The following is a 115,343-nucleotide window of genomic DNA, read 5'->3' as shown; positions in this document are numbered from 1 at the left end:
TTATATCGTTGATAATGAAGTAGACAGGCTTTGCTGCTTCCTCCAGATTACGGCCCGCCCCTACATAGGGCATCCCTGCCTCTTTTAAAATATCCAGGGAATCCAGAAGCGCTGTTTCTCCGTAATCGTACGCATGATTATTAGCAAGCGATACGATATCCACCCCCATATCGTCCAAAAGACTTACGGATTCAGGCTTTGCACGGAAGGTGAACTGTTTCTCCGGCGTCGGCGTTCCTCTGTCGGAATAAGGGAATTCATTGTTCAGCATTAAAATATCTGCGCTCTTCATTTCATCCAGCAGCTCCGCAGATATGCTGTCATAGATGCCGTTTGTCCTCTGCAGCAGTTTTACCATAACGCTGTAACTCGGATCGAACAGTATATCCCCGCCAAAGGACAGCGTTACCTCTTCAGCCGATGCTGCCTCCTTCGTATAAATATTGTTCCGAGCCATATACTCTTCATCCGCCAGGATCTCTCCATAGCGTCCGCTTGGAGTAAGCGCCTCTTCCCCTGCCTTCGCCTCCGGTATTTTCTCCGAAAACATATGCGAAACGGCCTCCGACAATCCGGAGGGTGAAAGTGTCACCGCGTCTGCTTTCCCCACAATGGCATTATATATCAATATTCCTGCAACTCCTGCAATCACCACTCCGGCAAAGGTTATCCAGAAGGTTAGCACGATATTCAGAAAGTGAATTTTTCTTCTCCGGGTTCTCTTCATCTGTTATGAGCTCCTGCTGATTTTTATAGCAACAATGTAATTATAACACAATTCATTCACACGTCAAAATAACAAGGTCTTTCCTATGATATAAAAGGGCTGTCACACTAATCTCTTAGTGCGGCAGCCCTTGCAAACTCTACAAACAACGCATATTAGAACTTCGCTACGCTAACCTTTACGCCCGGTCCCATAGTGGAAGAAAGCGTAATGCTTCTTAAATACTGCCCCTTCAATGCTGACGGTTTTGCTTTTACAATAGCTTCCATCAATGCTCCGAAGTTCTGTGACAGCTGCTCCTCCGTAAAGGAAGCCTTGCCAACCGGTACGTGTACGATGTTGGATTTGTCTAATCTGTACTCGATCTTACCAGCCTTGATATCGTTAACTGCCTTGGTTACATCCATCGTTACCGTTCCAGCCTTCGGGTTAGGCATCAAGCCTTTCGGTCCGAGAACCTTACCGAGACGTCCTACAACACCCATCATATCAGGGGTAGCAACAACAACGTCGAAATCTAACCAGCCTTCGTTCTGGATTCTGGGAATAAGCTCATCGCCGCCTACGAAATCAGCTCCTGCTGCTTCTGCCTCGGAAGCCTTATCTCCTTTTGCGAATACCAATACTTTTACTTCTTTACCTGTACCGTTAGGTAATACAACGGCACCACGAATCTGCTGTTCTGCATGACGTCCGTCACAGCCTGTTCTGATATGAACTTCAATCGTCTCATCAAATTTTGCGGTAGCAGTCTTTTTTACAAGAGCGATCGCATCTGCTGCTTCATACTGAACGGAACGGTCTACCTGCTTTGCAGCTTCATTATATTTTTTTCCATGTTTCATTGTCAATTCCTCCTATGGTTCAACCGGCAATCATCATTGCCTCCCACTTTTACTTGTTATTAATCTTCTACTGTAATGCCCATACTTCTTGCTGTACCTGCGATCATGCTCATAGCCGCTTCGAGAGAAGCCGCATTCAAATCAGGCAATTTCAGCTCAGCGATTTCTTTTACTTTGTCTTTGGAAATCGTTGCTACCTTCGTCTTGTTAGGCACTGCCGAACCGGACTTAAGGTTGCATGCTTTCTTAAGAAGTACTGCTGCAGGCGGAGTCTTTGTAACAAAACTGAAGCTTCTATCTGCATATACCGTAATAACAACGGGGATGATAGTGTCTCCCTTATCCGCTGTTCTGGCGTTGAACTGTTTCGTAAATTCAACGATGTTGACACCATGCTGTCCAAGTGCGGGACCAACCGGTGGAGCCGGTGTTGCTTTTCCGGCAGGAATCTGTAACTTAATATATCCTTCTACTTTCTTTGCCATTTTGGCACCTCCTAAAATATTGTGGTCTGGCGCTTCATCCTCCATACGGTAAAAACCGATGGGATGATGCTCCCACTGCCCTGAAAAAATCCCCAAGGCTTTTCATGTTACTGATTTATATTTCAATCGGAAAAAGAATTCCGACAAAATATCGCTTACATCCTTCTTACTTCTGCAAAGCCAATCTCGACCGGCGTCTCCCTGCCGAAAAGCTCTACATTAATCGTAGCCGTCTGTTTGCCGTAATCGATTCTCTGTACGACGCCCACAGTGTCCTTCCAAACTCCGGCGACGACCGCAATCGTATCTCCCTCCGCAAAGTCCACGGAAATATTTTCCATTCGAATGCCAAGAGGTTTCATTTCTGCTTCCGTAAGCGGTACCGGCTTGCTTCCCGGACCCACAAAGCCCGTAACACCTCTCGTATTCCTGACGACATACCAAGTGTCGTCATTCATTACCATATTAATAAGAACATAACCCGGGAACATCTTTTTCTGAACATTCTTCTTAGCGCCGTTCTTCATCTCCACGACGTCCTGCATAGGTACACGGACCTCCAGAATCTCTTCCTCCAGATGTCTGTTCTCGATTGTCTTCTCAATATTGGCTTTGACTTTATTCTCATACCCGGAATAGGTATGCACTACATACCAATTTGCTTCTGACATTTATCCACCCTCACTCTATAACGTCGTCATGAAATCTACACCATACTGAATAATAAAATCGAGTACGGCAATGATTACTCCTACTACAACCGAGGCACAGACAACTGCTGTAGACTGTTTGAGAAGTGCATCCTTATCCGGCCATGTAATTTTCTTAAATTCAGTTTTTACACCTTTGAAAAAATCCGTCTTCGGTGCTTTATCTGTATTTGCGGAATCTCCCATATTGTACTCCTTTCAAAAATTACGGGCCAATTATTTAGTTTCTTTGTGCATAGTATGAGTCTTGCAGAATCTACAATATTTCTTTGTCTCCATTCTATCCGGATGTGCTTTCTTATCTTTTGTTGTATTGTAGTTACGCTGCTTGCATTCCGTACATGCCAATGTAATTCTCGTACGCATATATTTTTCCTCCAATTTTTGAGCATAAAAAAAAGACCTAAAACTAATCTCGTTTGATAACTATAACACAAGAAATCCGCATCGTCAACTGGTTAGAGCGGTTTTTGTCCTGATATTTTTAATTTATTTTTATATAAATCTATTCTTAATTTACTTTTCCCATCCGATATATATTATGGTTACTGTTCATGCATTACTGAAAACGGAGTGAACAGTAACGTTATATTTGTATATTATGTATATTGCCATATTTTAGGCTTTCATAATATAATAAGTAGATATTACATCAAGAGAAAGGAGGGGGACATTATGGCATATAACGGCGCTGTTTTAAGCAATATTCATAATAATTATCTGACTTCTTATGCGTCTAACAGGAATTCACGTTTTGACACACACAAGAAAAGCGAACTTCGCAGCATATACAATTCCATCGTCAAATTGAATAAGGATGCCCCTCTGTACAAACTCGACACCAGCAAAGAAGCCAAGACCTTCGCGGTGGGAATCAAGGAGGATGCCAGATCGCTTCGAAGCGCTATCGCTTCCTTAGGCGGCTTGGATGAGGAGAAAATCCTGAATAAAAAGGCCGCTTATTCCAGCAACGAGGATATGGTCTCCGTTTCCTTCATCGGAGAGCAAATCGAAGCATCCGGGAATCAGGAAGTTCCTTCCTATAATATTGAAGTCAATTCTTTGGCCTCCGGTCAGTTCAATATCGGAGTATTCCTTCCGGACACGAAGACAAAGCTTTCTCCGGATACCTATTCTTTCGATATCAGTATAAACGATTTGAACTACGAGTTCCAGTATAATATAAAAGAAAATGAAACTAACCGAGAGGTTCAAAGACGCCTTTCAAGGCTGATAACCAATGCGGATATCGGATTGAGGGCGGATGTCATCGACGATGGCAAAGGCAACAGCTCGCTTCGTTTAAGTTCTATTTCAGAGGGATTGAGGGACGGCAGTTCTTCCATCTTCACTGTTTCGGACGACCATACGAGCAAGAGCTCCGGTTCCGTTTCTTATTTCGGTCTGGATTATCTCGCACGCCCGGCTTCCAATGCAGGATTTTTGTTGAACGGAATGCCTCGCACTTCGACCGCTAATACCTTCACTGTCGATGGGCTTTATGAAGTTACCTTAAGAGGTATCAGCGGTATGGCCGGGCAGACAGCTACCATCGGTTTAAAGACGGACGTAGAATCCCTGACAGAAAATATCAATGCGCTCTTAAAGAGTTATAATTCTTTTATAGAGGATATGACCCGCTATACCGACAATTTTTCCGGCAGCCGCCGTTTGTTAAGCGAGATGAAGGGAATTACCGACCGTTACCAGAGCAGCTTCGACGTTATCGGTCTTAAGATTCAGGATAACGGAACGATTAATATCGATAAGGATGAATTGGCTTCGGCAGTTTTATCCAGTTACGCCAAAGAGGATTTTTCCTCAATTAAGAATTTTGCCAATTCCTTAATCCGCAAGACTGACCAAATATCGCTCAATCCTATGAATTATGCGAATAAGACTATCGTGGCATATAAGAGTCCAGGGAAGAATTATCCTACTCCTTATATTACGAGCGCTTATACCGGGATGTTGTTCAATTACTTTTGCTAATCATATAAGTGAATTTACATCACAAGGTCTTTCCTATAAAATAAAATAGAAGATGCGGTAAGGAATACGAATTTCGAATTCCTTACCGCATCTTTTCAGTGACTTTAACAGTTCATGTTCTCCGGCAATTTATAGAGGTATATTCCCATGCTTTTTGTAAGGGCTTTCCACCGATTTGCTTTTCAGCGCCTTTAATGCCTTTAATATTTTCTCTCTCGTTTCCTCCGGCTTAATCACTTCGTTCACATATCCCCTCGCGGCTGCCACATAAGGGTTTAAGAATCTATCCTCGTATTCCTGCTTGCATTGCTCGCGCATTGCCTGCGGGTCCTGAGCTTCCTTGATTTTACGTTTGAACGCAATATTTACAGCGCCGTCTCCACCCATAACCGCGATTTCCGCGATGGGCCATGCGAATACCATGTCCGCGCCCATTTCCTTGGAGTTCATAGCTATATATGCCCCTCCGTAGGCCTTGCGCATGATAAGGGAAATCTTCGGAACTGTGGCCTCCGCATAAGCGTACAGCACCTTCGCTCCGTGCCTTATGATTCCGTTGTGCTCCTGCTCCGTCCCCGGAAGGAATGCCGGAACGTCAACTAAGGTTACTAACGGGATATTGAAGCAGTCGCAGAAGCGAATAAAACGTGCAATCTTATCGGAAGCATGATAGTCCAGGGAACCGCCCATCATATTGGGCTGATTTGCCACGAAGCCTACGACCTCCCCGTCCATTCGCGCCCATCCGACTACAGCATTGGCGGCAAAATCCTTTTGCACCTCGAAAAAGCTTCCTTCATCCACGATGCATTCCAGCACTTCCTTCACATCATAAGCGCGTCTGGAATTATCCGGCACGATCTCTCTGATACGGTTCACTTTGTCTTTTTCCCCCTGCGATAAAGTCTTTCCAAGACTCCCGAACTTCTCGATTACCTTATTCACGCTAAATAGAACCGAAGGGCGCTCCTTTATATTCTTCACGACGGGCACCATTTCCTTGTTGTTCGACGGCAGATAAAAGAGAAGCTTTCTCACTCCCATAAGACAGTCGCCCTCAGATTGATAAACAAAATGTGCGACACCGCTCTTTTTGGCGTGTACCTGTGCTCCACCCAATTCATCTACGGATACCTCCTCGTTGATAACCGTCTTTACCACATTAGGTCCGGTAATGAACATCTTGGAGATATCACTTACCATAAAAATAAAATCACAGATTGCAGGCGCATAGCATGCACCACCGGAGCAGGGACCAAGAATGACTGAAATCTGAGGAATCACTCCGGAAGCCTTCGTATGGCGCAAAAATATGCCGCTGTATCCGCTGAGTGATGAAATCCCCTCCTCGATCCTCGCTCCGCCGCTGTCATTGATACAGATAATCGGGGCCTTCATCTGCATTGCCATATCCTGTATGTGGCAGATCTTATAGGAATGGTACTCTCCTAATGTTCCTCCGATCACCGTGAAGTCCTCGCTCGCCACAAATACCAGCCGCCCGCCGATTTCTCCATAGCCCGTCACTACACCATCCCCCGGCACCCGCCGTTTATCCAGATCGAAATCATCGATTCTGGATTCTACAAAACCATCCACTTCCACAAAGGTGCCTCTATCCAAAAGTATTTCTATTCTTTCTCTCGCCGTGAGCTTGCCGCTTTGGTGCTGTTTTTCGATTTTAGCAGTACCGCCGCCAAGCGCAGCCTTCTCGCGGCGTACCTCCAAATCCTTTATCGCTTCGTCCCAACTTCTGTTGCCCATCGTATAATACTCCTTTTTCATCTAATTTCATTGGATCTCTTTTAATTTGATTTTATAATATTTTGATATTCAAAGTATTTAGGAATATTATAGCACCATTTTTCATTTTTTCAAGAGCTTTTTTATTCAATAAATTGAAAACTTAATAAACAGAGACAAAAAAGCATACACTCGGTCTCACATCGCCCAGTATATGCTTTTTCCGTTTTTACTTATTTTTTATTCTTTTATTTATAACTCCATTCACATGTCTCTTTCTCCATATCAAAGATGGCTTCTATTTTTTCGCCCCTATTCAGTATCAGCTTTTCCCCGGTTGTATGAATCTGAAATCCATCCCCCGGTTTTATGTATTTCTTCCTGAAATCTGCCAATTCTTTGATAATATTCTCAGGAGAGTCCTCTCCCGTCCGGTCCTCCTCATATTCCCAGGGCATAGCCTTCCTGTATTCATTCTCGGCTACTCCCTCTATGCCTCTTTCATCTCCGTAAAAAATGCATGGTACTCCGGGCATCATCATCAGGAAGCAGACCGCCATTTTCCATCGCTTCATATTTCCTCCGCACAAGGACAGGAAACGGGGAACATCATGACTGTCTAAAATATTGAGCTGTCCTTCGGCAACCTCCTTCGAATAACGGAGATACATAGATGTTATTTGTCCGGCAAATGTGTCTTTATCTATGTTGCCCAATGCAAAAAAGTCTCTGCAATGCCTCCTGAAATCATAGTTCATAGTAGAATCGAACATATCTCCCCTGAGCCAGACTTCGGAATTCTCCCATACCTCCCCAATGAAAACCGCATCTTTATTTATCTCCTTTGCCGTTTTGCGGAATCTGCGCCAAAAATTCTTGTCCACTTCATTGGCCACATCCAACCGCCATCCGTCTACCCGGTATTCCTTCAGCCAATAACTGCAAACATTGCAGAAGTACTCCTGCACTTCAGTATTTGCAGTATTTAATTTGGGCATCTTCCTTTCATAGGTAAAACTGGCATAACCCGGAATCGTCGTCTCATCCTTCGGTCGGACAACCGGTTCTTCCAGACGGTAAAACCAGTCCCAATAGCGGGATTTCTTTCCTTTTTCAACAACATCCTCAAACGCAAAGAAATCCCAGCTGCAATGATTAAATACTCCGTCGATAACAATATACATGTTACGTTCATGTATTTTCTCTACCAGCTCTCGAAACTCCTCATTCGTTCCAAAACAGGGATCGATCTGACAGTAGTCTCTGATATCATATTTGTGACATTCTCCCGCCACAAAAATCGGATTCAAATACAAACAGTCAAAACCCAGTTCCTTAATATAATCCAGATTTTCCATGATTCCTCTAAGAGTTCCACCTAGTCTGGACTTGCATTTCTTCTTGTCAGACGCCTCTATTTCTTTTGGCATCTTTTCTATATAGCCCTTTCCCGTCGCGAAGCTGTCCGGAAAAATATTATAGACTAAGGCATTTTTAAACCATTCGGGCTCTTTATAGATTTCCGATTTAAGCAAAAAAGGATACTGGTAATATTCGCTTCTCCCATCTATCATAAATCCGTCGAGCTTTATGTCCGCCATTTCTTCCCTGAATTCATCGCCATAATAATATATCCATTCCTCGTCCTTTTCCAATTTGAAAAAATAGCATACTCTGCTATACGGGCTTTTAACCACGCATTCATAATAATCAAACAGTTCATCCGAATACACCGTTTCCATCAGTACACTTTGGAATTCTATCGGTACACTTCCGCACGCCCTGTCTGCATAATAGAGTGTACATTTCGTCAGATCCTGCTTTCCTGTGCGTATCCTGATCGTCAGCTCGAATTCTCCGGAAGCAAATGCATATTGGGAAAGCGGTATATGTAAAATTGCGCTTTTGTTCATGTTTGTATAGTTCTCCTCTCATAGGTTGAAAGAGGAAATTCTTTCAACCCTTTACTCCACCGGCCGTCAGCCCCGATACCATGTATTTCTGAATGCAGAAAAATACGATCAGAATCGGCATCGATACCATAATAGCGGCTGCCGAAAATAACGGCCAGCTCCTGCCGTAATCATTCGACTGCAATTGATACAGTCCTCCTGCCAGTGTATAGCTTTTTTCATTCATCATAAAAGTTGTTGCAAATAAATATTCATTCCATACAGATATAAGCACCATAACTGCAGTCACAACCACTGCAGGCATGGCAAGAGGTAAGACTATTTTCCATAGCAGCTGAAAATCTCCCGCCCCATCAATTCTCGATGCTTCCTCTATTTCTATCGGAATCGTATCAAAGTACCCTTTCATGTTCCAAATGCTGAATATACACATACTTCCCGCATAGATAACAACAAGCCCTATTTTCGAATCCAGCATTTCCATTGTTTTAAACAGCCTGAATATGGCAAACATGGAAAGTATCTGCGGAAAAGCATTCAGCACAAGTAAAAGCTTAAGAATACCGTTTCTCCCCTTAAATTTAAACCTTGAAAAGGCATAGGAAGCAACTACAGCAAAGCCTATGGCTATTCTCATGGTAGCCACGCTTAATATTACCGAATTGGAAAGCCATGTAAAAAAGGGTTCTTCCACAATAATCTTTCTGTAATTTTCCAGAGTCAGCTTCTCCGGCAGCAGAGAAAGTTCAGCCGATAAGGCACCGCCGCCGCCGCTTAAGGATAAGGAAAGTGCATATAAAATGGGTATCAGCCCTAAAAAGCATAGTAAAATCAATATGATATTCAACGCTATTAACTTTAATTTCATTCTCATTTTTTTTGAGCTTATTTTTTTCATAACTATACTCCTTTAATCTTCCTCTTTCAGTCCTTTATTCGTTCCCAGTGAAAATCCTATAATAAGCACAAAAATAATAATTGAAACCGCAGAAGACAAGCCGTAGTTATTCGATACAAACGCATTTTGATGAGCATATGTAATAACCGTCTGCAGCGAAGCCCCCGACAATGCTCCCTTTTGCATCGTTAAAAGGTAAATAATATCAAACTGCTTAAAGGTCGTAAATGTTGTCATAATAACTGCCGGAGCAATAATACCCTTAAGCGCCGGAACCGTGATGTAAATGTTCTTTGCTATAAATCCCGCACCGTCAAGCTGAGCACTTTCGTAATAGCTCTTGTCTATACTTTGCAGGGCGCCGTCTATAATCATAATCATGAAGGGCAGGGCCATCCATAGATTCAGGGCAAGACAGGACAAAAATGCCGGCATATTAGTTGATAAAAAGTTTACTTTTTCCAATCCTACGGCTGTAAGAACCTTATTAAGCAAGCCAAACTCCGTATTATATATTCCTACTCGCCATAAAAGGATCGAAACATATGCCGGCATCGCCCACGGAAACATGAGAAACGTTTTATACAGACGTCCGAGCTTAAGTCCCTCCGCGTTAAGCGCCAATGCAATAAGATAAGCGAGCACCACTTGAAGAACTATATTTACCACAGTCCATATAATCGTTGTAAGCAAAGCATTTAAAAAACCGGAATCCAGCTTTAGCAAGGCCCTTCCATAATTAGAAAAACCTATGACCTCAAAATCAAGCCAATGGTACAGATTCATATTGGTAAGTGAAATGTAGCCAGTATAAATAATAGGAAATACAACTATTATTCCTACCAATATAAGTGCCGGCAAAGTGTAAATCCAGGGTAACATTTTATTACTTCTTCTCATATTTTCGCCTCTGTTGTTACTATTCAGCTTGCGGCTTCATAGCAATCCTCTGTCTCTTTTTCTGTCGCATTGCTATTGCATATCTGCAATTGCCGTTTCTGCCTGCTTCTGGTATTCTTCCGCTGCCTCATTTACATCCTCTCCGGATTTGTTAACAGCCGTAAGCAAGCCTTCTGTCGGTGCCCACATTGCGTTCATTTGCGGGATATTCGGCATCGGCTGTGCCATTTCCGCAGTTGCCTTCATGGCCATAATCATTTCATTGCCTGCAACATCTTCATTCTCGTATGCCGTAATGTTTACGGGCGCACAATTAGAAATATTCGCAAGATCAATTCCTACCTCCGGCGCGGATATCGCTTTCAAGACCTCTGCTACTGCTTCTTTTTTACCCTCTGCCGCATATTTCAGCACACTGATTCCCTGTACACCGGAATAGGGTGCCAAAGTCTTTCCGTTAGGCAGGGTGAAATCGGAAAGCGCTTTGATTCCCAAATCTATCCCCGCATCCTTGATTCCCGAGATAAGCCAAGGGCCTCCGATAATTGCCGCCGCCTTCTTCTCATTAAATAATGTCGTTACCGTATTATAATCTCCGTCAGCCTGCAAAGCGGCAAACTTTTTGTTATATTCGATCGCATCCTTTGTTTCCTGCTTATTTAATCCCGGATTCCCGTCTTTATCTATAATGCAGCCTCCAAATCCGTTAATAAAAGGCGCTACATTGTACGCACCGGAATGTTGATTGACCAACGCATAAGTTCCAGCTGCTGCATCTGTATTCGCACTCATATACTCATAGAGCTCCTCTGTAGAATCCGGCACTTCGCCATTCCAAAGTTCCTTATTGTATAAAAACAGCAAGGTCTCAAAGTAAACAGGCATAAAATACTGTTCCCCTTTATAGGTACCCGCTTCTACCGACATAGGCAGCAGATCCTTCGTTAAATCTTCATCCGTTATATCCTTGATCGGTGCAAGAACACCCATCTCCACAAAAGTTCCCAGAGGATCATGGGCAAAGAAATACATATCAGGGCCGTTTACCGCATCGTTCCCATACAACTTAAGCTGATCTGTGATTCCGCTCTTTTTCTCGAAGCTAACGGTAATCAGCTTATCTGCCAGCATGTCATTCACTCTGGTTTCGATTGTCTTCATAATTGCTTCGTCGTTGTCATGCCATATCCTGATTTCCACCGGCTCTCCCGAATTGCTCGTCTCTACCCCCTGTGTACTTTCCTCTTCCTTAGTTGCCTCATTATCAACCGCTGCGCTGCTTGTTTGCGCTGAGTTCCCACAACCGAATAACGCTCCCGCAGCAAGCAGTCCGCATAACATCAAACTAATTTTCTTCTTCATTCTTGTTTCTCCCTTCTTATATCTCTTTATTTCTTGGAAAATTTTCCTAAAGATTTTTTGTTTACTATGTATTCCAACAATTGTTTAAGTTATTTCTACCATTTTCTTCTCTTATTCACAATAGTCTTTTGTATGATTTGTTTGACTTTGTTAGGAAAACGCTATACTATAACATTAAATTTGTAAATAATTTTAAGGAGCACCTTTCATATGCCTGTCACTATCCATGATGTTGCGAAAGAAGCGGGAGTTTCTACCTCCACCGTCTCCAAGGTATTAAACCATTGGACCACGATTTCATCCGATACAACCGCCCGTGTTAATGCTGCCATTATAAAATTAAACTATACTCCCAATGCACGTGCTGTCAGCTTTGCCAGAAAATCCACCAGAAATATTGTATATCTTACATCCCTCGGCAAGGATGAAGCGTACCGCAATCCCCATATGTTCGATATTATGTGCGGCGTGCATAAGGAACTGACAAAGCATGGCTATACCTTAACGCTTGTAGATACCTCCGACGAGGCTTTCCCCGGCGAAAGCGTGCACAATGTCATTGACGGGAAATATTCCGACGGTTTGATTATTCACGGTTCCGCCGTAACGAAAGACCTTTCCAAGCTAATTACAGAACAGGATTACCCACATATTATTATTGGTCATCCCGGATTCGAAAGCAACCTTTGCTGGATAGATCCCAACCATGCTCTGGCTGGTCAGTTTGCGGCAAGGCATATGCTTTTATGCGAATACAGCAGCGTGGCTTTTATCGGCGGGAAAAAGACCGACTACATATCCACGCAGCGGCTAAAGGGATTCGTGGGAGGCATGTATGATTACGGATATTATATCCCCGCTTCTCATATAGGATATACCGACTCCTCCATAACCGAAAGCTATGAAGCCGCCTATTCCATGCTGACAGACCGCCGCCCTCCCCGTGCGATAGTCTGTGAAAATAATACGATTGCTCTCGGCGTTGTAAAAGCCATAGAAAACCTATCGTTAAAAATACCCGATGAAATTGCGCTGCTTCTTTTTGACGTTTATCCTTATTCCAACATTATCTTTCCCAAGCCTACCGTCATTGATATTAACGTTTACGACATGGGAATACAAGCGGGAGACATTATGCTGAGAAAATTAAAAAACCCTTCTTTATTTGTACAAAGCTATACGACACTCCCTATTCTGATACAAGGGCAGTCCACGCAGCCCCTGCGAAAGCAATAACAGTACATTGTTCTTATGTTCAAAAAAAATAATTACCGGAGCGTTTCTTCCGATAATTATCCTTTTTAACTTTATTTCTAATTCCACATTCAGACCCTTCTGCTTCACAGTTGTTCCTCCGCCATAGCGAGAGCCTGAGCAATTACCTTATCCATATCATAATACTTATACTGTCCCAGGCGGCCGCCGAACAATACGTTTTCCTCCTGATGCGCCAGCTCTTCATATTGTTTGAACAACTCGTCGTTTCTCGCATCGTTCACCGGATAATAGGGTTCGTCCTGGGGTTTCCACTCAGCCGGATACTCTCTCGTAATGACCGTTCCTTGCTGAGTACCGAACTCGAAATGCTTGTGCTCGATGATCCTCGTATACGGAATTTCCCGCTCTGTATAGTTAACTACCGCATTTCCCTGATAATTATCGCATTCGGAAAGCAGCTCCTCTTCAAAACACAGGGAACGGTATTCCAAAGTGCCCAGACGATAATCATAATACTCATCGATCATGCCGGTATAAAGCACCTTTCCGAAGGAAACTGCCTTTGACAGCTCATTTTCTTTCAAAAATGCCCTATACTGCGTACCGGTACGCACGTCGATTCCCTCAAGAAGCTTTTCCACAATCGACGTATATCCGCCCACAGGAATTCCCTGATATAAATCATTAAAATAGTTGTTGTCGAAGGTAAATCTGAGAGGAAGTCTTTTGATAATAAATGCCGGCAGATCCTTGCAGTCCTTACCCCATTGCTTCTCGGTATAACCTTTGATCAGCTTTTCATACACATCTCGTCCTACCAGGGATAAGGCTTGCTCCTCCAGATTCGAAGGCTGCCCGATATTCAGGCCGGCAATCTGGGATTCTATTTTCTCCTTAGCCTGCGCCGGGGTCCGCACCCCCCACATCTTGCTGAACGTATTCATGTTAAACGGCAGGTTATATAATTCATTCTTGTATATCGCCACCGGAGAATTCACAAATCTGTTAAATTGGGCATACTGGTTTACATAATCCCATATTCTTTTATCGGAAGTATGGAAAATATGTGCTCCATATTTGTGAACGTTAATTCCAAGCACCTTTTCTGTATAAATATTTCCCGCAATATGCTCCCTCTTATCGATGACCAAACACGTTTTTCCATGCTTTTTCATCTCGCAGGCAAATACGGCCCCGAATAGACCGGCACCCACTACCAAGTAATCGTAATACATGAAATTTCCTCATAGGCAAACTGCAGCCTTTTTACTCTTTCATCTGATATTTTTCTAATTGTACGTAGTCCTCCATTAGTTCAAGAACCTTCTTACGTCCCGTCTTATTCAGCTTCACATAATACTGCATGACACGGTTCTCCAGAATCTTCTCGCCGAGCACCGCCCCTTTTTCAAGGGAGGAAAAATCTACCGGATTAAGATTCAGCTTATCGCACATCTTAATTACTGTTCCATATGCCATTCCTTCGATTCCTCTATCAAGAGCCGTAACTAAAGTACTATAAGGAATCTGCATCTCGATTGCAAATTGCCGCACACTTTTGTACTGTGACAAAATTTCTTTTTTTAATATTTCTGCTTTTATCATACCTAAACATCCTCCTATATTTCTGTTCGTGTTTTTATGTTCGTTCCTTCATCTATTCTGCCCCATTGGCATACATGTATACATCCTCCAGAGCTTTTACATTATAACATATATACGTTTTTTGGTCATCGGTTTGCAAAATATGTTATAAAAATTTAATAATTACATATTCATGTTTATTCTCTAATATGTGACAGCCAGCAGACAGACCTGTATGCCGCTTCCGAGAGAACCAGCGGCATATGGCGGTAAAACCAAGAAAACGCTTTTACCGAGGGCTTTCTGCCATCCGGCAGAAGCGGATCCTCCTTCCACGGAGAGATTGCTGCCGCTTTAAAATATTCCTCCTTCATCGGATGGGTGCAGTTCTCTTCCCACGGCCTGCCTACAAGGCCTGTAGTAAAATGAAGGATCGCCGGATTGCTCTTCGCCTCGTCAAGTTCTTCCTGAGAATAAAAACTCTCCATGAAATAAATGCGGCGTATCGTCTTCGCAGAAAAGGAATAAATGTTGGAGGTCGCGTTAAATCCAGGCTTCACTGCCAGCTTTCGCTTTCTGCATACACCGTTAATGGTACCCTGATCATGATGGGGCACATTGCCGTCAAACTGCCGGATGAACTCTGTGAACCGCTGTTCCAGTCCTTCGCTTCTCCAACCCTCCAGATCGATCAGCAGGATTCCGGCATTCACATAGTATTCCTCCTTATCCAGCCCGATTTTTTTCAGGAAAAAGCTGTCTACCGTATCCCTCACACCTGCCACCAGATATCCCTCTAAGTCAGCATTCCAAAGTTCATCTATCTTACCCCGCACGATAGTGTCGCAATCTAAATACAGCACCCTCGTACAACTCTTTGGCAGAATCGACGCAAGAAACAGCCTTGCATAGGAGGCGATGGATATTTTCCTGGCTCCCATGTGCAGATCCAGACTGGACACCGCCCTTTCCATGGAAATGAATCCAATCGTTCTGCAATACTGCCTTGCGATGGATTCGAGCTTATTCTTATTCTCCTCTAATATTCCGCAATCCAGTACAAAAACTTCTATCTCCTCGAAGCCCTCGTTCGAGCGAAATAAGGACAGCATGGAAATGCCCAGATATTTTGCATAGTTATCATCAGCCGCATATGCGACGCTTAGTTTTTTTTCATCTGTCATATTTACCACCCATTCTCTTCTATCACATTCTCATAATCCGCCAAATAATCTACTTGCAGGTCATAAGGACTGTAAGGATTCTGTTTCATGATATAAGCGATATAAATATCATCTTCGTAATAGACCTTGAAGTTTCGGGGATACATCTGTTTAAATTTCAGCGCCCAATAATATGCCTGGGACTCTATCGTCGCCCTTTCGAAATAATAATCCTGCGTATTGGCGAAATAAACGAAGTCCATCGCCGCATATTTCAAATCTACATTTACCGGTCCATAGAAATAGTCCTGTAAAACCTTTTTTTCTATGAAGAAGAAAACATATTCCGTAGGAAAGGTAAAGGCTTCCTGATTCTTATTTACCATATTGATAAATTCCGAAAGCTGGGTATGCCTGCCGTAATCTAGCACATCATAATATTCGTCCGTGGGCGATACGATGGTAAAGGTATTCTTTTCATAGGACTTCTTTATGTTCCTAAGCAGGTATTCCGACTCGTTATAATACGCCTGATTGACATCGAAGAAGGAATGGTACCAGCCTAAGGTAACGATCATATAAGCAGCCCCTATGCAGACTGCTGCCGAAAGCGCATTTAAAACGGCCCGGTAATACTTATTCTTCCACCCCCCCAAAACACGGAATGCAAAATCCACAGGCAGCATGTAGATGAAGCCGATGAAGGGCTCGGCAAAGGTAGAGGCTCTCGCCGCCGCGATCAGTTCCATCAGCCCTAACTGCTGTGCCGCTCCCAATGTACAGAGGATAATCATGTTAATGATCATCGCCATATAATCGTGCCCATAACATCTCGTCCTGCCATACAGCATTAAGAGTACCGCACAGACAGCACCAAAGAGCATACAAATAAACATAAGCCGAATCGCATCATACCCGAACATTGCAAGAATACCGAAGTTGATCAGCGCATTGAAATAAAACCGGAGAATTTCTACCGGTGTCATGACAGAATAATCTACCCTGACCTTTTCTATTTCCTCCTCCGCCTCCTCATCAGTATCCAGGGAACCGCCTATGTCATCCCTATCCAATGCTTCCGCCAGCTCCGACTGGTAATCAGGGTCGCTTCCCACCCATTCCTCTCCGGTCATAACACTGGTAGCCCAGGCCATGGATTCCTGAAACGGGATTCCCTTCGCCAGACAAGCTCCCATGGGAAGAACCGCGATGAACGCCCCCATAATGCCGCAAAATAATAAGGGAATAAAATATTGCTTTTTAAATATCCTGGGAATATAGCCGATGCCTATCGCCGCCACGAGGAAAATCGCCGCAATCGCCGTGTAAAAATGGTATGCGATGACCAAACCTACGCAGAGCATTAGGAGAATCTCCTCCGACCGGATATACCTTCGATTAATATAGGAACCTGCACGGAATATTCTGCGAAGGCGGGAATCCCCTTCAATTACGAACTTCTTCCTATCCTCGTGCAAATACCTGATCATGAAATAAGCGATCCCTACTACCGCATACATCCCCGCCTCCTGCGGAAGAGAAGCAGCATAACGGCCTTGATTCAGCATAAAGCTGATAATCACAACTACCGTAACCGGCGTGTATTTCCCATGGAAGATTTCTTTCGCCAGAAGAAACAGCCCGACGAAGAGCAGAACCGTCTGGTAGGCTCCTGCGTAGAGCAGTATTTCGCGCAGATTCAGTCCAAACAGCACGCGTATGATGTATGTCATGGCATGCATTCCGAAAGGATATATTCCATCAGAAAACAAGTTCCCCTGCTCCAGCTCGTAAATCCAAGACTGATGTACCGGTATATCGGAGAATTGATAGCAATGATAAAGCATAACATTGTGCGTCAGGAACCATATATTATATACGATCAATCCTGCCATAAGAAGAGTTTCCAGCCAGTGCCTCAGCATATAGCGCCAAACCATCCAGCCGCCTATCATTCTTATAAGTTTCTTCCACCATCCCGCGATCTCATGCAGAAGGTAGATGAGCAGTCTGTTATTTCTATATGCCTCCCAGAAAGAGTCAGACCATTCCTTAATGCGTCGAAAAAACTTTTTGTCGGAAAAGTTCCAGAGAATCAGAAGATAAATGACAATATTGCAGCCGATTACCGTTCCCCTGTTGCATATATCCAAAAAGCCAAGAAGAAGTACGAGATTGATCTGAAGGCTGGCTTGCGTAATCACACAGAACCAGAAACGGTATGCATAGCTTTTGTTCTTAAGATGATTTCTCCATACGAAAAGCGGAATCAGAAAATCTCTGACCGCACAGCTTAGCAAAACGAGTATCATAGACAATATATAGGCATTAGTATCGACTATCACCTTCCGCATCCCCTCCTTTAATAATATCCCTCACATTCCGGTACTCCCTGCTTATAAATATCACGTAGATTCCGCAGCCGAGCAGATATACCGCACCTCCCGCAAGAATCTGCATGGGAAGCAGCAAAAACGGATTTATATTCAATCCGCACATGGAATAAGTCACCGCAAACTCGGCTCCTCCGCAGACCATAAATGGCAAAAGCATCTTAATGAGCTGGCTGAGTCGATAGACATCCTTAATATAGTGCATCTGGTAAACACAGACCAATATCTCTGCACATAAGGTTCCAATCACCGCGCCGGAAGCACCGTAAGGCGGAATCAGCAGCAGGTTGAGAACGATATCTGTAACCGCTCCCAGCGTTACCGAACGGATATAAATATTTTCCCGCTTGAACGGAATCAAATATTGGGTCTGCACCATCTCGGCCAGACTCATCGGTATCATGACCATCGCAAGCTCCATCGTCAGCACGATTGCCGGCACATACTCTTCTCCGAAAAACCACGGAATGAATACCGGGGAGACTCCGGCGATTCCGAAGCACAGCGCACAGCTCACGAAGCTGTTAAACCGGATGGCATTCCTCATCTTCCGTAGACCCTCCTCGATCCGCTCGTTCGCCACCAGATTGGAAATTCTCGGAAGCATTACAGTATCCAGCGCGGACATTATCCCCTTCGGCAGATTGATGATATTCTCTGCATAAGTATAAAACGCTACGATGGCCGTACTTTTCGTCATAACACCCAGCATGATTTTGTCCATCCAATGGTAGCTGCTAAGGGCTAATAAGGGGACGAACAGCTTTAAGTTCGGTACGATATGGCAGACGATATCCTCCTTCTTCAGGCGCACCCATTTTATCTGCCGGAATAAAAACGGAACGAGCTGGATCTGCTCCAGCAAAAAGCAGGCACTCATCACGCAGGTATAGACCCACAAATCCTTTTCCGAATGCACGAATATAAAAACACCTGCAATAATGAGCGTTCTGGAAATCAAACTCCGAATCATCGTAATACGAAACCGCTCCATGCCGTAAAAGAACCAGCTGACGTCAAAGAGTATGGATCCCACATACATAAGCTGCATCCAATACACAACACTATCCGCTTTAAAAACAGTCACGATGAGAAGGATAAAAATGAGAATGGAAATAATGGAGGTAAACACCTGCATGGTATAGATTCCCCAAAACACTCTGCTTCTCTTCTCTATATCATCCCTGCAGGATGCAATACTCCGGTTTCCATAATTATCCAGCCCCATCTTGCCGAACATAATAAAATAGCAGGCCACCGTACTGGAAAAGGCATAAAGCCCCACCTGCTCCGCTCCCAGCACACGTGCCACATAAGGAGTGACAACCAACGGCAGAATGCAGATGGAAAGCCTGTATATTACATTATATATATAATTTTTCTTCACTTGTGAACCCATTGATAACATCCTTTAGCCGGCAGAAGCAGCCTCGTTCCCTTCGATTTCGGGAATCCGCACCTGCGTATGCCTGTCGAAGGCCGTAGGCGAGATAGAGGTATCTCCTGACATTATAATTGCATTGGTAAGCGAGCTACATTTCGCAAAAGCCTGATGGTTAATGGAAAGCACTTTCTTAGGAATCTTGACGAGCTTTAAATTCCGGCAGCCGTAAAAAGTCCGCATAGGAATCCTCTCGATTTGGTTAGGAAACAGAAAATAATCCAAGGTCTCGCAGTGCATAAAAGCACACTTTCCTATGCCTTTCAGCGCATCGATCTGCGGAATCGCCACTGTCTCCAGCTCCTTGCAGTATGCGAAGGCATAGCTTCCTATATATTTCACCCCTCCGGTCAGAACCACATTCTGCAGTCTCCGGCAGCCCAGGAAGACTCCGTTTTCTATTGTCTCCAATATGCTGTTCACACCGAATTCCACCGACAGCAGACCGGTACAACCCAAAAACATATAGCGGGGAAGCGTGCCTAGCGCGGTAGGATATAAATTATTCGTCCTTTCCTCTCCGCGATGCAGGTAGGTAAAGGATAGCTGCCTTAAGGAACAGCATTCGGCAAAAGCGTATTTGCCGATTTGCACGATATTGGAGGGCAGACTCATCGTTTTTAACAGGCGGCAGCCCGCAAAAGCATAATCTCCGATTTTGCCGAGGCGGCTTCCTTCTTTGAAGGTGACATAGCGCAGGTTCCTGCATTTATGAAAGGCGTAGGCTTGAATTTCCAGTACTGTATTAGGTATTTCCACGCTGATCAGATTATCACAGCCATAGAACATGCCTTTCTTAATTACCGTCACATATTCCGGGATGACAATACTATTAAGCTTTTTGTCAAAACAAAAATGAAGAGACTTCTTCTCATTATATTCACGGGCAGAAGAAAACTCAAGTGGTATTTGTTCATCCTTCTCCGGCTCGCAGGGAGCCTTCAGCGCTTTTACCTTTTCCAGCTTCCCGTTTTGAATCATATGTATATCCCGATTCAAACGAAGCTTTCCGGCCAGCATCCGGAAGGCACGCTTATTCCATTTCATCATATAATAAACGCTTTTTGCAGCCTTCTTGAAAAGCATCCAGACAGAACGCAGCGGCGACTTGATGAAGTACATATAAATATAGATGAAATAGTTCAGCCACATATAGTTGACTCTTGCAAGAAAGAGCATACGCCCATAAAAATTCTGTGTCATGCGCTTATTCACCAGGAAAATCTCCGTATATTTATACAGAATCTTCTGTCCATCCTTAAAATCATTCCAGTCATAGGCTTCGTCGTCAGACGTAATCCTGCATTCGCACAAGGAATCGGCAGGAAACAGAATCCTTTTTCTGCGGCTTAGCCGAAACAGCATATCGCCGTCGCAAAAGTTGACAAACTGTTCGTCAAATCCGCCCTCTTCCAGCACTGCCGCCCTTCTGTAGATAACCTGACCCGGACTCCTCGCCGGATTGTCTAGCAGCCATAGAGAGGAATCCTCCTCCGGGTGTTCCATCAAAGGCTCTACTTCCAACTCCGATCCCCGCTCGTCCATGAGTATTCCACCGCTGCAAGACGCCGCTGCCTCCGGCGAATCTTCCAGCCCGCCGATCTGTAATGCAGCTTTATCCAACCGCCATATATCATTGCTGCTCAAGTATGCGATATACTCTCCCTCCGCATTCCCAAGCATCTGATTACGGATAGCTGCAATCGAAAGAGAGGGGTCCAGCCTCACATACTCTACCTCCGGAAAATCGATCAAATCTTCCTGCATCCCCAGACTGTATAAGCTATCGGGCTCATTGGCATCCACCACCAGCACCTTAATGGGAGCATAGGTCTGGCAGAGAACACTTTGCAAAGCCCGGACAAAGCTTAACGAAGTATTTCTTCTTGCAATTAAGATAACATTCAATAATAAATCCGACATAACTTTTCCTTTACTCTTACACAAAAACTGCGCACCCTAAGAAATCACCGTAAAATTGCCAAGATTATAATTTCCCATATGATCCGCCGACGAGAAGGTATCAGCCAGCTGAATCGGACTGTCCGCCTGCGGGTCATAAATTCCTATACATAAAATATAACTGCTTAAGCCAAATTGCTCCGTAGAAATCAACGCTTCCAGTTCCACCGGCTCTTCCGGCATCCACATACGGGTGTCCGTATCCACCCCGTATTCGTATATCTCAGAAAACGAAGCGTCGCGAATTACAAACTTCACCTCATATTTATGGTAACAGGGCGCGAAGCCCCGGTTGACTATCTTAACAGAGGCCTTAAATCTTCCGCTTTTATCCGGAGCAATGGACAGGGACGCTTCTTCTACCGTAAACCGGTATCCCAAATGAGCTTCTATGTATTCGAAAGCCGTCTTCTCCTTCCATAGCGTCTCGTTTACACCTGACTTGGAAGCCTTCCATTTATTCAGTACTTTCTCGTCATAATCGCTGTGAAGATAGGAGATCCTCATCTTTCTAAGCACCTCCAGCGCAGGACCTGCGTCGTTACCCGGGCATTCGTTAATTACCTCTCCTCCGTTGGCGACGTATCGGCACAACTGGTTCTGGAATTCCAGCTCATCCTTTCGTGTCCACTTTTCGCTGTAGGATTTGGAATCCTTCATACCCACATTTCCATAGGTTCCAAAATCCGTGTCAGAAGCCATGATGCCGTCATTAAATAAGGAAAACCGCGCCTTCTGAATATCCGTGAAAGCAACAGCCCTTTCTAATGGCCGGCAGGTCTTGAAAAGCATTCGCCAAAAGTTCGGGCACCTCAGTGCAATCTGGGTATTTTCTCCAGAGCATTCGTACAGATGTCTGGCTAATCTGGCGATGTGCCGCTCGCTTAAGTAACGGGAATTATGCATCTCCCCCCAGCTTCCGATAAAAAGGCCCTGAAGGATGTAAATATGCTTCGTATATTCCTTCAGCAGCGGCTCGAGCTGGCTCATATGGTTCATAATAACGGCAATATCCTTCGGCTCGCTCAATATCCCCTTTCCTTCCCAATCATATAAAAAGCGTACCACCATTTGCTTTTTCAGCTCAATAAAACGTTCAAAGATCATGCGTACAATTTCCAAAGCTTCTTCCGGCAACTCCGTCTCGTTAAAAGGCAGAAGATTGATTTCCACAAGGCAAAGCTGTTTCGAGGGCTCCGCCCGCACCTCTTCAATAGGCACTCCCTCTACGGCCTCCGTCCTACTGTCAGCAAAAAAACGGTAGATGGAATAAAATCCGCAATATGGATTGTATAAAGCCTCCGCCTTTTCCGTTCGGGGAAGCGGAATCCATTTCAATTTTGTAATCCTACCCTTATATTCCATAAAAGAATTCCCTTCTGCATCATTTACTTCTGTAATCCTCTTCTTACACGAATGGAAACCGTCCAGATGCTAAGAGGCATGATCATCATATAGGTCAACTGCTTCAAAAGTCCGGTGTGCATACTCACTCCTGCCGTCCTCTCGTGCATGACGGCGGTAGTCTCTTCCACTTTGTATCCCAACAAAAGCATCTGTATTATCATATTTGCATCTGGATAAAAATAATCAAAGTTGCCGTAAATAGAATAATAAGTGAAAGCTTTTCTATTTAATCCCTGTAACCCGGAGGTGGGGTCCGTAATCTTCTTGCCGGTCATCTTTTTAATCAACCATGAAAACATATTGATGGACAATCTCTTTATACCGGAAATATGAAAGGATTCGCTTCCTTCCACAAACCGCGAGCCTATGACAATATCCGGCAGGCTTCCGTTTTCATTCGGCGTAGTCAGGCATTGATAGATATGGGAGATATTTGAAATATTGTGTTGTCCGTCCGCATCCAGCTGGATGACATATTCATAGCCCCGGCGCACCGCATATTTATATCCTACCTGAAGCGCCGAGCCGTATCCCAGATTAAATACGTGGGTAACCAGGGATACACGGTACGACTTTGCGATATTCCCCGTCATATCCTTGGATGCATCGTTGATCACAAGAATATCCGCGAAGCTGCGTATCTCCGGCTTACAAAGCTGGTCGAACAGAGCCGTCATATTCTCTTCCTCGTTAAATGCGGGAACAATAATCAATACGTTATTCATAAAGAAATCCTCCTTCGTTACAGCTTCGCCATACAGCTTAACTGTCTCCCTCATTTTTCCTCAAGCATAGAAAGCAGTTCTTCCAAATCCTCGGGGAATTCCAGTTTTTTCTCAAGTACATGCTGTTCATAGCTTATTCTAAGCGCCGAATCGTCAATCACAGTTTTCAGTCCTCTCGCCAGCTTATCCGCATCCAAAGGCAGAAGCATACCGTCGTAACCGTTCTTGATTTGCTCTCTGTTGCCGGTACAGTCCGACGCAACAATGGCCTTTCCCAAAATCTGCGCTTCCTCTATGGCAATGCTCTTTCCTTCATAACGGGTAGCATGGACATAAATATCCGCCTGCTTTATATAAGGATAGGGATTCTCCCTTACTCCAAGGAGGAAAAAAAAATCTTCCAGCTTGAACTTACGGATCAACTGCTCCAAGGCCTTTCTCTCCATACCCTCTCCTATCACATACCAGCGAGCGTCACAGCCCTGCGCCCGCAGTTTGGCTAACGCTTCTATTGCAATATCATAGCCCTTCTGGTAATGAAGCCGTCCTACGGTGACAAGGCGGATTCCCTGAAATTCATCCGTAAATCCCTCATTCTCCTGCGCCTTTTTCCTAATCCCCCGGATATCCAGAAGATTGCGAAACAGCCGAATCTTATTCCGGTACTGAGGATAGACCTTACAAAACTTCTCGCCTACCTCTTCGGAAACGACAAAGATTTTTTCCGCCTTCTTATAGCAGTCCATATCCATATCTAAAGTATAGCCAGCTTTTTCATAATCGATGTGGATAAAGGCAGCTTTGTGTTTCGCATTTACCCTATCTGCAAGACAATAGGCCGACGCTCCTTCTATGTAGGCCACCGCCAAATCGTAATCGCCTGCTATCATGGGACGCCCCTCGGCTAACAGCCGCCAAAAAAGCTTGTCATATTGCAGTTTTCTTCCTTCCTTTTTCTGCATTCGGATATTGCGAAGCATATCGGGAAGCAAACGAAAACCGGTAAGTTTATAGAAAAACGAACACAGCACGCTTGCAGCAGCATGCGCATGACCTTTGAAAGAAAGAACAGAACCGTTTCCTATCCGCTTATTCAAAATGCGAACATCCTCAGGTACCTTGTCGAACAGTTCACCGCAGGGAATGACAGTGTAGAGAAAAAGCTCATACTTTTTCAAAGAATCGAGCTTTTTAAGAAGCTCAATCAAAGCAGTCTCCGCTCCGGCCCGGCCCATTGTGTTGATAATAAACAATATGCGCTTTTTCATTTTGTTTGCTCCATAATGGAATCCACCGGTTCCTCAGAAATCGTTGGCTCCTCCATATCTGCATGCTCTTTGATAACTCCTTGCAGCTGCACCAGCTCCCCATCCCTTTCTATCAGTACCTTCAAGTGACTATTTTCCTCATTCAGCAGGGAAACCTGCATCGCCAGCTCCTGCACCCGGGAGGACAGCTCCGCTATTGAATTATAACAATTGAATATTCCATAGGCCGCCAGAACGATAGCCAGTGCGAATATAATAGAAGGCGGATATTCTACCGAAAACAAATCCGAAATAAAATAAACCAACTGGGGAATCAGTCCAAATAAAATGATGATAAATCCCCCGATAATCCAGAACAAACTCTGTTTCTCCGTCATCTTACGAACGATACTGGCCTTTCGCGCCATATAAATCAAAACAATACCCGTAAAACATACAAAAATTCGAAGTGTAATAGACATATGTGCCCTCCTTGTCATCGTACCTTTGATTTTTTCAAATCCGTTTTCCCTCTATATATATTATAAACATCCGCCTCCGGCATATCCGAATTCACTTGCTTCAGCACTGTTCCCCGGCAGAAGATGTGATTATCCAGGTTTTTCTCCACGGAGCGGAGCCTGAAATAGGAAAAGGTAAACGCTGCAAACGCCGCCGCCGTAAATCCCGCCCCATACCAGATAGCAGGCAGCCTTGCGGAAAATATAGAGCCTATAAGCGCTACTCCCGCAAATATAATGCCGTTTATCATTGCTCCTGTCAGATCATCGAAGTAATACAGGAACAAAAGCTCTGAATACATCAGATAGGAAATGAAATATCCCACGGCAAGCTGAGGATATATCTCCATAACCATCCCCGAGAATCCCATAAAGGGAAGTACCACGATTGCAACCAGATAGACAATGACTGACACGATGAACTGAATATGCACAAGGGAGAGAAGCTGCGAGGAAAGCCCTCTAAACATCCGCTTCTTCGCCTTCTCGATACTATCCAGTTTGCCGCCGATAACGGCCTCCGTATAATCCTTATATCTCTCGTGGAAATGCATTTCCACTCTGGAGATGAACAGCACACTGGCAGAAATATTGGTGAACATGGCCAGACAGGATGCCATATCATAAGGCTGATTGCTTACGTAGGTATTACGGACGACCATGTGCCACGGCTGGGTCCAGAATACGAAATTATGAATGAACAACCCCAGAGTATAAAGAAAATTAGAAACGATCAGTTTCCAGTATATTCTGTAATAATGAAGCACAGCTTTATAGTTTCGGCTATTGGCCGGAAAGTATTGCAGCACATTGGCAAGCTCCAGGGATGCAATGAGCAGAAAGCCAATAGTCAGCGAAAGCAGCATACTATACGTAATAGAAAATCCAAGTCCAAAACGGAAAATCGCGGACAGAATAAAACTTACCCCCATGCAGCATATAAAGTATAAGGATATTTTCTTATACTGCTTTAAAATCGAGTTATACACCATCGTGGAAAAGGTCAGTGACAACCCAAGAAATCCCATATAAGTAGTAAACACATAATATACCGGAACGCCGCCCACTATGGTTTCATAAATATAGAACGGAATCGCCACCATGGAGGAAAAGGTCAGGTTTGTAATCGTTCCCACATAAATACAAGGTCTGATATCCTCATATCTCTGCTCATATATCTTATCCGTCTGGAATTTCGACAGCACAGAGTTAAAAGGGGCGGAGGTCAGAAGGGAAAAGATGAATATATAGAGAATGCTGCTGGAAAACGTCTCTCTTTCCAGATACCCTACCGTATCGAATCCCAGCACCTTATACATCGCAAACAGACAACCGATGACCACCAGCATAGGTGCAATCGTGTATACAAAGCTAAAGCCTATCCCGTAAAGGGCGGCGGCTACCGACCGTTTATCGAATATTTTATTTAACTGAATGCCAAGACCGGCCATATGCTATGCCTCCCTTTCCGTTGTAACCTATGAAGCTCCCCGCTATGGGTGAGGTACGAAGATCTCTTCCGTATATTCCGCCGAACCAAGCGTTCGGTATATCTTACGGTATGCTTCCTCCATATAGACACTTTTATATTTGTTCATCAGACGGTTATATCCATTCTCTCCCATCCGGCGAGCCATCTCGGGATGTTCGGCCAGCCTTAAGATCGCACGGGTAATTTCGGAAATATTCATAACGGGCACAACAATACCTGCCTCACCGAAAGAATCGTCTTCTCCGTAAACTAAGCCGTAGCAGTTACCTACGTTAGTGGCGATGCAAGGTTTCTTCGCCGCAAAACCCTCAAGAATCGTAAGCGGCTGGCCTTCGCTGATGCTGGTAAGAATCGTCATATCCATCCGTCCGATATAATCCGTCGTCTGAATACTTCCTGTAAATTCAATGTTTTCCGCCTGCAAAGCCTTTACCAGATCTTTGCAGTCCTGTGCGTATTCAGGATTCTCATCGTCAGGTCCCATAATCCAAAGCTTCAGCCGGGGTTCTTTCTCGTGTGCGTAATAAAACGCATTAATCATCGTCTTTACATCCTTAATTGGTGTCACACGAAGAATCGCACCCACATTGATATAAGGATCCTCCGGATCCTTCCCCGAAACTGCCGCAAACCGCTCCGCATCGATGCCGTTAGGCGTCACGATAGCCTTGCCTGCAGGACATCCCAGCTCTATCTGCAAAGTGCGCGCATGCTCGAAAAGTGCGGTCACCAAATCCGCATAGTGATAAGCACATTTGGACATCTTGCGAAACTGCTCGATCCAAATAGTCTTGTACACTCCCTGTACCCATTTTGCCTTAATAATCTCCTCTTCCCTCTCCCTCGTATAAATACCGTGTTCGCTGATGAGCAGCTTAGAATCAGGATACATGGAGAACGCCTTGCTGCCGATGATTCCGGCATAGCCCGTAGCCACGCAATGATAAATGTCAGCCTTGGGCGGCTTACATTTTAATGCGAAAAAAAGCGGCAGATAGATAGAGCGCAGCGTCCATAGAAAGTCCGAAAAGGTTATGTCTGAGAATTTCATGGAATAATATTCTTTCGTAATCTCAAGAAATTCCGGACTCATCAATATATGGTTAATGGAGATTTTCCTCTTATTAAACATAGAAAACACTCTCATCCAGTCTACATCCTCGCCGATTACCAGGCTGCGCAGAGCCTCGGCCTCCTCATCGCTTAGATGAAGCCGTTTCTTCCCCGCCTTATGATGTCCTATCCAGTCCACGTCCTGAAGATACACCTCGTGAATCTCCGTCAGATTATCCGGAAGCTTATAGGCGAATTTGCCGCTTACACTACGGTCGGCAACTATTGTAATCAATTTAAATTCTATATTCGGAAACAACCGAATGATGCTGTGTATCCAACTGGATACACCGCCGACAACATAAGGATAACACCCCTCCGCTATCATGCATACAATCATATCCAATCCTCCTGCCAGTCTTACTGCGGGTTACTGGGAACCGTCCTGTTATTTTCCGGCTTTTCCAGGACATTTTCCTCCGATAAACGAATCCTTATCTCCGGAGCCAAAGCCCTTATCAGGTAAGCCGTATCGGAAAGTTGCTCCACATCGGCATTCTCTGCAGATTGCACGCTGTTATTATAGGTACAGAGCACGAAGTAAGCCTCTTCTTCGAAATTCTTCATCCGAACCATTATGCCCTCTTCGTCCCGCTCATAAACATAATCAAGCGCCATAAAGCGTCTGATACGCTTTTCCATCTCATACAAGGATACCGTATCCAGCTTGGAAAAATCCTTGAAATACGTATCGCCCCTGGACCATTTCAGGCTTAGATTGTTCCATTCGTCCTCGTCGCTTTCAGGATAAAATACCCGTCCGATATCCACCTCCATGTTACACATTCCCAGAGCATTTTCTACACAAATCATGCGCAGGTCGTCCATTGTCTCATGCTGGTAACCATCCAGATTGAATTTCACAGAGAGAATGCCGCCGTCCAGAAAATCTATCAGGGAATCCCCTTCCTCATATCCCGACATAATCAGCCTTATATCCTTCAGATTCTCGTATTTCGAATTCTCTGTCATTTCCTCAGGCTTAAAGTCCGCCGCGTATAAAGCCGTAAAGCCGTATTCCGGCAGGTTTTTCTCCAAAAACTGCTGGTTATCCTTTTGTATCTCATTCAGGCCCGTATCCGACACATGGCCGAAGGACAATCCCATATCACCCGGAAGCTTGCTTATCTCCCGCAGGTAAAAATTAAGATAATCTGCGCGTTCCACTTCGTCCGACCCGTAATCCAATTTCGAAGAAGCAAAAAAGCTATAGGAACTGCCGTAATTTTTCAATATCTGGACAATGTTAGACCAAAGCAGATCTCTGGCTACCGCCTCGGAGCTGCGGCTGTATAACTTCTGCATCGTCTCATCGTTTTCGCCGGAAAAATACGGATAATTCAGCACCGAAATCGTCTGGGCATTTACTATGGGATAAAGAAATACGTCTCCCTCCTGTGCCATGAAGCCGGTAAGGATACCGAGCAGGGGCATTCCATCAAAGATATCGCTGTTCACCGAGAAAATGAAAGACTTCTCAGTGGTAGTCTTCCAAAGAAGAGGCGGCAAATCCTTATCCTCGATGCCAAGCTCCTTCTGGTTCTCCAGGACACCTACCGCATACACTTCATAACCCGACGTCAGTGAATAATACGGTACTTCAATCTGAGTGTCATCCTCCTCCCCGAAGTAATCACCTTCTTTATACACTCTCTCCTTATTCAGCATGAAATCAGAAAATATCTTGATTCCGTCCGCCTTCATTTCTCCCTCTACTCCCTCTTTGATGCCAAAAAAGGCGGCAAACCGCGAATCTCCAGCAATCTCATCATAAACCGGAAGCTTTGTAAAAATCATAGTCTTGCCCAGCTTCGCATAGGAGTATAGAATATCGCTGTTCTTAGCCGTCAGCTCATAATCTCCGAACAGCAGCAAATCATAGGCACCTATTTCCTCCTCCGGCACCCACGAGGTATAAAGCTGATAGGGATATTTATTATAAACACACCATTCCTCAAGAAGCCTGGAAACTGCATTTTCACCGTATGATGTGAGGATGGCAACACTCCGCTTCTGCTGCGCAGGAAAGACCTCTCTGTCCTCATAGCTGACCTCGGCCTTATCTTCAGCTCTGGTATTTTCCGATGTAGCCGACAGTACATTGGACGAAACACCTGCAAACATGAACATGACAAAGACCATAAACAACAATATGAAAATTACAAAATAATTTCCTTTTGAAATCATAAGCTCCTATCCTTCTGGTTACCGTACAATCGAAACAGATTCAGAATCTCTTCATCCACTGCCACATCACTATCGCCAAGCTCATCCAGACATTCGAAAAAAGCTGTCTGATTGCGCTGATTATAATATAAATGCAGTCTCGCCTTAAAAGTATCCAGCACATTAGGTCTGTACTGTCCGGCTCTGGATACCCACTTATCCGCCATATTATAGTCCTTAAGGCTAATAAACCAATCTGTCATCCAAAGATAATGAGTCGCACTCATATACCAAAGATTATGGGTAAAAAGATTCTCCGCAACATTATCCAGTGTGTAAATATAAGCTTCCTGCTCCATATTCGTCATAATCTTCATCTTCAGCACCTCATGGATATAGTCGAAGGTAAGCAGGTTCATCTCCACGTCCTCCGGAAGCTTCTGGGTATGCTCGATCATATTCTGAGCGGTGGAACGAAACTCCGACAACGCATCGAGAATAACTGATGCCGCATAATGGGAAGTCTCCGTATCCTTGCTGTTCATGGCTACCGCAATACTGGCCACAGTTCTCTTCGCATCGTTTCTAAGCGCATCCAGAATCAGGCGGCGAAGGCTTAAAGTATCCGAAACCGCCATGGCATCCTGAATAGGAACATAATTCATCTCCGTCTCCAGATCCGGAGGCAGAACAAGCTTCTCTCTCTCCTGACTGAAGCTTACATCGCTCATATCCACGTTCTTCCTGCGATTCAAAAAACTAATAAAACGGCTGAGCAGCAGATACAATAGTCCGAAGAAAGGAACGATAAAAATGAACCATGCGATTAAGAATCCTGTGCTGCGCCTGCCCTTTTTCTGGAAGCAGGCCCAGAAGAATATACCTAATGCCACGAGTACATTTCCTATGCAAATTGCCATAACCGGTCCAATCCCTGTCATATTTTCTGCTCCTGATAAGTAACGATCCCATTCTCTTCCAGGCGTGCCTTTACATATGCCGCCTCGTTCTTATTCGTATTGGTCAGAAGCACCGCTATACCGCCTCCCGCTACCACTCCTGCATAATCCGTGTCGCGCAGCAGCAAACGAATCTTACTGCTTAGCTCCGTAAGCGGCATGCCTTTTGATTGAATATAGAGAACGCTGGACTGCGCATACCCCTTCTCTCCCGCATTCCGATAGATATCTAACATCGACTCGAATGCCTCCGCCTGAAGGATACCCGTTCCGGGAAGAAATCTGCGGTATGCCAGCGCATCCATATAATCTGCATCGCGGACTACCATGGAATATACGAGGGCACCCACCACCGTCAGAAGGTTCGCCTGATACAAAGTCATCTGCTCATAGGGAATATTCCAGAGCAGCACAACGATTCTCATAATGCCTTTATCGTCAAAAAGTGCGCTTCCCATCATAGGAAGCTCGGTGTCTAACGACCGGTTGATATAAACCTGTTTCCTCATCATCACGTCAAACATTGCCCCATAGTCGGCTATTGCCAACGATTTGCCCAGGGAACGGGCCTTCTCGCTGGAAGCCGAGGCCAGGCGGCAATAGTTCTCGTTGGAAACGAGATAAATCGAAACGTCTCTCGTTTCCATGATCTCGGATAGAGTATCGAGAGCAGAAAACAGCACCTCTCCCGTCTTGGCCCGTTCGAGCCTTGAGGTGATTTCGTAAATACGTCCGACACCTTCCGCACTGCTGATCAATTTTTCCGCAAAATAATTCTTGATCCTCGTATTGCTGGAATTGATTACAGTAATATCGCTCAGCCTGTCCGAGAGGAAGTCGATCCGCTCGTTCTTGTCCTCCTCTGTCTCGCGGAACTTATCCTTCAAATGTCCCACTGTCAGGCCCACAATAAAAATCTGTGCAGTCCATATGTAAGTATTGATATCTATTAATAAGGAAAATCCAGAAGTCGTATACATCTGCCCGAAGCAGTAGCCGATTACGCTGAGCAAGGCGGAGAAAATTGCCTGCTGCCTGCCGTGTACCACCGCAAAAAGAAGTACATATAACAAGTAGAAATTAATCTGTCCCAAATAAGAGCCGCCCTCTGCTTGGATGTTCAAAAAATAAACCGGAAAGAAAAAGATTACGGTCTCCAAAAACGGAACCGCCTTTTTCAGCAGACGGAGCATCCGGTCCTGAAACCTCTTGCCCTCATATTGTTCGTCATTATGTAAAAAAAGATTCTTATGGCGCTTCATGTGAGCGATAATCATAGGAATCATTTCTTCGTACCCGTTCCTCACCTGAAAGGGGAATTCCGAGCAAAATCTTTCGTTGGATAAAATAACCCGCTGGCGCAGACCTACAGTGCGGTCCACGATTTCCACAGGATGAGAATATTTTTCCCGGATGATCTCAGCAACCTCGTCTTCGGTTACTTCCTCCATGGAAGAAACATGGTAAAGTCTGTGCTTTCTTTCCGGCGCATCGATCAAAAGATACACCGCTTCCACGCCGTCCTTCACATACAGCGCAGACAGCACCCGCTTCGCGTTCACAGACAGTCTGCCTGATACTAACGCCTTCATGCACATTCTGGAATAAATATCGGTGCAAGACTCTCGGTTCACAGGAATCCCATACATACGGGCAATGCGCAGGATCGTCACTTCCATCTGCGTCGTCGCATTAAAGTGCATCGCCAGGTTCTCTCCCTGGGAAATCGTCATCCCCTGAAAGCTATTAGGTGAAACCGGCATCTCCTCCCTGATATCCACCGCATATTCATCCTCATACACCCTGTCTGAGGACACATAAACGAAATGCCGCACTCCAAAGGCCACTGCGGACATAAGAAGATTGCTCAGTCCAGCAATGTAGTTCAGCGATTCCTCCTGCACGTGCTCGTCCTCCCACCGATAAAGCGGGTCATAAGCCCCTGTGAACAAAATCGCATCCGGACGACAGCTCGTTATGACCTCTTCCACGCTGCCGCTGTCATAAGCGAAGGTATACTGCTCAAATACATGTGCAGGCTTTACAAGCCTCCGGCTATTCGTCAGCGTGTAGATTTGCCATTTCTCTTTATAGAATTTGTTGATCAATTCCTCCGTAAAGGTACCGTAACCGCCTACGATCAATATGCTGCTCATACTATAATCTTTTCTCCCGCTTTTGATAAAAACGAATTGAATCTTGAATATAACTATAATACATCGCATGTATGGATTCAAGTAAAAATCCCAAATTTAGTATATAAAAATACGCTCTTCGCGCATGCTCCGGCTCGAAAAATGTCAAAATCCGGATGACATTGACAACACAATCTGCTTAGGCTAATATTATGATATTAGGGTCAAAATATCTATTGACCCTAGGGCGTGTCTGAAAACTGATTGTGTTGGCTGAATGTTCTTCTTTGTGGGAGGCAAGGAATGATTGGGAGGTGTCGTGGATACGTTCCCAAGAATTATGACACAATATACCGCAAAATGGGAAGTTTAGAACGGTGCAATGAGTTTTCAGACACGCCCTGGATAAAACCCTAAAATAAAGGAATGAATAATCATGAAAAAAAGCTTATTTGGCTATAACGTATCTCAGACCGATATAACTCTGAATGCTCTTCGCGAAGAAAACGAAAGTTTAAACGCTGCCATTATCGATCTGAAAACTCGAATAAAAAATATCGCGTCTGAAGAAAATGTTAAAGTAAGTCTTTTGGAAAATAAGATTATTAAGAATAACGAAGCTTTGCAAAATGCAGCCAATGAGAAAAGGGAGCTTTTGTCGCAAATCGCGATGCTTTCCGAGGAAATGGGGAAACTTCGAAACGAGAGTGAGGCGATGCGGATAGAAATAGAAGCTGTTGCAGCAAAAGCCTCGGCAGCGGCTGTTGAATCTTCCTCACAAATACGCACAATGGCGCATGTACAAACATCTGCTGCAGCTTCTCACAAGCCATTGCAGCGTCGGAAACACAAGACATCTCCGAGGCCAGCTTCTAAAGAACAGCACGTCACATCCGTATTGAAAAGTATCGGCGGAATACGCAAAAAAATAACCCGGGGTAATCAAGAGCTTGCAAGAAGCATTAAGGAAACTCCGGGGAAAAAATAGTGGAATTTCCATTAATGCTTAACTTATATTACCATCGTTTGACGAGGTCACACACGGTCGGATAAGGACAAATTTTTGTTTCTACTGCGTTACTTTTGTTCCGCGTACGTCCAGTACGCGTTAGTCAAGTGCCTTGCAGAAACGAAAATTTGTCTCTTTCCGACTCTTCGACCCTGACCATATAAATTTTCCTAATTTTCAAGGCGGACGATTGAGGCGTACTGGACGTACGCCGATTGAGGACAACGCAGAAAATCAGGGAAATTTCATGGCTCAGGGCGTGTAAGACCTTGTCAAACGATGGTAGGGTACACTAGAACAAAGGTGTGCAGCCATATTTATGTAATAGGAACATTTTCCTATTATATAAAAAATTCCGCAGGAAACTTTTCATTTCCTACGGAACTTATAATTAGCTTATACAAAACATACAATCCGATACTAATCCTATATAAACATCCCCTTTTACACATCACAGCTTAGTATCGAAAAATATACTTCACATATAAGCAAATTACCATTTATTACCTTCCCATGATAGTAAGTATACTACACATTTCCTAAAAAGTAAATAGATTTTTTATTTTTTTTATCATTTTTTCACATTTTTTCTTTAAAAATATAAATTTCAAATAAAATGCTTTCAATAAGAATTCTTTACAGCACTTCATCAATCGCTTTCGAAAAATTATTCAGAAATACAATGATATCTTTTTCTAAAACTTCCGCTACTTTTCTATTATTCTTGCTCTGCATCGCTTCATTGAACCTCAAAATACTTTCGTTTACTTCCGTCTTCACAATGCGGATCTTACCTTCATTAATTAAGTCCGATGTTCTATTATAAATCTGTATCGTCCAGTTAAAGCCATTCAGGCATTGCTTCAGGAAATCATCGGTGTCTTCCTTCCTATCGCCTCTCAGTTCAGGTACAAGGCTTTCCATTCCTGCAATCAACTTTACCAGATAATCCTTCGCTACTTGTAATGCTTCTTTTTGTTCTTCTCGTAATTGTCCCATGTTTTTTATCCTTTCTTGTTCATTTAAAGGTTTAAGATACTTCTGCTATATTTTAAAGAAATTGAGCTCAAAGTCGTTGTCAAACCCTCGTTGAAACCGGTATCTGCGCTCCAGCCCAGCTTTTCCAGCTTCCCGGCATCCAGCAAAGCCTTTGTTGCAGAGGAATAGCCCTGACGCTCCTGCTCATCAGGCAAATCAAAGATTACTCTCGTGTGAGCCTCATCTGCTAATATACCGGCTAAATCTTTCAAAGTTATCTCCGAATCCATATCGGATACATTATAAGCCTCTCCATCTTTTCCCTTGCAGAGAATATGTAATATAGCGGATACCGCATCCACTACGTAGGTATAGGAATAAAGTTGATTTCCTCCGCTCTTTAATACAATATCTTCACCTGCAGCTGCTTTTTTAATAAACTGGCTGATTGCTTTTGTATCGGACATACGCATAGTTGGTCCATAAAGCCGGCTTAAACGGGGGATTACAATATCAAGCCCGTAATGCTTACGGTATGCCTGGCACAATGCTTCTCCTACTCTCTTCCCTTCAGGGTACCCTGCACGCAAGGTATTGCAGTCCAGATAACCGCAATAATCTTCCGCAAAGCGCTCCGCATCTCCTCTATTTTCTCCGTATATCTCTACAGAAGACAGAAATACCATTCGCTTTACTTTTTTTTCCGCCGCAAAGTCTAACAGATTCTTGAGCCCAAGCACGTTGGTCTGTATCGTACCGATTGGATCTGACGCATAAGCTAGCGGATGTGTATTGCTGGCAGCATGAATAATGTAATCTATCTTGCCAGTCTGAGGCATGGATTGATTAACATCTCCAACCACACATACCAAATTCGCCTTATCTGCATAACGGTCAAAAGTTTCCTGCATATGCCTGCCATTTCTCGCAATGGCAACGATACCGATATTCGCATGCTTAAGAGTGTCATATTCCTGCAGGAGGTCTATCATACAGGTGCCGACCATTCCAGTAGCTCCTGTAATTAAAATGGACTTATTTTCTAATTCCTCTAAAAAGTCACATCTCTCAATCACCTTATGCAATTGTGCTATATACAATTTATTGTCATTCATATCATATCTTCTTTTCATCATTTCACTTTTCAATGTTATCTCTTATATTTTGCTATATGAGTATTGTTCTTCCTATATGAATCACCTTCAAATCCGTTCTCTTTTTCATAAAGTAATAAGATAAAAGAACTTCTCCCCAATATCCCTGCTGTCTTTTTTCGATTACTATCTGTTTCTCAATGCACCGCTGCTCTACTTCAAAAATTATATTAAACAGCCATTCACAGTAATCATCAAGGACTTTCTTTTTAGCTATCAGCATATTAAAATTATAAATATACCGGTCTTCCAGCAACGCTTCATAAGACTGCATCTCTTGTACGGAACACTCCGCCAATACTTCACGGATTATCTGGCGAACGGCACAGCTTATATATCGCTTCTCATGTACGGCAGCATTCGGATACTGAATAGAAGGGTACGGCAGAATCACATCACCCCCGCTATCTAACATCTGAGGCAGTTCTTTATCGCGAAAAACAAACCAACGCCGATAATGGCACAGACCTGCATAATCGTTTCCCGTATTTTTCCAAATCCAATAGAGGGCCGTCAGCTCACAGTAGTAAGGATTTCTGTCAGAAATATTATTTCCGGTATCATCTGCGATATCCGCAATTCTTATATCCGATAAGGCTTTTCCCGCTTGAATGGGATACATAAATCCAGATATTTCATAGCTCCTTTTTAACGATTTGTCCCAGGGACCGCAAGCCATATAGATTTTACATTCTGATGAAGCATCCTGATGTTGAGCAATTTTTTTCGAAGAATCCCAAACAGGAAAACGTGCCTCTAAACTATAGTAATCATAAAGGAGCATATTTTCCACTTCAGATGTAATACATCGATATGCTATATCAGCCCTCCGGCATTTTTCCTCAATTTCTTCCTGCAAAGGCTCCGGGATGGCTATCAGAAGCATCTCATTATCCTTTTTGATTCTGCTATAATCATCCCACGACACAACCGGCCGCTCCATAACCATCTGAGGGTTAATCTCTGTATCGGAAACTACAAAGCAAAAAGGAAGTACACCTCTCATTACAAAAAGAATCTCGGCTACGCTCGAAGCAACCATACCTGCTCCAAATATTGAAAATCGCTCTATTCCATTTGCTATTAAAATATCATCAATATTATTCTTCATTCCCTATACCATCTGTTTCTTCATTATCAATCACTGCATATAACACCGTATCAAAATGGTATGGAATATAATGTCTAATGTACAATTTATACTCCGGTACTAAGTTCTTAATCAATCGTGGTATTTCAACTATATCTTCCGGTTTATGATACAGACAAATAGCCAACCTGGGTTTATCTCTTTGTATAGTCTTAACTGCGCCCTTTAATGCTTCCAATTCCGATCCTTCTATATCCATCTTAATAAATGTCACATTCTCCTTTACCGCTTCATCTATACTTGTTACTGAAACACTCGCAGTCCCTTCCTCTGCGATCCTGGAGCCAACACTATGTTCTTCATAAAAATGTAAAATGGTCCGCTCGCTCCATAATCCGGCATTCAAAATTTCAAATTCGGATTTTAAATTTTTCTCAAAATTCTCCCTGCATTTTTTTATATTCTTCGAGTCCGGCTCGAAAGCATATATTTTCTTTACGTTCCCTTTACACCAATTGGCAAATTCTATTGAGTTACTCCCGTCAAAAGCGCCTCCGTCAACAAAGACTTCCTCTTTCAAAGGGTGTATAATCTCATCGTCAAAATACATCTTTCTTTCACTATATGATAGTCGAATAATCTGTTCATCATCAAATGACTCTTGATGTAATTGCTCTAAAATCTCTCGTTCATATAAATCGGTAGCTATCAAAATATGTGCATCCCTATGTTTTGAAAATAATTCTTCCGCTGATAGAATTATCTTACCATACATCGTGCCCCCTGCTTTATTACCATCATTATCGCAATAAGCATAAAATTCCAGACCACATTGGCATAAAACGTTCCTTAGCGCATGTCCCCAGACCCCTGTTCCAAAAAGCACTATTTTTTTATCTCTAAACAATCCCGGTTCTGCCAATACGTCTAACAGATTATAGTAATCTTTATCTTTCTCTCGATAATACATTAGCATATTTTTTATATATGACCAGTTTCCTGTCATACTATAAAGCAGCCTTTGACTAAAAATCATCTTTGACTCTTCATCTGCCAGAGCGTCATATAATTCTTTTAGTTGTTCATACATACCTAACCCCATTCGTTTATCCGATATCTCCCAGTCAATTCATCAACTTAAGCAATATGGCATCTTCATCTTTTTCTGTTATTGTTATCCATACAAGCTGCTCTTCCAAGAAACCTTTTCCATGCAAAAAATCTTTAATATTTTTCACTGCTGTCTCACTGAAGACTGCTATAATAACCTTTACGCCCTCATCGGGCCGGACCATATCTATCTGCTTAACGGGCAATCCCAAATTCTGATAAGAATGAGCATCTCTGTCTACCCATAAGGTCACCTTCAACAGATTATTTGCCGATGCATATTCGTAGACAGCTCTACCAAAAGCACCTGCACCATAAAGAATAATCGAATCCCCCTTTTTCACTCCTTTAAAAGGGTATAGTACATTGTCAGCTCCATAATTGGCATACCTCTCATAAGTTCTAACCAAAAGATTATTTATTATGTAACGCCTCAACGATTTCTCCAATAATGGCATTACATTGCACTCATTTAATTTCGACTTTAAATATTTATAAAGCTGACACGTACCTATGTATTCTTTATTTCCCTGCTCTTTTTTCCATATCATAGAGCCTTTTCTTATACAGTAATGATAATGATATCCACTTGTTACTGCAATGCAGTTCGAATCTGTCATCATTGGATACAGCGCAGCGCCATCCTCACCAATTCTAATTTCTTCATCTACTGTTAACATATGTTTTAATGCTAATTCTCTACGAATTAACTTATTCCATAAATAGGGCTGTATTCCCAGGTTAAAATAGTCTTCGCAATTCATCATATTGGTAAGCAGATATATTCTTTCTTTATCTCCTCTATATATACCATCAGGCAACATATTTTTCACATATTGCCTGCTTCCATTTCTATCCTCTATTACCCCTTCGGCCACAATATCCGCATTATGTAAAACAGCCATCCTGTAAAGCTCATAAAACATCTCTTTCTCTATCCAGTCATCGCTGTCTACAAAACCGATATATGTACCCGTCGCAATTTGTACACCTGTTTTTCTGGCTTTGACCAATCCCTCATTTTTTTTATGAAATACTCTAATTCTCGTATCTCTGCCAGCATAATAATCACAGATTCTTCCTGAAGAATCTGTAGAACCATCATCAACCAAAATGATTTCAATCTGGTTGAGATCTTGATTAATAATACTTGTAATACATTGCTCCAGGTATTTCTCAGAATTGTAAATTGGCACAATAATACTTATGTAAACTCTTTGTTTATCCATTATCCTTCATTCCCATTATGACAAGCCTCCTGCCAGTTTACCCAAAAAAACATCATCTAACAATTCGAAATGTGACAAACCTTTTTCTAGTAATTTTTTTTCTATTTCTCTATAATAGCCTCCGCTTGTCGCCACTAAAATAAGATTCTTACGATCATAATCATCAGGCAGATCATTGATCTCCACAATATCCAGATTTTCCAATTTCTTTTCATTATTTCTCTTTGAAGAGACTATAATGAATCCTACTTTCTCTAAAATATTAAGATTTCTTAAATAATTTATAAATGCTTTTGCATAATTACCTGCACCATATATTACTATTTTATCATTCTTTAATATTAAGTTTTGTATATAACTTTCATAATTATTATATTCATTATCAATTATTGTTAATATTTTTTTTAATGGGCTTATTATATAGTTATCATCATAATGCTTTTTTACAATTGTGTTAACTTTGATTAATAATTCCAAAATTTCCATATTTTCCAAACTAACCCCGTGTAGGATAATATGGCCATATTCATATTCTAAACGTTGAAGCGTTTTATCAAATAATAATTCTAAGTTATGATTTTCCGCAAATTCCAGATTGTCCAGCAAGCCAAGCAGTAAATGTTTGATTTTTTTATTATTCATTTTTAGAATTATATTGGACTTTCTATAACAGCATAAATCAGTGTCTGCAATCATAAATTGCTCCGCATAAAATAACGCTTTTGCAAAAAAAGGAGGATCTTGGTATCGTCTGTATAAAGGGAAAAATACTCCATTATTGACTAATACTTCTTTAGAAAACAGAAAACTGCAATAACCATAATCCATTTGAAAATCCAAATAACTATAAATTTCATCTGATGGTTCTATTCGATAGAAGTATTCATCCGACACTTTTCCATTTTCTAATTTTTTACTCTTACTACCGCAAGCCTTTAGTCCGTATTTGTCACAGATAGAATACATTTTTTCAATTCCATCTTTATCAATCCAAAAATCATCGGAATCCAAAAAGATCAAAAATCTTCCTTGTGATTTATTTATACCAAGATTACGGGCTTCGCCTGCACCTTTGTTCTCTTGATGATAAACTTTTATTCTGCTATCCTCTCTGCTATATTTACATAAGATATCGTATGATGAATCAGCGGAACCATCATCAACACAAATAATCTCTATATCTTTCAATGTCTGATCAAGAACACTTTCTAAACACTGTACAATATATTTTTCATCATTATATACCGGAATAATAACAGATACCTTTACCATAATTAAAACCTTTCTTTTTTCCTTTGTTTATTTGATATCTACCATTTTAACCGTTTTCCCTCAGAAAATTTCTTTCTTAAATAATTTAAAGCTTTCCCAAACTATGTACTTATATGATTTTAAAGTAAGCTTTTCCCTGATAGAATTCCTATTACTATATAATATCCTAGAAGATTGCCCTGCTTTATGAATTAAATATGTATTATCTATTTCTTTTTCTTTTATCCCAACCTTCTTACATGCTAAAAAAAGTAATATTTCCTCCCCATATAAAAAAGTTCTGTCATAAAGTCCTGCATAATAATTAAAAAATTCCGGTGTTAATAGAAGCACGCAACCATGCAATATCCTAATTGGTTTAAAACTCTTCAATTTTCTTTGAAAACATTTCTCAGCTTCATCCCACCCACTTTTCGCTGCCCAAAGACTTAAATAACGATATAATGTGCCGGGGAAATCAAAATATTCATAATAGTTACTTTGTTCTTTCCCGTTTAATAAATATATTTTACTTCCAATAACTCCTATTCCCCGCTCATCTGCATCTATCATCTTTTTTAAATAAAGTTTATCACATAAAACCGTATCACTATTTAATAAAAGAACATATTCCGCATTATAACGCCTTCTCGCATAAGAAATTCCGACATTATTTCCTTTTGCAAATCCGTAGTTTTTATTAGTATGGACTATTGTAATCAAACTATTATATCTATATTTTTTGTTAAGATGCATAAAAGATTCATTATCCGACCCATTATCCACAACTATTATATGAAAATTGCATTCTCTTTGTCCTAACACACTGTCCACACATTGGATTGTTTCAGCAAAATTCATATAATTCAAAATCACTATACATATTTCTTTCATCAACATAAATCCTCTGACATAAAACCTAGGGTATAAATTTTATGTGTATTCTTCTTGAGTTATCGCTTTCTTGTTATACATCGTACAATATATCTTCCAGAGAAATAATAGGACAATCTATTTTCTTTGATAGTACCTCTTCTATTTCATTGAAGAAAAATATAGGAGTTACTACAATTACATCTACATCCTCTAAATCTTCATCTACACTTATCACTTCTATGTCCGAATAAATGACATCTGCCTTTTTATCAATGCCATACTTTATAGTAACATCACTACCTTCCAGTTCTCTTAAAAGGCGTTCTCCTGCATAACTCATGCCATAAATAGCAATCGTTTTATAACCGTTCTTATTAAAATAATCTTTTAAATTTTTCCCTTCTTGCTTTACTAAAACCCACTGGTTCATTAACAAAAATAAAGCCAAATGTTTGTCCGACATTTCTTGTGCCTTTTTTGTAGCTTTACTGCAAAATCTTTCCGTTGCTACGGCACTTGTTATCGCACTAATTAATACTAAAAATATTGATGATATTATTTTTTTCATAGTTCTACCTACCTTGTCGTTTCATTATTATATTCTGTTGATAAAAATCCGCTTTTAATAGCGTATTTAAATCTCATAGACAGCATCCTCTATAGATACAATCGGACGCTTTACCTTCTTGCTCTTATCTAATTGTCTTCCAATCAGGTAACAATATATTTTTTTGATTAGTAAACCATGCTTCTGGCTTTGGTGCAACGACTATTTTATTTTCATTCCTGTTAAGCCACGCCCCCCACCAGCTAAAAGTACTATTTGCAATAATACAATGCTTACACTTACTCATCAGCACTAATTCTTCAAAATCGCAGTATTGACCCTCTTCATTCAAAAAAATAACTCTTCCTTCAATTTTCAGATGCTCTTTTACCCATTTGATATCATCTGAAAAAACTAGATATATTGGATTCACTACCTTTTGCTCTATATATTCAACGGATTTTTTATAATAATTTAAGCTTAAAAAATGTCCGTTTTTGTAATCCCCTCTCCTAAAATGTACAGCTACAGTATTATTATTGACTAAAACTTCATTTAAGAAAGATGAAATATTCAGTTCATTTTTTAAGCTAAATTCTTCCAATAATATTTCCCGAATATCGCTAAAATACTTTTCATTTTGGAACCATCCTTTTATGTACCATTCACCTCTAAGATACTGCAGTTCTTCTTTATAATTTGTTACATCATCTATAGACTCCGCATAGTATTTTTTTTTGCCTATTCTATAGCGAGCAAGCTGATATCTTGCCGCATCAACAGAATTCTCTTGCTTTAAAAAATTCCAAGTCACCAGTTCACTTTTACTGCACAATGGTAAACTTGTTTGAAATTGATTTAATAGAAATTTTCTTTTAGTTCTATTTTTCCTGGCTAAATTATCAAATTGATTAGTATAATCCAATATTACTCTTTGTCCCGTTTTCAATTGAAGAGATTTAGCAAAAGCATATTGAAATATTTGATTTCCCAATCCCTCATATATTTTTACTACAATCATAATATCCTCTTACTTTTTCTAAATGCTATTATAATCTCTTCGTAATATTTTTCTAATTGCTTAGCTAATCGTTTGGCTTCAAACCTCTCCAACTCCTTTATCGCATTTTCCTTCATCCTTTTCCTTTCATCTTCTTTCATCTCCATAACATTGGACATACATGTTAATAGTTGCCTTTCATTATCGATTTCAATCAATAAACCGCTTATTTGATTTCTAATAATTTCATCCAAACTGGATTTCCTGGTACCTATTACTATTCCATTTAAATATAATGCTTCTAAGCAGGAATTGGGTAAGTTGTCCATTATTGAGGGCATAACCACACCTATACTTTTTCTTATTATAGGATATAATTGTTTATGCTCTAGTTGCCCTAAATATATGATTCTATCATTATACTCTTTTGCCATCCGCTTTACCAATTTCAAGGAATTAAACCCATTTATACCGTACGCAACATTTCCTGCGAAAACAAAATAGCAGTCCGGATATTTCTGCAAAAATTTATAAATACATTTTGCAATAGTAACCACTCCTTTATCCTTTGATATTCTACCAAAAAAAAGAAAATACTTTTTTTCTTCAAGTTTTCTTTCCCATACACTTTGATCTTCTTCATCTTCCGAAAGATCAATAACAAATGGTGTTCTTATTACAGATACCTTTCTATTTACATCTACGGAAAATACTTGTGCTGTAACTTTACTTGGAGCAAAAATCCCATCAAAATTTCTAGCCGCCATTCTTTCCGACCAAGACATAATATCAAGTTCCTGTTTCGAATATTCCGTACTCAGCTGAACTCTAGAATATGTTGATATCCTCAAAACAGAAGGCATCTTTCTATTATATAATATTCCTACACCAAACCAACCCGCATATTGCACTAAATCAATTTTTCTTATTTGATTCATTGATTTTAAAGCATTATTAAACGATATATCTCTTTTCATGGGATTCAAAATATATTTTACAAATCTATTCTCAGAACATATTGGCGTATAACAAATTGTATGAACTTCAATCCCCTGATAATTCCACACCCTATCTTTATGCCCTGTGGTTAATATATTAATATTATGTCCTCTTTCTTGCATTAGGACTCCTATTTTATATATATATCTAGGCATCCCTCCCAAAATATCTTCATTTTTCTGGGCAAATAGCCCGGTAACGTATACAATATTCATTCCATTATGCCTCCAGAGAAATGAAATAACTTTCGCAATAGAAGATGTAATAATTCTTTCTTGATAGCACCTTCAATAAACTGGTTATTTAATATTCGAATGCTCATTCTCCTAACCACTTTATATAAACGCCGGGATTGCTCGGAAAATTTATCTTTATTGCTACTGTTCTCAATATTCCTTATAGTAATAATTATATTCTTTATATACATCGCTTCCGCTTGTTTCAATAATCTCGGAAAATGATAATTTACATCTGATAAAATATCTCTTGAAAATAATACAAAATCTATTCTGCGCTTGGAAAATTCACTTCTTGAAATACTATTTTGTCTTTGATAATTAAAGTATTTTGCTTGTCCTATATTTATAATAAAACGACTTCTTTTTAATACCGAATATACAAATGGTAAATCTTCACTTGTTTTTTTTATCGGAAAAATAATCCCTTCCAATATCTCTCTGCGAAATAATTTGTCACAAACGGAAAAGCTTAATGCCTTTAATTGAAGTGCTTCTTCTAGAGCCTCTTCCCTTGTCATTTTTCTTATCCCTGATGTTGCATATACCACTCGCTTCTTTTTATAACTTTCAGGATAAACAATAACCCTTCCACAAGTAACAATATCTATACCCTGTTTCATATAGCTAATGAGTGATTCATACATGTCCTCGCTAATGTAATCATCGCTATCCACAAAACCAATATATTCTCCTTCTACATACTGTAATCCCATATTCCTGGCACTGGAGGGTCCTCCATTCTTCTTATGAAATACCTTAATTCGTTTATCAATTATGGCAAGTTCATCGCATATTTCTGAACTGCCATCGTCAGAGCCATCATCAATAATAATTACTTCAATTTTGGTATGTGTCTGGTTCAGTATTGAAATAATACATTTCTCTAAATAATCTTTAACATTATAGACTGGAATAATAATACTAATTAGCTTATCCTGATTTTCATGCATAGATGCTCCTAACTCTTAGACTTACATAATTTTTATAAATTTTTGTAATTTCTTTTTACATACTTCTTTCACTGCTTTTTCATTATACATTTCTTTTTCTTTACACAAATTAGTTATCCTCATAGTCATAACAAATACCTTATATTTCTCTTCCAATGAAAACACTCTATCCTCACTTCTCGAGAATGCCCTCCAAACTTCAGGTCTTATTGGCATTTTATTTATTCCAAGATATTGTAATTCCTTCATCCTAATATAATTGGCACACTTTTGTTGCTGTTCAAACTTGGCTACCGAAATCTGTTTCTTGCTAACGCGATAGTCAAATAGCACTTGAGGCATAAACGCCAAATCATAAATTTTGACTACACGAGATTGAAAGTCATAATCTTGTGCATATTTTAGTCTTTCATTGTATCTGATACCAACATCATTCATCGCCTTCCTATCAAATATAAAACCTGGATGTGGAAGCACTGAGTTAAAAATCAGCATCGCTCTTATCTCGTCACAAGATACCTTACAAGACACCGTTTTTCTTGCACTTCCAATGATTCTGTATCCACAGCTGGCTAACTTTATCTCACGATGGTGATCCATAAAATCAACCTGCTCTGCTATTCTATTTGGATATGCTACATCATCACCATCCATACGAATGATATATTGTCCTTTTGCTATTTTTAATCCTGCATTTAAATTTTTTGTCAGACCACGATTTTTAGTGTTTTTTATTAATTTTATACGCATATCTTTATAACATTCAATTAACGATACAGTTGAGTCTGTAGAAGCATCATCAATAATAATGAATTCATAGTCCACGAAAGTCTGATTCAAAATACTTTCTATAGATTCGCATATATATTTTTCTTCATTATAAACCGACATTATCACACTAACCCTAGCCATATTTGTCTGTCATTCCTCCGTAAGTAAATTACTAACTATTTTTTATTTATATTAAATATTCTAAAATTTTTACATTATTTTCTTTGCTCCGCTGCTGATATCATAATTTGCTCAGGAATATACATATCACAATAATCGCAAGCTGTACACTGCGGCTTTAAATATAGTCCTTTAATATCTTCTTTTAACCTATTATTATCTATCAATATGTATTCATTATCTTCCTTTAAGATTTCTAAATAATATAGTGAAGCTGCTCGCGAGCAGATAAAAATTTTATTTCCCATCAAGGTATGGCAATAATGGCTGGCCGGACATTGCATATACTGTGATATTTGTATTCGCAAATCCCGATTCCTCTTATCGCATCCCCCAGCTTTAATCCATTGCATATCTTCATATACCGTATATTTAATGTGATTTTCTTCAAATATATTTGTTAATTTGGGAATATTCGAGTATTTTCCGTAATCGCTTATCTTTACAATTATTTTTTCATTCGCCAGCAAGCCAAGAACTTCCTTTGAAGGAATAACAGTTCCATTTGTTGTTACTTCGATAGCTCTGATTTTTTTCAGTTCAAGCACATAATTTAAAACCTTTGGTAATTCTTTATATAAGAAAGGCTCCCCGCCCACCAATTCACAATAAATCCATTCATCAGCAGCATGGGCTACTTTTGTAATATTATCTATTATTTCTTCAGCCGAAAACTCTATTGGATTATTAAAATATGGAACCAAATTATTGCATTCTTTACATCGAAGAGTGCATTTAGTAGACAGAATAATTGGCATCCTTGGAATTACTACATAATCATCTTTTATTAATCTTTGACGTAAATTATTAGTCTCCATTTCTATTTCTTTATCATTCAGCAATAAAAATTCTTTACAATATCGCTGATATCTATTAATACAAGGATCAATATATCTTGTTTCCATGAATTCTTTACTTCCTAAAACATGTTCCCTTACACATGGCGAATGAAAAATGCGGTATTTCTTATTAAAATTATTATTTATATATTTTATTATTTCTTCCCAATACATACTTGTTATCAGTATAATATAATTCTCGGGATTCAAGTCTTCAAGAAATTGAGGTGAATAAACTGGAAATATGCCTACTCGGGGAATTTGTATTGTTGTATTCCATAAAGCAATGTTGCTATCCACAAACCCTTCAATATTATCTTTGGTTAATGACATTTCATTTACAATCCGTTCTGCACTTTTTCCCGCTCCGAAACATATAACTTTTTTACTTTCTATCATCATCATAAAATCATTATAAAAATTTGTCACCTTTTATCCCTCTTAGACCTTTCAAACAATTTAACATGCAATACTTTTTAAAGATGATAATTAATCTATTTTTTTATATATACTTTATTTTCTCCTATTGTTCGTATTTTATAAAGTCCATATTGCCCTAATGTCTGCGCAACCTCGTTATCTATTTTATACTCCAAACGAAAACGTTCGTGGGTTTCAATAATCATTACCTTACACCCTTGCAACCAACTATAATTATTGCATGTAAAAATTTCATGCTCAGCACCTTCAATGTCCATTTTCATAAAAAAATTCCCTATGTTATATTTTCTCACTAAAGTAGACACCCCAATTGCCTGTATGCCCTCTTTATCTTTTATATCTGTTTCTCCCACATACCACGCACCTTCGCTGTATGTATTACTAATCTCCATTCTTACTCTGCTTGGATATACTTTAACTTTACTGTCTCGATACCATATTGCCATTTGTAAACACTCTACATTTTTTAGATCTTTGGTATTCTTTCTTAATAAATGATAATTATCTTTCTCTGGTTCAATTGCAATTATTTTTTTATTTGGAAACTTTAACGCATATAGAACTGAAAATAATCCAATATTCGCACCACAGTCAATGATAATATCTATAAACTCTAAATTCAAATTTATATCGTATTCGCCTTTATATATATGTCTTCGATTTTTCTTGCCAATTAAGATAGATTCTACAAAATCCAAATCTCTGGAAAAAAGCCTTATATAGAGATTTCTATTTTTATATCTCAAACAAATAGTACGTTTACTTAGATACCTTACATAAATATGTGTATGCATCCAGTATGCCAAGAAATATTTTATTCCCGATAATCCGAAAATCGAATATATTTTATTAATTCGCACCATATCCATATCTGTCCCTCGTTTTCCTGTCCTAAAGGTGACCATTACAGTTTGTATAAAAGAAAATTATTTAAGTTTCTTTTATATAATTCAAAAAATAACTCTGAGGAATTTCCGATTCCAATATTATACCTTCAAGGAGCTCCAACTTTTTATGTAAGGATTGTGCAGAAAAATTCGTATTATCATTTAATTGTTCTAAATATATATTTGTTTCCTTCTTCACTATCTCCAAAAACTTTCCGCTTTTTCCCAACTGCACAATTAATCTATTATTAAAATCAAAAAAATGGCTATATTTATACCTCGAATCCAAGAAGTCATCCTCTACTCGCATACTTTCTTCTACGTCAATTTTATACACTACTTCTCCATCTGTAACTATTGCAATGCTCATATTTGCTTTCATTGCAAATAAATAAATTATCCCATCTTTTATTCCACTTACACCAAAGTTTCTAATACTATCCGGTGTGCTCCCCAAAAAACCAGATGGCATATCCATTTCTTTTTCTATTAAATTCTTTACCGGATTCCAGATATAAACTCTTTTTCCATCGCTTGGAATTAACCAAAATCTATTATTTACATAAAATACGCTTTCGAATGCCAACTTTAAATTTCCCGGAAAGATTTGTTCAAAATTCTTACTATCCAAATCAAAAATTAGAATTCCTTTATTATGCATTAACGGAATGAAAATTCTTCTCCCAACTTGAATTGGAAATCTCCAAGAAAAAATCCAAAACTTCACAGAAAGAACCGATTCCTCTACCTCTCCGAAAGATATATCGTAAGACTTCATGTCATAATTTTCTAAGTTTATTTCAACTATTTCTTTAATGGTAATTGGAATAAGATACAAATTGTCTCCGTCTAAAATAGCAGACCCAAATCTATTTCCCTGGCTAAGTATAGAACGCCCTTTAATATAATCTAATTTATACATATTATTATTATCTGGTGTAAAAATCGTTATATAATCTGCCAAATTAGGTATAAATATCAACATATTTTTATAAGAAACTATTTTTGAAAACAGAAGTGCCTTTATTTTTTCATGAAAAAATTTTGTAACAAACTCTATCGTATTAGTCGTTTTATTTATGCGATAAAGTGCATTTTCAAATGTTGGTACATACCAATAATAATCGCCCGTATCCACAGCCGCTTCAAAAGGTGGCACTTTTTTTTGTTGAAATTCTAATGCACTTTGTATCATAACCGGCTTACCTACATGCCTAAATAATTGCATTACAGACCCGCTATCTCCATAAAAAGCATCCGATAAAGCTACCGCTCGATCCATGTTCGTCGACTCATCATAGATACCCCATCCTTCTTTTTTATATTTTGTTATGATATCTTGATATCCATTTGTCAATTCAGGACACATCGATTGAATAGTCGCCCCTATCAACGGATGCGGTCTCCAAAGTAATACTATATCCTCTTTATATTTGCTAAAAATTTCAAGAGCGTATTTTATTTTGCTCAGCATTCTTTCTTTATATTGAAGCAATTCGCTTATACCTATATTATAAAAAACAACCTTTTTCCAACTACCGTCTTTCTTCTTCATAATGGTTAACCATTCTTCCGGAATCTCAAAATCTTCTTTTCTCATTCTGCGGACTTTATCGAATTTTGGAGAACCCATTTCTACGAACCGCTTCTCCAAAACTTTCCTATCAATCTTCTTTCCCCGCTCTTCCATCTCTTTCAGATACTCATTAATATATATCTGCCGTATATTTTCCGATTGCAAAATAACCTTATTAGCATAAATAGTGCCCGCCGTATAGCAAAAATGTTTTATCTTATCTATTTGCGCTTGATTATTTGGCTCAATTTCCGGTAATACAAAATAAGGAACATACACTAGCATATTCGTATACTTATAAAGATTACTCGCATAAAATCTCGGATGAACACTCGTCACATAATTATACTCATCATACGGATTATGAATATAAATCGCATCCGGCATTCTTTCTTCAAAGGAATAGGCCTTCCAATCGGTTATCAGAATATTTGCCGGATATTCATTTCCTTCATAATGTATTTCCCCGAAACTTCCATCTGGATTTTTATCGAAATAAGGAATGGGAACACAATAAGCATCACAGTTTGAATCCTTTATTGCCGCCAGATAAATGCTTTCCAAAGAATCCCACATCGAAGCTTTATAAGGAAAAAATACCACTTCTTTCTTAATGGCAATATCTGTCGTAACACTCTTGCTTATATTTTCTAAATTATCTTTTAGCATTAATAATGCGCTCTTCCCATCGATTGAACCATCTAATTTCTGACTAACCAGATAAAGGATTTCACAATACTCCTCCAGAAGACTTACTGTCACACAGCCTTCCCCCTCGGTCTCTTCAATAACATGCCCAACATCAATTGCACTTTTTTGGCAATCTGCCAGCAACTCTAGTGAACGCCCATACTCTTGGGCATCTATGGAATCTTGAATACATAAATGCAATTCCCCTAAGCTATCAATTATGTGATGAAGCTTCTCCTGCTGCCACTTTCTCATTCCTTAATCCATCTTTCCATCTCTATATTATCGATGTTATACGCATTTTTCAACTTCTTACAATTTTATCCTTTTATGTGTATCTCTTATAATCATTATCACCATTCAAAAACTTAATCCAATTAACTGCGCCCGCCAGATTATCACTATTTGACATATAACGGTTCGCATATGCCGGCCAATTTCCATGTGACTGATACCTTACCCTACTGTCATTCCAATCAGAGCAATATATTACAGACTCTAAATTTAAATCTTTATGATATACCCCGAGTTTCTTTTTAATAGGCAGCTTATCAAACTCATATGCTGCTTCATCCGTTTGTATAGTCATCAGCATTGCTATATTCGAGTAATTAATTCGCTTTACTCTTTCATTCCACTTAACTATTGCATCACTTGCACTTTGATTATGATTAAAATACCAAATAATTCTATCATCCAAAATTCCTCTTTGATAGAATGATTCACATCCTAGCGTTCCACTTATGTATTGTTCCGATATGTATTCTTTCATCTCACTTTTTAATAATACCTCATATTCCCTGAGAAATTGAATATATTCTTCACCCAAACAAAACATATTTACTGTGGGAGACAACACTTTCAAACCTAACTCCCTATAGATTGTTCCCCCTAGACAAAAGTTGGAAAAAATGCTAACATTGCTACTTTTTAATTTTATATATTCCTTAAAGCCAAAACATGGATTGTAAAAGACATTACTTCTAATTATTTTTTTATCTTCGATCCCAATACTAAGAAGTTTCTCTTTTATTTCTTTCCATGCTATGACCGCTATAATGATATAATCCATAGCAGCTACATCTATTTCTTCTATTGTTATATTTTTCAATCCATCTATGCAGGAAAAGCCTTGCCTCTTCGTAGTCACTATTCCCATTATATTAAATATATCACTATACAACGGAAGATACGATGATAATCTGTTATATTCATAACCAGCGCCGAAAATATATATATTATATGTATCTCCACTTTTCATTCGTATCCTCTTTCCTGCCGCCTTCTCATTCCTTAATCCAGCTTTCCCTCTCCATACGGCACAACGCCTTAAACATTTCCAAGTCATCCACAGTCGTGATCTTTATATTTTTTTCAATCCCCAAGGAAAAATACACTGTTTCTCCTAAACGGAGCATCAATGTATTAATATATACTTCATTCGTTATATTTCGCTTTTCTGCTTCTTCGTAAGCCCATGCCGCGTTTCCATAAAGATATGCCTGAGGAGTCTGTACACGCATAATTTCCTGCCTGCCGATTCCATCCGCTCCGCAGATGCCGTTTTCCGTTCTGACTATAGTCTCCTGACACCTTATGGCACTTAATCCCGAGCCATATTTTCTGCACTTCACAATAGCGTCGGAAATCACTTCCCCGGGAAGATATGGCCGGATAGAATCGTGCACCACAATAATATCATCTGCATCACATACATCTTTCAATGCCTTGATTCCGTTACGAGTAGATTCTTGTCCGTCGTTACCGCCGCTGACAATCCACCGTAATTTATCAATATGATATTGTCTGGCATAAGCGCGTAATATTTCATGCCAGCCCTCCAAACATACCACAAGAATCGCATCGATATCTGGATGTCTTTCGAAATTCTCCAGCGTATATATAATTAAGGGCTTATCATATACGTTTATAAACTGCTTTGGTATATCCTGCTCTGTACGGGCGCCATAACCCCCAGCCAACAATATTGCTATGTTCATTTACATCAACCTATCCTTCGTCTCTTTTCATACAATACAAAGCCCGAAATATCTCAACATCCTCAAGCGTATTAATTTTCAGGTTTAATTCCGAACCTTCTGAAAAGTATACCTTCTGCCCCATCTTTGTAATCATAGTACTGTTATCCCATGCTCCAACACAGTTTTTTTGCAATGCTTCATTATGAAGCGCCCAAATATAATCATAATCAAATGCCTGGGGTGTCTGTACCTTCATAATTTCGTATCGATTAATGCTCTCTTCCCCTTCCAGCCCATTTTCCGAACGCATGATAGTATCCATAGTATATATCGCCGCAATGCCCATACCTTTTTTCTTGCATAGCTGTATACTGGAAGAAATCAATTCGTCAGAAACCATGGGTCTTATCGCATCATGGACGACAACAATATCGCCTCTGCCCATCTTTTCCTGCATGGCCATCAATCCTTGATAAGTAGATTCCTGCGCATCCCTACCTCCCTGAATGATCTTTGTCAGTTTGGTAATATTGAATTGCTTTGCATACACTTTTACCATCTCCTGCCAACCGTTCAAACAGGTAATTATAATTTCGTCAATTTCAGGATGATTTTGAAAAATCTCTAAAGTATACACGATAATGGGCCTATTAAACACATTGACAAACTGCTTAGGCACGTCCATCTCAAATCGGGGATCGACACCTCCTGCTAAAATAAGAGCAATATTCATAATTTTATCACCTTTTTACTAATTATTCAAAATAAGCCATCCACGTATATTACATGAATGGCTATTAGCCTTTTCTTATCTCGTGCCTCCATGCAACCTATTTACGACTTTCCATGCCTTTATATTATTCTTTTTAAGCTTACTTTATATATCGGCTTTTTTGTCAAAAATATTATAACACATATGAACGCATTAAATCCTTTGTATTCGTTTTACTCTTTTCTTTCCTCTTGTATACCGCTCTTTTTTATTCCTGTTCTTCATGCTATAATAAATCTAGTTATTTTTAAAAAATATTAGTATTTTATATAAACTAATTGCCGGAGGAAATATCATGCTGCCAATATCCGTATGTATCATTGCCAAGAATGAAGAACAGTATATCGGCGAATGTCTGAGTCGCCTTATTAAATTTGATTGGGAAATCGTTGTTGTAGATACCGGCTCTATCGACAGGACCGTCGATATTGCGCGCACTTATACTCCGAATGTATTCCACTTTAACTGGATCAATGACTTCAGTGCCGCCAGAAATTATTCCATATCCAAAGCTCACAACTCCTACATACTTGTTATCGACTGCGATGAATATTTGGAGGTCCCATCCTTAACAGCAGAAACTGTTTTGACACTTCCAAACCTTGTCTCACCAAAGCAAGTAGGACTTATAGAGCTTCATAATCTTTCCACGGCATTAACTGACGATTTGCCAGAGGGCAATCCCGATATTATTTGTGACCGCGTAGCCCGTTTTTTCCATAAGGATTACACTTATTATCAAGGCTCTATTCACGAGCAGCTCGTTTCTAGAGATGGGAACGCCTTATCCTTTGTTTCCCTTCCAATTCGCTTTCAACATGTGGGTTATAATACCATTGAGGCCAGAGCCGTAAAAGCGGCACGCAATATTGCCATGCTGCAGCGGGCGCTGGACGTTAATAGCTCCGATCCTTACCTGTACTTCCAAATGGGACAATCCCACTTTGGAATTGCTGACTACAAAAAGGCTCTGCCGTATTTCGAAAAGGCTTTATCTTTGGATGTGGATGAACGAGAGGATTTCGTACAAACACTTGTGGAATCGTATGGTTATTCCTTGCTATATCTCGAACGCTACGAAACCGCCTTACAATTAGAAGGCGTATATGATATTTTTTCCAAACGGGCTGATTTCGTCTTTCTAATGGGACTCATTTATATGAACAGCATCATGTTCGAAAAAGCTATCGATGCTTTTCTTCATGCGGCTTCCATCCCAAATCACGCTGTAGAAGGCGTTAACAGCTACAAAGCATTCTATAATGTAGGTGTTATCTATGAGTGCATGAGCCATATTCCGGAAGCATTGAAATATTATGAGAAATGCGGCAACTATGCTCCGGCCCTTCATAGAATCAGCAGTCTCACGCAATAATAGCGTATATCCTTAAACTACATAGTAGTATTTGCCTTCATATCAGTGCCATATTCTTCCAAAAAACGCTGCCTATATTTATCGTGATTCCATAAACTAATCACTACCTTGTCATCATGAATATACCATACATCTCTTTGCTGAGGAACTACTACAAGATATCCCGCCCTTTTCATCTCAAAGCATTGAGATATATCATAATAGTCCCAGCCATCAAATATATCCTCTCTCCATGGAATATCATACTGGGTGGCCATAAGCAGCCCGTCGACTGCCTCCACTTCCCAATATCCATCCTCTTTCATTCGATATCTATATTCCTCAAATGGGACCTCCTCTGTCTCAAAAACAATTCGCTTTCCATACCACATCACTGCATTCGCAGGCAGCGTCGGACTCCCTACCAGGCCGATTAAACCGATTCTGTCATCTTCCTTAAATATTTCCAATATGTCAAAAATAAAATACTTGTTTCTAATAAATACATCCTGATGCAGGTAAATCTTATATTTTGCATCGCTGCTTTCCATCCCTTCATTATATCCAGAGGTCATGGATACGCATCTCTCACTTCGATAAGCTCAATTTCCATATCGTCCGGCTTTTCCAAGCACCCGATATACCTGCAGCATTCAGGAAAAAAAAGAGCATCATTTGCACAAATAATAAAACAGATTTTCTTTTCATTCATTTCTATATTTTCTCCCTAATTTCTGCAGCTCCATTTTTACTTTTTCTTTATTAAGTATTTGAGACTTTTCCACTATATGTTTTAATGCTATCTCAGATAATCCCATTTCATCAATATAAGTAAAGATCTCTCTTTCCTCTCCCAATACTATGTTATATTCAATCCGCCTAAGATAAAAAACCGTCTGCAAAAAAAACACGGCACATTTCATTCATGCTATCATATTGAAGAAGGCTTGATTGATTTCTTTTCGTATCTCTATGCAGTTCTTCTATGGATATATTTACATAAATAGCCAAACAGTAAAACTCCCAAAAAATTCCCAGCAATTCAGAAGTGAAATTTCTCTTATACCATGTAAAAACTTCCCAGCTGATATCCTTATCCTTTTGTCTAAGAAGTCCATCGATATAAAATGTCAGTTGGCCTTTTAACGAAAAAAAAGGCTCCTTCTCGCTTGCTAACAAATGGTATATCTCATCTACATAAGATTCTTTTATATCGCCATATTCTTTAAAGCATTCATTCATCATGCTGACCCAATAACGGTTGCCGTTTCTCTTCCTCGTCTCTTCCAGGCATTGTATCGCGTCGAATATTTCCAATTCTCCTAGTTTAAACAACATCGTATACATGAAGCAAATATATTGCTCATACATTCTCTTATCATCCGGCACGGTAAACGGAAGGAAATAAATAGTTTTCAGTCCGTTATTAACAAATTTTTCATACAAAGAATATTCGTTTATAAATACATAATTTGTATAAACACCAATATTTCCCAAATCCTGCAGTAATGCCGCATGATCATATACCCAGGAAACATATTTGGTACCTGATTTGTCGCATACCACTGCAACAGACGAAATATAATCTATGGAAAAACGAAATGGTATGTTTTTTCTTTTAAAATATCTTCCAGTGTTTTCTTCTCATCCTCTAAAGAGCACAACGTTATACTGCAATCACATGTTTTTAGACTGCTTGTAATATATTTTTTCTCAAATTATCACTTTCCAGAAACAATACTTCTAACATATGTTCGCGCCCACCATTCTCTTTTTACTGTTCATTTCCTTCTATTATAGAAAGCAGCTCTTCTCCTCTGTGTTTCCACAAATGCTCCTGAAGCGCTTTTTCAAATCCTCGCTCTGCAATTTTCTCAAGCTTTGCACCGTCAGCCAATAAAGACTTAACAAGCCGGGGCAATTCTTCCAATCTTTCCAGATCAAAGAGAATTAATTCTTCTCCATTTCTGAAATTCTCCATCAAATAAGTGCTCTTGTCGGATAATAACACGGAACGGCACAGCAATGCATGAGCGGTTCTTTCCGTAAAGCCGTCCTTATGCCACGACATAATATTAAGGGAAAGCTTAGACCGCTGCATTACTTCCAAGCTTTTCTCCACATTGACCGACGGGTGATGTATGAAATTCTCATGCTCAATAAAAGGGGATTCTTTCCATGTATCTCCGAAAACATCAATGCGAATTCCTCCATCCAGCAAGGTCCTGATTACTTTTTCCCTATAATACAGCATAATACAATAGCTCACTTGTCTGAACTCGTTAAACGAATCACAGAACACTTCGTCGCTCACTTGTAGCCCATAATAATCCAGCATCTTTTGAAAAGCACTTTCTGCCGTCAAATTGGGGTTTCTTCTCATAATACGTATGTAACGTGCTGCAAAGAATCTGTTCTTACGACCATATCCCTTGATCACGCTCAAACGCTCCCTGTAATCATGATAAGTTCCGATAAAGGAAATATTATACTTCTTTTTGCCGTCATACAATTTATCAGGTATCACTCCGGCAGGAGAAAAATGATAGCTTCTGCCAATATTCTTGAAATATCGGTCAACGTACACAAGATAATCCCTGTCGTGAAGGAGCAAATGATAATCCTTAGGAACACTGGAGAATGCTTCCTTCAAAAATGCCGGATGATCCAATATCATATTATATTTAGGACCAGTAATTAAATCATGGATCAGCGTAACCTCATCCAGCATCATGACCATGAATACATAGCTCTGTATCCCTATAACCGCCTTAAACCGCATTCCGATAAAGCGAGTGAGCGCCTGCGTTCCCTCCTCCTGCACATCAAATACTTCAACTCTTTGTCCGAGCAAGAGCAAAGAATGCGCCAGTTCTTCCGCAAAAATATTTAATAAATTATAGGCTATACCGTTTGTCTTATAAACTAATATAGGACGTGTATTGTCATCTATCACATAATATTCCGGAGCATGCCCGATCATCTTCTCAAGCCACGCAGCACCACTTTCCCAATATTGCGATGCCGCCGCCCGCTCGAGAAGAGCCGCTACTACCGGATCAAAGTATCCTGAGTCCAACAATTCCCTTTGATATTTACCCGTTACATAGCAATCTGTCCGAAAAGATTCCCAATTGTCCTCCGGCAAAATGCAAGAATATTCTTCAGTGCCCGTCCCGATTGCTCTAACCGGATAGCATTTAGCGATTCTCAAAAGAAATTCATAATCCTTCTTTTCCTGAAGGACTGTGTTTTTACAGCCTATTTCGGCACAAAGGGCTTCGGGATATCGAATATCTCCTTCCGCCCACGTATCATCCAAAAAAATATCCATAAATGACAAAGTACATTCTTCTCCGGCTAATAAATGCTTTGTGTAGCAGATTACCTCCATCACATTTGCTTCCTCTCAAATTTTCTTTATATTACTCTTTTCCCAGTTCCAGTTCCGTGTTGGTAATATAATAATTTTTCTCAATAAATTGATTGCAGAGTGCAAATCTGAAGTTTCTCTTCCATGCAGCATAGTTAAAGCAATACTTACCGTATATTAAGTCTTTTGCCGTGCCTTCCCACCAGTCATCCAGCACCTGACATAATAATTCATCCCTGTGATTTCGAAATATACACCGCGTATCTATCATCCCGTAATGTTCCGGATAGCCTTCCTTTCGATAATTATAAAATTTCTGTCTGCCCGCAATGTTCATATCATCATTATTCATCGTTGTAAAAATGAGGTCGTAGACATTGTCATTTTTATAATCCGGGAATGCCAGAAAAGAGGAATTCTTACCATATACCTCATACCACTGCTCCAATTCACCCACAATGTGCATTTCGGGCGATATCCATATGCTGAAATCATAATCCGGAAACAATTTATGGGCATTTATCATATAATAAATCGTAAGTGAGCCAGGTTTCCAATTTTGGGGATTCACCGCCTTGCGAAACTGCCAGACCCCTTCCATTTTCCCCCATTTGTCCTCTTGGTCTGTAAAGCATATATAATCCCAAAAAGCATTTTTATATACCGGCTCCTTTACCTGTCTTTCTTTATTGAACAGACAGGTGTAAACAACCCCCCGCACACCCGGTAATGGTTCTTCATGCCCTTCCCAATGCCCTTGTCTTTCTTCATGAAGTGTATACTGCTGTCTGGACCATGCGTCTCCCATCTCTCTAATCGTTTCCTGATATACTTCATATTTTCCCAAGGCATCATATATGCTTCTATATTGCATCTCAAACACTTCAAGCAAGCCTGCACACCCTTGCAAGTCCTTTTGCCCGACCAGATAGCGAAACAGTTTCATATATACAGCAGGTATTTTTTCATAGCCGTCTTTTTTCTCACTCGTAATACAGGACCAAAAAGATTGTCCCAACGTGTTTTCCAATAAACTCGAAACCTCCTCCATGGGAAAATTTTCTGCAGCCATTTCCCCTGTCTCCAAGGCGTTTCTTGTCTTTTCAATAATGCTAAGTACCTTATTATTAACACCTAATATACCCATTTTACAGCCTCATTACTTAATATTTTCTTTCTTCTTTTATAATATCCAGAATCAAATCCAGTCGCTTTTCAAAAGAATGATATTTTTTTATCTTCTCATATCCGTTGCGGGCAATTTCTTTCCGCTCTTTCTTATGAGATAAATAATATTCCACCTTTTCCATCAAGTCTTCATAGCTGGTATAATAATCAAAGTCTTCTCCCGGTACAAAGTATTCCAGAAAATCCTCCTGATAATTGGACAAAAGAAACCCGCCGCTTCCCATGATTTCGAATATTCTGTAGGGCATTCCCGAGACGATGCTTCGAAGCGACATATTTAAATTGATATCAGAACAGCGATAAATATATACGGATTCCCTCAGCCTTCCGGCAGGTCCTCTATTCTCTACCTTTGGCAGATGCGGCGTCTTTTCATTCGTATATAAAACCATGCGGTACTTTTCCGACAACATTTGAAGAATCTCCCGCCGTTCCAACGTGGTCACCCGTCTCGCTAAATAATACTGGGCGAAAACCCATGCAGGACGCTCGAAACCGTCTTCGTTCATCGTCCATCGCTGCACCGTTTCTATTTCCTCCATGATGTCTGGCGTCAACAGCTCTTCCAGTATCAACTCTCCATATAGCTTCTTCTGCGCTTGAACAATCCCCTCCAGATAGCCTCTGGTATAGTCGTCTACATTCTGCAGCCGGTTATACAATCGGTGCTTCTTCTCGCTATAGGTAGAACCAACAAAGGAGATAGGTGCGGCATAAACATCGTAAATGCTCCGATCCATCTCGTAGCCGTCATATGTCTTGATGTCCGTAGCCATCGGAAGATAATACACCGTATTGATGCCAAGCTTTAACAAGTCCAGATATGCAGCTTTGTCGAATATAAAGACATAATTATAAGGAAAAACAATCGTATTGGAATATAACGCCACTACCGGACTATCATACACCCATGAGATATACTTCACTCTACAGGCATTGCAGGCTATAGAAACCACTGGAAAATAGTTATAAGAGAATACAAGATCAAAATTTTTCCCTGCCATAAAGCGAATCATCTTCTCAGCATATTCCCGGTTCAATCTCATATCTTCCGTCCGGTTTAGTATAAAGTGTTCCACCTCATAGCCACGCCTCTTGAATTCATTATAGATCCCTTCTCTTCCCAGGGAATCCCAATCCATCCACAATATACGCATGCTAAATATGTTCTCCTTTTATTCTATCGAGAATCTCTCCAATGCGTCTGTCATAAGTATGTCCGCGCAGCATCTTATCGTGGCCGTTTCTGGCTATCTGCCCGCGCTGTGCATCATGTGAGAGATAATAATCTATTTTATTCAATAAGTCTTCATTGTCCGTATAATAAACATAGTCAACATCCGGTTCAAAAAAATCCAAAAAATCCTCCTGATAATTGGTAAGCAGGAAACCTCCGCACCCCATAATATCCATCGCCCTTAAAGGAATTCCCGAATGAATGCTCCTAAGTGTCATATTCAAATTAATTTTAGAGTTTTTAAAAACATATGGCATTTGACTTGTGTAATTTACCGGTCCGCAGTTTTGAACCTTCATTAGCTCAGGTGTCTGCACCGGCGCATATAACTTCACCTCATGTTCATTTGAAATAAGGTTTAATATCTCTTCCCTCTGTATTCCAGTAAGTCTTCTCGCCAAAAAGTAATTGGCATATACCCATTGATCCGATTCCCATTCATCCTCACCTTTCATGATAGGACAAATGCGCCTTAACTCATTCGTCACTGCTTCGTTCAGCAAATCTTCCAGCATAAATGCCCCGTAAACATTTTTTTGAGCCTGAATAATCGCTTCCAGATATCCTCTTGTATAGATATTAATCCCTTCGAATTTCTTATAAAAATTCTGATTTTCTTCCGTATACAGCGAGCCTACAAAGGAAACATCCGCCTGAAAGTGTCTTCCCCCGCCGCTATCCATATTATCATAGTGTTCTACCGGCGCCGCCATGGGCATATAATATACATTGGTAACGCCATCATCATTCAGCTTTCTGCACAACGTCTTATCGAAAACATATACTGTCGTGGTCTCATGTTTAATATGTTCAGAATACAACAGTAAATACGGAGAGTCATATACCCATGAAATATACTTTATTCCGCAGCAAAAGCAAGCCTCTGATGCCACGGGAAAAAAATTTAAGGAAAAGATAAATGCGTAAGTCTCACCCCGCAATTTCTTTTCCAATTCTATTTTAAGCGCTTTATTATTGCGCATATTCTGCCTTCCAAATGGCCACGGAAATACTTCCACCTGATATCCTGCTTTTTGAAAAGCCTCAACAATATATTCCTGGGCGAAACTATCCCAATCTAACATTAAAATTTTCATAACAATTTCCACCAAAAATTTTTTAGAAAAAAAGGGCTGATAGAATCAGCCCTTTTATAAATCGTTCTAGTGCGATATGACTTCTTACTGAAGTAAGGATAATACGCCCTGATTAACCTGATTAGCCTGTGCAAGCATAGCCTGGCCTGCCTGTGCAAGAATCTGGTTATTGGAGTAAGAAACCATCTCTTTAGCCATATCCGTATCACGTACACGGGATTCAGCTGATGTAGTATTCTCAACAACGTTATCCAAGTTGTTAATCGTGTGCTCAAGACGGTTCTGGATAGCACCGAGTGCTGAACGCTGGGATGCAACATTCTCAAGTCCTGACTTAATCGCATCGATCAAATCTGTCGGATCATTGGAAGAATCCGACCAATCAATCGAACCGGTAAGCTCTGTGGCAATATCTGTAGCATACATAGCGTCAATGGTAACATCCATCGTTTCGCCATTCTCGTTACCAATCTGAAGAGTCATTGCAGTGGAAGAGAATCCGCCAGTTAACAATACCTGATCGTTAAATCTTGTAGTCGTAGCTACTCTGTTGATTTCAGAGGTCAACTGATTGATTTCGTCAGAAACGTATGCCTTCTGAGTAGTTGTGTAAGTACCGTTAGAAGCTTTTACAGTAAGCTCATTCATTCTCTGAAGCATATCGGTAACTTCGTTCAAAGCACCTTCTGCTGTCTGAACCATGGAGATACCATCCTGAGCGTTCGTGGAAGCCTGTGTAAGACCTCTGATCTGACGTCTCATTTTCTCGGAAATGGAAAGGCCTGCTGCATCATCCGCTGCGCGGTTAATCCTATAACCGGAAGATAATTTCTCTGTCTGCTTTGCCTGTGCACTTGTCGTGATACCTAAATTTCTGCTAGCGTTCATCGCTGTAAGATTGTGTTGTACTACCATAGTATATTCCTCCTTGAATATGTAGTGGCTTCCCTGCCACTTGTTTTTTTGTAATGTTTTCTTCGGACCGTACGCTTCCTCTGTAAACATTAATTTTCGTAAGTAATTATTTTACTTGTAATATATATCGGCTCAAACCTGAGATACTTTATAGCAGATTATATATTTTTTTATTTTTTTTTGTCCATAAACTGGGGCTGCACAACCTGAGAATTATTCATATTCTTATAATAATCCAATGCTGCCTTGGAAGCTGTCCTATTTCTCTGCAGGTTCTTTCTTCCTAAAGTAAAATAATCTTTGGCAAGCTTGTTATTCCTGGCTTCCTGCGTCTGAATAGCAACGCTCTTCTCCGTTACTTTTATAATTAACTGCTGCAATTTGATGATTTGATTCTTATACTGCTCTTTGCCTGCAGACAGTTGCTCCTTGATATGCTGATACAGCGTCTCAAAGCCTTCATCCAGCTTCGTTAGCTCTTCAATGAGCTTACCTTTCTTGTCAATTGTAACATCAAAATCCTCCGCAGAACCTTCTTCCTTCAGAATCTGCTCCTGCTTCTGATTGATTTCCTGTATAAGGGACAATATATCCGCTTTTTTATGTAAGCTCTGCTCCAGAACTTGAAGATAATTTTCTATCATACAGCTCCCTTTTCCCTATTAAGGCGCATTACTTCTTTCCACGTATCCCGCACCGAGCGAAGATGCTCGCATATCTCCTCAAGTATCGCAGTATCCTTTTTCACATTCGCTTCTACCAGACGTCTGTCCAAATAAGCATATATATTATCAAAATCCTTGGCCACTGAATATTTCATATCCAAAGTGACTCTGAGATATTCAACTATCTTCTCCGCCTTCACAATATTGGTATGAGCCTTCTCCATATCCTTCTTCTCTATCGCCGCAATTGCGACATTACAGAACTTAATTGCACCATTATAAAGCATAAGTGTCAATTCTGCGGGCGAGGCAGTCAGAATCTGATTATTATTGTATTGTGCATATCCATTGGGCAACGCCATTCCCTATCAACCTCCTAATAAGCTTGTTACGGCACTTTGATTGGATTGAAGTCTGGCCAACGCAGTCTCCATAGCTGCGAACTGATTATAATATCTAGTCTCCATAGCTTCAAGCTTTTCCTCCAAATCACTAATCTTGGTCGTATAGTTATTATAATCCTCCTGCATCTTTTTGTCATCATAAATCGAACCGAAGCTTCTTAAGTCTGTTCGTGCCGTCAAGCTGTTCAGGTTGGAATAAAGGTTCTGTGACAGCTGGGAAAAGAACGTGATAACGGAATCCGGATCTGCCGCAATTGCCGCTTTCAGTTTATCTTCATTCGTGCCGGTGCTGCTGTCATCCGAATCGCCATCGATATGATAAGCATTTCTCTCATTCTCAGCCGAACTAAAATATCCCAGCGTGGATATTCCAAAGCTCGACAGATACATCTTCGTGCCATCTACTTCCGCACCTGCAAGCATGATATTCTTCAAGCTGGACGCAACGGAAGAGAGATTGGAATCACCTCGCAAAATAGAATCCTTAATCTTCGTTTCCCATGCTTCAATTTCGGAGTCAGACATTTCATCCTTTTCATCGTCCGTAAGCGGCTCATAGCCTTTTGTGGAATCTGCGTTATAAAGCTTATCCATTTCATTTATCAAAGAATTATATTCTTTGATAAAGCTTTTGATCATATCATAAATACCCTCGGTATCCTGTCTGGTCGTTAAGGTTACTTCTTCGCCTTCTCCGCCCATTACCGTTATCGTAAGCCCGTTTATTTCGAACACATTACTGGTAGAAGTATATTCCACTCCATTCAATGAAATCTTAGCATCCTTACCGGTTATCCGTACGATACCGCTATCTGTTATACCACCAGCCAATGCGTCTTTAGCCGTCTGTATTTCCGCTTCGATATCAGCAGTAACTTCTGTTGTTATCTTTCCGCTGTCACCGCCATCAGTAATATAGGAGTTTACCGTGTCCAACGAAGCTTGCGTGGATGCGAGCTTAGTCTTGGCATTCTCATATTCATCCACATAGTCCTTTTTCGTTTGAAGTGCGGCTAGTTCCGCCATCTTCTCCTGGAGTTCCTCAGCATCCGCAGAGCCTTCTTCCGGTTCTCCTATTTCTTCGATACGTGCCTTTATAACGGATATCTGATCTTCTAAGTCGCTGGAACTAATACTGTCTATCGATTCTCCTTCATACATCGCACTGTAACTAACTTTTAATGCTTCGATTGCTGTTTCCTGATCACTTATCGATTCCGTCAGGCTCGTCTGTTGGCTTAAATAGGAAGCCAGACGTTTTGCCACTTCGGTTTCAATAGCCGACTGCTTTTCCTCCTCCGTCATATTTGCATATTTCTCATATTCCGATTTAAGTTCATCCCCGGAAAGGAGCTTCAGTTTGGTCAGGGCATCTACCCCTGCCGTATTTGAGGCGGTAATAGTAAAATCATTATCCGCACCGCTTTTCTTAGCGCTTATATAAAACCTCTGGTTCTTTTCATCGAAGTTCGCATCCACTCCTGCACTCTGCAGTTTTGTCAAAAGGCCGTTTATCGTCATACCTTCGGTCACTTCTATATTCGTGGTTTTTCCATTCGTCGTAACGTTGAAAGAACTTCCCACCTCAATGCCCAGGTCCGCCAGCTTGCTTTTACTCGTATAGCTTCCATCCAGCTTTCCGCCTGTCAGATAGCCTGATGCCGCCGACTGATCGATGGTCATCTTCTGCGTTGCATTCATAGCACTGTTGCCCGTTACAACACTGACATAAGACGAATTGGACACATCCGTCGTCTTCTTGCTGTAATCTGTCGAAAAACGCATATTGCTAAGGGTGGTATTAAAGAAAGAATACACCTTCGTATTCAGCTCTTTCCACGCATCCTGCTTCCATTGCAGCTTAGTCTGCTGCTTCTTCACGTTGTCGACCTTGGTCTGCTGGGCCTTCATTAACTCTGAAATAATAGACTCTGTATCCAACCCAGAGTTCATACCTGTAATTCTTATAGGCATATCAACTTCCTCCTATCTCTTCTCATCCACCAAAATGCCTGCCAATTCCCACACCTTCGCAATCATATCCAAAGTCTCCTCCGGCGGGTATTCTCTGATCACTTCCTTCGTATCCCTATCCACGATCTTGATCATTACTCTGTTCGTCTCATCATGAATACCGAATACAGCTTCGGAATGCGGCATCTTCTTATTGAGCTGTTCTACAGCTTTCTTAATTTTATCGTTTTCTGCCTGACGCGTTTCTCTGCTATCTGCACTTGTATTTTGTGCATCTTTATTTTCTGCTTTGACAGCGGGTGCTGCAGCCATGCTTACATTTGCTGCTGCCTCGGGAGCGGAAACCTCCGTGTTTTCTACAACCGGCTTCTGTGTTACTTGTGTCTGAATATTCCTGATACTTCCTAATGGTTCCATTGCCATTGTAATCACCTCCGTGTGATAATCGTGTTATATAACACCCTTTAAATTCCCAGGAAAGCTTATTCCTTGTACTTATTAATTATATCGGATGAATTTTGCAATAATTTACCCTTTTTTCTAATACCACAAATATTTTCTTTTTTGAATCAATAATTATTTCCCTATGTTTTGCCATTATGATATAGTAAAAGTAATCATATCTTGTTATGAACCAAAGGAGATTCCATGAAAATACAATATTTAAACGGCGGTCTGGCCAATCAGGTATTTCAATATATATTTGTACGCTTTGCAGAATTATATAATCCTTCGGAAGAACCGTGGTTAATTGACGATTCTTTCTTTTTTGTTAATAATGTTCATAACGGATACGAACTGGAAAAAGTATTTAACATACAGGCTAATCTTTTAAGTAGGAATTTCGATTCCGATGTCTGGAATGAATTTATCAAGAATAAAAAAGAGGGAAGCAGTATCGCCCAATCTTTTAAAAATCTGGGATTCGACGTACAAATGGTTGCAGAAACAACTAATTATAAAGAGCACAATCCTTTCGACGGAAAAATATTCCAAATATCTGCTAATGAATTCCACCCGGAAATAACAAAGCTCCCAGGTGAGGTGATTTATTATCATGGCTATTGGATTAACACAAAATGGTTTCGAACCTACCGTAATATACTGGAGAGGGAATTAGCCATGCCGGACATAACCGATGAAAAAAATAAAGCCTATGCATCCCACATCTTATCTACACTGTCAATTGGCGTTCATATACGCCGTGGCGATTATGTGGATATCGGCTGGGCACTGTCGGATACCTATTATCTTCAATCAATGAGAACTTTAACAAAGAACTACCCGGGTGCCACTTTTTTTGTTTTTTCCGATGATATATCATGGTGCCGTTCAAATTCAGACTCTATGGGATTAACGCTTTCCCCAAATATAGTATTTATAGAGGGCAATACCCAAGACAGCAGCTATATCGACTTGGAACTGATGAGTATGTGCGATGGGATGCTCATGTCTAACAGTGCATTCTGTTATCTTGCCGCACTGCTTAATAAACGGTTAAAGTTCTGCATGGAACCTCCCAGGTAATTTTTTCCGTCACTTTGGAAACTGACTGCGTATAAAAAAGGGGGTACTCCAAAGTACTGAAGTAACTCCCTTTTATCAAAACCGGAGAAGACAAAGCGTACCTTTCCGATTTCATACAATTAGACCAGAAATTTCTTTAATGCATCCATGCTCTCCACATCAACGGACGCTTTATTTTCCTCTTGTATCTGCACATATACTTCTTTACGGTATATAGGTACCTCCTTAGGCGCTGTGATTCCTATCTTTACCTGCTCGCCCTTGATTTCTAGAATAGTAATTTCGATATTATTGTTAATAATTAAAGCTTCATTTTTCTTTCTGGATAAGGCTAGCATCTATTCACCCGCTTTCTTTGCCTGAAGGATGTCGTAAATAGGATATTTAACCTTATATTCATCTCCCTCTATAATTACCTGACATGCTTTTCTTTCTCTCGCATTAACAACGATAGGGCCTTTCAGATTCACAGTCATTTGGGTTAAATCCTGAGGCACAGTTACGGTTACGAGCACCAATAACTCTTCTGGATTGAGGTCGCCGAGGGGTTTGATCCATTCCTCCTCCACTTCCGGGTTATAATCCGGTTTTATAATCAGCGGATCCATGACCGGCATTGCGAATGCGGGCTCCTGCAAAGACTGCAGCCAATGAATCGATCCCGCTCCAGTCTCTTTATCATGAATCATCGTAAATTCTGTCAACTCGGAAAAACCCACAATTCCTTTCGGGAACGTAATAATCTTCTCAGCATCGATCGTAATCTCACCAAATACTTTAGTTTCTATTATCATACCTTCTCCTTAAATATAATTCATCAATGAATTCTGCATAATCTTACTGGTTGCAAGAAGCGCCGACTGATAAGAATAGTTCATGCTCGTAAGCTGTATCGTCACCTCGGTAATATCTACGTCTTCATTGGCGGACTGAAGCGTCTGGAATGTGGTCTTCTGAGTCATCAGACGATTCGTTATTAAATCGAGGCGGCTTCCTCTCGTACCATTATCCGTAATGGCAACGCTGGTATTATCCAGTGTTCCGTTTACTTTGGTAATCAGACCCTCAAACATTTTCTGTATATTTTCGCGGATATATGTATAGGCCTTATCCGCCGCATCTGCAGTAGCCTTTAACTCATCGTAGCCGGCTTCTCCTTCGGTCATACCATCCAGCATATTATCGAGATTCGTCTTAGCCTCACCAATCTCCTTCAAAGCAGCTAACGCACTTTCCAAATCGTCGATATTTCTGTCTACATCCAAGGTAAATACTTCATCGGCTGTAGTATTGATACGAATCTTCTGGTTATATCCTACATCGTACTGAATAATCTGCGACGCTCCTTCATCAGTCAGATAGCCTTCGTTGTAGTCTATGGTTTTCCCAGTCGCCGAGTCCGTATATGTACAGGCAAAGTAATGCTGAGGGCGCAAATCGCCATCCTTCCAGGAATCCTTCTCATAGGTCACCCGAATTTCCTGACCGGAATCTACTGCGCCTGTAATATAGTCGTCATACGCATCCGCTCCGATAAGGAGTTCGCCGGTTTCCGGCACCAATACCACCGCATCAGGATTTTGAACAATATAATCATATGGATTAGGGTTTGCTGTTGATGACATCGTTGTGACAGAAGGAAATACATCCACATACGCGTCTGTTCCCGCATCATATTTCGTTACAGAAGGCACCCCGTCCTTCAAACTATCATAAGATAGTCTTATCCTATAAATATCGTTATTTTTTATTGTTGTATCCGCAATGGCACCATCGGTCTCCGGATCATAATTCGCTGAAGATATTCCCTTTAAGTCACCGATGCTCGTATAATTAATCGTATCGAGTGCAGAAATATCGAGCTGTTCGGTAATCTCGAAATTCTCCGTCTTATTCTCCGTATAAGTCAAGGTCGTATCCGTACGGTACCCGGCAAATACATAACGCCCTGCATAATCCACATTTCCTGTCGCATAGAACTCGCTCTTTAAGGATTTCAACTGGGTAACTATAATATCCAACTGCTCTACACCCAGATCCTTATTGCTTCCCTTGGTACATTGTTCTAACATATCTTCAATAACAGAAGTCGTCGTATTCAGCGCATCCGCAGTGACCTTCAGCCAGCTTTCCGCATCCGGCGCATTTTTTTCATAATACTGTTTGATCTGAGATACGTCACTCCGAAGTCTCAGAGCACGGATAGCGATAACCGGATCGTCGGAGGGCCGAGTTATTTTCTTCTGGGTGGACATCTGCGTGCTCAGCTTGTCCTGAAGCACCTTATTATTATTGATATTATACAGCGAATTATTCTGCATAATTTTGTTTGTCATTCTCATATCGGATTCAATCCTCCCTTCATCACACGCCAGTCTCAAGAATCAAGCGGTCGTATATTTCCGTCAATACCTGCATCATCTTGGAAGAAAGCGTATATGCGTTCTGGAATCTTACCATGTTCGTCGCTTCTTCATCCTCATCCACACCTGAGATAGAGGTTCTCTGATTATCGATAGTTACTGCGATCCCATAATATGTATCGTAAAAGGTCTTCGCATTGCCGGCATTCAAAGCTACGTCAGAAAGCAGACATTGCAGGAATTCACTCGCTGTAGAATTACGGAAGCTGAACTTGGTCTTATCCTTCAGAATCGAAATCAGCTCGTCAATCTTGCCGCATTCCTCCACTCCCACTTCTGCACTGGACCTCGTTCCAAGCAAATCAGCGTCCGCCGACAGCGCTTTGTTTACTTGAAAGTTAAATGCCGTCAATTCATAGTAACCATTGGCATCTTCAAAATCGCTTTCTCCGTATTGAGTGTCGTTCTTATTGCTTCCCGTTACCGCTTTCGCTGCTGTGAAAAGCATTACACCCTCATTGCCGTTTGAATCATAGCCACTGGTAAAAACTTCGTTTACCTTGGCGGCAAACGCGCGGACGAATTCGTTCAATTGGGACAGATAATAAGGAATTCCCTGATAACTGATATCGGCGCCTATTTCTGCTTCCTTGGCAATTTTGGAAGCGTCGATTATCGTATCGCACTTCGCGTCATCCATCTCTAACGTATAGGTAGAAGTAGCCGCATCGAAGGTCCATGATTTATAGTAATAAACAGTATTTCCGATAACAATGCTTCCTCCTGTATCGGAAAGATTGCACTTATTCATATCCGTCAGATATTCTTGTGTCACCTTAATCTGCACTTGTGCATTAGAACCGTCAGCAGTTCTTCCCACATTGGTAACCGTGCCGGAAAACGCCTGACTATTATTGCCGTCACGCATCGCCACAAGGCCCTTTAAAGCTCCGCCCATAGATGCGTTATTTAGATTGAATTCATTGCCGTTATCCCAGTAAATGTCATACAATCCATCCGCATCCGTCATATTTATTTTCTCATTTTCCGCTCTGGAAACACATTCGAGCGTATGGTATTCATTGCCGTCTACTAACGTCTGCCCTCCTGCTATATACACCATAAAACGCGTTCCACCGGTCTCTCTGTCGGGGTTATTCGCATCAGTAACAGCAATCTCTTTCGTCTCAATATCAACGATTTCCGCCAGCTCGTCCAGCATCAGATCCCTTTTATCCCTTAGCTCATTGGCTGCCGCACCTGTCATCTCTATAACATTAATCTGCTTATTCAACGTAGCGATCTCTGTGGCAATAGCATTGATTCTATCAACTCTGATCTTGATTTCGGAATTAATATCCTTTTGCAGTTCCTTTAAGTTGCCCGCCGTATTATTAAAATAATCGGCCATACTTTCCGCCGCTGCAATGAATTGAGCTTTACTGTCCGTGCTGCTGGAATTGGTAGAAACAGACTGTAATGCCGCCCAGAAAGAATCATAAATCGTACCAAAACCCGAGGTCCCGTCATCGTCCAAATATTGCTGCAGAGTATCCGTGTAGTATTTCTTTATATCATACTCGCCCAGCGTAGAGTTATTACTGCGAAATCTCATATCGTAATAGCTGTCCCTCATACGCTCTATAGCTACCGTATCTACACCCGCTCCGGCACAGCCGTATGTTGCGAACACACGAAGGGCGTTGGCAGCCTCCTGCGTCACAGTCTGTCTGCTGTAGCCTTCTGTATTTACGTTGGAAACGTTATTTGCCGCTGTATTAAGAGCTGCATTTGCTGCCCGTAATCCCGAGGATGCGATTGTCAGTCCAAAAAATTGTGATGGCATCTTAGCTCACCTTACCTTCCCAGTGTATTCAAAATATGTTCCATCATTTCATCAATAACGTTTATGTATCTGCTGGATGCATTATACGCATTCTGGAATTTAATCATGAATTCCATCTCTTCGTCGGAGGATACCCCTAAAACCTGTTCTCTCGAGTTAAACGTTTCATTTACCGCACCCGCCTGTGCCGCTGCTATTTCCTTGTTCGCTTCACCCGTGTTGCTTACCTGAGAAATCAAACTGGAATAGTATTTTATGAGGTTAGTCTTTGTCTTCAGGTTTGGATTGAGCGTATATGACTCCTCGGAAAGCACATCCAAAAGCTTCTGGGTGGTATCCGTATCTTCTTCTCCATTCTGCAGACGGAGGGAAAGCAGAGCCGGTTCTGCAACGAGATCCTCATTTATTACAATATTGCCAATAGTAAAGCCTACATTGTCATCATCCGCAATCATCTCAAACATCTGATAGGGCTTGCCGTTTTCATCCTTCAAATAATCGGTGTCAGGCTCGCTTTCTGCTGCCTCTTTGAGTACATTATTGATTACAGTAGTAATCTTATTTATCAGCTGGTCGAACTCAGCCTGTATATTCATGAGCAAAGACTGGGATATATTGGTATTGTAATATTCTTCGTCTTCCATATCGTGGTAAGTGGCACGTTTTTCGCCCCTTGCCAGCAGCAACGCTCTCGTGGAGCCTATATCCGTATTCAAATCAGAAGATATCGTCTGAGTCGGGTCATATACTCTGGCCGCGTCGAGATCCAGAACCTTTTCTCCATTTACAGTTTTATAGTTGGCAAGCTGTGACCAGTAAGGGGTATAGAATCCTGTAGTATTATCCTGATACAGCTCAATTTTATTCACCGAATCCGACCTCACGAAATCGATGCCTTCGAACTTCACGGTCACTACACCGTATAAATCCTCCGAATAACTGATGTTTCCAAGCTTTGCCAGCTCGTCCAGTATCTGGTTTCTTTTATCTCTTAAATCGTTGGCATTCTCAGTGCCTCCGGTCTCTATTTTCAATATTTGTTTGTTGATATCAACCAACTGCTGCCCGTAATCATTAATAGTATTTACGTTAGTCTTCACCTGTGTATTCAGGTTGTCCTGCTGCTCACTGAGTCCATTATAAACGAGCTGCGCCCTTTGAATGAATTCTTTGGAGCGAGTCACGAACAAGTTCTGATTGGTAAGCTTACAGGGATCCTTCGACAACTCTTCGATAGCCGTCCAAAGGTTCTCCAGAGCCTCCGAAAATTCTACTCCCTGAAATTCACCAAATAAGTCCTCCACTTCTTCGATGACCTGAGTGTTCGTCTCATAGAACGCACTCCGCCCGGATTCCTTACGATATGTTTTATCCAAAAATTCATCTCTTACTTGTCTTGTTTGGGAATAAAATACGCCCAGACCGGTCTGCTGGTATGCAACAGAGGAGGCGTTGACCGAGAGAATATTATAGCTTCTCGTACCGAGCAGGATCTGTTGTCTCGTATATCCTGTGGTATCAACGTTAGCCATATTATGCGCCGTCGTATTGAGCGCGTTTTGACTTGTTTGTAATCCGGATGCACCGACGTATAAGCTTCCAAATAATGACATATGATATTACCTCTCTAAGGGATTATTGTTTTGTATCGAATCCGCTTCTGTCTACCCCGATTACACTTCCGGCATTATATGCACCTTTGTTGTAATTGGCAGTTGCAGGAGCTGCCTTCATTGCCTGGACCATATTTATCTCAAACTCTACCATCTCCAATGCGCTGGACAGCAATTCTCTATTTTGGGAATTCACCCTCTGCACCTTGTGTACGATGTCCTTCAGCCTGTCATAGACTTCCGCCAGTTTCTGGCTCTCCACCGGTCTCGGTTCAAGCATTTGAATAATGTTAGCAAGCTTCAAATCTTCAACATCCCTGTTTACTACGTTGGCAATATCACGGACCACTTCTTGTCTGTCATGATCCAAATGATTAATTCTGCTTACAACGATTTGTTCTTCATCCGTGATTTTTGATAGCTCTTTCAAATCACCGGCTATGATAACCGGAGTCTTATTTTGGGATAGCCCCAGCAAGTTTTCATACTCATCGCACAATTTACCTAATATATCTATCAGGTTCTCCATTAAACTTGCCACAGGACTACCTCATTTCTTCACATTTCTGCAACAGCTTATCAGCAAATTTCTCCGTGCTCACCTCGTAAGTACCTGCTTGAATACTCTTTTTGAGAGGAGCAGTTAATTCTTCTCTGACATCTGCAATGCCCGCTATCGCTTGTTTCGCAGTATGATATTCTTTTCCAACGCTAGAAATAGAAAGCTGATCGGATACGCTTGCACTCACTGTCTTCTGGCTTTTATCAACTTTTTCCTTCTTATATATCTGCTGAACCTGTGAATAAGCTTCTATACGCATTGCTCACTCCTCCTTTCGTGTTATTTTACTGTTTTCTTATTATTAGTATCGGTTTTTTTTTTAATAACTTTAGAGGAAAACAAATTTTATTTGCCAAAATTCATTTGAATTTGTTTTCCCTCCATTGCATCTTCCAGCGTGGGGACGATCAGCTCCGTCTGCGCGATCATAGACTTAGGCTTTTGTTCGGGATTATCCTGCCCAAAAGGTACGAAATAAATTCCTTTCGCATTCATCAGCACTCCGATATTGGAAAAATTCAGACCCAGCGCATCGTTGGTGGAGATAGAGATTACCAGGGGCTTATTATTTCTCATATGGGATTTGGCCGCCATCAGAACCGGCGTATCCGTGATTCCTCCTGCCAGCTTGGCGAGAGTATTACCGGTACACGGTGCCACAATAAGGATATCCAGAAGGTTTCCGGGCCCCAAGGGCTCCGCTTTCTCAATGGTAACAATAGGCTCATTTCCGGTAATGTTCCTAAGCTTTTCCTTAAAATCCGACGCCTTGCCGAAACGGGTATCCATGGAAGCGGCATGAAAGGAAAGTATCGGGACGACATTCGCGCCTTCTTTTTTTACATTTTCCACTTCCTTTAATATTTTATCGAATGTACAAAAGGATCCTGTAATAGCAAATCCGATATTTTTTTCCTTTAATTTCATAGTTCCACCATCTTTTCCCTTTCCTTAAGAATTGCTCTTAACAAGATTTCCGCGCTGGTCTTCGGAGAATATCTTCCTGGAATGCCAAGCGACAGCACTGTCTTTATTCCAGCGCGCCCGCAAGCTGCAAAATCCGTCCCTCCAGGGGACGATGCGATATCGACAATAACCGCATCCTCTTTAAGAACGGCGATTTCCTTCTCCTTAAGTACCATAGCCGGTATCGTGTTGAAGATAAATAACATGCCGGAGATCACATCTGACATATCCTTTAGAAGTACGGTACCGTACCCTTCCTCTCCCGCCTGCGCTAATGCGGTTTCACTCCTCGCCGCAATTGTCGTATCGATTCCCCACGCCTTTAGAAGTCTTGCAATTGCTTTCCCGCATTTCCCGTATCCCAACACCATACACTTACCGGAATGGATATTATTCAGGCTAAGCCCGATGGCCTCTGCCACCGCTCCCTCCGCGGTAGTCAGGGCGTTCTCTGTCTCCACTTCTTCTATCTGTAAGAAATCCCTGCAAAATACACCTTTTTTTTCTGCCTCGCTTATAACTTCAACCGGAATATTTCCGCCGAACAAAACTTGCTTTTCCCGAAGTCCTCTGTAGAAATCCTCTATCCGGACCTTCTCCTTCCCTTCTGAAAAAACATGCACTCCGTCTTTGGAAAAAGGTACCGGTCCGATGATTATATCCGCCGTCCTCATCACCTCCGCAACAGAATCCGCACCGCAAGCTTCTATATTAATATATTTATTCACACCACTCTTCTCGCCTTCATCTTCCGTTCCCGCATACAGAATGACCTTTTCAAAATACCCGGTCAGTCCCTCCGCCAAAAACGAAAGCCGCCTGTCTCCACCGATGACTACTGTCGTTCCCATCAGACTTCCTCTCCTTTCCTTACCAACTTAATATAACGTGGTATTTCTCCATCCAATAATTAATCTGATACATATATGCCAGCATCTGCGGCCCTGCCATCAATTGCCCGTACCATGGCTTCCCGTAATCCGAAGGGGCCAGGAGAAACTTCTTAAGCTTCTCAGGATCGATGAACTCTAATACCGGCGAGGAACTGTCCTGTACGATTTTTGTCAACTCTTCCTCTAGCAGCCGCTCGTATTGTTTGTCATAGGTCTTGGGATAGGGCGATTTCCTGCGGTATAATATCTCATCCGGCAAATATCCCCTTCCGCACTCTCGCAGAAGGCTTTTCACTACTTTGCCGCGGGATTTCATGCCCCAAGGAATATTCCATACATATTCTATTATCCGATGATCCGCAAAGGGAACTCTTGCCTCGAGACCGGAATACATGCTGGAACGATCCATGCGGTCGAGAAGGGTCTGCATGAACCACTTCTGATTGAGATAAGCAATTTCACGCCGCCTTGCTTCTTCCTCCGAGTCCTCCATAAGCCTGGGCGTTTCGGCCACAGATTTTTCGTAAGTCTCAGACACGTATTCATCCATATTTAAATATTCAATAAATTCATCTTTAAGGAGGACCTTTCTCGCCTCCAGATTCATCGTCCATGGAAAGGTATGAGCCTTGAAGCATTCCTCCTTATGAAACCATGGGTAGCCGCCGAAGATTTCATCCGCACATTCTCCGGTAAGTGCTACCTTATTGTATTTGCTCACCTGTGAGCAGAAATAATGCAGAGAGGAATCCACGTCCGCCATGGCGGGAAGATCTCTGGCATCCACGGACTGCTTCAAAAGCTCCGTTTGACCCAGGGTGGTGCATTCCAAAAACCTATGTTTTGTATCCAGATATCTTACCATGCGCTCCGCATAGGGGCGGTCTTGTGTGGGCTGAAAAGAAGAAGCCTCAAAATTCTCTCCGTTACCTACGAAATCAAAGGAAAAGGTGTTCAACTGCTTTCCATTTTTCTTCAACTCACCCGCACACACCGCCGACACCAGGCTGCTGTCTAATCCCCCCGAAAGAAAGGTACAGATCGGAACATCCGAAACCATTTGCCGTCTTATAGCGTCAGTTACCAGCTCCGCTGTCTTTTCTACCGTCCTCTCATAGCTGTCCTCGTGGGGCAAGCTAACTAAGGACCAATAGCATTTTTGCGTCAGGCCGTCCTTATCAACGCGGATGTAGTGTCCGGGAAGCACCTCGTCGATTCCCGCGAAGACCCCGACACCATAGGTTTTGGCAGGACCTATGCCAAAGATTTCGTTCATTCCATTTTTGTCTATGACCGGTTTTACCCCCGGATAGGATAAGATTCCTTTTATCTCAGAGGAGAAAATAATTCCTGTTTCTTCCTTTTTATAAAAAAGCGGTTTTACTCCGCTTCTGTCTCTATATAAATAGAGCTGTCCGGCGACGGGCTCCCATATAGCAAAGGCAAATATACCGTTTAGCTTTTTTACAAATTCCGGTCCATATTCCAAGTAGCTGACAAGAATGACCTCCGTGTCACTTTTTGATTGAAACACCCAGCCCTTTGCGGTCAGGTCGCTCCTAAGCTCCCCGGTATTATAAAGCTCTCCGTTATATACAATTGTCCATGTATACCCGTCTACTGTATAATGAAGGGGCTGTTTTCCTCCTTCAAGGTCTATGATGGAAAGACGCACATGGGCCATTCCTATGTGGGAATCCAGAAAAATTCCCTCCTCGTCGGGTCCTCGGTGTTTTTGTATGTAGTTCATTCCCTCCAGAACCTTCCTGTAATATTCCCGACGAAGCGTATAATCATTTTTAGAATCAAAAAATCCTCCGATACCACACATCCTCATTTCTCCTTCCAACAATGCGACACTATTCTTCATTATCATATGTTCCCAAAGGAGAAATGCCACCGTCTGTTGCCTTTTTCGACACTTATCCACGCTATATAAATTAAAAAAATAAAAAAATTCAAATTTCAAATAAAATTTACTATTTTTTTTAAAAGTACATGATATAATGTGGAATGAATGAGTATAATTACATAATTAATTAAGGACAACACGTAAGGAGAAAAGATTATGGATATTACAACAATTTTGGGGGTAATTGTAGGACTCACAGCAATCATAGGCGCCATGTACTTCAAGCACCTCAGCCCTACTATCTTTCTTAATCCCGCCGCATTTTTTGTTATAATCGTTGGTACGGTAGCTACCATACTAAACTCTTATCCAGCAAAAAATTTGAAATCTATAGGTTCACTTTTTAAAATCATTTTTACGAATCAACAAAGTACTGATATTGCTGAATTAATTAAGCAAATGGTTGCTCTGGCCAACGAAGCAAGAAAGGAAGGTTTATTATCTCTGGAAAACAGGGCCGGTGAGATCGAAGATCCCTTCTTGCGAAAAGGGCTTCGTATGGTTATTGACGGCATGGGCGACGAATATATTATGGATGTTCTTGGTACCGAGATCGAAGCGATGGAGGCAAGGCATGAGACAAATGCCGGTATCTTTACATCTGCCGGTACATATGCTCCTACTCTGGGAGTTTTAGGTGCCGTGTTCGGACTGATTGCCGCTATGGCCAACATCGACGATACAGGCGCCGTGGCTGAAGCTATCGCAGCAGCATTTATCGCGACAATCCTCGGTATTTTTACCGGTTATGTTTTATGGCATCCCTTCGCTAAGAAGCTGAAGATCAAGAGTCAGGAAGAGGTGCTGTTAAAAAGCATGGTTATCGAAGGGTTATTATCTATTCAGAAGGGTGATTCTCCTTTGATGGTTCAGGAGAAACTTCTTTCCACACTTCCTGAGTCAAAGCAAAACGAGGTTCTTGAAAGTCTGAAACAATATTAATGTCCTGCGGCAGGAAGTACGCAGATCATAAGAAAGGGTTATTCATATGGCAAGAAAAGGAAAGAAAAAACATCATGAGGAAGAAGCCGGAGAAGCATGGCTCCTCCCTTATTCCGACTTGATGACTTTGTTATTGGCCATTTTCATAGTTTTGTTTGCTGCAAGTAAGATGGATCAGGGAAAATCGGAAGCGCTGGCAGAAGCCTTTCGTCAGAACATTGTGGAGAGCGGCGGAGACGGTATACTATCCAATGACGGCAAATCTATTATCAATCTTTATCCCGGCGCTCCCATTACGGAACCTTCTACCGGAGACGCCGACAGTGAAAGTGTCGGCGAAGGCACTACGGATGGGATTTCGAACAGCGAAGATGCAAGAGAAGCTCTGTATGAGCTACTCGGACAGCAGGAAGTCAATAATCTGGAGGAGGTTCAGGCAGAGCTTGAAGATCTGTTCCAGCAGGAGAATATCGATACTTCAATTTCCTCACGTATCGACGAGAGAGGACTTGTCATCAGCCTAGATAATGCGATTCTCTTCGATTCCGGAAGCGCGCAAATCAAGAAGGAGAATGAAGATACTTTGCTTAAAATAGCGAGCACTATCAATACGCTTGATAATTATATCCGTATCGAAGGGCATACGGACAACCGCCCTATCAATACGACCGTTTATCCTTCCAACTGGGAATTGTCTGCAGCCAGAGCGACCAGTGTCGTGAAGCTTTTCCGCGACCGCGGAGGCATATTGCCGGAGAAGATGGTTGCCGTAGGATATGCGGAATTCAAGCCGGTGGCAGATAATTCTACAGCAGAAGGCCGGGCGAAGAACAGGCGTATCGATATTATCATTCTGAGCCAGAGGTATGATAGTCTGGAAGAACAGGTCGGTGATATTCAGTCGATCGACAATACAAATTAAGATAATATGACTTCGGGGAAGGAATCCTAATGAATTCCTTCCCCGTTTTTGTGTGATTTTATTTCGTTTGGAAAGTATTAATTAACTCGTTCAATTCTTCCGCCATTTCATTCAGTCTTGAAATGTTATTGGTTATTTCATTCACCGTCATCGTCTGCTCTTCTGCAGAGGAAGAGATTTCCTCCATGGCGGAGACATTTTCCTCAGCAGTCTGGGCAATGCTGCCTAGCATATCCAGTATATAATCCTTTTTCTGGTTCGTCTCATAGCTGCGCCGCGCGATTCTCCCGATATCTCCCATCAAATCCTGCAATTCTTCGGATATCTTATTGAAGACATCTTCCGCCGTGGACACCGTGCCGTTAATATTTTCGACACCCTGCCTGTTTATTTCGACAAAATTCACCGCCTTACCGGACTGCTGCATCATTTCATCCACCTTGGCCTTGATACTCTCCGCAGCCTTAGCCGTCTCCGTGGCGAGGATACGGACCTCTCCTGCGACCACGGCAAAACCTTTCCCCGCTTCTCCCGCTCTCGCTGCCTCTATATTCGCATTTAAAGCCAGAAGATTAGTTTGGTCTGCCACACTGGAAATAATGTTTACGATTTCTCCTATTCTCTCGGAATGCTCGTATATTTGTCCGATGACCTGTTCCATTTTCTTAGAGTTGGCATTATTCTCATCACTGGCTTGCTTCAACTCCTTTACAGAAGCAAGTCCATGCTCCTTTAGCTTCATCGTCTCTTCAGTTGCTTTCTCCATCTTCTCACTGGCAGCAGCCGTCTCTTTGATGTCATCCCCCAGCAGATTGACATTTTCCACGCTCTTTACGGTATTTTGCGTCTGGACCTCACTAAGTTCAGTCATCTGGTTTATGGACTTGGAAACCTCCTCCGTCATATGCACCACACTATCCGCAGATTCTTTCAGCTCACCGGAAAACTGATTCATCACTTCTGCAGAAGAAATGATAGATTTCACAATAAGGTTCAGCTTATCGATCAGAACATTAACGGAATCTGCGAGGAGCTTGGTTTCGTCCTTCCTCCTTATGTTGATTTTCTCTACAGTCAGATCGCCTTGAGATACTTTATGCAGAATTCCGGAAATCACTTTAATAGGCCGGGTTATTTTTCGGGTAAGGAGTATTCCTGCGCTCAGAGACAGCACCAGTATAATCGCCAGAGCCGCCATATTGTAGTCCCGGATAATCTGCGTACCTCTGAATAAGTCGCCGTTATAGATTACTGCCGTAATCGTCCAGTCCCAGTATGGAAAGTACTGCGTATACACCGTTTTTTCCCCGGAGATGCTGCTTACGTCTCCACTCAGCTCATATTCCAGCATTCCGCCGCCGCTTTTTGCCGTCTGAATTATCTCCTGTATAATAGCCCTTCCGTCCTTTGACGTTAAATCCATGATATTACCGCTTAAAAAAGGATGGAAAATTACGTCTCCGGCAGAATTGACTACGAAGAAATATCCTCCCTCCCCTAAATCCAAGGTATGATATTTATATTGTGTATTTTCAGTAGCTGAGGATACCGCATCTACTTCTCCGTCTGCATCCGAGGCCGTGGTTGCGCCGGATACCGCATCAGAATCTGCAGTCGTCCCGGAGGATAACGTATCCGAAGTGCCGCCGTGCATCTCACTAATAGCATCTATGGAAGTTGCCTGAGCCTCCTCCTGTGTCATCCAGCCGCTTTCTTCCGTAGAATAATGGTAATTTTTGTTGATTTCAAACAAGCAAGACTCTATCACATTTTTCAGAATAATCTGATTGGAGCGGGTGAGTTCTCCCTTGGCAATGACATAATTGATGGAGGAGACACCTGCCAACGCGACGAGAACAATGGCAATGATAAAAATACAGATTTTTTTATTTATGGTATCGATTTTAAAGAATTTCATAGACTTTCTCTCTTTCTTTTGTATGCAAAGAAAGTACAATGACCGCAAAAGCCTCTCTCTTCCGATTTGATATTGTCAGACATTTCTTTGTTATTTAATGTAATAACACATTTCTAAACAATAATCAATATCGGTTAAGAGTAGTCTATGATATTTTTTCTCAATTTTTACATGCTTCTTACTTAATGGGATTTTTCAAAAGCTCCACATCTTCCCCACTGATCGGCTTGCTGAAATAATAGCCTTGAATATAATCCCCTTCCAGATCCCTTACTCTATCCCTCTGATGCTTTTCTTCTATTCCTTCTACCGTGATCTTCAAACCGAGACAATGAGCCAGACGTATGATATTTTCAATAAAAGCGTCTTTTCCCTCCGTTAAGAAAATATCGACCAGAGACTTATCCAGCTTTATCTTTTCCACCGGTATATATGTCAAATAGTTAATGGATGAATATCCCGTACCAAAATCATCCAGCGCCAGTCTGACACCGATAGAAGAAAAATCTTCGAATAGCTTCATAGCCTTTTCGTTATTATTAAGGAAAATACTTTCTGTAATCTCGATTTCTATCAAATTAGATGAGATATTGTTCTCTTCCAGCAAGTCTTTCAAATAACTGACGTAACCTCTGTCCTGAAGCTGTTTGCTGGAAAAGTTAATTGCCACCGGCCTTAGCTCCATGCCGTGCTCTCTCCACGTCACCATCTGCTCGATTACCTTCTTCGTCACGATGCGCCCCAGCAGTATGATAATTTCCGACTCCTCGGCTATCGCGATAAACTGAGCGGGAGAAATCGCATGATCCTTCAGTCTCGCCAGGGCCTCATAGCCATCCAGCATACCGGTGACCGCATCGACCTGAGGCTGATACAGAACATAGAAGCCGTCGTTTCTGCAAGCTTCACTTAGGATATTCTTAATATTCTTTCGCTTGAGCGCTTCATCCTTCATGCCGGCATCATAATAAATCCATTCATTCGTTCCCAGTTTCTTAGAGGCATACATCGCGTAGTCGGCATTGGAGACTAATTCGCTGGCATCCGCCGCATCGCCTTTAAAACAAGCGATTCCAACGCTTATCCTTATATAATGCTTCTTTTCATCGAAAACAATAGGCATTGCAAAATCCTGCTTGATCTGACATATTAATTCTTTGTCCTGCTTCATCTGATCCGCCTTTATGATCAGCATGAATTCATCTCCGCCCAGCCGCGAGGCATAAAAAAGTCTATCGTCCGTAAGTTTAAGCAGGCGTCTGGCGGTCTCCCTTAAAATCTCATCGCCGCAGGCGTGTCCATAAGCATCGTTAGTCTCCTTGAAATCGTCGATATCCATGACGATGACTGTGCATTCCTCCTTTGCCGCAATCAGCCTATTCAGCATTTCCATTGCGGCACGTCTGTTGGGAAGATCCGTCAGATAATCGTGTTCTGCCTGATAGAGGATGTATTCCTCCTTCGTCTCGAGGTATTTTATGTAGTTCTTATTTTCTTCATATTGTTGCTTTAGCTTCTCTTCGGTAATAATTAATTTATCGTAGGTCTCCTGTAATTCTCCGTGAGATTTCTGTATTTCCCTCATCAGGCGGCGGCGCTTTATATTATCCACGATCAAAATAAACAATATGCACAGGCAAACCGCAAGAAGTAGAAGCACGGGAACAAGTATCTCTTTATACTTTTCAAAAACTGTCTGGGACTTGTTCACAACAACGGCATCCTTAGGTATAAGAGAAAAATCGATGTCATACTTTTTCAAAACCTGATAGTCGAAACAATACTGGCCCTCGCCTTTGGTTACCACAGGAATATCAGCAACGTCCGCCCCGTTCAGAATATCCAGCACTATGGAGCCGGCTAAATAACCCGACTTCTCATAAGAAACCATCTTACCGCCAATCAGTCCCTCTCCGACTCCGGCAACGGAAACCCGATATATGGGCACCCTGGTATGCTCCACAATATACTGCACACTTTCCGGTATGGTATATAGGTTACCGTTCACGTCTTCAAAACGGCTCATATATATAACAATACTGTCCTCAGAAATCTTATCCAGTTCTTCTCCGAATCCCTCCAGCGTATATTCGGAGGAATTAATTCCCGAAAATTCATATCCGGGAAAATCATCTTTCACAGAGTAAAACCGTTTTTCATCCCCTTGCCCTGTCAGCGTGCTGTCGTAAATAGCGACCATCTTCGTCGCCTCAGGCTGGAACTTAATCGCCAGATCGAGGGTATCTTTCAGATACAGTTCTTCCACTGCGCCGGTAATATAAGGATTCTCCCCTGCCCTTATCGCATTCTCCGCATTGTTGATACAAAAGAATACCATAGGGATTCCCGCGAACAGCTCCTGCTGATAGGTCTCCGCAAATTCTAAAGCGGCATCATCTCCAAGCAGGATCACATCGTATCTCTCAAAATTATTCAGCTTGTACTTAAGGCTTTGATAAAATAAATCCTCATTCTCCTTATTATTAAATCTCTTCATATCCATATATTCGATATCGAGCTGAATATTGCTGCCTGAAAACGCCTTCCCGATCCCCGCCTTCTGCGAGTCCAGAGTCTCGAAGCTCTCGCTGTAGGAGCTGATAAAGAGCACATGCTTAACAGAAGGATAGTCCTTAACAGCAAAGGAACTATCCTCCCTATAAAAGAACAAATAATAAATCAATATTGCCAGAGCCGCCGCTAATAAAAGGACTCCAATCACATATCTTGGCGCCAGCTTTTTTTCCTCTTTTGTCATAAGAAACTCCTCTATATCCATATACTCTTTTTAATAGAAGTGGCTTCCACATAAAAGCATATCATTTCGTTCTTTTTTTATTGCTATTCTATTTTCCATTATACTCCTCCCAATAAGAAAGTAAAAGTATAATAATTTTCATATTTTTATCATATTCCTATCATATTTATACCTCATTTGTACCTTATTTGCAAATAAATTAATTTTTATGCAAATTTATGGATAATAATTTTCTTCAAAAGAATAATATCAAAAAAATCAAGTCACTGCAAAAACAGCGGCAACCGGCTCATCTGCAAGGATAAGCGGCGCCGCTTCTTATGGAATTTGGAAATCGATTTCCGTGTATTACAACTCAAGTCCGATATTTTTACTCAATTAATATTTATTATTACTGCCACACAGTTTTATCTTATTTACAACAAGCTTTTTTACTTCTTCTTTCCCCTGCTTATTATATTTTTTGGGGTCATATACCTTATTATCATTTAAAAGAATTGCATTTACACCTTTCGTAAAAGCAACTCTAAGCTCCGTAGCGAAATTGACTTTACAAATTCCAAATCCAATTGACTTTTTTACAGCCTCATCCGGTACACCGGATGCCCCGTGCAGCACCAGCGGAACAGAGACCACCTTATGTATTTCCTCTAATCTTTCAAAATCCAGTTTAGGTTCTCCCTTATAAAATCCATGCGCTGTCCCTATCGCTATGGCCAGAGAATCTACACCTGTTCTCTCTGCAAATTCCTTAGCCTGCATTGGGTTTGTATACAGAGCATCTTCGCTCTTAACTTCATGACTATCTTCTTTGCCGCCCACAGTACCGAGTTCGGCTTCGATCTGGATTGCAGAAGCTCTGCAGAAATCTGCAACATTTTTTGTTATATTAATATTTTCTTCAAAACTTAATTTAGAGCCATCATACATAACAGATGTATATTTAGCTCCCACTGCTTCTCGGCACAGCTCTAAGCTATCGCCATGATCCAAATGAAGAGCGATTGGTACATCTGCCTCATTTGCCGCCGCAAATACCATCGCACGAAACATGGCAAGACTTGCGTATGCTACCGTAGAAGGGGTCGTTTGAATAATAACCGGCGCTCTCATTTCTACTGCCGCCTCTACAATTGCCTGAACCATCTCCATATTTTCCGCATTGAATGCTCCAACCGCATATTTCTCTTTCTGTGCTTTTCTTAACAGTTCTAATGAACTTACTAATGCCATATTAATAACCGTTCCTTTCTTATTATAAAAGAGAAAAGTAAACAAAGCGATTTCTCTCCCGTTTACTTTTTTCTTATACTTAATGATATTCTACAAAGTTATTCTGTAAGAAAATCATCGACGTTATCGATTGTAATAAGCTGAAAATCAACTTTATATCTGCTTTCCACTTCTTCTCCGCTGGCAACTTTAACCGCCACGTCTATAGCCGCTGTCGCCTGTCCCTTTGCATCCTGAAGAACCGAAGCACTTAAACGTCCGTCTTTTACCGCCTGAAGCGCATCCGGAATTCCGTCTGTTCCAATGATGATCATTTCCCTGCCCTGTGATTCACATGCCTGCAATGCACCCATAGCCATGTCATCATTTTCACATATAATCGCTTTTAAATCCTGATATTTTCCTAACCAGTCTTCCGTGGTAGACATTGCTGTACTTCTTGACCAATTGGCAGAGAGAGTTGCCACACATTCAATTCCCTCTTCACTAAGTATTGTATTTTGAAGGCCTTCATATCTCTTAATCTGAGCGCTTTGTCCCATTTCGCCTTCCAAGATGGCAATCTTTCCTTCGCCGCCTAATTGTTTGGAAACAAATCTGCCCATTATTTCACCGGCTTCAATGTCTTCAGAGCCTACAAATGCCGCATAATCCGTTCTTGTCGTTTCCGTATTCACTTCCACAACAGGGATGCCTGCTGCAGCTGCCAGATCCAATACCTGTGCGGAACCATCCGCATCTTGAGGATTCAGAACAATAACGTCGACCTGTTTTGCAATTAAATCTTCTGCCTGAGAAATCTGCTTCGCAATATCAGCCTGTCCATCCATTAAGTACAAAGTTGAATCCGGGTAGTCAGATTCCATGTAGCTTTCAATTGTAGTCCCAAGTTTATTAGAATAAGTATCGGACATCGTTTTCATCAATACTCCGACTTTCAGCGCTATTCCTCCTGCTTCCTGCGATGCCTCTTCCGTTGCTTCTTCTGTTAATTCTTCTGTTACTTCTTCTGTTACCTCTCCAGCACTTTCCTGAATATTCTGCTGTTCTGTTCCCGCGCTGCTTCCTCCGCAGGCTGCGAGTCCCAATACCATCATGCCCGCCATTACCACTGCCAATACCTTTTTCATTTTCATAGTTCTTCCCTTTCTTTTTGTACTTACTATAATTTATTTTGATGAATCCTTGGAACGGATATCAAAGCATACAGCCCCAAGAATAATCAACCCTTTGATGATCTGTTGGTAGTAAGAGGATACATCCAGGAGATTTAAGCCATTATTTAACGTCCCGATAATCAAGATACCAATTAATGTGCCTCCAATAGTGCCAACGCCTCCTGTCATGCTAGTTCCCCCGATTACCGCGGCAGCAATTGCATCCGTTTCGTAAGCGACACCCACTGCCGGCTGCCCGGAGTTCGTTCTGGATGCTAATACGATTCCTGCAATACCTGCTAAAACACCACCTAATATATATACTTTGAGCAATACTTTCTTTACATTAACACCCGAGGCGCCAGCTGCTTTGATATTGCCTCCGGTGGCATAAATGTATCTGCCGAATTTCATCTTGCTTAACAAAATGTGAGACAAAAATGCAATGATCAGAAAGATAATAATCGGTACACTGCCTTTCCCAATATAGCTGAATCCTTCCGAGGCCAATGTGTAAGGCTTACCGTCCGAATATACATATGCAAATCCTCTGGCTATCGTCATTCCTGCTAATGTTGCAACAAAGGCAGGGACTTTCATATGTGCTACAAAGAATCCATTCATGGCACCAAATAGACCGCATGCCAGCAACGCTGCGAGTATGGCCACTATCACCCCATTAGGATTAGCGACCAGAATACTTCCTGCCACAACACCGGATACGGCAATTAAAGACCCTACTGTCAAGTCAATACCTCCGGTCATAATCACAAAGGTCATACCGATAGCTATTATACCGTTTACAGATACCTGCCTCAGAATATTTACTGCATTATCCATTGTTCTAAATGTTGGAGAAACACACAGTAAAATCAACCACATGATTAGCAGCACCAACAGAATCCCATATTTTTGAGCAAAATCTATGTTAGATAATTTCTGTTCCTTTTTCAATTTTCCATCCTCCTATACTTCCTGTAATGCGCTGCTTAACAAGTTTTTCTGTGTGATTTTCCCCGAATCAACGTCTTCTTTTGAAAAACAGCCGGTAACTTTACCGTTAGAAACTACCAGTATACGGTCACTCATTCCCATTACCTCCGGCAATTCCGAAGAGATCATAATAATAGCAATTCCTCTTTTCGCCAATTCTACCATTATTTTATATATTTCAAATTTGGCTCCTACATCAATGCCCCTTGTGGGTTCGTCTAAGATTAATACCTTAGGATCTGATAGCAGCCACTTCGCCAGAACTACCTTTTGTTGATTGCCTCCGCTCAGTGTTCCTACATTAACGTTGATGTCCGCACATTTTATGGCAAGCGACTGTTCGTATTCCTTCACCGTATCCTTTTCTTTTTTTTCATTAATAAAAGGAGCTTTATATTGGGTATCCAGATTTGGAAGGGAAACATTTTCCTTTATGGAACGGCATAATACTAATCCATAAAGTTTTCTATCTTCACTGACCATAGCTATTTTATTATTGATGGCATCCTTAGGAGATTTGATCTTCAAACTTTTGCCTTCTAAAATGATTTCTCCGCTGTCATATCTGTCAATACCGAATATGGCATTCATAATTTCACTGCGTCCCGCACCCATTAATCCCGATATCCCTAAAATTTCTCCGGAACGCACCTCAAAACTAACGTTTTCAAATACGCCTTTTGATGTAAGATTTTTTACTTGAAACAACACATCTCCCATTTTTACATCTTCCTTGGGATAAATCTTATCCAGTGTCCTGCCGACCATCATTTCCACTAATTCATCTTTGGTTACACCTTCTGCGGACACTGTTTTGATATATTCTCCATCGCGAAGGACCGTAATTTGATCCGAAAGCCTTAATATCTCATCCAAGCGGTGAGAAATATAAATAATAGCAACATTTTTCTTTTTCAAATCTTCGATAATCTGAAACAATTTTAGGGATTCTTCATCAGATAACGACGATGTAGGTTCATCCATGATTATGATATCCGCATTCTTCCTGACAGATTTTATAATCTCCAGCATTTGAATTTGAGCTACGCTCAATTTGCCGACCTTCGTTTTAGGATCATAAAGCATACCATATTCTTTTAATATTTCTGCGGCTTCTTTATTCATTAATTTGTCATTTAAAAACCGGCCTTTCATTTTTTCCTGTCCCAAAAAAATGTTTTGTGCTATACTCATATCCGGCAACGGAGCGAGTTCCTGATGAATCATCGCAATTCCTTCTTTTTGAGAGTCTGACATAGATCTATTTTTCAATAGTTTCCCATTATGATAGACTTCTCCTTCATCCGGAATATATTCTCCAGTTATCATTTTCATGAGCGTGGATTTCCCGGCTCCATTTTCACCGACAAGAGCATGTACTTCGCCGGGCTTTATTTGAAAGCTTACACCTTTTACCGCGTATACTCCTGGAAATCTTTTGTGTAAATTTTTCACTTCCAAACGATATTGCTCCATCTTTTTTCTCCTTCCCTATACAAATATGCCGCCGATAATATGACCTGGTCTCACTGCATAGTTATAATCCTCAATCAACATCTTTATATTATCCTTTGCCAGTTCACGTGCCTTCATATTGAGTTTTTTATCTCTAACCTTTATATATTGCAGCGGCATATACTGCTGCAATAAACTAAGAGGTATCTCGACGCTATCAAGGTTATCAAATAACTTTTCCATACTTTTTATAATTTCAGGCTGAGCAAAATAGTAGCGGCATCTATCAGAAAAACTATACTTTCTTTTTATTTGCAGTTCCTTCTCAGATCCATGATAGTGCTTCTTCCAATTTTCCGGATTACTCACCATAACATCTTCCAATACATCAATAAAATTGGCCCGTTTTTCTCTCGTTATTAATTCTTCTTCTATACGGCTTAAAGCAAATAGCCCTTCTCTGAGTGCAAAAGTAAGTGCCGGTCCAACTTTTAATATAGCGATACCGTCTTCTACCATCATTCGCAGGTTCTGAGGAGACTGATAATCAGTAGAATGTCCTTCCAATACGATACCTTCGTATTTTTTAACAGAATCACAGAGTTCTTTGGCATTGTACCTGTCATAGTGAAAGATTTCCGCATCTCCGAATTCCACACCCGGCTGGACAACAATTCCAATCACATTTTCAAACGCTTTGTCAATCCCGGCTTTTTCAAACTCTTTCCTATAAACTTCCAGAGTATTTTCCACGTCCTGAGGCTTGGTGACAGTGATACTTTCTTCCTCTTCCTGTGCGCCTCCCGGTATTGGAACCTCACTGCCAATGATATAAACAGGTCTGGCCTCCGAAGGATTTTCTTTCAACAACTCCTGATATGCTTCTTCGCATACCTTATATAGTTCAGCGCCTCTGCGGGCGATTACTTCATCGGATAGCTTCTCATCAATAGAATCACTGGCAAGACGCATACTTGTATCCAAATGTATTTTTTTATAACCCGCTTTCACAAACTGTCTGACAAGCTCTTTTGATTTTTCCATAGCGACGCCTTCATTTTCGCCGGTCCATATAAGGGGACCAAGATGATCACCGCCTAAAATAATATTTTCTTTGGGAAAATATATTTTATCTGCTATTTGATAAACAAATCTTTTGAAATCAATTGGTTTCATTCCTGTATATCCTCCAAATTGATTCACCTGATTAGCAGTGGCTTCAATCAATGCCACATCACCGTTCTTTTTTGCCTGCTCCAAAACAGCTTCGATCACTAATTCATTGGCCGTACAAAAAGAAGCAATTCCACACGGCACTCCTGCGCTGCGCCTTTCTATCATATATCTTATTGAGTCTTTCATGGCTGCTCTCCTAATTTTCATTAATCATTTTCCAAACTGTTTCCTGACTAATATTTCCTTCCATAGGTCCAAATGCGGCGGCATTTAATGCTCCGGCAGCAGCTCCCATCTTCGCAGCCTCCGATATATCTCTTCCTTCTATCAATCCTGCAATAAATCCTCCGTCAAAGCAGTCACCCGCTCCTGTGGCATCTTTCTGTTCAATTTTATAAACACCCATTTCGACCACTTGATCTCTTGTATAAATAACACTTCCCTTAGAGCCATTTTTCAGTGCCAAAATCTCCAGCTTTGGATTTTCAAAGCACATTCTAACGGCCGATTCCACACTGGCCTCACCAGTTATAGACAACAGCTCCTCAACTCCAGGCATAAATACATTTGTATTTTTTATAACTTCATTTACCACTTCATAAACAGAATCATCAGAAAACAATTCTTTTCTAATATTTGGATCAAAGGAAATTTTGGTTCCGTTTGCCACCAGCATCCTCATAGTCTTTAGTATTTCCTGTGCAAAGCTTTTGTTTGCCATAAGGGAGCATCCCATAATATGCATATATTTCACATCTTTAAAATCGCCTACATCCGGAGATTTTGCTTCCACTGCCGGAGTATTGCCCATATGGAATATAAACTTCCTGGAACCATCATTAAAATAGGTCACAAACGCCACTCCTGTTGCTCTTTCTTCGCTTTCCAGCACATAACTGCAGTCCACTCCGTCATTTTTTAACCGGTCTAAGATATTCTTTCCAAAATCATCTTTTCCGACACCGCCTATAATGGCCGTTTTGTGCCCCAGCCTTGCAACAGTATCTATAAAAATTGCAGGAGCGCCGCTTGGATATGGTCCTTTAAATATATCTGTCGTATATAATTGAACATCTTCTTCTGTTCTCATTATTTCTACGAGCATTTCGCCCATTATCAATACTTCTATCATATTATCTCCTTATTCCGCAAAACAGCCTTTTAAAAACTTCAAGGAATCACTAATGTATTTATCCATTTGTTCACTGTCAGCGCCATTGCTCAAGTCGCGCCATACACGAATATCGCGGCCTACTTCTCCGCCAGTCAAAAGAAACGGTTCCATTACTACTGCTTTTTCATAATTAATATCTTTTAAAGCTCTACCGATTTTCTTCCAGTCAATACTGTTATTCATTCCCGGAAGCTTCCTGTTATTTTCTCCTACATGAACATGTCCAAGTAATTTTCCTGCTTTACGGAGTGCCTCGTACATATCATCTTCTTCAATATTCATATGGTAAGTATCTAACAAAATCGTAATACTTCTGCTCCCAATTTTTTCAACATATTCAATAGCCTCTTTACATTCATTCAATATATAGCTTTCATTTCTGTTAAGAACCTCTAACGCAATTTCAATATCTAATTCCTCTGCCGTTTTACTCAGTACTTTTAAAGCTTCAATACTGTGTTTCCATGCTGCCGCTTTATCTGTGTAAGCGAAATCGGACGGCCAAAAAGAATATATAGCTCCTACCAATATTTTAGAGCCTAATTTTTTCATGTTTTGCATTACTTTTATAAAATAATCAATACCATGCTCTCTGACTGCTTTATTAGGTGACGCTAAATCATTTTCTCTTGATGGTCCGCTGTTTGTAGTAAATTCTATATTTCTTTGTCTTCCTGTTTCTTTGAGCCGTTCGATTTCCTCATCGGACATATGGTATAAATGATCTGCTCCTATTTCTAAAATATCAAAACCAATATCCGCCACTTTATTTGTGACCTGTATATAATCGCAATTCCAATCATTTCCCCAATATGCATAACCTGTTCCAATTTTCATAATTATTTTTCTCCTTACACTTTGTGCTCGAGCACATTTTTGTATTTGCATTGTAACACTAAATTTAAAATGTATCAATTATTAATATATAACATATTTTTATATTTTTTTTGTTTATATTGCATAATGAATTTTTGTTGCTTTTTATCTTTTTGTGCTCGTGCTCTTTTATCTGGACATTCTTTTGTTATCATGATAATATAAAACAATAATAAATATGATTTTACTGGAGGGGAGTATTATTATGCCTGTTACTATAAAGCAAATAGCAGAGTTGGCAAATGTATCCAGAGGTACTGTTGATAAGGTTCTTAATGATAGACCGGGAGTAAAAAATGAAACCAGAAAGAAGGTTCTGGAAATAGCAGAAGGATTAAATTACCAGCCTAACTTTATCGGCAAAGCACTTGTGCAAAGTAAAGATCCTATAAAGATAGGAATTATCCTTACACCAGAATACAATCCCTTCATTCAGGAAATGCTGCTGGGCGTAAAAAATGCTCAGGAAGAATATAAAGCTTTTGGAATCGAAGTGAATATAAAAATGCCCATTTCCCTGGAACCCGCCGAGCAGATAAGTATACTGACCGAATTAGAAAATGATCGTGTTTCAGGTATTGCCGTATTTCCAATAGACGATGACAGGGTTCGCACGAAAATCAATCAGTTGATTGACAGCGGTATCGCAGTAATAACCTTTAATTCAAAGCTTCAGGGAACTAACGATATGTGCTTTATCGGACAGGACCACAAAAAGGGGGGACGTACGGTTGCCGGTCTTATGAGCAAGTTATTGCCCGAGGGTGGTGAAGTCGGCATTATTATCAGTTCTTATAATCTTTCTTGCCACAAAGACCGCCTGCAAGGGTTTATGGACAAAATAAATCTCAATTCGTTTCCGATTCACATATTAGATATTCGGGAAAACCAAGATCGTAAGGATGAGGCATTCAAAATTACACTCGAATACTTTAAAAAAGTGCCCGATCTTAAAGGTATATATATTACAGGCGGTGGTGTGTCCGGAGTCGGAAATGCTCTTCGTATTTTGGAAAAAACAGATCAAGTAGCGCTAATATGCCATGACCTTGTGCCGGAAACCTTAAAATTGCTGGAAGATGGTACCGTAGATTTTGCATTGGGGCAGAGTCCGGAATTTCAAGGGTACCAGCTGGTTAAACTCCTCTTCGACTATTTAATCAAAAAAGTACGGCCATCTGCTACATATATAGAGGTTCCTATCACTATTTCAACGCAGGATTCTTTGTAATTGGAAAACTGCCCGGATTTTAAATATCCGGGCAGTTTTTTATTCTAAATTTTTTATAATATTTTCCAGATGAAGCCCATAGCGGCCGGCAATATCCTTGGCATAGCTCAGACCATCCGGTGTAGTTCGGGAAATTTTATAGCTTCTGCTTCCATCCCTTTCGCTGTCCATCTGTGCCACGAGATTATCTATCTTTCCTTTAACGAGATTATCTATCTTTCCTTTATTTTGAGGATGACCGTTATAAATATCAATTTGCTGAGTCAAATCATGAATATGTGTAACAAACATACCGCCGCAGCCGATGGCTCCGATTCCGGTAAGCACCTCGGAGGCGATGTATCCGGCCTCCAAGCCGCTGGTGCTGGAAAAGGTTTCATCCATGAGCAGCATATCTGTGTCCGTCAATTCTTCCATAATAGCTCCCAATCGGGAGCACTCGCTCTCCAGCCTTCCCTTCCCATAATTGTTCTCGTCGGAGGATGGAAAGTGCGTGTATATCCCTGAGACAGGACTCATGAGCGCACTTTCTGACGGAACAAACAGCCCCAGCTGAAACAGTGCCTGTGCCATGCCGATTGAATAGGCAAAAATAGATTTGCCGCCGTGATTGGGCCCCGTCACCAAATAAAAGCGTCCCTTTTCATCAAACGCAAAGGAATTGGAAACGATTCTTTGCTCGATGGATTTTCTCGCCAGAGCCGGGTTGTACACATTTTCCAGATCACATTTTTTAGCCTGCATAGGAGCAATTTGCGGCCGACACATAGGCAGACCCAATTCTTTCATAGAAAGGATAAATCCCACACCCGCCGTCAGAAACCGTATATCGTCCAAAAGCGAAACGAAAAAGGAAGTGCTGCTCCTGTAATACTTTTGAATAAGCGGCTCAAAGCTATGTAAGGATTTGTAGAAAATTGTGTTCAACGCGGACTTTACCCCATAGTTAATCGATTTCAGTTCTTCCTTTGTCAGACCTTTCGGCAACGGATATAAAGGTGCCATCAAGGAGAAGCTGTCCTGCGGATTTTTCTTAAGCAGCTTTTCTATAATGGTTCCTTCGTGATAGAGCGTACTTTCCACAGAAAGCAACCCGGCATCCTTTACCCGAAGAGTCTCATCCAGATTTATTCCAACTGAAATGCTTTTAATCGTTCCGAGCCTTACTTCCATCCCGGAAAGCTCAGCGCACAGGCTTTTATAGTCATCGCTTTCCTTAATGCTTTCTATCTGTTCCTTGAAAAACCGCATTCCTTCGGATTCCGGCGACAGACCCTTTAGCCCGCCGGCGAATAATTCCACGATTTCTTCATACATCTCCAGATACCGGATAACACCCAGTGACGCTTCCACCGTAAAGTCACTGCTCATAGTACATGACACGTCGTGGATATTACGGATTAAATTGATCGCCCTGCAAAAGACCTCATATAAATAGGGATTGCCGATTATGTCGTTCACAATGGCAAGGCGATAGAATAATACTTCCGTGTCCGTCGTAAAGTAATCTTCCAATGAAAGCTTCTGCAGCCCCAGATAACTTTCATTGATCAAAACGATCATCGTATCGATTTGAAGAGTGTGGATAAAATCAAAGTTTTTCATGGTGTTATGGGAGTTTTTCTCATAACCCGGGGGATATAGCAAACGAAAATTACTCTGCATCTTTATTCTCCTCTACCATCTGCTCAATAACTCCATTCAGAATTATATTTATTACTTGTTGTTTCATTTCATCGTCTTCACCCTGTAAGCCGGTCCATACACCATATAACGCACTAAATACTGTCGAAACTATCTTTGTACTATATGCAAATGGAATTCCACGCCGTACAAGGACATAAACAGCATCCATATTCTGTGCTGTGAACTCTGCTAATCTCTGTGCAGATACCTTTCTCGATATCATTTCAATATTTGCAGAATTTATCTGACATAAGATTGGATATTCCAGCATAAGCTCATACATTTTTAAAAAAACCTGCTTTACCCGTTCTCTGGCAGAATACGCTTTATTTTCATCCAGCATCTTTTCCAGGTTAGTAAAGACATCCGCTTGAGCCTTTTGAACGATGTCCAGATAAAGGTATTCCTTCCCCTCATAAAATTTATAGAAGGAAGCCTTGGCAATATTAGCCGCCGCCGCCAAATCATCGATGGTCACTTTCTTTAACCCGTATGCTGTAAATAAACGTTCCCCTTCCGTTAAAAGCTTTTGCTTGATCTTCTCTCTTTCGGTATCGCTAAAGCGCGGCATTTATCGTCCTCCCTTGTATTATTTGAAATCGCTTTCTTTTATTTTAAGGTGAATAATCTGGCTACGTTTTCTCGTAGAAGGCAGGATGTTTAACATCCGCAAAATCCATGGCTGGCGTTTCTTTAGCAAGCTCCCAATGCTCCACGACTTTACTAATTCGATATGAGAGTCCAGCTTTTCTAAATCTTTTGCCTTGTCTATCCCCCATAGGAACTTGCTGCTGATTCCCTTATTTATGAAAAAGGGGTGCACTACATCAAAAAATATATCTGCCCCGGGAAAGGCCTCCGCTATCTTCCGGAGAATTTTTTGTACATCTTTTTCCTCAAAATACATGAGCAGACCTTCCGCTATGACTATTACCGCATCGTCTTCCTCTATTTTAATCTCATCAGTCCAGCTTTCATCCAAAACAGACTTCGCAATAAAATGAAGATGACTTTCACCGGTAAACTGCTTCCTAAGTTCTATCGTCTCCGGCAAGTCCAAGTCGTACCATTCCACCCCTTTACGGGAAATTCTATCATATCTTGTATCCAGTCCTGCCCCTAAATTTACGATAACAGCTTTTGAAGCACAGGACAATATTTTAGAGGTTTCCTCATCTATAGTCTTTGTACGGGCTAAAATCCCCAGAGTGGATATACTTCCGCCGCTCACTATGAGATTCGCCGTATCCGCTCTCTTCAGGAATTCCACCGCCTTATCATCACGAATCACACCGTCCACTCGCAATGTTTCGTCAGCCCGAGCCGCCAATGGTATAAATAATGTCTCTGAAATTTCAGGTATTTTTAGTTTTTCATTCTGCATTTAAACCACCGCTTTCATTAAATCTAAATCTGACTTGCTTGAATCCGATCAACAGCAAGCGTCCCCCTTTGAGTTAATTTTCTTCATGTCATTTTTTATATGAACCAAATAATCATTTTAGTATTTATAGTATATAATATACTTTTTCCGCTGTCAATTAAAATGATCTTGAAGCCACGCCCTTCCGCAACCGGAGATTAGTGCGAAAAGTACGGAGATTAGAATGGAACAATTAAAAAAGCCTATGAAAATATCAGGCCGATATATTCATAGACTTGAATCACTATAAGATTTTTATCATCAAAATTTTGCCATAAATCTCTGTCATACTATATTTCAATAAACGTAGTAGCATTTGAAACTTTAATTTTAGTATCCAATTCTTTTAGCAGGACATCTTTCTTCTCCGAAATATCGGCAATCTTCTTTTGGATTCCCAGGGGGTCCACCAGTTCCGTGGTGTTTTCCTTTACATAGACTTCTACCACCTCCAGCGGCCTTTCATCTTTCTCCTTACTTTCCCTTCCAAGAATACTTAATCGCATTTCTTCCGCCGCATCCTGTAATTTCTCATTCTTATTTTCAATAAACTGAATTCTCAATTGGTATTCCTCAAGCATCTTCTCACACAAGTGTCCCTCAAAATCCGCCTCTTCGTATATTCCTGTATCCCTCAGACGACTGCGGAGCGCTAAAGAGCTCTGTATCGTATACCTGCCGTAAGGAGTATCGATCCATGTATTTGCATTGGAATTGACAATTGCCGCATCAATTTTTTGATACCGGTCAATCAAATCAATAATCTGCTGATAAGCAGACTCAGCCTGCTTTGCAAAATCTTCCCGTGTCAAACGGCTGTCATACACCATTCGCTCGTTGTGTTTTACCGTATCGACAAAACTCGCATTCCGAATCCTATCCCCAATCTTCTTTACCAGCAAATCCCTCTCATCAAGAGCTTGCGTCACCAACATTCTCTCCGCCATCACATTTACCTCCTATTTGTTCGATAAAATGATTTTACAGAGAATGACGATGCATGTCATCCAAGTATGTCTTGGAGACAAGGAAATAATAGGTTATTAATCTATAACTTTGTTTATCTTCTTTCACAGAATCCAGAAGATAGCACACCTGTGTGAACCGGTCGGCAATAATCAGTTTCTCCATGGAAATCTTCAGCAGCTTGCTCAAAGCATAAAAGTTGTCCAATGACGGCAGAGTCTTCCCGTTAAACCAATCGTAGATCGCCTGATTAGAAGAAATGTGGAGTGCCTCCTGCAAATCTCTCACAGAAACCCGCCGCTGCTTGCATATACAACGCAGCCAGCTGCCGGTTTTCTTCATATCGATATGCGGATATACAAAGATTTTTTTATTCTCCATGCCTCTTCACTCCTTTTTACCCTGGCTTAAATAGAATTAGGGTGTCAAATGTCCTTTTTACCAGTTTTCACAAGCAATAGGAACAAAACTGTTATTTAATGTGACCTTATCCGACCGTGTGTGACCTTGCCAAGCGATGGTTGCAGACATTTATAAAACAATTCATGGAATGGGTCAAATACTTGTTTTTATGGTAAATCACTTTAAAATCGCGCTCAAAGACGAGATCGTCAATATCGACCATGCAGAGTATCCCCGCCTCCGCTTCTGCTGTGACATAGCGTTTTGATATGACAGAAATGCCGATCCCTTCAGCAACTGCTGCTTTGATAGAGTCCGCATTGCTGCATGTCCATGTGCAATTCCAATGAAGCTGCTTTTCTTTCATCTTATCTTCAAAAATCTTACGCGTTCCGCTTCCGACTTCCCGCAGAATAAAATTTTCCTGCTCCATCTCCCGTGAGTTGATACTGCTGCGCATGGCAAAAGGATGGCTTTTCGCGCAGATCAACACTAAGGTATCCCGCATAAAAGGGGAATTTATCAGATCCTCCGAATCTACGTCGCCTTCCACAAGGCCTATGTCCAGCTTATCTTGGAAAAGCAATTTCTTCACCTGCTCCGTATTCCCTATCTCGACCTTCAATGTAAGCTGAGGATATGTCCGCATAATCTCTGATGTGAGCCCCGGCAGCACACATGTCCCAATCGTTACGCTCGCTCCGATACGCACAACCTCGTTCTCACTCAAGTCGCGCATATTCTGCTCTGCGTCCAAATTCACCCGGATAATATGGCGGGCATAGCCTATAAGCTGTTCCCCCGCCTGTGTAAGATACAGCTTTTTGGACAAACGTTCAAACAAACGCACATCATAATGCCGTTCCATTTCCCCAACAGCCTGGCTGACTGCGGATTGTGACATGTACAGTTTGCGGGCCGCAGCAGTCATGTTCATCGTGTCGCAAACTGCAATAAAAATCTGAAAATGGCGAAACGTCATTTCATCCGCCTCCTGACTATCTGTTAATAAACCATTAGCATTTACTTATTACTATAATAAAATTATATTGTTTTACTAATGCCAAGTCAAGGTATATAGTAAACCTCGTAATAATTTCTAACTAAAAAAGTTACTGTTCACTCCTCACAGCAACTGGCCTACAAATGGACTTCTTTCAGATATCAAAGGCAATCGAATCCGAAGCAAAAGACTCCCGCTTCGAATTCAAATATATAAGAAGTTCTAATTCTCTGAATAGTCAAGCCAAGCATAACAGAAAACAAAAAACTCGCTGCGCTCAAACAGTTTTGTTTTCTGTTATGGCCTGACTATTCAAAGAAAGAACTTCTAAATATTTTCATAGGCACAGTCGTTCTTTTGCTTCGGATTCGATTGCCCGTAAAAGTTTGTAAAAAGTCCATTTGCCGGACATTACTGAGAACGGAGTGAACGATAACCCAAAAAGGAGTATTAAAATGAATGCAATAAAAGATAAGTTACCCGGAATAGCACTTTCTGCTGTAATTGCTTTTCCTGCCTGGATAATCGGCAATCGGTTTCCCATTATCGGAAGCCCTGTACTGGGCATTCTGTTTGGTATGATGCTGTCCCTATGGAAAAGACCGGCAGTACTTTCAGAGGGAGTGAAATATACCTCTAAAAAACTGCTGCAATATTCTATTATTCTGCTGGGATTTGACATGAATTTATTTCAGGTTTTTCAGACGGGCCGGGAGACGCTTCTATTAATGGTCTTTACTTTGACTGCAACCTTCCTCGCTGCTTTTTACTTTGGAAGGCTGTTAAAGATCGACAGGGATACGAATATTTTAATCGGGGTAGGCACTGCGATTTGCGGAGGTTCCGCTATTGCTGCTGCCTCACCGGTCATTCGTGCCAAGGAGGAGGATGTGGCGCGCTCCATCTCAACAATATTTTTCTTTAACGTTATAGCCGCATTCCTCTTTCCCTTCCTGGGACATGTTCTTCATATGACCGATTATCATTTTGGCTTATGGGCGGGCACTGCCATCAATGACACATCTTCTGTGGTCGCTGCCGGCTATTCCTTCAGCAATGAGGCGGGAAACCTCGCTGTAATTGTGAAGCTGACCCGAACCCTGATGATCATACCCGTCACTCTTGTACTGGCACTGCATACCGCAAAGCGGGATTCGCATACAGACGGAGCGAAGTATCAGATAGCAGAAATATTCCCATGGTTTGTATTAGGATTTGTCGCCGCCTCTGTAATCAGTACATTTTTGCCACTGCCTGCAGTTGCAGGCACATTCTTGGCAAGAGCAGGGAAATACGTTATCGTTATGGCTATGGCAGCAATTGGCCTTAATACAAACCTGATATCACTTGTAAAAAACGGCTGGAAGCCAATCGTACTGGGATTAAGCTGTTGGGCCGTACTGGCTGTAACGTCTCTGCTTGCACAGTTAATCATAATCCAAGATATGCCTTTTTGACTTTTTCATCGTTAAGCAGTTCTTTTGCTTCCCCGCTCATGGAAATATGCCCTGTTTCCAAAACGTATGCCCTATCTGCTATGGATAATGCCATTTTAGCATTCTGTTCCACAAGCAGAACCGTGATTCCCTGCTTATGCACTTCCTTAATGATATTAAATATTTCTTTTACAAGAAGAGGAGAAAGTCCCATGGACGGCTCATCCATTAAAATGATATTCGGTCTGCTCATCAGCGCGCGTCCTACAGCAAGCATCTGCTGTTCGCCTCCTGACAGCGTTCCCGCAAGCTGCTTTCTTCTCTCCTTTAATCTCGGAAACCTTTCAAATACTTCTTTCACTGACGTTTGAATACCGTCCTTATCATTTCTGATATAAGCTCCCATCTCCAGATTTTCTCCTACCGTCATTGCCGGAAAGATATGGCGTCCCTCGGGGACATGGGCCATGCCCAGCGTAATAATTTTACTGGGCTCTATTTTAGTCAGGTCGTTTCCGTTATATACGATGCTGCCATTCATGGATTTCTTTAACCCGGTAATCGTATGAAGGATTGTTGTTTTTCCCGCACCGTTCGCTCCAATCAACGAAACAATCTCTCCGTCATTCACAGTCAGGCTGACATCATAGATAGCATGGATAGCGCCATAGCTTACGTTCAAATCCTTTAACTCTAACATAGTGCCACCCCTTCCTCTTCATCCTTCCCAAGATATGCCTCAATCACTTTCGGATTATTCGCAATCTCCTCCGGTGTGCCGGAAGCGATCGTTACTCCATAATCAATGACCTGTATCCTCTCACATACCTTCATGACAAGGCTCATATCATGCTCGATCAAAAGAATGGAAATATTAAATTTTGTACGGATAACATTGATGATATCTAACAGCTCCGAGGTCTCGGTAGGATTCATTCCCGCAGCCGGTTCGTCTAAAAGAAGAAGCTTCATTCCCGTTCCCAATGCTCTGGCAATTTCCAATCTCCTCTGCTGCCCATACGGAAGATTTTCGGCTGTAATATCCGCTTTATCCTTTAAATTGACAATATCCAATAACTCTAATGCCTTCTTCCTTGCTTCTTCTTCTTGTTTCCAATACTTGGGAAGCCTGAAGATTGATGAGACAAGCGAATAAGACATATGCATATTCATTGTGACCATTACATTTTCAATTACCGTCATTTTTTTAAACAAACGGATATTCTGAAAGGTTCTGGATATTCCGGCTGCCACTACCTGATGTGTTTTCTTCCCATTCATCTTCTGACCTTCGAGATAAAAAGATCCTTCTGTCGGCATATACACACCCGTAAGAAGATTAAACACCGTAGTTTTTCCGGCACCATTGGGACCGATCAATCCAACAAACTCACTTTTCCCAATGTCAATGCTAAATGAATCGACCGCTTTCAGGCCGCCAAAGGTAATTCCCAGATTCTGTACTCTTAAGACCGGTACCTCTTTTATTTCCTTACTCATAGGCATTTCCTCCTTTTCTGGCATGAGGGGCTTTTATAAAGGCTGCAACCTTTCCAATCAGTCTGGTAAGGGAGAACTCCCATGTGCCGAAGATTCCTCCCGGCTTGAAAATCATGACTAATACAAGGACAACGGAATAAGCCAGTATCCGGTAAATAGAAAACTGACGCATGGCCTCGGGCAGTGCCGATAGAAAAGCCGCTCCGATAATCGAACCGGTTAGAGAGCCGGTGCCGCCGATTATAACCTCCGTCAGCATTTCCGCAGAATACATGAAGTTAAAATTAGTGGGGATCATCGCCGTCATATAATGCGCGTACATCGCTCCCCCGATTCCCGCAAAAAAAGCTGAAATCGTAAAGTTCAGCACCTTATAATATGTAACATTAATTCCGCTTGCACTGGCTGCAATATAATCTTCCCTTATGGCAATGACTGTCCTGCCGAAGCGGGAGCGGGTATACATATACATCACTGCAACACAGATCACCATAGCCCAGTAGCACCAGTAAAAATCCGAAAGCTTGGCAATACCGCTCATAGTACGCCCGGAACCGGTAACTGCAAAATTACAAAATGCAACCCGGATAATTTCCGCAAAGGCTACTGTTACAATAGCGAGATAGTCGCCTCTCAGTCTGAGCGCCGGTATGCCCACAAGGACACCCATACATGCGGCTGCGGCTCCTCCGACAAGAAGCGCAATGATAAACAGCAAAAGCTTCGGCATCCCGTAGTCATAAAGCGAATTGGTCAAAATAGCAGAAGCATAGGCGCCCACCGACATAAATCCCGCATGACCAAGAGAAAATTCACCCATAAATCCCACCAGGAGGTTTAAGGAAGTCACCAGAATAATCGTATAACAGGCCGTAGTAAAAATACCTTTAATGTAAGATGTCCTGGTGCCTAATACATTCGACTGGAACAAGCCGTACAGACCTATGAACAACACCAGAATACCGATCACATTTATAATATAAGATAATTTTTTGCTTTTTGGCATCCAGCTCACCTACACTTTCTCTCCGGCATTCTTACCCATAATGCCGGTCGGCTTAATCAATAAAACAAAAATTAAAAGACTGTATGTGATTGCCTCATACCAGCCCGGAGCGATATAGACTTTTACAAAAATCTCAACCAGCCCCACGATAATACCTCCTACCATAGCTCCCGGTATGCTCCCGATACCGCCCAAAACAGCCGCTATAAATGCCTTAAGCCCCATCATGGAACCCATATCCGTCGTACATCTCGGATAAGTTGAGCAGTACATAAGTGCCGCTACCGCTGCGAGCCCGGAACCGATGGCGAAGGTCGTTGTAATAATTTTATTTACATTGATGCCCATCAGAGTCGAGGCTTCCTTATCCTGCGGCACCGCACGCATCGCCTTCCCAAGCTTTGTTTTCTTTACAAACAGCTGCAGCCCCACCATCATTATTATACCTATACTTATCGTCAGCAAATATTTCCACTGCAATTTTGCTCCCAATACCTCAATAGAAGGCAGCGTAAAAATAGCCGGAACGGATTTCGGATTAGCGCCGAACAATACCATGGCGAGATTCTCCAAAAACAGGCTCATTGCCAGTGCTGTAATTAATGCAGACATGGAACCTGCTCCTCTCACAGGCCTATATGCGATGATTTCTACCGCAACGCCTACTGTAACGCAGACCGCAATGGCAATTATGACCGCCATCCATGCCGGCATACCGTAATTAATCATCAGGGGCACCGTATAAAACAGCGAATACGCTCCGACCATGATAAAGTCTCCATGAGCAAAATTAATCATGCGGATAATACCGTATACCATTGTGTAGCCCAGTGCTATCAATGCGTAAATGGCACCCTGGTTAAGCCCGTTTATGATACTTTGTATAAATAAGGACACTTACCTGCACTTCCTTTCGTTCTATATTCCCGCAGTCTGAGGGTTGTTTGATATAGTAAAGGCATAAGTTTCCGCTTATGCCTTTACTTCCTGTTACCTGTGAATATTGTTATCCATTATTAATTTCCTTCAGGAGAAAGTGTCTTATACCACTTAACAGCACCATTTTCATATGTATTAATTGCAACGCTCTTAGCGGGATCGCCGTTTTCATCAAGCGTGAAGGTTCCACCTACTCCGGTAAAGGTAATACCTGTCATTCCGCTGACGAGGGAAGCAGTGTCAGTTCCTCCGCCCTGTTCAGCCGCCTGTACCAGCATATAAATGGCATCGTAGTAAAGTGCAGCACATGCGTTTAAGCTTTCAACGCCATATGTATCGGTATATTTTGTAACAAAGGACTGAACTGCTTCCGAGGTATCCTCAGAAGAATAATGGTTCGTAAAATAGCAATTGTCAAAATAGGTTTCCAGTCCAGTCGTATCGGAACCATCCCATCCGTCTCCACCCATAATGATACCTTCAAAGCCTGCATCCCTTGCCTGTTGAACCAGAAGAGGAACAGTATCCAGAAAGCATGGGTAAAACAGGTAATCTGCCCCGGAGGCTACTGCCTGGGAAACCTGAGCAGTAAAATCGGTATCCTTTGTGGTGCATTCTCCGGTGTATGCAATTTCAATGCCCGCAGCTTCCGCATTTTCTACAAATGCATCCTTCAATCCGTTGGAATAGTCGTCATCCTTCGCATAAATAATCGCTGCTTTGCTGACCCCCTGCTCTTTGGCAAACGCTGCCGCCATTTTACCCTGATACGGATCTATAAAACAGTCTCTGAATATTGTAGGACCAACTTGAGTGACCTTATAGTTCGTCGCTCCAGTCGCCATCAGAAGCATTCCCTGCTCGTTTGCCAGTTCTGCCATCGGAAGTGTAACGGAAGAGAAAAATGCACCAACTACAGCTTCGGGCGCCTCGGGCTCAAGACTGTTATAGGCGTTGACTGCCTGCTTGGAATCACTGGCATCATCGACAACCTTGCCGCCGTTTAGTATCTCCACCTTAATCTCACTGTCGCTGCTGTTGATCTCCTCTGCAGCCATTGTAACAGCATTCTGAGCACCTTCGCCATAAATAGCCGAACCGCCTGTCATAGAACAAATTACGCCGATTCTTATCACTTTATCTTCTTCTCCTGCGGGAGCGCTTTTTTCAGCGTCCTCTTCTTTTGTTCCCGACTCTGCCACTTCTCCGGTACCGGACACGCTTGAAGCTTCAGAACCGCAGCCGCTCAGCAGTGTTCCGGCTATTGTTGCGCAAAGCAGTAAGCTTAACACTTTTTTCTTCATATACTGAATCCTCCTCAATTATTTTATATAAATCGCTCCTATTAGCGGATTTATCTTTTTATGGTACCATGGCCGCTCCCGCGACTACCGCATGACATGATACTTCATTCGTATAATTTCTTTAATGGTGTCGGCACTCTGCTCATAAGTCAGCTCACCAGTATTAATACATAAGTCATAATTGCAGGGACTCTCCCATATCCGCCCGGTGTGATACTTATAATACTCCTTGCGGTATTTGTTATTTTTTGAAACATATTTTTCCGCTTCTTTCCGGGATATTCCCTGCCGTTCCATTTCCCGGCTAATACAGACATCATCCGAAGCACAGATAAATACTTTAAGAACATTGGAAAAATCCTTCAAAACATAATCACAAGCCCTTCCTACACAGACATAGGATTCTCTCTCGGCAAGTTCCTTTAAGACCTTTGCCTGGTAATTGAACAAGTTCTGATCAGACACAAAGTCATTGCTCTCCGGGGATATCAGTTCCCCGTTATATACTTTTCTTGACACCTTATACAGCAACTTGTTTCTGGTACTCTCCTCCACTCTCGCGAACAGTTCCTCATTGATTCCGCTGTCCTCCGAAGCAAGACGAAGCAAATTTCTGTCATACATATCAATACCATAATGCGCCGCCAGCTGCTTGCTGATCGTAGTTCCTCCGCTCCCGCACGTTCTCGTAATCGCAATCACAAATCTTTCCATATTTTGTTCCCCCGCTGAACTTTTCATGATAGGCGCACTTTCTTAATTACACAAAAAAAGGTGCAACCAAATATATGGTTAACACCTTTGTATAACGCACATTATAACACATGCTTTTAAAAAAGCAATACTTTAATTTAATTTGCCATATTTTTTGCATGAATGCGATTAGGGTGTACCAAAAGCACATACGTTAATCCCACTCTCTTCAAGTGCCTTCCTAAGACTCTTAGCAAAGACAAATGCCTTCTCTCCGTCTCCGTGGACACACACACTATCTGCATTGATCGGTATTTTCCTGCCACTTGCCGATGTCACCCTATGTTCCAGCACCATTGTAAGCACTCTTTCAATTGCAAACTTCTCATCTGTGATCATTGCTCCGGGCTTTGCTCTTGCCACCAGAGATCCATCCTCCTCATAGGCTCTGTCAGCGAAAACTTCTTCCGCTGCCTTCATACCAAGATCGTCTGCCGCCTTCTTCATCTGGCTTCCCGCCAATACAAGCATGACCAAATCCCTGTTCACCGCACGGACGCCTTCGCAGACAGCTCTCGCCAGCTCATAGTCTTTGCCGGCCATATTGTACAAAGCCCCGTGGAGCTTTACATGCTGCAGCGTTATCTTCTCGGATTGGCAGAATGCATCTAAGGCTCCGATTTGATACTGTACCATTGTTTTTGCCTCCGCCAAAGAAACGTTCATATTGCGCCGGCCGAAACCGGACAAATCCGGAAATCCGGGATGCGCACCAACAGCGACACCGTATTTTTTACACAAAACCACCGTATTTGACATCACGAGAGGGTCTGAGGCATGAAAGCCGCAAGCAATGTTAGCAGATGAAATGAGCGGAATCACGCGTTCATCCATTCCTATTATGTAGGTGCCGAAGCTCTCTCCCAAGTCACAATTCAAATCAATCCTGTTCATAATATTCCACCTATTCTTTTAAACAAATATTTTTCATATCCGTAATCAGCATATGTCCCGGTGCATGCGTAATACAAAACTCTGTCCCGGAAGCCATAACCGCAGCCTGGGGTGTTACGCCGCATGCCCAGAATGCAGGAACTTCTCCTTCTTTCACCGTTACCGCATCCCCGAAATCAGGCTGATCCAAACTGCCAATTCCAATTGCTTCCGGACAGCCTATATGTACCGGCGCTCCATGCACTCTGGGTATTGCAGATGTCACAGTTACCGCCTTCACTACCTGCTCATAGGGAATAGGTCTCATACTCACGACCATATTACCGTGAAACGATCCCGCCGGAACACAAGGGATATTTGTCAGGTACATTGGCACATTGCAATGTTCCGTGTTATGACGCATCTCAATTCCCGCCCCTGTCAGCTCCGATTCAAAAGAAAAGCTGCAGCCAATCAGGAAGCTTACAAGATCATCACGCCAGAACGGAACTATGTCCAAATATTCACCTGTTAATTTGCCATTTTCATAAACACGGTATTTCGGAATATCCGTTGCTATATCCGCATTGTATGCAATTTTTTTCAAAAATCTGCTCCCGGTATCGCTAACCTCCAAAAGTGGACAGGGCTTTGGATTCCTCTGTGCGAATAACAAAAAGTCATATGCATACTTTTGAGGCAGCACTACCAGATTTGCTTGCGCATAGCCCGGGCAAAGTCCGGAAGTAGGTTCTTTCAGCTTTCCCTCCCTAATTTGCAAACGCACACTCGCCGGCGATATCAAACTATTCTTCATAAGCTCCCCCTGCGTATTCTTTCTAAATAACCCATATTTTGAGGACAGTACCCTGTCCGTCTCATCATACGTCTCTTCTCTCTCTTATCTTTCCGGTATAAGACTTGTGCTTCTTCTACCGTCACCCAGGAAAAACGCACGGCGGTGCCCGGCATACACTGCACGAGCTGAGGCAGATCAACCGCAATCACCGTTCCTATTTTGGCATACCCTCCAGTGGTCTGACGGTCGGCCAGCAAAACCATTGGCTTTCCACCGGAAGGAACCTGAACAGAGCCCTCTGCGATTCCGTCAGATATGATATCGGCTTTATCACGGCAACTGACGGCTGGTCCTTCCAGCCGATATCCCATTCGGTCAGATTCCCCCGAAACAACATATTTTTCGTTCCCGAATGTCCGTATCCCTTCCTCAGTAAAATGGCCATACTGCGGACCGGGAACCACACGGACGTTTATTTCCGGAAGATAATCACCGTGAAAGATTTCCTTTTGTTCTAGATTTAACAGACGCTTTGTCTCTGTACACAGAAGAAGAATATCCCCCTTCTCCAGCTTTCTGCCCCGAAAGCCTCCTACTGCACATTTTAGATGAGTCGACTTGCTTCCAAGTACCTCGGAAATCAGAAATCCTCCTGCCACGGAAAGATATCCATACCTGCCGTTTCGGGCTGTACGACATCTTAACAGATCTCCGGCCTTTGCTTGTATTGCCTGATAACAAGGGATTTCCTTTTCATTCAAAAGCGGAGACATATCGGCTCCCGTAAGAGAAAAAAAAGTATCACAAGAAAAGCGGAAAGTGCCGCCCATGTAAATCATTTCCAAAACAGCTTCTCCCACCGGATTATTCAACAGGAAATTAGCTTCCTGCATAGCATTTAGGTCCATGCATCCGGAGACGGAAAAACCACTTGCCTGATAGCCGTATCTGCCCGCATCCTGTACTGTTGTCATCAGTCCCGGTTCCAAAACATCCAACTGTATCCGTTTGTCCATACGAGCCTCCTCTTCATTGCGTTATATAACGGTGCCTATATATCCCCTGTTCCACTTTTGCCGAAATCTCATCATACTCATCCCTTGTAACAGACTGAAAACGGATATAATCCCCCATTTTATACAAAATAGGTGGATTGCGGTGTACATCATAGGGCCGCAGGGGCGTTTTTCCAATCAACCGCCATCCTCCCGGAGAGTCCAGAGGATAAATTCCCGTCTGCTCTCCCCCTATACCAATACTGCCTGCCATAATACGCGTTCTCGGACTTTCCAGCCTGGGACAGAAAATACGTTCATCCAGTCCCCCCAGATAAGCAAATCCAGGAAGAAATCCTAACATATAGATCAGATAATCCCGTCCACAGTGAAGCCGTATAATTTCCTCTTCTTTCAGCCCGGTATATTCCGAAACATAACCAATATCCTCTCCAAAAGTGTCGCCGTAGCACACCGGAATAATATGAATTTTCTTTTGACCGGACTTTACCGCCAAAAGACCGGCAGCTTCTTTTTCCAGGATTCTTTTCATTCTGCTATAGCTGATTTTCCGGCAATCATAGAATACCAGCAGGGAGCAGAATGCCGGAATCATTTCCCGGATTTCTTTTCTTTTTCGCAGCTTCTCCATCAGAAAACGGATCTTGCCGTTTGTCTCTTCACTGATTTTCTGTTCAAACAAAACGGCAATTCCCTGTTCTCCTACCGCCGAAAAAATTATTTCATCCATATTTATACCCATGCTTTTTTCATAGTCTTTATATCTCAAAGAATTTTTTATCGATAACTTTTTCAAACCATTCCCCGCACATCGTAAAATGACGCAGTGAATTCACCACACATTGGCGCATAATCTCCAGCAGATACAAATGGAACTCCATTCCTATTCCGTCAATCGCATAATCCACCCAGCCGTACATATCTACCATGCCGCAGTTAGACGCTGTCTTTATAGCCTCTTTTTCCAAATCTCCGGCATGAATAAGCTCCGGCTGTTTAAACAGCCATGCGGTAGCCGCGATAAGAGCCTCTGCGCCCCAATGGGATATGGTCGTGGTTATTATGTAATCTGCTGCCTCCGAAGCGCTACACCCGCCTTGGCATCCGCAAACGCATCCGTTTTCTTCCATGTAAGGCACATATTTTTGCAAATGCTTTTTCAGCGTGCCCATCCCCAATTCGTTTCCCAGATCTCCTATTGCAATATTTAAAACACCCGCTTCCTTGCACCTGCGGAACAAAACATCGGTCTTTGCCTCCAGCTCCGTCACATCGAGTCCCTTCGCCGTATGGTATACTCCTTTTGAATTGGCCCCCGGTGCCTCAATGGCAATTACCGCTTTGGGAGGAAGCTCATGCAGAATTTCTGCTGCCTGTTCTTCTGCTTTTTCTTCCTCCTTCGTAAAGATAATACGCCCTACGGCAATCGGCATGCTTTTGATTTCCATGTATCCATCATACAGATGAAGACCCACAACACTGGAAAGACTCTGCACGGCATTCTTACATTCCTCAGGGCAGATAATCACAGGCTTTGCACCATATGCCCTCACAAGCATCCTCGCTAACAGCATAGCTCCGATAATCCCGTCTGTCTCCGCATGCCTGTGGGGCAAAAGAACAAATCCGGTAATAATGTACACTATATCCTCCTGTCTGAGTACATTTTGTAATTTTTTTGCACACTTCATGACAGCAGGCTCTCCCATATATTCCCGTGTACCTTTATAGAGGATTCTGCAAACGCCGTAGCCTCTGGGATCTAAATTGATTAACTGGTCCAAGTCTTCTCCGATGTTTAATTCTGCCACTTCTTCTGCAATCATAGCCAACCTCACTCTAACCCGCAGTAAACACGGAATTCTGCAACGAGATAATCCTGAATCACCTCAATTAACTTTGGTGCTTTTCCGCCCACCGGTCTCCCCTTCAGCGTTTTTACCGCAGAGCAGAAATTGCTTGAGCTTGTAACAATAATTTCATCGGCCGCTTCCATTTCGCTCATCGTAAAGGCTGTTTCGTCCACCGGTATCTTTAGTGCCTTGCAGGCCATGATTAAATGCGACTTCGCAATACCCGGTAAAATATATCGATCATTAGGATGCGTTTTTAACATCCCGTCTTTTAATATAGATACATTGCTGTGTGCACACTCAGTCACAATATCTCCCCTGTAAAATACTGTTTCCTGACACTCCTCCTCAGATGCCTTCTGAGAAGCCATTACACTGGGCAGCAGATTCAGTGTCTTTATATTGCAATGAAGATGCCTTGTATCTTCCATTGCCGTCAATGCCATACGTTCCTTTATATTGCGCAGTTCAAAGGGCGTTACTGTGATCCAGAAATTTGCCTTTGTGTCCGGAAATGCATGATTCCTGGGCGCAGTACCTCTTGTCACCTGCCAATAGACAAACGATTCCTCCGCCTCCACCATAGCTGCCATTTCCTCTAAAATAGCTTTTACCTCTGCTTTTGTATGTGGAATAGTGATTTTGATCTGTTCCGCACTGTTAAAAAAACGGTCAATATGCTCTTCTATCAAATAAACCACATGATTTGCGCTGAAAGTTGCATCATATACCCCATCACCAAAAAAATGAACTCTGTCATTCATTGGGATCACCATTTCTTCAATCAATCCAAATATTCCATTATAATATCCCAGATTTTCCATCCTGACCTTCTTTCCGCAAATATGCCATCCGCCCTCATTGTTCTATTTGCAAAATTATTTTTTCAAAAAAAACGCATGTGAGAAAAGACCTCTCTGTCCTCAAATGCGTTGTTGTAAAGCTTATATTATTATGATTGTAATTATATCCCTGACAATAATTTTTGTAAATATTTATAAAAATTACGATAATATTTATTTAAATATTTACTTTTCATTTTAATTTTTATTGTGTATATGCTAAAAATATGCATTCGGCTAAATTTTTTTCACTTCGGGAACCGGAGCCAAAGTGTTTTTTATCTCCTTCAATACAAAAAATGTTTTTGTACCAGACACTCCCCTAATACTTTTTATTTTCCTGTGCAGCAATTCCAGTTCTTCCGAAGAGCGGGTATTGATTTTAATCATAAAATCATAATCTCCCGTAACGTAATGGCATGCTTCTATATCCTCCATGCTTTTCATTTTATCCGTAAATTCGTCATAATATTTGGGATGTTCCAGACTGACCTCCATAAGCGCCATAACATCGTTTCCTATCTTATGCTGATTCACAACAAGCGTATACTGCTGAATAATCCCGATATTTTCCATTTTATTAATCCGTTCGATTACAGCGGCAACTGAAAGATTGACCCTTTTACTGATATCCGTAGCCGATCGGCGGGAATTCTCCCTAAGCGCGATTAATATTTTTCTGTCAACTTCATCCATATGCATTCCTCCCATTTATCATGTCTCTGCCTGCGCAGTTATGGTTTCTCCCTCTACTATAGCAAAATCCAATATCCTTTTCGTCTCGGTTTTTTCTTTATTAATTAATTCAAAAAGGAGATTCACGGCAGTGGTGGCTACCTGCTCTGCCGAATTATCAATAGTTGAAAGCCTTGGGGTAACGTATTCCAGAGTATCGATATTGTCGAAACCCATGATTCCATAATCCGCAGGTGAGGCCAGTCCTTTTGATTTCAAATATTTCATTAATTCAAGGGCGAAGATATCTCCGGAGCAGAAAAAGGCGGTACGTTTCGAGTCCTCCAGCTGGCCGGCACACAGCTTAAGGTTATCTTTCTTATCAATAACAACTGCCTCCCTGTCCGGATATTGACGCATGGCCTCGTTAAAGCCTTCAAGCCGCTGCTCATGTACATAAATATTTTCCTTATAGCGGTCAGAAAGAGGTGGGCAGACGAATACCATCTTCTCATATCCTTTTTCCAATATCCGCCGTACTGCTTCTCTGGCGGCTTCCCTCTCCTTGATCCCAACGAAGGGAATTCCCTCAGCAACCTTATTGTCTATTGTTACAATAGGAATGTCAAAGCTATTTAAAAAATCCTTATACTCTTGTCCCTGATTAACAGAAGAAAGAATCATACCATCCACACGGTAATCCGCCAGCCTTATTATCTGTTCCTTTTCCATCGCTTTATTGTTCTCATGCAGAGCGATATTAATAAAATAGCCGTGTTTTCTGGCTTCCATTTCAATAGCATTGAGCATTTGCGCAAAGTACCGGTTATTCACATCGAGCACGATAACTCCTATGTAAAAGGTCTGTCCCTTTACAAGCCCTCTCGCCAAAAGGTCCGGTCTGTAATCATAGTCCTTGGCGGCCTTTAATATCGCGTCCTTCGTCTGCGGATTAATTCTTCCCGTATCCGTCAATGCCCGATGGACTGTGGTTCTTGAAACACCGCATATTTTTGCAAGTTCTTTCGTTGTAATTCCCATCTTTGGCAGAACCTCCATTACGCTCATTCTTTCTTAGAGTATAGCATAAAAAGAGGCCGTTGCAAAAATTCTTTTAGAGAATCTTACTACGGCCTCAGGCTTTAAGGTTACTGTTCACGACCTTCACAGTAACTCATGCTTTTGCTTTTATTTCACTTCTATCCTTATCATATGGAAGGAAAGCGGCTCCATAGTTAAGATCACCTCATCCCGTTCCAGTATGTTATCCGTTACATGATACGGCTTTACTTCTTCATGATTTACAAGATTCGTGGCCTTTTTGTTCCGGTGACTTAGCGCCAGATGTTCTGTCACTCTCTGCGGTTCAAACCCCTGAAGACAGACCGTAAGCGAGACCGCTTCCTCTTCGCCGCGATTTACCGCAAACAATACGGCCTCTCTCTTTTCTTCATTATAAACAGTTACCTCATCTACATATGGAACCTCACCAAATCCGTCACAAAAATATGCCGGACAGTGCAGGACATCCCGCAGCACTTCTCCATGTCCGTATCCGGCCATCCATGAAAAAGGATAGAAAACCGGCTGCACCCATACATCTCCTCCACGCTCTGTCATGATTGCCGCACTGATATTCGTGAGCAATGACTGACAGGCAACCTTAATACGGTCTGCATATTTCAGAAAGTTCATCATCATACTTGCAAAAAGCAGGGAATCTTCCAGCGAATAAATCTGCTCACTAAGGTGGGGCGCCACTTCCCAAGCCTCCTCATGCACCTGCGATGCCACCTCTGTATCCGGAATGGACCATACTCCCCATTCGTCGAAACTGATATACAACTCCTTTTCCGAGCGCTTTTTCGCTTTTACAAAATCACAGGTCCCAATCACAGTCTTAATATAGTTCTCCATATCCAGTGACTGCGCCAGGAAAAACGGCGTCCCCTTTTCCTGATTTCCGTAGTATTGATGAAGCGAAACGTAATCTACATAATCATAGGTATAGTTTAAGGTTGTCGCTTCCCAGTCGGGATATGTCTGCATGTCGGATTTGGAACTTCCGCAGGATACCAATTGAATGCTGCTGTCCACCTGCTTCATCGCCTTTGCCGTTTCCTGCGCCAAACGTCCATATTCCTCTGCCTGCTTATGTCCTATCTGCCAGTCTCCGTCCATTTCATTTCCCAGACACCAGAGTCCTATTCCATAAGGTTCTTCCACGCCATGCCCTTTTCGCATATCGCTGTACAAGGTTCCCCCTTTTATATTGCAGTATTCCACTAAGGAAACTGCATTTTCGATTCCCTTGGTTCCGAGATTTACGGCAAATATAGGCTCTATTCCCGCCTTTTTTGCCCACTTCATGAACTCGTTGGTGCCGAATTCATTAGTCTCTATCGCTCTCCAGGCTATTTCCAGACGCCTTGGACGTTTCTCTACAGGACCCACTCCGTCTCTCCAGTCATAACAGGATACAAAATTACCTCCCGGATAACGAATTCCGGTCACTCCCAGTTCTTTTACCTTCTCAAGTACATCCTGCCGGAAGCCATCCTCGTCTGCGCTTTTATGCCCCGGCTCATAGATTCCCGAATAGACCACCCTACCCATATGTTCTACAAAGGAGCTGTAGATTCTCTTATCTATTTTCCCCTTACTAAAATCTTTGTTAACGATTACTGTTGCTTTCATGTTTAAAACTATACTCCTTTCAGTATCTTTTACTTTTGCGACACAGCCTTTTATGTAAGCATGATTTCGCATTTTATTCCTTTGTCCCTGCCGTGGCAATTCCCTCCACAAAATATCTCTGGCAGAACAGATAGAGAATCAGAAGAGGAATCAGGGATATCATGGTCGCCGCAAGCGTAGGCCCGTATTTGATCACTTTATTACCTACAAGTACCGCAAGGCCAGCCGATAAAGTCCTTTTATCGGATGAACTGGTCAGCATCAGCGGATAAAGTAAATCGTTCCAATTATTCATAAAGTGGAAGATACCCAGACTTATAAGCGCCGGCTTGCATAACGGCAGCATCAGCGAGCGAAATATCCGGAATTCTCCCATTCCTTCTATTCTTCCGGATTCTTCAAGTGATTTCGGAAGACCTGCAAAAAACGAACGCATCATATAAATACCAAAAGCGCTGGTAGCTCTGGGCAGAATCAGTCCTAAATAAGTATCCAAAAGCTTTAATTTAAAAATTTCAATATAGAGAGGTGTCATAATGATCTGGAACGGAACCATCATGGTAAGCAATATAATGGAAAAAAGCAGCTTAGAGCCTCTAAAATTTAATCTTGCAAAAGCATAACCGGCCATCGAATCGAATAAGACACTCAATATGGTCACGCCTCCTGCAAAAAATATGGTCGTTTTGGTCATTGAAAAGATGGGAATGCTCTCAGTCACATATCGATATTGGGAAAAGGTCCACTCCGTAGGAAAAAAGTGAGGCGGATAGGC

The 115,343-nt window shown here is 41.5% G+C and carries 107 protein-coding genes (2 of these 107 running past the window's edge); 9 read left to right on the top strand and 98 right to left on the bottom strand.

Translation table 11 applies throughout. The annotated features are described in order from the left end of the window. From V6984_RS04035 to rpmG, 6 genes are all read right to left on the bottom strand, one after another. Positions 1–727 carry the 5' portion of a CapA family protein gene (locus V6984_RS04035; RefSeq protein WP_342758523.1) on the bottom strand. It extends 533 nt beyond the left edge of the window, so the window shows 727 of its 1,260 coding nt (coding positions 1–727); its start codon is at positions 725–727; its stop codon lies beyond the left edge, outside the window. A 155-nt stretch (positions 728–882) separates the two neighbouring features. Continuing rightward, entirely contained in the window at positions 883–1,572 is a 690-nt protein-coding gene (rplA, locus tag V6984_RS04030) for a 50S ribosomal protein L1 (protein ID WP_342758522.1), read from the bottom strand. 59 nt (positions 1,573–1,631) lie between these two features. After that, a complete protein-coding gene (rplK, locus tag V6984_RS04025; protein WP_031391004.1) occupies positions 1,632–2,057 on the bottom strand; it encodes a 50S ribosomal protein L11 in 426 nt (141 codons plus the stop codon). A gap of 155 nt (positions 2,058–2,212) precedes the next feature. Then, complete coding sequence (gene nusG / locus V6984_RS04020) at positions 2,213–2,728, bottom strand: transcription termination/antitermination protein NusG (protein WP_342758521.1); 516 nt, start codon at positions 2,726–2,728, stop codon at positions 2,213–2,215. A 15-nt stretch (positions 2,729–2,743) separates the two neighbouring features. After that, positions 2,744–2,953 carry a preprotein translocase subunit SecE gene (gene secE / locus V6984_RS04015; protein ID WP_031391006.1) on the bottom strand — a complete coding sequence of 70 codons (210 nt, stop codon included), beginning with the start codon at positions 2,951–2,953 and terminating at the stop codon, positions 2,744–2,746. 30 nt (positions 2,954–2,983) lie between these two features. Next, positions 2,984–3,133, bottom strand: a complete 150-nt coding sequence (gene rpmG, locus V6984_RS04010; RefSeq protein ID WP_031391007.1) for a 50S ribosomal protein L33 — start codon at positions 3,131–3,133, stop codon at positions 2,984–2,986. A 309-nt stretch (positions 3,134–3,442) separates the two neighbouring features. On the opposite strand from rpmG, the gene fliD (V6984_RS04005) reads away from it, so the two are divergent. Then, positions 3,443–4,759 carry a flagellar filament capping protein FliD gene (fliD, locus tag V6984_RS04005; protein WP_342758520.1) on the top strand — a complete coding sequence of 439 codons (1,317 nt, stop codon included), beginning with the start codon at positions 3,443–3,445 and terminating at the stop codon, positions 4,757–4,759. 129 nt (positions 4,760–4,888) lie between these two features. Here the strand turns inward: fliD (V6984_RS04005) and V6984_RS04000 are convergent, their stop codons facing one another. The 5 genes from V6984_RS04000 to V6984_RS03980 form a co-directional block, all read right to left on the bottom strand. Next, complete coding sequence (locus V6984_RS04000) at positions 4,889–6,523, bottom strand: acyl-CoA carboxylase subunit beta (RefSeq protein ID WP_342758519.1); 1,635 nt, start codon at positions 6,521–6,523, stop codon at positions 4,889–4,891. A 227-nt stretch (positions 6,524–6,750) separates the two neighbouring features. After that, positions 6,751–8,415, bottom strand: coding sequence for a glycoside hydrolase family 13 protein (locus V6984_RS03995; protein WP_342758518.1), 1,665 nt, complete (start codon positions 8,413–8,415; stop codon positions 6,751–6,753). Positions 8,416–8,458: 43 nt separating this feature from the next. Next, complete coding sequence (locus V6984_RS03990) at positions 8,459–9,283, bottom strand: sugar ABC transporter permease (RefSeq protein ID WP_342758517.1); 825 nt, start codon at positions 9,281–9,283, stop codon at positions 8,459–8,461. A 42-nt stretch (positions 9,284–9,325) separates the two neighbouring features. Further along, positions 9,326–10,213, bottom strand: a complete 888-nt coding sequence (locus V6984_RS03985; RefSeq protein WP_342758516.1) for a sugar ABC transporter permease — start codon at positions 10,211–10,213, stop codon at positions 9,326–9,328. A 72-nt stretch (positions 10,214–10,285) separates the two neighbouring features. Next, positions 10,286–11,575, bottom strand: a complete 1,290-nt coding sequence (locus V6984_RS03980; RefSeq protein ID WP_342758515.1) for an extracellular solute-binding protein — start codon at positions 11,573–11,575, stop codon at positions 10,286–10,288. A 210-nt stretch (positions 11,576–11,785) separates the two neighbouring features. Between V6984_RS03980 and V6984_RS03975 the strand changes: the two genes are divergently transcribed. Next, positions 11,786–12,811 (top strand): LacI family DNA-binding transcriptional regulator, encoded by a 1,026-nt coding sequence (locus tag V6984_RS03975; protein ID WP_342758514.1) that lies wholly within the window; start codon positions 11,786–11,788, stop codon positions 12,809–12,811. Between the two features lie 104 nt (positions 12,812–12,915). On the opposite strand, the gene glf is transcribed toward V6984_RS03975, so the two are convergent. The 15 genes from glf to V6984_RS03900 form a co-directional block, all read right to left on the bottom strand. Next, on the bottom strand, positions 12,916–14,028 hold the full coding sequence (gene glf / locus V6984_RS03970; RefSeq protein ID WP_342758513.1) for a UDP-galactopyranose mutase: 1,113 nt from the start codon (positions 14,026–14,028) through the stop codon (positions 12,916–12,918). 31 nt (positions 14,029–14,059) lie between these two features. Continuing rightward, positions 14,060–14,398 (bottom strand): transcriptional regulator, encoded by a 339-nt coding sequence (locus V6984_RS03965; RefSeq protein ID WP_342758512.1) that lies wholly within the window; start codon positions 14,396–14,398, stop codon positions 14,060–14,062. Between the two features lie 176 nt (positions 14,399–14,574). Next, positions 14,575–15,561: a glycosyltransferase family 8 protein gene (locus V6984_RS03960; protein ID WP_342758511.1), complete on the bottom strand. Its 987-nt coding sequence runs from the start codon at positions 15,559–15,561 to the stop codon at positions 14,575–14,577. Positions 15,562–15,563: 2 nt separating this feature from the next. Continuing rightward, entirely contained in the window at positions 15,564–17,885 is a 2,322-nt protein-coding gene (locus V6984_RS03955) for a hypothetical protein (RefSeq protein ID WP_342758510.1), read from the bottom strand. Continuing rightward, positions 17,869–19,332, bottom strand: a complete 1,464-nt coding sequence (locus V6984_RS03950) for a flippase (protein WP_342758509.1) — start codon at positions 19,330–19,332, stop codon at positions 17,869–17,871. Before V6984_RS03950 ends, V6984_RS03955 begins: the two co-directional genes overlap by 17 nt. 12 nt (positions 19,333–19,344) lie before the next feature. Next, on the bottom strand, positions 19,345–21,297 hold the full coding sequence (locus V6984_RS03945) for a leucine-rich repeat protein (protein WP_342758508.1): 1,953 nt from the start codon (positions 21,295–21,297) through the stop codon (positions 19,345–19,347). Between the two features lie 36 nt (positions 21,298–21,333). Next, positions 21,334–22,701: a DUF4832 domain-containing protein gene (locus V6984_RS03940; protein WP_342758507.1), complete on the bottom strand. Its 1,368-nt coding sequence runs from the start codon at positions 22,699–22,701 to the stop codon at positions 21,334–21,336. Positions 22,702–22,724: 23 nt separating this feature from the next. Then, complete coding sequence (locus V6984_RS03935; RefSeq protein ID WP_342758506.1) at positions 22,725–23,522, bottom strand: glycosyltransferase family 2 protein; 798 nt, start codon at positions 23,520–23,522, stop codon at positions 22,725–22,727. Continuing rightward, positions 23,519–24,736, bottom strand: a complete 1,218-nt coding sequence (locus V6984_RS03930; RefSeq protein WP_342758505.1) for a glycosyltransferase — start codon at positions 24,734–24,736, stop codon at positions 23,519–23,521. The genes V6984_RS03935 and V6984_RS03930 overlap by 4 nt, the downstream gene beginning before the upstream one ends. After that, positions 24,733–25,197: a DUF2304 domain-containing protein gene (locus V6984_RS03925; protein ID WP_342758504.1), complete on the bottom strand. Its 465-nt coding sequence runs from the start codon at positions 25,195–25,197 to the stop codon at positions 24,733–24,735. Before V6984_RS03925 ends, V6984_RS03930 begins: the two co-directional genes overlap by 4 nt. A gap of 14 nt (positions 25,198–25,211) precedes the next feature. Continuing rightward, the gene (pelG, locus tag V6984_RS03920; protein ID WP_342758503.1) at positions 25,212–26,687 is read right to left on the bottom strand and encodes an exopolysaccharide Pel transporter PelG; all 1,476 of its coding nucleotides are present in this window, start codon (positions 26,685–26,687) and stop codon (positions 25,212–25,214) included. Positions 26,688–26,729: 42 nt separating this feature from the next. Next, on the bottom strand, positions 26,730–28,181 hold the full coding sequence (gene pelF, locus V6984_RS03915) for a GT4 family glycosyltransferase PelF (protein WP_342758502.1): 1,452 nt from the start codon (positions 28,179–28,181) through the stop codon (positions 26,730–26,732). A 20-nt stretch (positions 28,182–28,201) separates the two neighbouring features. Next, positions 28,202–30,028 carry a DUF2194 domain-containing protein gene (locus V6984_RS03910; protein ID WP_342758501.1) on the bottom strand — a complete coding sequence of 609 codons (1,827 nt, stop codon included), beginning with the start codon at positions 30,026–30,028 and terminating at the stop codon, positions 28,202–28,204. Then, a complete protein-coding gene (locus V6984_RS03905) occupies positions 30,025–30,948 on the bottom strand; it encodes a hypothetical protein (RefSeq protein WP_342758500.1) in 924 nt (307 codons plus the stop codon). Before V6984_RS03905 ends, V6984_RS03910 begins: the two co-directional genes overlap by 4 nt. After that, the gene (locus tag V6984_RS03900) at positions 30,945–33,122 is read right to left on the bottom strand and encodes a sugar nucleotide-binding protein (RefSeq protein ID WP_342758499.1); all 2,178 of its coding nucleotides are present in this window, start codon (positions 33,120–33,122) and stop codon (positions 30,945–30,947) included. Before V6984_RS03900 ends, V6984_RS03905 begins: the two co-directional genes overlap by 4 nt. A gap of 415 nt (positions 33,123–33,537) precedes the next feature. Between V6984_RS03900 and V6984_RS03895 the strand changes: the two genes are divergently transcribed. Then, positions 33,538–34,089 (top strand): hypothetical protein, encoded by a 552-nt coding sequence (locus V6984_RS03895; RefSeq protein WP_342758498.1) that lies wholly within the window; start codon positions 33,538–33,540, stop codon positions 34,087–34,089. Between the two features lie 657 nt (positions 34,090–34,746). Here V6984_RS03895 and V6984_RS03890 read toward each other — a convergent pair. From V6984_RS03890 to V6984_RS03805, 18 genes are all read right to left on the bottom strand, one after another. Next, positions 34,747–35,109: a molecular chaperone gene (locus V6984_RS03890; RefSeq protein WP_342758497.1), complete on the bottom strand. Its 363-nt coding sequence runs from the start codon at positions 35,107–35,109 to the stop codon at positions 34,747–34,749. A gap of 23 nt (positions 35,110–35,132) precedes the next feature. After that, positions 35,133–36,224: an NAD-dependent epimerase/dehydratase family protein gene (locus V6984_RS03885; protein WP_342758496.1), complete on the bottom strand. Its 1,092-nt coding sequence runs from the start codon at positions 36,222–36,224 to the stop codon at positions 35,133–35,135. 31 nt (positions 36,225–36,255) lie between these two features. Next, on the bottom strand, positions 36,256–37,353 hold the full coding sequence (locus V6984_RS03880; RefSeq protein WP_342758495.1) for a DUF4422 domain-containing protein: 1,098 nt from the start codon (positions 37,351–37,353) through the stop codon (positions 36,256–36,258). Next, positions 37,343–38,434 carry an FkbM family methyltransferase gene (locus V6984_RS03875; RefSeq protein WP_342758494.1) on the bottom strand — a complete coding sequence of 364 codons (1,092 nt, stop codon included), beginning with the start codon at positions 38,432–38,434 and terminating at the stop codon, positions 37,343–37,345. The genes V6984_RS03880 and V6984_RS03875 overlap by 11 nt, the downstream gene beginning before the upstream one ends. A gap of 22 nt (positions 38,435–38,456) precedes the next feature. Further along, complete coding sequence (locus V6984_RS03870; protein ID WP_342758493.1) at positions 38,457–39,671, bottom strand: glycosyltransferase; 1,215 nt, start codon at positions 39,669–39,671, stop codon at positions 38,457–38,459. Between the two features lie 15 nt (positions 39,672–39,686). Further along, entirely contained in the window at positions 39,687–40,943 is a 1,257-nt protein-coding gene (locus tag V6984_RS03865) for a glycosyltransferase (RefSeq protein WP_342758492.1), read from the bottom strand. Positions 40,944–41,003: 60 nt separating this feature from the next. After that, positions 41,004–41,783 carry a glycosyltransferase gene (locus V6984_RS03860; RefSeq protein WP_342758491.1) on the bottom strand — a complete coding sequence of 260 codons (780 nt, stop codon included), beginning with the start codon at positions 41,781–41,783 and terminating at the stop codon, positions 41,004–41,006. 106 nt (positions 41,784–41,889) lie between these two features. After that, positions 41,890–42,366 (bottom strand): hypothetical protein, encoded by a 477-nt coding sequence (locus tag V6984_RS03855; protein ID WP_342758490.1) that lies wholly within the window; start codon positions 42,364–42,366, stop codon positions 41,890–41,892. Positions 42,367–42,490: 124 nt separating this feature from the next. Then, positions 42,491–43,366, bottom strand: coding sequence for an alpha-1,2-fucosyltransferase (locus V6984_RS03850; RefSeq protein ID WP_342758489.1), 876 nt, complete (start codon positions 43,364–43,366; stop codon positions 42,491–42,493). Beyond that, a complete protein-coding gene (locus tag V6984_RS03845; RefSeq protein ID WP_342758488.1) occupies positions 43,363–44,559 on the bottom strand; it encodes a glycosyltransferase family 4 protein in 1,197 nt (398 codons plus the stop codon). Before V6984_RS03845 ends, V6984_RS03850 begins: the two co-directional genes overlap by 4 nt. After that, the gene (locus V6984_RS03840) at positions 44,556–45,533 is read right to left on the bottom strand and encodes a glycosyltransferase family 2 protein (RefSeq protein ID WP_342758487.1); all 978 of its coding nucleotides are present in this window, start codon (positions 45,531–45,533) and stop codon (positions 44,556–44,558) included. Before V6984_RS03840 ends, V6984_RS03845 begins: the two co-directional genes overlap by 4 nt. A 21-nt stretch (positions 45,534–45,554) precedes the next feature. Beyond that, positions 45,555–46,445: a glycosyltransferase family 2 protein gene (locus V6984_RS03835; protein ID WP_342758486.1), complete on the bottom strand. Its 891-nt coding sequence runs from the start codon at positions 46,443–46,445 to the stop codon at positions 45,555–45,557. Between the two features lie 74 nt (positions 46,446–46,519). Next, entirely contained in the window at positions 46,520–47,752 is a 1,233-nt protein-coding gene (locus V6984_RS03830; protein ID WP_342758485.1) for a radical SAM protein, read from the bottom strand. A gap of 65 nt (positions 47,753–47,817) precedes the next feature. Beyond that, the gene (locus tag V6984_RS03825) at positions 47,818–48,633 is read right to left on the bottom strand and encodes an FkbM family methyltransferase (protein WP_342758484.1); all 816 of its coding nucleotides are present in this window, start codon (positions 48,631–48,633) and stop codon (positions 47,818–47,820) included. 61 nt (positions 48,634–48,694) lie between these two features. Further along, positions 48,695–51,172, bottom strand: coding sequence for a hypothetical protein (locus tag V6984_RS03820; protein ID WP_342758483.1), 2,478 nt, complete (start codon positions 51,170–51,172; stop codon positions 48,695–48,697). Between the two features lie 73 nt (positions 51,173–51,245). Next, the gene (locus tag V6984_RS03815) at positions 51,246–52,265 is read right to left on the bottom strand and encodes a DUF1919 domain-containing protein (protein WP_342758482.1); all 1,020 of its coding nucleotides are present in this window, start codon (positions 52,263–52,265) and stop codon (positions 51,246–51,248) included. Next, positions 52,204–52,917, bottom strand: a complete 714-nt coding sequence (locus tag V6984_RS03810; protein WP_342758481.1) for an IspD/TarI family cytidylyltransferase — start codon at positions 52,915–52,917, stop codon at positions 52,204–52,206. The genes V6984_RS03815 and V6984_RS03810 overlap by 62 nt, the downstream gene beginning before the upstream one ends. 10 nt (positions 52,918–52,927) lie before the next feature. Continuing rightward, positions 52,928–53,632 (bottom strand): IspD/TarI family cytidylyltransferase, encoded by a 705-nt coding sequence (locus V6984_RS03805; RefSeq protein ID WP_342758480.1) that lies wholly within the window; start codon positions 53,630–53,632, stop codon positions 52,928–52,930. Positions 53,633–53,966: 334 nt separating this feature from the next. On the opposite strand from V6984_RS03805, the gene V6984_RS03800 reads away from it, so the two are divergent. Further along, a complete protein-coding gene (locus V6984_RS03800; protein WP_342758479.1) occupies positions 53,967–55,046 on the top strand; it encodes a glycosyltransferase in 1,080 nt (359 codons plus the stop codon). Between the two features lie 17 nt (positions 55,047–55,063). Here V6984_RS03800 and V6984_RS03795 read toward each other — a convergent pair whose 3' ends face one another. From V6984_RS03795 to V6984_RS03735, 13 genes are all read right to left on the bottom strand, one after another. Continuing rightward, positions 55,064–55,600 carry a glycosyltransferase family protein gene (locus V6984_RS03795; protein WP_342758478.1) on the bottom strand — a complete coding sequence of 179 codons (537 nt, stop codon included), beginning with the start codon at positions 55,598–55,600 and terminating at the stop codon, positions 55,064–55,066. Beyond that, on the bottom strand, positions 55,597–55,737 hold the full coding sequence (locus V6984_RS03790; protein ID WP_342758477.1) for a glycosyltransferase: 141 nt from the start codon (positions 55,735–55,737) through the stop codon (positions 55,597–55,599). The genes V6984_RS03795 and V6984_RS03790 overlap by 4 nt, the downstream gene beginning before the upstream one ends. Further along, complete coding sequence (locus V6984_RS03785; protein ID WP_342758476.1) at positions 55,730–55,882, bottom strand: hypothetical protein; 153 nt, start codon at positions 55,880–55,882, stop codon at positions 55,730–55,732. Before V6984_RS03785 ends, V6984_RS03790 begins: the two co-directional genes overlap by 8 nt. 22 nt (positions 55,883–55,904) lie before the next feature. Beyond that, on the bottom strand, positions 55,905–56,471 hold the full coding sequence (locus V6984_RS03780; RefSeq protein ID WP_342758475.1) for a hypothetical protein: 567 nt from the start codon (positions 56,469–56,471) through the stop codon (positions 55,905–55,907). A gap of 328 nt (positions 56,472–56,799) precedes the next feature. Then, positions 56,800–58,419: a glycosyltransferase family protein gene (locus tag V6984_RS03775; RefSeq protein ID WP_342759936.1), complete on the bottom strand. Its 1,620-nt coding sequence runs from the start codon at positions 58,417–58,419 to the stop codon at positions 56,800–56,802. A gap of 31 nt (positions 58,420–58,450) precedes the next feature. Then, positions 58,451–59,545: a hypothetical protein gene (locus tag V6984_RS03770; RefSeq protein ID WP_342758474.1), complete on the bottom strand. Its 1,095-nt coding sequence runs from the start codon at positions 59,543–59,545 to the stop codon at positions 58,451–58,453. Positions 59,546–59,561: 16 nt separating this feature from the next. Beyond that, positions 59,562–60,743, bottom strand: a complete 1,182-nt coding sequence (locus tag V6984_RS03765; protein WP_342758473.1) for a CgeB family protein — start codon at positions 60,741–60,743, stop codon at positions 59,562–59,564. 1 nt (position 60,744) lies between these two features. After that, the gene (locus V6984_RS03760; protein ID WP_342758472.1) at positions 60,745–61,920 is read right to left on the bottom strand and encodes a CgeB family protein; all 1,176 of its coding nucleotides are present in this window, start codon (positions 61,918–61,920) and stop codon (positions 60,745–60,747) included. An 84-nt stretch (positions 61,921–62,004) separates the two neighbouring features. Next, positions 62,005–62,835: a flagellin gene (locus V6984_RS03755; RefSeq protein ID WP_342758471.1), complete on the bottom strand. Its 831-nt coding sequence runs from the start codon at positions 62,833–62,835 to the stop codon at positions 62,005–62,007. Between the two features lie 170 nt (positions 62,836–63,005). Beyond that, positions 63,006–63,479: a flagellar protein FliT gene (locus V6984_RS03750; protein ID WP_342758470.1), complete on the bottom strand. Its 474-nt coding sequence runs from the start codon at positions 63,477–63,479 to the stop codon at positions 63,006–63,008. Further along, a complete protein-coding gene (gene fliS / locus V6984_RS03745; protein WP_342758469.1) occupies positions 63,476–63,862 on the bottom strand; it encodes a flagellar export chaperone FliS in 387 nt (128 codons plus the stop codon). Before fliS ends, V6984_RS03750 begins: the two co-directional genes overlap by 4 nt. Positions 63,863–63,868: 6 nt before the next feature. Next, a complete protein-coding gene (gene fliD, locus V6984_RS03740) occupies positions 63,869–65,878 on the bottom strand; it encodes a flagellar filament capping protein FliD (protein WP_342758468.1) in 2,010 nt (669 codons plus the stop codon). A gap of 12 nt (positions 65,879–65,890) precedes the next feature. Next, positions 65,891–66,301, bottom strand: coding sequence for a flagellar protein FlaG (locus V6984_RS03735; RefSeq protein ID WP_342758467.1), 411 nt, complete (start codon positions 66,299–66,301; stop codon positions 65,891–65,893). Positions 66,302–66,526: 225 nt separating this feature from the next. Here V6984_RS03735 and V6984_RS03730 point away from each other — a divergent pair, with 225 nt between their 5' ends. Beyond that, positions 66,527–67,405 carry an alpha-1,2-fucosyltransferase gene (locus V6984_RS03730; RefSeq protein ID WP_342758466.1) on the top strand — a complete coding sequence of 293 codons (879 nt, stop codon included), beginning with the start codon at positions 66,527–66,529 and terminating at the stop codon, positions 67,403–67,405. Positions 67,406–67,524: 119 nt separating this feature from the next. Here the strand turns inward: V6984_RS03730 and csrA are convergent, their stop codons facing one another. The 10 genes from csrA to asnB form a co-directional block, all read right to left on the bottom strand. Continuing rightward, the gene (gene csrA / locus V6984_RS03725; protein WP_342758465.1) at positions 67,525–67,743 is read right to left on the bottom strand and encodes a carbon storage regulator CsrA; all 219 of its coding nucleotides are present in this window, start codon (positions 67,741–67,743) and stop codon (positions 67,525–67,527) included. Next, complete coding sequence (gene fliW, locus V6984_RS03720) at positions 67,744–68,199, bottom strand: flagellar assembly protein FliW (protein ID WP_342758464.1); 456 nt, start codon at positions 68,197–68,199, stop codon at positions 67,744–67,746. It abuts the gene before it with no gap. Positions 68,200–68,208: 9 nt separating this feature from the next. Further along, a complete protein-coding gene (gene flgL / locus V6984_RS03715) occupies positions 68,209–69,747 on the bottom strand; it encodes a flagellar hook-associated protein FlgL (RefSeq protein ID WP_342758463.1) in 1,539 nt (512 codons plus the stop codon). Between the two features lie 22 nt (positions 69,748–69,769). After that, on the bottom strand, positions 69,770–71,614 hold the full coding sequence (gene flgK / locus V6984_RS03710) for a flagellar hook-associated protein FlgK (RefSeq protein WP_342758462.1): 1,845 nt from the start codon (positions 71,612–71,614) through the stop codon (positions 69,770–69,772). A gap of 11 nt (positions 71,615–71,625) precedes the next feature. After that, positions 71,626–73,227 carry a flagellar hook-associated protein FlgK gene (gene flgK / locus V6984_RS03705; RefSeq protein ID WP_342758461.1) on the bottom strand — a complete coding sequence of 534 codons (1,602 nt, stop codon included), beginning with the start codon at positions 73,225–73,227 and terminating at the stop codon, positions 71,626–71,628. Positions 73,228–73,249: 22 nt separating this feature from the next. Next, a complete protein-coding gene (locus V6984_RS03700; protein ID WP_342758460.1) occupies positions 73,250–73,768 on the bottom strand; it encodes a flagellar protein FlgN in 519 nt (172 codons plus the stop codon). A 4-nt stretch (positions 73,769–73,772) separates the two neighbouring features. Continuing rightward, a complete protein-coding gene (flgM, locus tag V6984_RS03695; RefSeq protein WP_342758459.1) occupies positions 73,773–74,048 on the bottom strand; it encodes a flagellar biosynthesis anti-sigma factor FlgM in 276 nt (91 codons plus the stop codon). A gap of 86 nt (positions 74,049–74,134) precedes the next feature. Further along, positions 74,135–74,716 carry a dipicolinate synthase subunit B gene (locus V6984_RS03690; protein WP_342758458.1) on the bottom strand — a complete coding sequence of 194 codons (582 nt, stop codon included), beginning with the start codon at positions 74,714–74,716 and terminating at the stop codon, positions 74,135–74,137. Then, the gene (locus tag V6984_RS03685; protein ID WP_342758457.1) at positions 74,713–75,606 is read right to left on the bottom strand and encodes a dipicolinate synthase subunit DpsA; all 894 of its coding nucleotides are present in this window, start codon (positions 75,604–75,606) and stop codon (positions 74,713–74,715) included. Before V6984_RS03685 ends, V6984_RS03690 begins: the two co-directional genes overlap by 4 nt. Positions 75,607–75,625: 19 nt before the next feature. Then, positions 75,626–77,479 carry an asparagine synthase (glutamine-hydrolyzing) gene (gene asnB, locus V6984_RS03680; protein WP_342759935.1) on the bottom strand — a complete coding sequence of 618 codons (1,854 nt, stop codon included), beginning with the start codon at positions 77,477–77,479 and terminating at the stop codon, positions 75,626–75,628. A gap of 237 nt (positions 77,480–77,716) precedes the next feature. On the opposite strand from asnB, the gene motA reads away from it, so the two are divergent. After that, positions 77,717–78,502, top strand: coding sequence for a flagellar motor stator protein MotA (motA, locus tag V6984_RS03675; protein WP_342758456.1), 786 nt, complete (start codon positions 77,717–77,719; stop codon positions 78,500–78,502). Positions 78,503–78,548: 46 nt separating this feature from the next. Then, the gene (locus V6984_RS03670) at positions 78,549–79,424 is read left to right on the top strand and encodes a flagellar motor protein MotB (RefSeq protein ID WP_342758455.1); all 876 of its coding nucleotides are present in this window, start codon (positions 78,549–78,551) and stop codon (positions 79,422–79,424) included. Positions 79,425–79,482: 58 nt separating this feature from the next. Here V6984_RS03670 and V6984_RS03665 read toward each other — a convergent pair whose 3' ends face one another. The 9 genes from V6984_RS03665 to V6984_RS03625 all read right to left on the bottom strand — a co-directional run bounded on the left by V6984_RS03665 (position 79,483) and on the right by V6984_RS03625 (position 92,125). Then, positions 79,483–81,342 carry a methyl-accepting chemotaxis protein gene (locus tag V6984_RS03665; protein WP_342758454.1) on the bottom strand — a complete coding sequence of 620 codons (1,860 nt, stop codon included), beginning with the start codon at positions 81,340–81,342 and terminating at the stop codon, positions 79,483–79,485. Between the two features lie 178 nt (positions 81,343–81,520). Next, on the bottom strand, positions 81,521–84,100 hold the full coding sequence (locus V6984_RS03660) for an ABC transporter substrate binding protein (protein ID WP_342758453.1): 2,580 nt from the start codon (positions 84,098–84,100) through the stop codon (positions 81,521–81,523). A gap of 378 nt (positions 84,101–84,478) precedes the next feature. Further along, positions 84,479–85,333: a class II fructose-1,6-bisphosphate aldolase gene (gene fba, locus V6984_RS03655; RefSeq protein WP_342758452.1), complete on the bottom strand. Its 855-nt coding sequence runs from the start codon at positions 85,331–85,333 to the stop codon at positions 84,479–84,481. Positions 85,334–85,431: 98 nt separating this feature from the next. Beyond that, a complete protein-coding gene (locus tag V6984_RS03650) occupies positions 85,432–86,469 on the bottom strand; it encodes a substrate-binding domain-containing protein (protein ID WP_342758451.1) in 1,038 nt (345 codons plus the stop codon). A 33-nt stretch (positions 86,470–86,502) separates the two neighbouring features. Beyond that, the gene (locus V6984_RS03645; protein WP_342758450.1) at positions 86,503–87,330 is read right to left on the bottom strand and encodes an ABC transporter permease; all 828 of its coding nucleotides are present in this window, start codon (positions 87,328–87,330) and stop codon (positions 86,503–86,505) included. Positions 87,331–87,456: 126 nt separating this feature from the next. Next, the gene (locus tag V6984_RS03640) at positions 87,457–88,959 is read right to left on the bottom strand and encodes a sugar ABC transporter ATP-binding protein (protein ID WP_342758449.1); all 1,503 of its coding nucleotides are present in this window, start codon (positions 88,957–88,959) and stop codon (positions 87,457–87,459) included. Positions 88,960–88,974: 15 nt separating this feature from the next. After that, positions 88,975–90,300, bottom strand: a complete 1,326-nt coding sequence (locus V6984_RS03635) for a class II D-tagatose-bisphosphate aldolase, non-catalytic subunit (RefSeq protein WP_342758448.1) — start codon at positions 90,298–90,300, stop codon at positions 88,975–88,977. Positions 90,301–90,310: 10 nt separating this feature from the next. Further along, entirely contained in the window at positions 90,311–91,246 is a 936-nt protein-coding gene (locus V6984_RS03630; protein ID WP_342758447.1) for a sugar kinase, read from the bottom strand. A gap of 9 nt (positions 91,247–91,255) precedes the next feature. After that, a complete protein-coding gene (locus V6984_RS03625) occupies positions 91,256–92,125 on the bottom strand; it encodes a sugar phosphate isomerase/epimerase (RefSeq protein ID WP_342758446.1) in 870 nt (289 codons plus the stop codon). 244 nt (positions 92,126–92,369) lie between these two features. On the opposite strand from V6984_RS03625, the gene V6984_RS03620 reads away from it, so the two are divergent. Then, positions 92,370–93,395, top strand: a complete 1,026-nt coding sequence (locus V6984_RS03620) for a LacI family DNA-binding transcriptional regulator (protein ID WP_342758445.1) — start codon at positions 92,370–92,372, stop codon at positions 93,393–93,395. Positions 93,396–93,434: 39 nt separating this feature from the next. On the opposite strand, the gene V6984_RS03615 is transcribed toward V6984_RS03620, so the two are convergent. From V6984_RS03615 to V6984_RS03590, 6 genes are all read right to left on the bottom strand, one after another. Further along, complete coding sequence (locus tag V6984_RS03615; RefSeq protein ID WP_342758444.1) at positions 93,435–95,060, bottom strand: MutS-related protein; 1,626 nt, start codon at positions 95,058–95,060, stop codon at positions 93,435–93,437. Continuing rightward, positions 95,050–95,652, bottom strand: a complete 603-nt coding sequence (locus V6984_RS03610; RefSeq protein WP_342758443.1) for a TetR/AcrR family transcriptional regulator — start codon at positions 95,650–95,652, stop codon at positions 95,050–95,052. Before V6984_RS03610 ends, V6984_RS03615 begins: the two co-directional genes overlap by 11 nt. A gap of 18 nt (positions 95,653–95,670) precedes the next feature. Further along, the gene (locus V6984_RS03605) at positions 95,671–96,465 is read right to left on the bottom strand and encodes a class I SAM-dependent methyltransferase (RefSeq protein WP_342758442.1); all 795 of its coding nucleotides are present in this window, start codon (positions 96,463–96,465) and stop codon (positions 95,671–95,673) included. A gap of 329 nt (positions 96,466–96,794) precedes the next feature. Beyond that, complete coding sequence (locus V6984_RS03600) at positions 96,795–97,451, bottom strand: hypothetical protein (RefSeq protein WP_342758441.1); 657 nt, start codon at positions 97,449–97,451, stop codon at positions 96,795–96,797. A 34-nt stretch (positions 97,452–97,485) separates the two neighbouring features. Then, the gene (locus V6984_RS03595; RefSeq protein WP_342758440.1) at positions 97,486–97,851 is read right to left on the bottom strand and encodes a helix-turn-helix transcriptional regulator; all 366 of its coding nucleotides are present in this window, start codon (positions 97,849–97,851) and stop codon (positions 97,486–97,488) included. A 106-nt stretch (positions 97,852–97,957) separates the two neighbouring features. Further along, entirely contained in the window at positions 97,958–98,854 is an 897-nt protein-coding gene (locus V6984_RS03590; protein WP_342758439.1) for a LysR family transcriptional regulator, read from the bottom strand. Positions 98,855–99,330: 476 nt separating this feature from the next. On the opposite strand from V6984_RS03590, the gene V6984_RS03585 reads away from it, so the two are divergent. After that, on the top strand, positions 99,331–100,332 hold the full coding sequence (locus V6984_RS03585; RefSeq protein WP_342758438.1) for a YeiH family protein: 1,002 nt from the start codon (positions 99,331–99,333) through the stop codon (positions 100,330–100,332). On the opposite strand, the gene V6984_RS03580 is transcribed toward V6984_RS03585, so the two are convergent. From V6984_RS03580 to V6984_RS03505, 16 genes are all read right to left on the bottom strand, one after another. Then, the gene (locus V6984_RS03580; protein ID WP_342758437.1) at positions 100,307–101,011 is read right to left on the bottom strand and encodes an ABC transporter ATP-binding protein; all 705 of its coding nucleotides are present in this window, start codon (positions 101,009–101,011) and stop codon (positions 100,307–100,309) included. The two genes, V6984_RS03585 and V6984_RS03580, sit on opposite strands and share 26 nt — an antisense overlap. Beyond that, complete coding sequence (locus tag V6984_RS03575) at positions 101,005–101,811, bottom strand: ABC transporter ATP-binding protein (RefSeq protein WP_342758436.1); 807 nt, start codon at positions 101,809–101,811, stop codon at positions 101,005–101,007. The genes V6984_RS03580 and V6984_RS03575 overlap by 7 nt, the downstream gene beginning before the upstream one ends. Then, positions 101,804–102,817, bottom strand: a complete 1,014-nt coding sequence (locus V6984_RS03570; protein ID WP_342758435.1) for a branched-chain amino acid ABC transporter permease — start codon at positions 102,815–102,817, stop codon at positions 101,804–101,806. The genes V6984_RS03575 and V6984_RS03570 overlap by 8 nt, the downstream gene beginning before the upstream one ends. Before the next feature lie 9 nt (positions 102,818–102,826). Next, positions 102,827–103,714 carry a branched-chain amino acid ABC transporter permease gene (locus tag V6984_RS03565; protein ID WP_342758434.1) on the bottom strand — a complete coding sequence of 296 codons (888 nt, stop codon included), beginning with the start codon at positions 103,712–103,714 and terminating at the stop codon, positions 102,827–102,829. Positions 103,715–103,833: 119 nt separating this feature from the next. After that, entirely contained in the window at positions 103,834–105,060 is a 1,227-nt protein-coding gene (locus V6984_RS03560) for an ABC transporter substrate-binding protein (protein ID WP_342758433.1), read from the bottom strand. 84 nt (positions 105,061–105,144) lie between these two features. Beyond that, entirely contained in the window at positions 105,145–105,774 is a 630-nt protein-coding gene (locus V6984_RS03555; RefSeq protein ID WP_342758432.1) for a cytidylate kinase-like family protein, read from the bottom strand. Between the two features lie 168 nt (positions 105,775–105,942). Beyond that, on the bottom strand, positions 105,943–106,707 hold the full coding sequence (locus V6984_RS03550; RefSeq protein ID WP_342758431.1) for a 5-oxoprolinase subunit PxpA: 765 nt from the start codon (positions 106,705–106,707) through the stop codon (positions 105,943–105,945). Between the two features lie 10 nt (positions 106,708–106,717). Beyond that, on the bottom strand, positions 106,718–107,503 hold the full coding sequence (locus V6984_RS03545; protein ID WP_342758430.1) for a putative hydro-lyase: 786 nt from the start codon (positions 107,501–107,503) through the stop codon (positions 106,718–106,720). Beyond that, a complete protein-coding gene (locus V6984_RS03540) occupies positions 107,500–108,501 on the bottom strand; it encodes a biotin-dependent carboxyltransferase family protein (protein WP_342758429.1) in 1,002 nt (333 codons plus the stop codon). The genes V6984_RS03545 and V6984_RS03540 overlap by 4 nt, the downstream gene beginning before the upstream one ends. Positions 108,502–108,514: 13 nt before the next feature. Beyond that, the gene (pxpB, locus tag V6984_RS03535; RefSeq protein ID WP_342758428.1) at positions 108,515–109,231 is read right to left on the bottom strand and encodes a 5-oxoprolinase subunit PxpB; all 717 of its coding nucleotides are present in this window, start codon (positions 109,229–109,231) and stop codon (positions 108,515–108,517) included. A gap of 28 nt (positions 109,232–109,259) precedes the next feature. Beyond that, positions 109,260–110,327, bottom strand: a complete 1,068-nt coding sequence (locus V6984_RS03530; protein WP_342758427.1) for a DUF4392 domain-containing protein — start codon at positions 110,325–110,327, stop codon at positions 109,260–109,262. Between the two features lie 8 nt (positions 110,328–110,335). Then, positions 110,336–111,178 (bottom strand): aminotransferase class IV, encoded by an 843-nt coding sequence (locus V6984_RS03525; protein ID WP_342758426.1) that lies wholly within the window; start codon positions 111,176–111,178, stop codon positions 110,336–110,338. Positions 111,179–111,433: 255 nt separating this feature from the next. Next, positions 111,434–111,892, bottom strand: a complete 459-nt coding sequence (locus tag V6984_RS03520) for an Lrp/AsnC family transcriptional regulator (protein ID WP_342758425.1) — start codon at positions 111,890–111,892, stop codon at positions 111,434–111,436. 18 nt (positions 111,893–111,910) lie between these two features. Next, positions 111,911–112,912 (bottom strand): LacI family DNA-binding transcriptional regulator, encoded by a 1,002-nt coding sequence (locus tag V6984_RS03515; protein WP_342758424.1) that lies wholly within the window; start codon positions 112,910–112,912, stop codon positions 111,911–111,913. Between the two features lie 147 nt (positions 112,913–113,059). Continuing rightward, complete coding sequence (locus V6984_RS03510; RefSeq protein ID WP_342758423.1) at positions 113,060–114,568, bottom strand: alpha-N-arabinofuranosidase; 1,509 nt, start codon at positions 114,566–114,568, stop codon at positions 113,060–113,062. 73 nt (positions 114,569–114,641) lie between these two features. Next, on the bottom strand, positions 114,642–115,343 hold the 3' portion of the coding sequence (locus V6984_RS03505) for a carbohydrate ABC transporter permease (RefSeq protein ID WP_342758422.1). 150 nt of this gene lie beyond the right edge of the window; the window shows 702 of its 852 coding nt (coding positions 151–852); its start codon lies beyond the right edge, outside the window; its stop codon occupies positions 114,642–114,644.

Source organism: Kineothrix sp. IPX-CK, assembly GCF_039134705.1.
Classification (GTDB): Bacteria; Bacillota; Clostridia; order Lachnospirales; family Lachnospiraceae; genus Kineothrix; species Kineothrix sedimenti.
This window is presented reverse-complemented; position numbering and strand designations above follow the sequence as displayed.

What these genes read in the sequence shown, in the direction of transcription:
- fliW (WP_342758464.1), bottom strand. Translation starts at nt 68,199, where the DNA reads ATGATAATAGAAACTAAAGTATTTGGTGAGATTACGATCGATGCTGAG.
- V6984_RS03605 (WP_342758442.1), bottom strand. Translation starts at nt 96,465, where the DNA reads ATGCAGAATGAAAAACTAAAAATACCTGAAATTTCAGAGACATTATTT.
- V6984_RS03820 (WP_342758483.1), bottom strand. Translation starts at nt 51,172, where the DNA reads ATGAGAAAGTGGCAGCAGGAGAAGCTTCATCACATAATTGATAGCTTA.
- V6984_RS03900 (WP_342758499.1), bottom strand. Translation starts at nt 33,122, where the DNA reads ATGAGCAGCATATTGATCGTAGGCGGTTACGGTACCTTTACGGAGGAA.
- V6984_RS03650 (WP_342758451.1), bottom strand. Translation starts at nt 86,469, where the DNA reads ATGAAAATGAAAAAGGTATTGGCAGTGGTAATGGCGGGCATGATGGTA.
- V6984_RS03625 (WP_342758446.1), bottom strand. Translation starts at nt 92,125, where the DNA reads ATGAAAATTGGAACAGGTTATGCATATTGGGGAAATGATTGGAATTGC.
- V6984_RS03570 (WP_342758435.1), bottom strand. Translation starts at nt 102,817, where the DNA reads ATGCCAAAAAGCAAAAAATTATCTTATATTATAAATGTGATCGGTATT.
- V6984_RS03750 (WP_342758470.1), bottom strand. Translation starts at nt 63,479, where the DNA reads ATGATAGAAAATTATCTTCAAGTTCTGGAGCAGAGCTTACATAAAAAA.
- V6984_RS03980 (WP_342758515.1), bottom strand. Translation starts at nt 11,575, where the DNA reads ATGAAGAAGAAAATTAGTTTGATGTTATGCGGACTGCTTGCTGCGGGA.
- V6984_RS03520 (WP_342758425.1), bottom strand. Translation starts at nt 111,892, where the DNA reads ATGGATGAAGTTGACAGAAAAATATTAATCGCGCTTAGGGAGAATTCC.
- csrA (WP_342758465.1), bottom strand. Translation starts at nt 67,743, where the DNA reads ATGCTAGCCTTATCCAGAAAGAAAAATGAAGCTTTAATTATTAACAAT.
- V6984_RS03845 (WP_342758488.1), bottom strand. Translation starts at nt 44,559, where the DNA reads ATGAATATTGTATACGTTACCGGGCTATTTGCCCAGAAAAATGAAGAT.
- V6984_RS03965 (WP_342758512.1), bottom strand. Translation starts at nt 14,398, where the DNA reads ATGATAAAAGCAGAAATATTAAAAAAAGAAATTTTGTCACAGTACAAA.
- V6984_RS03890 (WP_342758497.1), bottom strand. Translation starts at nt 35,109, where the DNA reads ATGGGACAATTACGAGAAGAACAAAAAGAAGCATTACAAGTAGCGAAG.
- V6984_RS03975 (WP_342758514.1), top strand. Translation starts at nt 11,786, where the DNA reads ATGCCTGTCACTATCCATGATGTTGCGAAAGAAGCGGGAGTTTCTACC.
- V6984_RS03770 (WP_342758474.1), bottom strand. Translation starts at nt 59,545, where the DNA reads ATGGGTATATTAGGTGTTAATAATAAGGTACTTAGCATTATTGAAAAG.
- fba (WP_342758452.1), bottom strand. Translation starts at nt 85,333, where the DNA reads ATGGCATTAGTAAGTTCATTAGAACTGTTAAGAAAAGCACAGAAAGAG.
- V6984_RS03840 (WP_342758487.1), bottom strand. Translation starts at nt 45,533, where the DNA reads ATGCATGAAAATCAGGATAAGCTAATTAGTATTATTATTCCAGTCTAT.
- V6984_RS03960 (WP_342758511.1), bottom strand. Translation starts at nt 15,561, where the DNA reads ATGACAGATGAAAAAAAACTAAGCGTCGCATATGCGGCTGATGATAAC.
- flgM (WP_342758459.1), bottom strand. Translation starts at nt 74,048, where the DNA reads ATGCGTATAGAAGCTTATTCACAGGTTCAGCAGATATATAAGAAGGAA.
- V6984_RS03530 (WP_342758427.1), bottom strand. Translation starts at nt 110,327, where the DNA reads ATGATTGCAGAAGAAGTGGCAGAATTAAACATCGGAGAAGACTTGGAC.
- V6984_RS03580 (WP_342758437.1), bottom strand. Translation starts at nt 101,011, where the DNA reads ATGTTAGAGTTAAAGGATTTGAACGTAAGCTATGGCGCTATCCATGCT.
- V6984_RS03600 (WP_342758441.1), bottom strand. Translation starts at nt 97,451, where the DNA reads ATGGCGGAGAGAATGTTGGTGACGCAAGCTCTTGATGAGAGGGATTTG.
- V6984_RS03765 (WP_342758473.1), bottom strand. Translation starts at nt 60,743, where the DNA reads ATGCGTATATTGTGGATGGATTGGGATTCCCTGGGAAGAGAAGGGATC.
- glf (WP_342758513.1), bottom strand. Translation starts at nt 14,028, where the DNA reads ATGTATTACGATTACTTGGTAGTGGGTGCCGGTCTATTCGGGGCCGTA.
- V6984_RS03835 (WP_342758486.1), bottom strand. Translation starts at nt 46,445, where the DNA reads ATGGCTAGGGTTAGTGTGATAATGTCGGTTTATAATGAAGAAAAATAT.
- motA (WP_342758456.1), top strand. Translation starts at nt 77,717, where the DNA reads ATGGATATTACAACAATTTTGGGGGTAATTGTAGGACTCACAGCAATC.
- V6984_RS03930 (WP_342758505.1), bottom strand. Translation starts at nt 24,736, where the DNA reads ATGAAAAAGCGCATATTGTTTATTATCAACACAATGGGCCGGGCCGGA.
- V6984_RS03805 (WP_342758480.1), bottom strand. Translation starts at nt 53,632, where the DNA reads ATGAATATTGCTCTTATTTTAGCAGGAGGTGTCGATCCCCGATTTGAG.
- V6984_RS03660 (WP_342758453.1), bottom strand. Translation starts at nt 84,100, where the DNA reads ATGACAAAAGAGGAAAAAAAGCTGGCGCCAAGATATGTGATTGGAGTC.
- V6984_RS03630 (WP_342758447.1), bottom strand. Translation starts at nt 91,246, where the DNA reads ATGATAGAAGTATTGATAATGGGCGAAATGCTCGTAGAAATAATGAGA.
- V6984_RS03935 (WP_342758506.1), bottom strand. Translation starts at nt 23,522, where the DNA reads ATGAGGGAGACAGTTAAGCTGTATGGCGAAGCTGTAACGAAGGAGGAT.
- asnB (WP_342759935.1), bottom strand. Translation starts at nt 77,479, where the DNA reads ATGTGTGGTATCGGAGGATTTTTTGATTCTAAAAATGATTATACGCTT.
- V6984_RS03985 (WP_342758516.1), bottom strand. Translation starts at nt 10,213, where the DNA reads ATGAGAAGAAGTAATAAAATGTTACCCTGGATTTACACTTTGCCGGCA.
- V6984_RS03990 (WP_342758517.1), bottom strand. Translation starts at nt 9,283, where the DNA reads ATGAAATTAAAGTTAATAGCGTTGAATATCATATTGATTTTACTATGC.
- fliD (WP_342758468.1), bottom strand. Translation starts at nt 65,878, where the DNA reads ATGCCTATAAGAATTACAGGTATGAACTCTGGGTTGGATACAGAGTCT.
- V6984_RS03775 (WP_342759936.1), bottom strand. Translation starts at nt 58,419, where the DNA reads ATGGAGGTAATCTGCTACACAAAGCATTTATTAGCCGGAGAAGAATGT.
- flgK (WP_342758461.1), bottom strand. Translation starts at nt 73,227, where the DNA reads ATGTCATTATTTGGAAGCTTATACGTCGGTGCATCCGGATTACAAACA.
- V6984_RS03880 (WP_342758495.1), bottom strand. Translation starts at nt 37,353, where the DNA reads ATGAAGAATAATATTGATGATATTTTAATAGCAAATGGAATAGAGCGA.
- V6984_RS04000 (WP_342758519.1), bottom strand. Translation starts at nt 6,523, where the DNA reads ATGGGCAACAGAAGTTGGGACGAAGCGATAAAGGATTTGGAGGTACGC.
- V6984_RS03560 (WP_342758433.1), bottom strand. Translation starts at nt 105,060, where the DNA reads ATGAAGAAAAAAGTGTTAAGCTTACTGCTTTGCGCAACAATAGCCGGA.
- V6984_RS03925 (WP_342758504.1), bottom strand. Translation starts at nt 25,197, where the DNA reads ATGTCTATTACACTTCGAATTTTTGTATGTTTTACGGGTATTGTTTTG.
- V6984_RS03545 (WP_342758430.1), bottom strand. Translation starts at nt 107,503, where the DNA reads ATGAAGAATAGTTTGATATCGCCGGCGAGTGTGCGTTTGCAAATTAGG.
- nusG (WP_342758521.1), bottom strand. Translation starts at nt 2,728, where the DNA reads ATGTCAGAAGCAAATTGGTATGTAGTGCATACCTATTCCGGGTATGAG.
- V6984_RS03640 (WP_342758449.1), bottom strand. Translation starts at nt 88,959, where the DNA reads ATGGAGCAATATCGTTTGGAAGTGAAAAATTTACACAAAAGATTTCCA.
- V6984_RS03865 (WP_342758492.1), bottom strand. Translation starts at nt 40,943, where the DNA reads ATGGTAAAGGTATCTGTTATTATTCCGGTATATAATGATGAAAAATAT.
- V6984_RS03870 (WP_342758493.1), bottom strand. Translation starts at nt 39,671, where the DNA reads ATGGATAAACAAAGAGTTTACATAAGTATTATTGTGCCAATTTACAAT.
- V6984_RS03550 (WP_342758431.1), bottom strand. Translation starts at nt 106,707, where the DNA reads ATGAACAGGATTGATTTGAATTGTGACTTGGGAGAGAGCTTCGGCACC.
- V6984_RS03555 (WP_342758432.1), bottom strand. Translation starts at nt 105,774, where the DNA reads ATGGAAAGATTTGTGATTGCGATTACGAGAACGTGCGGGAGCGGAGGA.
- V6984_RS03635 (WP_342758448.1), bottom strand. Translation starts at nt 90,300, where the DNA reads ATGAAAGACTCAATAAGATATATGATAGAAAGGCGCAGCGCAGGAGTG.
- V6984_RS03685 (WP_342758457.1), bottom strand. Translation starts at nt 75,606, where the DNA reads ATGGGAACGACAGTAGTCATCGGTGGAGACAGGCGGCTTTCGTTTTTG.
- V6984_RS03585 (WP_342758438.1), top strand. Translation starts at nt 99,331, where the DNA reads ATGAATGCAATAAAAGATAAGTTACCCGGAATAGCACTTTCTGCTGTA.
- V6984_RS03755 (WP_342758471.1), bottom strand. Translation starts at nt 62,835, where the DNA reads ATGGTAGTACAACACAATCTTACAGCGATGAACGCTAGCAGAAATTTA.
- V6984_RS03620 (WP_342758445.1), top strand. Translation starts at nt 92,370, where the DNA reads ATGCCTGTTACTATAAAGCAAATAGCAGAGTTGGCAAATGTATCCAGA.
- fliS (WP_342758469.1), bottom strand. Translation starts at nt 63,862, where the DNA reads ATGGCGTTGCCCAATGGATATGCACAATACAATAATAATCAGATTCTG.
- rpmG (WP_031391007.1), bottom strand. Translation starts at nt 3,133, where the DNA reads ATGCGTACGAGAATTACATTGGCATGTACGGAATGCAAGCAGCGTAAC.
- V6984_RS03595 (WP_342758440.1), bottom strand. Translation starts at nt 97,851, where the DNA reads ATGGAGAATAAAAAAATCTTTGTATATCCGCATATCGATATGAAGAAA.
- V6984_RS03945 (WP_342758508.1), bottom strand. Translation starts at nt 21,297, where the DNA reads ATGTCGGATTTATTATTGAATGTTATCTTAATTGCAAGAAGAAATACT.
- pelG (WP_342758503.1), bottom strand. Translation starts at nt 26,687, where the DNA reads ATGGCCGGTCTTGGCATTCAGTTAAATAAAATATTCGATAAACGGTCG.
- V6984_RS03910 (WP_342758501.1), bottom strand. Translation starts at nt 30,028, where the DNA reads ATGATTTCAAAAGGAAATTATTTTGTAATTTTCATATTGTTGTTTATG.
- flgK (WP_342758462.1), bottom strand. Translation starts at nt 71,614, where the DNA reads ATGCCATCACAATTTTTTGGACTGACAATCGCATCCTCGGGATTACGG.
- V6984_RS03645 (WP_342758450.1), bottom strand. Translation starts at nt 87,330, where the DNA reads ATGGATAATGCAGTAAATATTCTGAGGCAGGTATCTGTAAACGGTATA.
- V6984_RS03515 (WP_342758424.1), bottom strand. Translation starts at nt 112,912, where the DNA reads ATGGGAATTACAACGAAAGAACTTGCAAAAATATGCGGTGTTTCAAGA.
- V6984_RS03905 (WP_342758500.1), bottom strand. Translation starts at nt 30,948, where the DNA reads ATGACAGGGATTGGACCGGTTATGGCAATTTGCATAGGAAATGTACTC.
- V6984_RS03895 (WP_342758498.1), top strand. Translation starts at nt 33,538, where the DNA reads ATGAAAAAAAGCTTATTTGGCTATAACGTATCTCAGACCGATATAACT.
- V6984_RS03875 (WP_342758494.1), bottom strand. Translation starts at nt 38,434, where the DNA reads ATGGGGTTAGGTATGTATGAACAACTAAAAGAATTATATGACGCTCTG.
- V6984_RS03885 (WP_342758496.1), bottom strand. Translation starts at nt 36,224, where the DNA reads ATGATGAAAAGAAGATATGATATGAATGACAATAAATTGTATATAGCA.
- V6984_RS03575 (WP_342758436.1), bottom strand. Translation starts at nt 101,811, where the DNA reads ATGAGTAAGGAAATAAAAGAGGTACCGGTCTTAAGAGTACAGAATCTG.
- rplK (WP_031391004.1), bottom strand. Translation starts at nt 2,057, where the DNA reads ATGGCAAAGAAAGTAGAAGGATATATTAAGTTACAGATTCCTGCCGGA.
- V6984_RS03795 (WP_342758478.1), bottom strand. Translation starts at nt 55,600, where the DNA reads ATGACCTCTGGATATAATGAAGGGATGGAAAGCAGCGATGCAAAATAT.
- V6984_RS03540 (WP_342758429.1), bottom strand. Translation starts at nt 108,501, where the DNA reads ATGGACAAACGGATACAGTTGGATGTTTTGGAACCGGGACTGATGACA.
- V6984_RS03800 (WP_342758479.1), top strand. Translation starts at nt 53,967, where the DNA reads ATGCTGCCAATATCCGTATGTATCATTGCCAAGAATGAAGAACAGTAT.
- V6984_RS03825 (WP_342758484.1), bottom strand. Translation starts at nt 48,633, where the DNA reads ATGGATATGGTGCGAATTAATAAAATATATTCGATTTTCGGATTATCG.
- V6984_RS03950 (WP_342758509.1), bottom strand. Translation starts at nt 19,332, where the DNA reads ATGGGTTCACAAGTGAAGAAAAATTATATATATAATGTAATATACAGG.
- V6984_RS03760 (WP_342758472.1), bottom strand. Translation starts at nt 61,920, where the DNA reads ATGAAAATTTTAATGTTAGATTGGGATAGTTTCGCCCAGGAATATATT.
- pxpB (WP_342758428.1), bottom strand. Translation starts at nt 109,231, where the DNA reads ATGGATGAAATAATTTTTTCGGCGGTAGGAGAACAGGGAATTGCCGTT.
- V6984_RS03590 (WP_342758439.1), bottom strand. Translation starts at nt 98,854, where the DNA reads ATGACGTTTCGCCATTTTCAGATTTTTATTGCAGTTTGCGACACGATG.
- V6984_RS03940 (WP_342758507.1), bottom strand. Translation starts at nt 22,701, where the DNA reads ATGGAATATAAGGGTAGGATTACAAAATTGAAATGGATTCCGCTTCCC.
- V6984_RS03665 (WP_342758454.1), bottom strand. Translation starts at nt 81,342, where the DNA reads ATGAAATTCTTTAAAATCGATACCATAAATAAAAAAATCTGTATTTTT.
- V6984_RS03850 (WP_342758489.1), bottom strand. Translation starts at nt 43,366, where the DNA reads ATGATTGTAGTAAAAATATATGAGGGATTGGGAAATCAAATATTTCAA.
- V6984_RS03615 (WP_342758444.1), bottom strand. Translation starts at nt 95,060, where the DNA reads ATGCAGAGTAATTTTCGTTTGCTATATCCCCCGGGTTATGAGAAAAAC.
- V6984_RS03995 (WP_342758518.1), bottom strand. Translation starts at nt 8,415, where the DNA reads ATGAACAAAAGCGCAATTTTACATATACCGCTTTCCCAATATGCATTT.
- V6984_RS03690 (WP_342758458.1), bottom strand. Translation starts at nt 74,716, where the DNA reads ATGAAATTAAAGGAAAAAAATATCGGATTTGCTATTACAGGATCCTTT.
- V6984_RS03860 (WP_342758491.1), bottom strand. Translation starts at nt 41,783, where the DNA reads ATGAATTTTGCTGAAACAATCCAATGTGTGGACAGTGTGTTAGGACAA.
- flgL (WP_342758463.1), bottom strand. Translation starts at nt 69,747, where the DNA reads ATGAGAATGACAAACAAAATTATGCAGAATAATTCGCTGTATAATATC.
- V6984_RS03855 (WP_342758490.1), bottom strand. Translation starts at nt 42,366, where the DNA reads ATGAAAAAAATAATATCATCAATATTTTTAGTATTAATTAGTGCGATA.
- V6984_RS03730 (WP_342758466.1), top strand. Translation starts at nt 66,527, where the DNA reads ATGAAAATACAATATTTAAACGGCGGTCTGGCCAATCAGGTATTTCAA.
- secE (WP_031391006.1), bottom strand. Translation starts at nt 2,953, where the DNA reads ATGGGAGATTCCGCAAATACAGATAAAGCACCGAAGACGGATTTTTTC.
- V6984_RS03610 (WP_342758443.1), bottom strand. Translation starts at nt 95,652, where the DNA reads ATGCCGCGCTTTAGCGATACCGAAAGAGAGAAGATCAAGCAAAAGCTT.
- V6984_RS03510 (WP_342758423.1), bottom strand. Translation starts at nt 114,568, where the DNA reads ATGAAAGCAACAGTAATCGTTAACAAAGATTTTAGTAAGGGGAAAATA.
- V6984_RS03810 (WP_342758481.1), bottom strand. Translation starts at nt 52,917, where the DNA reads ATGAACATAGCAATATTGTTGGCTGGGGGTTATGGCGCCCGTACAGAG.
- fliD (WP_342758520.1), top strand. Translation starts at nt 3,443, where the DNA reads ATGGCATATAACGGCGCTGTTTTAAGCAATATTCATAATAATTATCTG.
- V6984_RS03815 (WP_342758482.1), bottom strand. Translation starts at nt 52,265, where the DNA reads ATGACTTGGAAATGTTTAAGGCGTTGTGCCGTATGGAGAGGGAAAGCT.
- V6984_RS03525 (WP_342758426.1), bottom strand. Translation starts at nt 111,178, where the DNA reads ATGGAAAATCTGGGATATTATAATGGAATATTTGGATTGATTGAAGAA.
- V6984_RS03790 (WP_342758477.1), bottom strand. Translation starts at nt 55,737, where the DNA reads ATGAATGAAAAGAAAATCTGTTTTATTATTTGTGCAAATGATGCTCTT.
- V6984_RS03670 (WP_342758455.1), top strand. Translation starts at nt 78,549, where the DNA reads ATGGCAAGAAAAGGAAAGAAAAAACATCATGAGGAAGAAGCCGGAGAA.
- rplA (WP_342758522.1), bottom strand. Translation starts at nt 1,572, where the DNA reads ATGAAACATGGAAAAAAATATAATGAAGCTGCAAAGCAGGTAGACCGT.
- pelF (WP_342758502.1), bottom strand. Translation starts at nt 28,181, where the DNA reads ATGATTGTATGCATGATAGCGGAGGGGTGTTATCCTTATGTTGTCGGC.
- V6984_RS03735 (WP_342758467.1), bottom strand. Translation starts at nt 66,301, where the DNA reads ATGGCAATGGAACCATTAGGAAGTATCAGGAATATTCAGACACAAGTA.